General features: G+C 73.2%; 105 protein-coding genes and 1 riboswitch (2 of these 106 only partly in view). Of the genes, 68 read left to right on the top strand and 37 right to left on the bottom strand.

The genetic code is table 11. From position 1 onward, the window contains the following. The 4 genes from ACPPVO_RS45770 to ACPPVO_RS45755 form a co-directional block, all read left to right on the top strand. Nucleotides 1-789: the 3' portion of an Hsp70 family protein gene (locus ACPPVO_RS45770; protein WP_426504966.1), read on the top strand. Its footprint begins 1,095 nt before the window's first position; 789 of the gene's 1,884 nt are visible here — the last part of the coding sequence; its start codon lies beyond the left edge, outside the window; its stop codon occupies nt 787-789. Between the two features lie 80 nt (nt 790-869). Next, nucleotides 870-1,247, top strand: coding sequence for a GntR family transcriptional regulator (locus ACPPVO_RS45765; RefSeq protein ID WP_426504964.1), 378 nt, complete (start codon nt 870-872; stop codon nt 1,245-1,247). Then, nucleotides 1,244-2,119 (top strand): ABC transporter ATP-binding protein, encoded by an 876-nt coding sequence (locus tag ACPPVO_RS45760; protein WP_426504962.1) that lies wholly within the window; start codon nt 1,244-1,246, stop codon nt 2,117-2,119. Before ACPPVO_RS45765 ends, ACPPVO_RS45760 begins: the two co-directional genes overlap by 4 nt. Further along, nucleotides 2,116-2,739: an ABC-2 transporter permease gene (locus ACPPVO_RS45755; RefSeq protein ID WP_426504960.1), complete on the top strand. Its 624-nt coding sequence runs from the start codon at nt 2,116-2,118 to the stop codon at nt 2,737-2,739. Before ACPPVO_RS45760 ends, ACPPVO_RS45755 begins: the two co-directional genes overlap by 4 nt. Here the strand turns inward: ACPPVO_RS45755 and ACPPVO_RS45750 are convergent. Genes ACPPVO_RS45750 through ACPPVO_RS45735 form a run of 4 tightly spaced genes read right to left on the bottom strand, consistent with a single transcriptional unit; the run spans nt 2,727 to nt 6,469 of the window. Next, nucleotides 2,727-2,849, bottom strand: a complete 123-nt coding sequence (locus ACPPVO_RS45750; RefSeq protein ID WP_426504958.1) for a hypothetical protein — start codon at nt 2,847-2,849, stop codon at nt 2,727-2,729. The two genes, ACPPVO_RS45755 and ACPPVO_RS45750, sit on opposite strands and share 13 nt — an antisense overlap. Nucleotides 2,850-2,883: 34 nt before the next feature. After that, nucleotides 2,884-3,231 carry an STAS domain-containing protein gene (locus tag ACPPVO_RS45745; protein ID WP_426504956.1) on the bottom strand — a complete coding sequence of 116 codons (348 nt, stop codon included), beginning with the start codon at nt 3,229-3,231 and terminating at the stop codon, nt 2,884-2,886. 1 nt (nt 3,232) lies between these two features. Further along, on the bottom strand, nt 3,233-5,659 hold the full coding sequence (locus tag ACPPVO_RS45740; RefSeq protein ID WP_426504955.1) for a SpoIIE family protein phosphatase: 2,427 nt from the start codon (nt 5,657-5,659) through the stop codon (nt 3,233-3,235). Nucleotides 5,660-5,662: 3 nt separating this feature from the next. Further along, on the bottom strand, nt 5,663-6,469 hold the full coding sequence (locus ACPPVO_RS45735; protein ID WP_426504953.1) for an alpha/beta fold hydrolase: 807 nt from the start codon (nt 6,467-6,469) through the stop codon (nt 5,663-5,665). A 155-nt stretch (nt 6,470-6,624) separates the two neighbouring features. Here ACPPVO_RS45735 and ACPPVO_RS45730 point away from each other — a divergent pair, with 155 nt between their 5' ends. The 4 genes from ACPPVO_RS45730 (at nt 6,625) to ACPPVO_RS45715 (ending at nt 9,573) form a co-directional block, all read left to right on the top strand. Continuing rightward, entirely contained in the window at nt 6,625-7,131 is a 507-nt protein-coding gene (locus ACPPVO_RS45730; RefSeq protein WP_426504951.1) for a DUF1269 domain-containing protein, read from the top strand. 61 nt (nt 7,132-7,192) lie between these two features. Then, a complete protein-coding gene (locus ACPPVO_RS45725) occupies nt 7,193-8,059 on the top strand; it encodes an MFS transporter (protein ID WP_426504950.1) in 867 nt (288 codons plus the stop codon). Next, nucleotides 8,041-8,292 carry a hypothetical protein gene (locus ACPPVO_RS45720; protein ID WP_426504949.1) on the top strand — a complete coding sequence of 84 codons (252 nt, stop codon included), beginning with the start codon at nt 8,041-8,043 and terminating at the stop codon, nt 8,290-8,292. Before ACPPVO_RS45725 ends, ACPPVO_RS45720 begins: the two co-directional genes overlap by 19 nt. A 117-nt stretch (nt 8,293-8,409) precedes the next feature. Next, nucleotides 8,410-8,567: riboswitch (cyclic di-AMP (ydaO/yuaA leader) on the top strand. Nucleotides 8,568-8,574: 7 nt separating this feature from the next. Next, nucleotides 8,575-9,573, top strand: coding sequence for an NlpC/P60 family protein (locus tag ACPPVO_RS45715; RefSeq protein WP_426504947.1), 999 nt, complete (start codon nt 8,575-8,577; stop codon nt 9,571-9,573). 78 nt (nt 9,574-9,651) lie between these two features. Here the strand turns inward: ACPPVO_RS45715 and ACPPVO_RS45710 are convergent, their stop codons facing one another. After that, nucleotides 9,652-10,248 (bottom strand): pentapeptide repeat-containing protein, encoded by a 597-nt coding sequence (locus ACPPVO_RS45710; protein WP_426504946.1) that lies wholly within the window; start codon nt 10,246-10,248, stop codon nt 9,652-9,654. 61 nt (nt 10,249-10,309) lie between these two features. On the opposite strand from ACPPVO_RS45710, the gene ACPPVO_RS45705 reads away from it, so the two are divergent. After that, nucleotides 10,310-11,134, top strand: a complete 825-nt coding sequence (locus tag ACPPVO_RS45705) for a patatin-like phospholipase family protein (RefSeq protein ID WP_426504944.1) — start codon at nt 10,310-10,312, stop codon at nt 11,132-11,134. 94 nt (nt 11,135-11,228) lie between these two features. Further along, on the top strand, nt 11,229-12,380 hold the full coding sequence (locus ACPPVO_RS45700) for an RCC1 domain-containing protein (RefSeq protein WP_426504943.1): 1,152 nt from the start codon (nt 11,229-11,231) through the stop codon (nt 12,378-12,380). A gap of 260 nt (nt 12,381-12,640) precedes the next feature. On the opposite strand, the gene ACPPVO_RS45695 is transcribed toward ACPPVO_RS45700, so the two are convergent. Further along, complete coding sequence (locus ACPPVO_RS45695; protein WP_426504942.1) at nt 12,641-14,305, bottom strand: protein kinase domain-containing protein; 1,665 nt, start codon at nt 14,303-14,305, stop codon at nt 12,641-12,643. A gap of 107 nt (nt 14,306-14,412) precedes the next feature. Continuing rightward, entirely contained in the window at nt 14,413-15,786 is a 1,374-nt protein-coding gene (locus ACPPVO_RS45690; protein WP_426504940.1) for a glycoside hydrolase family 43 protein, read from the bottom strand. Nucleotides 15,787-15,906: 120 nt separating this feature from the next. On the opposite strand from ACPPVO_RS45690, the gene ACPPVO_RS45685 reads away from it, so the two are divergent. The 3 genes from ACPPVO_RS45685 to ACPPVO_RS45675 all read left to right on the top strand — a co-directional run bounded on the left by ACPPVO_RS45685 (nt 15,907) and on the right by ACPPVO_RS45675 (nt 17,229). Next, nucleotides 15,907-16,263, top strand: a complete 357-nt coding sequence (locus tag ACPPVO_RS45685) for a PadR family transcriptional regulator (RefSeq protein ID WP_426504939.1) — start codon at nt 15,907-15,909, stop codon at nt 16,261-16,263. A 64-nt stretch (nt 16,264-16,327) separates the two neighbouring features. Beyond that, nucleotides 16,328-16,843 (top strand): hypothetical protein, encoded by a 516-nt coding sequence (locus ACPPVO_RS45680; RefSeq protein WP_426504938.1) that lies wholly within the window; start codon nt 16,328-16,330, stop codon nt 16,841-16,843. After that, nucleotides 16,840-17,229 (top strand): nuclear transport factor 2 family protein, encoded by a 390-nt coding sequence (locus ACPPVO_RS45675; RefSeq protein ID WP_426504937.1) that lies wholly within the window; start codon nt 16,840-16,842, stop codon nt 17,227-17,229. The genes ACPPVO_RS45680 and ACPPVO_RS45675 overlap by 4 nt, the downstream gene beginning before the upstream one ends. 126 nt (nt 17,230-17,355) lie before the next feature. On the opposite strand, the gene ACPPVO_RS45670 is transcribed toward ACPPVO_RS45675, so the two are convergent. The 5 genes from ACPPVO_RS45670 to ACPPVO_RS45650 form a co-directional block, all read right to left on the bottom strand. Then, complete coding sequence (locus ACPPVO_RS45670) at nt 17,356-18,801, bottom strand: RICIN domain-containing protein (RefSeq protein ID WP_426504936.1); 1,446 nt, start codon at nt 18,799-18,801, stop codon at nt 17,356-17,358. An 89-nt stretch (nt 18,802-18,890) separates the two neighbouring features. Next, complete coding sequence (locus tag ACPPVO_RS45665; RefSeq protein ID WP_426504934.1) at nt 18,891-19,994, bottom strand: LacI family DNA-binding transcriptional regulator; 1,104 nt, start codon at nt 19,992-19,994, stop codon at nt 18,891-18,893. 75 nt (nt 19,995-20,069) lie between these two features. After that, nucleotides 20,070-20,510, bottom strand: coding sequence for an SRPBCC family protein (locus ACPPVO_RS45660; protein ID WP_426504933.1), 441 nt, complete (start codon nt 20,508-20,510; stop codon nt 20,070-20,072). Between the two features lie 13 nt (nt 20,511-20,523). Next, the gene (locus ACPPVO_RS45655; protein ID WP_426504932.1) at nt 20,524-21,294 is read right to left on the bottom strand and encodes a S1 family peptidase; all 771 of its coding nucleotides are present in this window, start codon (nt 21,292-21,294) and stop codon (nt 20,524-20,526) included. A gap of 162 nt (nt 21,295-21,456) precedes the next feature. Further along, the gene (locus ACPPVO_RS45650; protein ID WP_426504931.1) at nt 21,457-21,621 is read right to left on the bottom strand and encodes a hypothetical protein; all 165 of its coding nucleotides are present in this window, start codon (nt 21,619-21,621) and stop codon (nt 21,457-21,459) included. 265 nt (nt 21,622-21,886) lie between these two features. Between ACPPVO_RS45650 and ACPPVO_RS45645 the strand changes: the two genes are divergently transcribed. Then, nucleotides 21,887-23,578 carry a tetratricopeptide repeat protein gene (locus ACPPVO_RS45645; RefSeq protein ID WP_426504929.1) on the top strand — a complete coding sequence of 564 codons (1,692 nt, stop codon included), beginning with the start codon at nt 21,887-21,889 and terminating at the stop codon, nt 23,576-23,578. Between the two features lie 137 nt (nt 23,579-23,715). Here the strand turns inward: ACPPVO_RS45645 and ACPPVO_RS45640 are convergent, their stop codons facing one another. Together ACPPVO_RS45640 and ACPPVO_RS45635 are read right to left on the bottom strand one after the other, a co-directional pair. Next, nucleotides 23,716-24,804, bottom strand: a complete 1,089-nt coding sequence (locus ACPPVO_RS45640) for a substrate-binding domain-containing protein (protein ID WP_426504928.1) — start codon at nt 24,802-24,804, stop codon at nt 23,716-23,718. Further along, nucleotides 24,801-26,534 carry a heparinase II/III domain-containing protein gene (locus ACPPVO_RS45635; RefSeq protein WP_426504926.1) on the bottom strand — a complete coding sequence of 578 codons (1,734 nt, stop codon included), beginning with the start codon at nt 26,532-26,534 and terminating at the stop codon, nt 24,801-24,803. Before ACPPVO_RS45635 ends, ACPPVO_RS45640 begins: the two co-directional genes overlap by 4 nt. 155 nt (nt 26,535-26,689) lie before the next feature. Here ACPPVO_RS45635 and ACPPVO_RS45630 point away from each other — a divergent pair, with 155 nt between their 5' ends. From ACPPVO_RS45630 to ACPPVO_RS45595, 8 genes are all read left to right on the top strand, one after another. Then, nucleotides 26,690-28,612 carry a DUF2264 domain-containing protein gene (locus ACPPVO_RS45630; protein WP_426504924.1) on the top strand — a complete coding sequence of 641 codons (1,923 nt, stop codon included), beginning with the start codon at nt 26,690-26,692 and terminating at the stop codon, nt 28,610-28,612. Further along, the gene (locus ACPPVO_RS45625) at nt 28,609-29,916 is read left to right on the top strand and encodes an ABC transporter substrate-binding protein (RefSeq protein ID WP_426504922.1); all 1,308 of its coding nucleotides are present in this window, start codon (nt 28,609-28,611) and stop codon (nt 29,914-29,916) included. The genes ACPPVO_RS45630 and ACPPVO_RS45625 overlap by 4 nt, the downstream gene beginning before the upstream one ends. A gap of 76 nt (nt 29,917-29,992) precedes the next feature. Further along, nucleotides 29,993-30,898, top strand: a complete 906-nt coding sequence (locus ACPPVO_RS45620) for a carbohydrate ABC transporter permease (RefSeq protein ID WP_360374303.1) — start codon at nt 29,993-29,995, stop codon at nt 30,896-30,898. An 85-nt stretch (nt 30,899-30,983) separates the two neighbouring features. After that, nucleotides 30,984-31,877 carry a carbohydrate ABC transporter permease gene (locus ACPPVO_RS45615; RefSeq protein ID WP_426504920.1) on the top strand — a complete coding sequence of 298 codons (894 nt, stop codon included), beginning with the start codon at nt 30,984-30,986 and terminating at the stop codon, nt 31,875-31,877. 5 nt (nt 31,878-31,882) lie between these two features. Then, nucleotides 31,883-32,554 (top strand): hypothetical protein, encoded by a 672-nt coding sequence (locus tag ACPPVO_RS45610; protein ID WP_426504919.1) that lies wholly within the window; start codon nt 31,883-31,885, stop codon nt 32,552-32,554. Further along, entirely contained in the window at nt 32,551-33,690 is a 1,140-nt protein-coding gene (locus ACPPVO_RS45605) for a glycoside hydrolase family 88 protein (protein ID WP_426504917.1), read from the top strand. Before ACPPVO_RS45610 ends, ACPPVO_RS45605 begins: the two co-directional genes overlap by 4 nt. Continuing rightward, on the top strand, nt 33,690-34,514 hold the full coding sequence (gene iolB, locus ACPPVO_RS45600) for a 5-deoxy-glucuronate isomerase (protein WP_426504916.1): 825 nt from the start codon (nt 33,690-33,692) through the stop codon (nt 34,512-34,514). Before ACPPVO_RS45605 ends, iolB begins: the two co-directional genes overlap by 1 nt. Then, the gene (locus ACPPVO_RS45595; protein ID WP_426504914.1) at nt 34,514-35,221 is read left to right on the top strand and encodes an SDR family oxidoreductase; all 708 of its coding nucleotides are present in this window, start codon (nt 34,514-34,516) and stop codon (nt 35,219-35,221) included. Before iolB ends, ACPPVO_RS45595 begins: the two co-directional genes overlap by 1 nt. A 162-nt stretch (nt 35,222-35,383) precedes the next feature. On the opposite strand, the gene ACPPVO_RS45590 is transcribed toward ACPPVO_RS45595, so the two are convergent. The 4 genes from ACPPVO_RS45590 to ACPPVO_RS45575 form a co-directional block, all read right to left on the bottom strand. Next, complete coding sequence (locus tag ACPPVO_RS45590) at nt 35,384-36,106, bottom strand: hypothetical protein (protein WP_426504913.1); 723 nt, start codon at nt 36,104-36,106, stop codon at nt 35,384-35,386. Nucleotides 36,107-36,198: 92 nt separating this feature from the next. Beyond that, a complete protein-coding gene (locus tag ACPPVO_RS45585) occupies nt 36,199-37,692 on the bottom strand; it encodes a serine/threonine-protein kinase (protein WP_426504911.1) in 1,494 nt (497 codons plus the stop codon). A 293-nt stretch (nt 37,693-37,985) separates the two neighbouring features. After that, a complete protein-coding gene (locus ACPPVO_RS45580; protein WP_426504909.1) occupies nt 37,986-38,861 on the bottom strand; it encodes an ROK family protein in 876 nt (291 codons plus the stop codon). Further along, complete coding sequence (locus ACPPVO_RS45575; protein WP_426504907.1) at nt 38,858-39,511, bottom strand: N-acetylmannosamine-6-phosphate 2-epimerase; 654 nt, start codon at nt 39,509-39,511, stop codon at nt 38,858-38,860. Before ACPPVO_RS45575 ends, ACPPVO_RS45580 begins: the two co-directional genes overlap by 4 nt. A 92-nt stretch (nt 39,512-39,603) precedes the next feature. Between ACPPVO_RS45575 and ACPPVO_RS45570 the strand changes: the two genes are divergently transcribed. After that, entirely contained in the window at nt 39,604-40,338 is a 735-nt protein-coding gene (locus tag ACPPVO_RS45570; RefSeq protein ID WP_426504906.1) for a GntR family transcriptional regulator, read from the top strand. A gap of 3 nt (nt 40,339-40,341) precedes the next feature. Here the strand turns inward: ACPPVO_RS45570 and ACPPVO_RS45565 are convergent, their stop codons facing one another. The 4 genes from ACPPVO_RS45565 to ACPPVO_RS45550 form a co-directional block, all read right to left on the bottom strand. Then, nucleotides 40,342-40,926 carry a hypothetical protein gene (locus ACPPVO_RS45565; RefSeq protein WP_426504905.1) on the bottom strand — a complete coding sequence of 195 codons (585 nt, stop codon included), beginning with the start codon at nt 40,924-40,926 and terminating at the stop codon, nt 40,342-40,344. Nucleotides 40,927-41,031: 105 nt separating this feature from the next. Further along, entirely contained in the window at nt 41,032-41,634 is a 603-nt protein-coding gene (locus ACPPVO_RS45560) for a TetR family transcriptional regulator (RefSeq protein ID WP_426504904.1), read from the bottom strand. A 24-nt stretch (nt 41,635-41,658) separates the two neighbouring features. Continuing rightward, nucleotides 41,659-42,276 (bottom strand): TetR/AcrR family transcriptional regulator, encoded by a 618-nt coding sequence (locus ACPPVO_RS45555; RefSeq protein WP_426504902.1) that lies wholly within the window; start codon nt 42,274-42,276, stop codon nt 41,659-41,661. Between the two features lie 111 nt (nt 42,277-42,387). Beyond that, nucleotides 42,388-43,437, bottom strand: coding sequence for a LacI family DNA-binding transcriptional regulator (locus ACPPVO_RS45550; RefSeq protein ID WP_426504900.1), 1,050 nt, complete (start codon nt 43,435-43,437; stop codon nt 42,388-42,390). Nucleotides 43,438-43,568: 131 nt separating this feature from the next. Here ACPPVO_RS45550 and ACPPVO_RS45545 point away from each other — a divergent pair, with 131 nt between their 5' ends. From ACPPVO_RS45545 to ACPPVO_RS45530, 4 genes are all read left to right on the top strand, one after another. Then, nucleotides 43,569-44,495: a PmoA family protein gene (locus ACPPVO_RS45545; RefSeq protein WP_426504898.1), complete on the top strand. Its 927-nt coding sequence runs from the start codon at nt 43,569-43,571 to the stop codon at nt 44,493-44,495. Beyond that, a complete protein-coding gene (locus tag ACPPVO_RS45540; RefSeq protein WP_426504896.1) occupies nt 44,492-45,055 on the top strand; it encodes a polysaccharide deacetylase family protein in 564 nt (187 codons plus the stop codon). Before ACPPVO_RS45545 ends, ACPPVO_RS45540 begins: the two co-directional genes overlap by 4 nt. Nucleotides 45,056-45,158: 103 nt before the next feature. Next, on the top strand, nt 45,159-45,842 hold the full coding sequence (locus ACPPVO_RS45535) for a TetR/AcrR family transcriptional regulator (protein ID WP_426504895.1): 684 nt from the start codon (nt 45,159-45,161) through the stop codon (nt 45,840-45,842). A 90-nt stretch (nt 45,843-45,932) separates the two neighbouring features. Next, nucleotides 45,933-47,075, top strand: a complete 1,143-nt coding sequence (locus ACPPVO_RS45530) for an FAD-dependent oxidoreductase (RefSeq protein WP_426504893.1) — start codon at nt 45,933-45,935, stop codon at nt 47,073-47,075. Between the two features lie 18 nt (nt 47,076-47,093). Here the strand turns inward: ACPPVO_RS45530 and ACPPVO_RS45525 are convergent, their stop codons facing one another. Then, the gene (locus tag ACPPVO_RS45525) at nt 47,094-47,858 is read right to left on the bottom strand and encodes an IclR family transcriptional regulator (RefSeq protein ID WP_426504891.1); all 765 of its coding nucleotides are present in this window, start codon (nt 47,856-47,858) and stop codon (nt 47,094-47,096) included. Between the two features lie 85 nt (nt 47,859-47,943). After that, nucleotides 47,944-51,903 (bottom strand): carboxypeptidase regulatory-like domain-containing protein, encoded by a 3,960-nt coding sequence (locus ACPPVO_RS45520; RefSeq protein WP_426504890.1) that lies wholly within the window; start codon nt 51,901-51,903, stop codon nt 47,944-47,946. Between the two features lie 78 nt (nt 51,904-51,981). On the opposite strand from ACPPVO_RS45520, the gene ACPPVO_RS45515 reads away from it, so the two are divergent. The 11 genes from ACPPVO_RS45515 (at nt 51,982) to ACPPVO_RS45465 (ending at nt 64,343) form a co-directional block, all read left to right on the top strand. Next, complete coding sequence (locus ACPPVO_RS45515) at nt 51,982-53,013, top strand: LacI family DNA-binding transcriptional regulator (RefSeq protein WP_426504889.1); 1,032 nt, start codon at nt 51,982-51,984, stop codon at nt 53,011-53,013. 50 nt (nt 53,014-53,063) lie between these two features. Further along, nucleotides 53,064-54,068, top strand: a complete 1,005-nt coding sequence (locus ACPPVO_RS45510) for a LacI family DNA-binding transcriptional regulator (protein ID WP_426504888.1) — start codon at nt 53,064-53,066, stop codon at nt 54,066-54,068. A gap of 1,277 nt (nt 54,069-55,345) precedes the next feature. Next, nucleotides 55,346-56,272, top strand: a complete 927-nt coding sequence (locus ACPPVO_RS45505) for a carbohydrate ABC transporter permease (protein WP_426504886.1) — start codon at nt 55,346-55,348, stop codon at nt 56,270-56,272. After that, on the top strand, nt 56,265-57,116 hold the full coding sequence (locus ACPPVO_RS45500) for a carbohydrate ABC transporter permease (RefSeq protein WP_426504884.1): 852 nt from the start codon (nt 56,265-56,267) through the stop codon (nt 57,114-57,116). Before ACPPVO_RS45505 ends, ACPPVO_RS45500 begins: the two co-directional genes overlap by 8 nt. Nucleotides 57,117-57,171: 55 nt before the next feature. Continuing rightward, nucleotides 57,172-58,485, top strand: a complete 1,314-nt coding sequence (locus ACPPVO_RS45495) for an ABC transporter substrate-binding protein (protein WP_426504883.1) — start codon at nt 57,172-57,174, stop codon at nt 58,483-58,485. Continuing rightward, nucleotides 58,475-59,551, top strand: coding sequence for a Gfo/Idh/MocA family protein (locus ACPPVO_RS45490; protein ID WP_426504882.1), 1,077 nt, complete (start codon nt 58,475-58,477; stop codon nt 59,549-59,551). Before ACPPVO_RS45495 ends, ACPPVO_RS45490 begins: the two co-directional genes overlap by 11 nt. Beyond that, a complete protein-coding gene (locus ACPPVO_RS45485; RefSeq protein ID WP_426504880.1) occupies nt 59,548-60,444 on the top strand; it encodes a PmoA family protein in 897 nt (298 codons plus the stop codon). Before ACPPVO_RS45490 ends, ACPPVO_RS45485 begins: the two co-directional genes overlap by 4 nt. Then, nucleotides 60,441-61,694 carry a Gfo/Idh/MocA family protein gene (locus ACPPVO_RS45480; RefSeq protein ID WP_426504879.1) on the top strand — a complete coding sequence of 418 codons (1,254 nt, stop codon included), beginning with the start codon at nt 60,441-60,443 and terminating at the stop codon, nt 61,692-61,694. The genes ACPPVO_RS45485 and ACPPVO_RS45480 overlap by 4 nt, the downstream gene beginning before the upstream one ends. Before the next feature lie 34 nt (nt 61,695-61,728). Beyond that, nucleotides 61,729-62,862 (top strand): glycoside hydrolase family 27 protein, encoded by a 1,134-nt coding sequence (locus ACPPVO_RS45475; protein WP_426504878.1) that lies wholly within the window; start codon nt 61,729-61,731, stop codon nt 62,860-62,862. Nucleotides 62,863-62,884: 22 nt separating this feature from the next. After that, the gene (locus ACPPVO_RS45470; RefSeq protein WP_426504877.1) at nt 62,885-63,745 is read left to right on the top strand and encodes a pentapeptide repeat-containing protein; all 861 of its coding nucleotides are present in this window, start codon (nt 62,885-62,887) and stop codon (nt 63,743-63,745) included. Between the two features lie 19 nt (nt 63,746-63,764). After that, nucleotides 63,765-64,343 carry a hypothetical protein gene (locus ACPPVO_RS45465; RefSeq protein ID WP_426504875.1) on the top strand — a complete coding sequence of 193 codons (579 nt, stop codon included), beginning with the start codon at nt 63,765-63,767 and terminating at the stop codon, nt 64,341-64,343. A 13-nt stretch (nt 64,344-64,356) separates the two neighbouring features. Here the strand turns inward: ACPPVO_RS45465 and ACPPVO_RS45460 are convergent, their stop codons facing one another. After that, nucleotides 64,357-65,037, bottom strand: a complete 681-nt coding sequence (locus ACPPVO_RS45460; RefSeq protein WP_426504873.1) for a FadR/GntR family transcriptional regulator — start codon at nt 65,035-65,037, stop codon at nt 64,357-64,359. A gap of 150 nt (nt 65,038-65,187) precedes the next feature. On the opposite strand from ACPPVO_RS45460, the gene ACPPVO_RS45455 reads away from it, so the two are divergent. Together ACPPVO_RS45455 and ACPPVO_RS45450 are read left to right on the top strand one after the other, a co-directional pair. Continuing rightward, on the top strand, nt 65,188-67,155 hold the full coding sequence (locus ACPPVO_RS45455; RefSeq protein WP_426504872.1) for a beta-galactosidase: 1,968 nt from the start codon (nt 65,188-65,190) through the stop codon (nt 67,153-67,155). 12 nt (nt 67,156-67,167) lie between these two features. Beyond that, the gene (locus ACPPVO_RS45450; RefSeq protein ID WP_426504870.1) at nt 67,168-68,361 is read left to right on the top strand and encodes a sialidase family protein; all 1,194 of its coding nucleotides are present in this window, start codon (nt 67,168-67,170) and stop codon (nt 68,359-68,361) included. On the opposite strand, the gene ACPPVO_RS45445 is transcribed toward ACPPVO_RS45450, so the two are convergent. Continuing rightward, complete coding sequence (locus ACPPVO_RS45445) at nt 68,346-69,083, bottom strand: FadR/GntR family transcriptional regulator (RefSeq protein ID WP_426504868.1); 738 nt, start codon at nt 69,081-69,083, stop codon at nt 68,346-68,348. The genes ACPPVO_RS45450 and ACPPVO_RS45445 overlap by 16 nt on opposite strands. Nucleotides 69,084-69,228: 145 nt before the next feature. Here ACPPVO_RS45445 and ACPPVO_RS45440 point away from each other — a divergent pair, with 145 nt between their 5' ends. The 5 genes from ACPPVO_RS45440 to ACPPVO_RS45420 all read left to right on the top strand — a co-directional run bounded on the left by ACPPVO_RS45440 (nt 69,229) and on the right by ACPPVO_RS45420 (nt 75,760). Beyond that, the gene (locus ACPPVO_RS45440) at nt 69,229-70,848 is read left to right on the top strand and encodes an ABC transporter substrate-binding protein (RefSeq protein WP_426504866.1); all 1,620 of its coding nucleotides are present in this window, start codon (nt 69,229-69,231) and stop codon (nt 70,846-70,848) included. Beyond that, the gene (locus tag ACPPVO_RS45435; protein ID WP_360380631.1) at nt 70,845-71,798 is read left to right on the top strand and encodes an ABC transporter permease; all 954 of its coding nucleotides are present in this window, start codon (nt 70,845-70,847) and stop codon (nt 71,796-71,798) included. The genes ACPPVO_RS45440 and ACPPVO_RS45435 overlap by 4 nt, the downstream gene beginning before the upstream one ends. Next, entirely contained in the window at nt 71,798-73,738 is a 1,941-nt protein-coding gene (locus ACPPVO_RS45430; protein WP_426504864.1) for a dipeptide/oligopeptide/nickel ABC transporter permease/ATP-binding protein, read from the top strand. Before ACPPVO_RS45435 ends, ACPPVO_RS45430 begins: the two co-directional genes overlap by 1 nt. 85 nt (nt 73,739-73,823) lie before the next feature. Further along, nucleotides 73,824-74,831, top strand: a complete 1,008-nt coding sequence (locus ACPPVO_RS45425; protein WP_426504863.1) for an oligopeptide/dipeptide ABC transporter ATP-binding protein — start codon at nt 73,824-73,826, stop codon at nt 74,829-74,831. Next, a complete protein-coding gene (locus ACPPVO_RS45420) occupies nt 74,828-75,760 on the top strand; it encodes a dihydrodipicolinate synthase family protein (protein WP_360380638.1) in 933 nt (310 codons plus the stop codon). Before ACPPVO_RS45425 ends, ACPPVO_RS45420 begins: the two co-directional genes overlap by 4 nt. 1 nt (nt 75,761) lies before the next feature. Here ACPPVO_RS45420 and ACPPVO_RS45415 read toward each other — a convergent pair whose 3' ends face one another. Next, complete coding sequence (locus ACPPVO_RS45415; protein WP_426504861.1) at nt 75,762-76,232, bottom strand: winged helix-turn-helix domain-containing protein; 471 nt, start codon at nt 76,230-76,232, stop codon at nt 75,762-75,764. Nucleotides 76,233-76,278: 46 nt separating this feature from the next. Between ACPPVO_RS45415 and def the strand changes: the two genes are divergently transcribed. Next, nucleotides 76,279-76,833, top strand: a complete 555-nt coding sequence (gene def, locus ACPPVO_RS45410; RefSeq protein WP_426504860.1) for a peptide deformylase — start codon at nt 76,279-76,281, stop codon at nt 76,831-76,833. Between the two features lie 8 nt (nt 76,834-76,841). On the opposite strand, the gene asnB is transcribed toward def, so the two are convergent. Continuing rightward, entirely contained in the window at nt 76,842-78,704 is a 1,863-nt protein-coding gene (gene asnB, locus ACPPVO_RS45405) for an asparagine synthase (glutamine-hydrolyzing) (protein ID WP_426504859.1), read from the bottom strand. Between the two features lie 199 nt (nt 78,705-78,903). Here asnB and ACPPVO_RS45400 point away from each other — a divergent pair, with 199 nt between their 5' ends. Next, nucleotides 78,904-80,208: an ammonium transporter gene (locus ACPPVO_RS45400; protein ID WP_426504858.1), complete on the top strand. Its 1,305-nt coding sequence runs from the start codon at nt 78,904-78,906 to the stop codon at nt 80,206-80,208. Here the strand turns inward: ACPPVO_RS45400 and ACPPVO_RS45395 are convergent. After that, complete coding sequence (locus ACPPVO_RS45395) at nt 80,205-81,437, bottom strand: MFS transporter (RefSeq protein WP_426504857.1); 1,233 nt, start codon at nt 81,435-81,437, stop codon at nt 80,205-80,207. The two genes, ACPPVO_RS45400 and ACPPVO_RS45395, sit on opposite strands and share 4 nt — an antisense overlap. Before the next feature lie 24 nt (nt 81,438-81,461). Beyond that, nucleotides 81,462-82,100 (bottom strand): DUF4232 domain-containing protein, encoded by a 639-nt coding sequence (locus tag ACPPVO_RS45390; protein WP_426504856.1) that lies wholly within the window; start codon nt 82,098-82,100, stop codon nt 81,462-81,464. 65 nt (nt 82,101-82,165) lie between these two features. On the opposite strand from ACPPVO_RS45390, the gene ACPPVO_RS45385 reads away from it, so the two are divergent. Further along, nucleotides 82,166-82,507, top strand: coding sequence for a DUF488 domain-containing protein (locus tag ACPPVO_RS45385; protein ID WP_360380656.1), 342 nt, complete (start codon nt 82,166-82,168; stop codon nt 82,505-82,507). A 111-nt stretch (nt 82,508-82,618) separates the two neighbouring features. On the opposite strand, the gene ACPPVO_RS45380 is transcribed toward ACPPVO_RS45385, so the two are convergent. Next, nucleotides 82,619-84,322: an IlvD/Edd family dehydratase gene (locus ACPPVO_RS45380; RefSeq protein ID WP_426504854.1), complete on the bottom strand. Its 1,704-nt coding sequence runs from the start codon at nt 84,320-84,322 to the stop codon at nt 82,619-82,621. 21 nt (nt 84,323-84,343) lie between these two features. Between ACPPVO_RS45380 and ACPPVO_RS45375 the strand changes: the two genes are divergently transcribed. The 5 genes from ACPPVO_RS45375 (at nt 84,344) to ACPPVO_RS45355 (ending at nt 90,727) form a co-directional block, all read left to right on the top strand. Next, on the top strand, nt 84,344-85,228 hold the full coding sequence (locus ACPPVO_RS45375; protein WP_426504852.1) for an SMP-30/gluconolactonase/LRE family protein: 885 nt from the start codon (nt 84,344-84,346) through the stop codon (nt 85,226-85,228). Next, nucleotides 85,210-86,220, top strand: a complete 1,011-nt coding sequence (locus tag ACPPVO_RS45370) for a zinc-dependent alcohol dehydrogenase (protein WP_426504851.1) — start codon at nt 85,210-85,212, stop codon at nt 86,218-86,220. The genes ACPPVO_RS45375 and ACPPVO_RS45370 overlap by 19 nt, the downstream gene beginning before the upstream one ends. Nucleotides 86,221-86,388: 168 nt before the next feature. Beyond that, nucleotides 86,389-87,567 carry a hypothetical protein gene (locus ACPPVO_RS45365; protein WP_426504850.1) on the top strand — a complete coding sequence of 393 codons (1,179 nt, stop codon included), beginning with the start codon at nt 86,389-86,391 and terminating at the stop codon, nt 87,565-87,567. Then, complete coding sequence (locus ACPPVO_RS45360) at nt 87,564-88,718, top strand: caspase family protein (protein WP_426504849.1); 1,155 nt, start codon at nt 87,564-87,566, stop codon at nt 88,716-88,718. Before ACPPVO_RS45365 ends, ACPPVO_RS45360 begins: the two co-directional genes overlap by 4 nt. Further along, nucleotides 88,715-90,727, top strand: coding sequence for a hypothetical protein (locus tag ACPPVO_RS45355; RefSeq protein WP_426504847.1), 2,013 nt, complete (start codon nt 88,715-88,717; stop codon nt 90,725-90,727). The genes ACPPVO_RS45360 and ACPPVO_RS45355 overlap by 4 nt, the downstream gene beginning before the upstream one ends. A gap of 2 nt (nt 90,728-90,729) precedes the next feature. Here the strand turns inward: ACPPVO_RS45355 and ACPPVO_RS45350 are convergent, their stop codons facing one another. The 3 genes from ACPPVO_RS45350 to ACPPVO_RS45340 are packed head-to-tail and all read right to left on the bottom strand — an operon-like array spanning nt 90,730 to nt 93,967. Beyond that, nucleotides 90,730-91,344: an SGNH/GDSL hydrolase family protein gene (locus ACPPVO_RS45350; RefSeq protein WP_426504845.1), complete on the bottom strand. Its 615-nt coding sequence runs from the start codon at nt 91,342-91,344 to the stop codon at nt 90,730-90,732. Further along, nucleotides 91,341-92,633: a histidinol dehydrogenase gene (gene hisD / locus ACPPVO_RS45345; protein WP_426504843.1), complete on the bottom strand. Its 1,293-nt coding sequence runs from the start codon at nt 92,631-92,633 to the stop codon at nt 91,341-91,343. The genes ACPPVO_RS45350 and hisD overlap by 4 nt, the downstream gene beginning before the upstream one ends. 11 nt (nt 92,634-92,644) lie before the next feature. Next, nucleotides 92,645-93,967: an aspartate aminotransferase family protein gene (locus tag ACPPVO_RS45340; protein WP_426504842.1), complete on the bottom strand. Its 1,323-nt coding sequence runs from the start codon at nt 93,965-93,967 to the stop codon at nt 92,645-92,647. Between the two features lie 182 nt (nt 93,968-94,149). Between ACPPVO_RS45340 and ACPPVO_RS45335 the strand changes: the two genes are divergently transcribed. From ACPPVO_RS45335 to ACPPVO_RS45295, 9 genes are all read left to right on the top strand, one after another. After that, the gene (locus ACPPVO_RS45335; protein WP_426504840.1) at nt 94,150-95,166 is read left to right on the top strand and encodes a Gfo/Idh/MocA family protein; all 1,017 of its coding nucleotides are present in this window, start codon (nt 94,150-94,152) and stop codon (nt 95,164-95,166) included. Then, the gene (locus tag ACPPVO_RS45330) at nt 95,163-96,047 is read left to right on the top strand and encodes a Gfo/Idh/MocA family protein (protein WP_426504838.1); all 885 of its coding nucleotides are present in this window, start codon (nt 95,163-95,165) and stop codon (nt 96,045-96,047) included. The genes ACPPVO_RS45335 and ACPPVO_RS45330 overlap by 4 nt, the downstream gene beginning before the upstream one ends. Beyond that, nucleotides 96,022-96,873 carry a fumarylacetoacetate hydrolase family protein gene (locus ACPPVO_RS45325; protein ID WP_426504837.1) on the top strand — a complete coding sequence of 284 codons (852 nt, stop codon included), beginning with the start codon at nt 96,022-96,024 and terminating at the stop codon, nt 96,871-96,873. Before ACPPVO_RS45330 ends, ACPPVO_RS45325 begins: the two co-directional genes overlap by 26 nt. Nucleotides 96,874-96,924: 51 nt before the next feature. Continuing rightward, nucleotides 96,925-98,520 (top strand): ABC transporter substrate-binding protein, encoded by a 1,596-nt coding sequence (locus ACPPVO_RS45320; protein WP_426504835.1) that lies wholly within the window; start codon nt 96,925-96,927, stop codon nt 98,518-98,520. Nucleotides 98,521-98,592: 72 nt separating this feature from the next. After that, nucleotides 98,593-99,552 (top strand): ABC transporter permease, encoded by a 960-nt coding sequence (locus tag ACPPVO_RS45315; RefSeq protein WP_426504834.1) that lies wholly within the window; start codon nt 98,593-98,595, stop codon nt 99,550-99,552. Then, on the top strand, nt 99,549-100,439 hold the full coding sequence (gene opp4C, locus ACPPVO_RS45310) for an oligopeptide ABC transporter permease (protein WP_426504832.1): 891 nt from the start codon (nt 99,549-99,551) through the stop codon (nt 100,437-100,439). The genes ACPPVO_RS45315 and opp4C overlap by 4 nt, the downstream gene beginning before the upstream one ends. Then, nucleotides 100,436-101,413, top strand: a complete 978-nt coding sequence (locus ACPPVO_RS45305; protein ID WP_426504830.1) for an ABC transporter ATP-binding protein — start codon at nt 100,436-100,438, stop codon at nt 101,411-101,413. Before opp4C ends, ACPPVO_RS45305 begins: the two co-directional genes overlap by 4 nt. Then, nucleotides 101,410-102,399 carry an ABC transporter ATP-binding protein gene (locus ACPPVO_RS45300; protein ID WP_426504829.1) on the top strand — a complete coding sequence of 330 codons (990 nt, stop codon included), beginning with the start codon at nt 101,410-101,412 and terminating at the stop codon, nt 102,397-102,399. Before ACPPVO_RS45305 ends, ACPPVO_RS45300 begins: the two co-directional genes overlap by 4 nt. 70 nt (nt 102,400-102,469) lie before the next feature. Continuing rightward, nucleotides 102,470-103,336, top strand: coding sequence for an IclR family transcriptional regulator (locus ACPPVO_RS45295; protein WP_360380707.1), 867 nt, complete (start codon nt 102,470-102,472; stop codon nt 103,334-103,336). Nucleotides 103,337-103,344: 8 nt separating this feature from the next. Here ACPPVO_RS45295 and ACPPVO_RS45290 read toward each other — a convergent pair whose 3' ends face one another. After that, on the bottom strand, nt 103,345-103,725 hold the full coding sequence (locus tag ACPPVO_RS45290) for a RidA family protein (protein ID WP_360380709.1): 381 nt from the start codon (nt 103,723-103,725) through the stop codon (nt 103,345-103,347). A gap of 6 nt (nt 103,726-103,731) precedes the next feature. Between ACPPVO_RS45290 and ACPPVO_RS45285 the strand changes: the two genes are divergently transcribed. The 3 genes from ACPPVO_RS45285 to ACPPVO_RS45275 are packed head-to-tail and all read left to right on the top strand — an operon-like array spanning nt 103,732 to nt 107,212. Then, nucleotides 103,732-105,306: an N-acyl-D-amino-acid deacylase family protein gene (locus ACPPVO_RS45285; protein WP_426504828.1), complete on the top strand. Its 1,575-nt coding sequence runs from the start codon at nt 103,732-103,734 to the stop codon at nt 105,304-105,306. Beyond that, a complete protein-coding gene (locus tag ACPPVO_RS45280) occupies nt 105,303-106,139 on the top strand; it encodes an amidohydrolase family protein (protein ID WP_426504826.1) in 837 nt (278 codons plus the stop codon). The genes ACPPVO_RS45285 and ACPPVO_RS45280 overlap by 4 nt, the downstream gene beginning before the upstream one ends. Beyond that, complete coding sequence (locus ACPPVO_RS45275; protein WP_426504824.1) at nt 106,136-107,212, top strand: alanine racemase; 1,077 nt, start codon at nt 106,136-106,138, stop codon at nt 107,210-107,212. The genes ACPPVO_RS45280 and ACPPVO_RS45275 overlap by 4 nt, the downstream gene beginning before the upstream one ends. A gap of 4 nt (nt 107,213-107,216) precedes the next feature. On the opposite strand, the gene ACPPVO_RS45270 is transcribed toward ACPPVO_RS45275, so the two are convergent. Continuing rightward, on the bottom strand, nt 107,217-109,499 hold the full coding sequence (locus ACPPVO_RS45270; RefSeq protein ID WP_426504823.1) for a hypothetical protein: 2,283 nt from the start codon (nt 109,497-109,499) through the stop codon (nt 107,217-107,219). Nucleotides 109,500-109,594: 95 nt separating this feature from the next. After that, nucleotides 109,595-109,918 (bottom strand): hypothetical protein, encoded by a 324-nt coding sequence (locus ACPPVO_RS45265; RefSeq protein ID WP_426504821.1) that lies wholly within the window; start codon nt 109,916-109,918, stop codon nt 109,595-109,597. 165 nt (nt 109,919-110,083) lie between these two features. On the opposite strand from ACPPVO_RS45265, the gene ACPPVO_RS45260 reads away from it, so the two are divergent. The 3 genes in view from ACPPVO_RS45260 to ACPPVO_RS45250 are tightly spaced (at most 31 nt apart) and all read left to right on the top strand, a layout consistent with a single transcriptional unit that may run on beyond the window. Further along, complete coding sequence (locus ACPPVO_RS45260) at nt 110,084-110,446, top strand: effector-associated constant component EACC1 (RefSeq protein WP_426504819.1); 363 nt, start codon at nt 110,084-110,086, stop codon at nt 110,444-110,446. A gap of 26 nt (nt 110,447-110,472) precedes the next feature. After that, entirely contained in the window at nt 110,473-111,948 is a 1,476-nt protein-coding gene (locus tag ACPPVO_RS45255; RefSeq protein WP_426504817.1) for a caspase, EACC1-associated type, read from the top strand. A 31-nt stretch (nt 111,949-111,979) separates the two neighbouring features. Next, nucleotides 111,980-112,325: the beginning of a PIG-L deacetylase family protein gene (locus ACPPVO_RS45250; protein ID WP_360380728.1), read on the top strand. Its footprint extends 500 nt past the window's final position; the window shows 346 of its 846 coding nt (coding positions 1-346); its start codon is at nt 111,980-111,982; its stop codon lies off the right edge, out of view.

Here is a 112,325-nt window from a genome sequence, read left to right as displayed (position 1 = left end):
CCCAGCGCACCGTTGCCGGCCCCGCCGATGCCGCCCGCGCCGGTACCGCTGCCGGATACCGTTGCCGAGGGCTCCGGCCGCGCGTGGTGGGCGGCGGTCGCCGTGGTGACCGCGCTCGCGGTCGCCATCGTGTCGGTGGTGTCCTGGAAGACCCTGGCCGCGGGGTCGGGCTCGCGGGCGGCCAACGGGGCCGCATCCCCGGCCGCGTCGGCGCCCGCATCCCCGGCCGCGTCGGCGCCCGCATCCCCGGCGGCGTCGGCGGCCGCGTCGCTCGTGCGTGCGCCGGCATCGGCGGCCGGCGGCCTTCCGGCCGGCTGGCGGTTGCACGACGACCCGAGCGGCTTCGAGGTCGCGGTGCCCGGCAACCTGAGCGTCACGCAGACGGGGACGCGGCTGCTGTTCGCCGAGCCGTCGCGCACCATGTTCCTGATCGTGGACCAGACGACGACGCCGAAGGCGGACCCGTACACGGACTTCCTGGACAAGGTGAAGGCCAGGAACATGCGGTGCGCGGACGGGTTCGACGGCGGCGGGTACCAGGAGATCGGCATCAACCGCGTGGAGTACAGCCCGCCGCATCGCAACGGCACGCGGCCGGCGGCTCCGGCGGCCGACTGGGAGTACACCTGCGACCTGGGTGGGGCCCGGTTCCACGTGCGTTACCGGAACTTCGTGACCGGGCCCCATCACGCATACGCCGTCATCTGGATGACCGCGACGATCGCCTGGGACGGCCTGCGCTCCAGCCTCGACACGGTCCTGTCGTCGTTCACGGCCGCCGACGACTGAGGCTTGCGGCGCCACCGTACCGACTGTATATAGTGCATATGTACAGTCGGTACGGAAGGGGCGATGTCAGCGTGCGGGTTGTGTTGTCGAACAGTGCGGGCGTCCCGCTGTACCAGCAGATCAAGGAGCAGGTCGGCACCGCCATCCTCGCGGGCGAGCTCGGCGAGGGCGAGGCGCTGCCGTCCGTGCGGGCCCTCGCGCGCGACCTGCGCATCAGCATCATCACGACCACCCGGGCCTACGCCGAGCTGGCCGCCGACGGGTTCATCGCCACCGTGCCCGGCAAGGGCGTGTACGTCCTGCCGCTGGACTCGGCCCTCGTGCGCGAGCAGCTCCTGCGGCAGGTCGAGGACGGGCTCCAGGCCGCGCTGGAAGCGTCGCGGCGCGCCGGGCTCGAGCGCGACGAGATCGTGCGGATCCTCGACGGGCTCATCGCGGCCGAGGGGGTCCGGCTGTGAGCGGGGACCTGGCGTTCGCGCTGCGCGGCGTCGGCACCGCCGTGACCGGGCGCTTCGCGCTGCGCGACGTGAGCTTCGAGCTGCCCACCGGCTTCGTCATGGGACTGATCGGGGCCAACGGGGCCGGCAAGACGACAGCGATCCGGTGCCTGCTCGGGCTGCGGCGGTTCGAGGCCGGCGAGGCCGAGCTGCTCGGCCGGCGGGTGCCGGGGCCGGTCGCCCTGCGCCAGGACATCGGCGTGGTGCTCGACCACACCTACCTCGTCGGCGACTGGCGCCTCAGCGAGGTCGAGCGGACCCTGCGGCCGTTCTACGACCGCTGGGAGAGCCGTCGGTACCGCGAGCTGCTCGACAGCTTCGGCCTCGATCTGCGGGCCCGGGTCAAGGATCTCTCGCGCGGCATGGCGATGAAACTCATGATCGCCGTGGCCCTCTCGCACCAGGCGCGGCTCCTCGTGTTCGACGAGCCGACCAGCGGGCTGGACCCCGTCGCCCGCGACGAGCTCGTCGGCATCATCGGGGACTTCATGGTCGACGAGCGGCACAGCGTGCTGTTCTCCACGCACATCACGACCGACCTGGACCGCATCGGCGACTACGTGACGATCATCCATGACGGGCGCATCGTGTCGAGCGGTACCAAGGACGCGCTCCTGGACGAGTACCGCATCGTGCGGGGCGGCCCGGACGACCTCGACTCCTGCCTCGGCGTCGAGCTGATCGGCGCGCGGCGCACCGCGGCCGGCGTGCAGGCGCTCGTGCGCGCCGACGAGGCCGGCCTGCTCGACGGGCACGTCCTCGTCGAACCGCCGACTCTCGAGGAGATCGCCATCCACATCGGTACCCCCGCCGCCCGCCGGAGCCTCGTATGAGCGCCGTCGCGCGCGTCGCGCTGCTGGATCTGCGTACGGTCGCGCCGTACCGCCGCCAGGGTCTGCTCCTGCTCTTCATCGTGACCGTGCTGCTCTCCACGCGGCCGACGGTGGTGCTGCCGGCCCTCGTGCTGCTGGTCGCCCCGTCGGTCGTCGCCTATCCGTTCAGCATCGCCGACAAGGCGGGCCTGGAGACGCTGTACGCGGTGCTGCCGCTGCGCCGCCGCGCGGTGGTCTACGGGCACTACGTCTGGGCGCTGGGCGCCTTCCTGATCACGGGCGCGCTGGGCACGGCGCTGACCCTGGTCCTCGCGCGGGCCGAGTCCAAGCCGTTCGGCGCGCACACGCTCGGCGCGGTGCTGGCGGTGTCCTGGGGGATGTTCGCGGTGAACGTGGCGGTCCAGTTCCCGCTGTTCATCCGGTTCGGGTACACCCGCGTCAGCGTGCTGGGCACGGTGCTGCCCCTCGCGCTGGTCATGATGGCCGTCATCAAGCTGAACCTGTCCGTCGCGGCGCTTGTCGACTGGGTGCCGATGCTCTGGCCGCTGGGAGCCGCCCTCATCGCCGGCTCGGCCGTGGTGGCCGTGATCCTCGACCGGCGCACGCTTCAGATTCTGTGAATGGTGTACCAGCACAGCGCGCCGGCCCCGCCGGCCGCGACGAACGCGCCGAGCAGCGCGGGCCAGGCCGGCCACAGCCGGTGCCGGGCCGCGAGCCAGAGCGCATTCATGATGGTCGCCGGGAAACCGCCGGCGCGCCCCTGGTCATTCGGTTATCGCGGCCAGGGCCGTGTCGACGTCCTCGGACAGCAGTTCCGGCAGGAAGCCGATCAGGTCGAGGGTGAAGCGCACCATCCCGTCGGGCGGCGCGGCCACGCGCACCGGGGCGCCCCGGTCGCCGAACGCGGTCACCACGCGGTCCAGGCACAGCAGCCCCGCGCTGTCGAGGAAGGTCGTCTCGGTGAGGTCGACGACCACGCCGCTGGCGGCGCGCACGCTCATGAGCACGTCGCGCTCCACGAGCGGGGCGGTCGCGTGGTCGATGTCGCCGAGCAGCTGGACGACCTCGCAGCCGCCCGTGGAGTACACCCGGACCTGACGCTCCCCGTCCATGTCACCGCCTCTCGCCGCCGGTGCGGCGTCGCATCAGGACCGTGGTGCCGCTGGTACCGCGGTCGATCACGAGCTCGTCCATGAGGCGCCCGATCAGCGCCAGGCCCCGGCCCCGCTGCAGCGCCGCGCGCGGCGGGCGCCACTGGCCGGTGTCGCTCACCCGCACGGCGATCGTGTCGCCGTCGACCTGCGCGAGGACGGCCACGCCGCGGGTCTCGTCGAGGCCGTGCCCGTGCTCGATCGAGTTCGCCACGGCCTCGGCGGTGGCCAGGACCACGCCGAAGCGGTCGTACTCGCCGACGCCCTGGGCCGCGAGCCACGCGTCGAGGGCCGCGCGGAAGCCCGCGAGGGCGTGCATGCGCGCCGGTACCTCGGCCCGGAACGACGGCGCGTCGGCGTAGTCGAGCGCGAGCAGGCACATGTCGTCGTGGCCGCCGCCGCCCGGCAGCATGGCGTCGCTGAGCTCGGTCGCCAGCGAGCCCAGCGGGGTCTGCCAGTGCTCGGCGGCCGCGGCCGCGAGCCGGTCCAGGCCGTGGTGGAAGCGCTCGCCGCGGCGTTCGACGAGGCCGTCGGTGTAGAGCACCAGGCGCGACCCGCGCGGCACGGTCAGCACCGCCTCGCTGCGCGCCCGCCCGGCGGCCGTCGCGCCCAGCGGCCCGGAGCGCGCCTCCCACAGGAAGCTCGGCACCCCGCCCGGCTCCACGAGCAGCGGCGGCGGGTGCCCGGCGCAGGCGTACCGCAGCTCCCCGCTGTCCAGCGCCAGCTCGGCGTACGCGAGCGTGGTCATCTGCCCGGCCGCGAAGTGCGAGACGAAGTCGTCCATGTGCCGCAGTACCTCGGCCGGCCCGTCGTGGGCGGTCGCGAGGGCGCGCACGGCGCTGCGCAGCTGCCCCATCGCGCTCGCGGCGCGCAGGCCCCGGCCGACCACGTCGCCGACGACGATCCCGACGCTCTCGGCGGAGGTGGCGAAGACGTCGTACCAGTCCCCGCCCACCTCGAGCGTGTGCACCGCGGGCCGGTAGGCGGTCACCACGTGGTAGCGCGGGTCGACCGGCCAGTCGCCGCTGAGCATGCTGCGCTGCAGGGTGTGCGCCACCTCGCGGTCCCGCTCGGCCAGGCGCGCGTTGTCCAGCGACAGCCCGGCCCGGTCGGCGAGGTCGGCCAGGAACTCCGGCCCGACGTGCCCCGTCCCGGCCACGTCGCCCCCGGCGAGCAGCAGCGTGCCGAGTATCGCGTTGCGGGCCCGCAGCGGCAGCACCATGGCCCGGTCGCCGTCGGCCGCGATCAGCGGCACCGCGGCCAGGGTCCCGGCCCGCCCGGCCGCGTGCACCGAGGCGAGCACGTCGTTCGGGATCGTCCAGCCGCCGCCCGGCCGCCGGGGCGCGGCCGCCCGCCAGGCCGGCTCCCCGGCCGGGTCGCCGGCGGCGTCGAGGTCGATCTGGGCGTAGGCGGCGACGTCGGGCACGAGCAGCTCCACGAGCCGCGTCGCGCGGCCGGCGAACCCGACCGTCTCGTCGAGGTCGCGGCTGAGCCGGGCCAGGAAGCCCGACTGCCACGCCCGCCGCGTCGTCTCCTGCAGCAGCCGGATGCGCTCCAGCGCCTGCCCGGCCTGGCGGCCGATGGTGCGCATCAGCTCGATCTCGTCCTCGCCGAACGTGCGCGGGCGCGTGGGCTCGGGCGCGAACACGAACGACACCACCCCGAGCACCCGCTGGTCGGCGAGCAGGGGAGTGACCAGGCGCAGGCCGCCGTCGTCCTCGGCGTACCGGACGACGTCGAGCAGCGCCGCCGCGCGCGCCTCCGGGGCCTGGTCGTCGAGCGACAGCAGATCCTCGGCGTCGCCGAGCGGGCGCAGCGCCGCCTGCGCCGGGTCGATGAGCCACACCCGGGTCGCGGTCGCCGCGAACGCCTCCTCGCCGACCTGCACGATCGGCTCGACGATCTCCTCGGCGCGCTCGACCGCGGCGCAGCGCACCACCATCTTCTGCAGCAGCCGGATCCGCGTGGCGTTGCGCTCGGCGCTGCGGCGCTCCTCGAGCAGTTGCCGCTCGTACATGCGGCGCTCCTTCGCGTCGAACACCGTCATCCGCACGAGCGCCTGGCTGCCGGCCGGGCCCGCGCGCAGGGCCGCGTTCACGAATGCGTCGAGCTTCGTGCCGTCGGCCTTGCGGAACTCCGCCGCCGCCTCGCGGACCTCGCCCTGCATGTGCAGCAGCGGCGCCAGGTGCGTCTCGTGCCAGATGCGGCTGCCGGGCGCGTAGAACTCGTGCACGCGCCGGCCGGCCAGTTGCTCGCGGCGGTAGCCGGTCCACTGCAGGAACGTGCGGTTCGCGCGCACGATGGTGCCGTCGGGCAGCAGCGTGAGGTACCCGCACGGCGCGCTGTCGTAGAGGTCCTCGGCGTTCTCCTCGGGCAGCGGCTCCGCCACGCCTCAGCCCGTCCGGAGGAAACCGCTGATCGCGGCGAAGGTCTCCTCGGGCGCGCTGAGGTTCGGGCAGTGGCCGGTCGCGTCGAGCACGACCAGCGTGCTGCCGGGGATGTTGGCGTTGCAGTACGCGCCCACCTCACGCGGCGCGATGACGTCCTCGGAGCACTGCAGGATCAGCGTCGGCACGCTCACCTTGCCCAGGTCCGCGCGGTTGTCGGAGCGGAAGGTCACCTCGGCGAACTGCCGCGCGATGGCCGGATCGGTGCGGCAGAAGCTGTTCGTCAGCTCCTCGCCGAGCTCCGGGCGGTCGGCGTTGCCCATGATGACCGGGGCCATCGCCGAGGACCAGCCGAGATAGTTGCTGTCGAGGCTCTCGAGCAGCTCGTCGATCTCGTTCGCGCTGAAGCCCCCGTAGTAGCCCTCGTCGTCGATGTACCGCGGGGAAGGCCCGACGAGCACGAGCCCGGAGAACCGGTCCGGCTCGGCGTTCGCGGCCAGCAGGCCCATCATCGCGGCGACCGAGTGCCCGACGAACACGACCCCGTGCAGGTCGAGCTCGTGGAGGAGCTCCAGCAGATCGTCGGCGTAGCCGCCGAGGGTGGAGTAGCGCTGCGGGTCGAAGGCCTTCAGGTCGGAGCCGCCGGCGCCGACGTGGTCGAAGAGCACGACGCGGTGTTGGCCGGCGAAGCGGGGCGCGACGAACCGCCACATGTTCTGGTCGCAGCCGAAGCCGTGTGCGAACACGATCGCCGGGGCGGCGGCGTTCTCGGGGCCGAGGAGCCTCACGTTGTTACGCAGCACTGCGCTCACGGCCAGTGACGTTACTAGCGCCCGCCGTGCGCGAACAAGGGGTCAGAGGGCTATTGCCCGCGATCGGGGCGGCGGTCATCTCCGCCGGGCGAGGCGGCCGGGCCGCGGCTCGAAGACCGTTGCAGGGCAAGGACGGTCAACTAGGAGGAGGCACCATGAGTGAACTCGTGGCGATCGGCTATCCCGATCTGGCCACCGCGAACTCGGCCCGTGAAAGGATCATCGAGCTGCAGCGCCAGGGGCTGATCACCGTGCGCGACGCCGCGGTGGTCGAGGCCGGCCGTGACGGCAAGGTCAAGCTGCACCAGTCGACGAGCATGGCCGGCGTCGGGGCGGCCGGCGGGGCGCTGTGGGGCGGCCTCATCGGCCTGCTGTTCTTCGCCCCGTTCATCGGCATGGCGGTCGGCGCGGCCGCGGGCGGCGTCGCCGGCAAGTTCACCGACACCGGGGTGGACGACAAGTTCATGAAGGACGTCGGCTCGGCGCTCGAGCCCGGTAACGCGGCCCTGTTCCTGCTCGTCGACCAGATCACCGTCGACAAGGTCGTGGCGGAGATGGAGCCGTACCACCTCGGCGGCCGCCTCCTGCACAGCTCGCTCAGCAGCGAGGCCGAGCAGCGTCTCCGCGACGCGCTCGAGGCGGCCCGCCTGGCGCGGGTCTGACCGTTCGGCGGGCCCCGGACCGGCCGTGTCCGATCCGGGGTTCGCCGATCGTCGTGATGGCGTGACCGTCATCGCCGTGTTCTTCCTCAACGGCCTCACGCTGTCGACGTACATCGTGCGGGCCCCCTCGTTCAAGGCCGGGTACCACCTCACCGACGGCCGCTTCGGCCTCACCGGCCTGCTGTTCGCGCTCGCCGCCATCGCGTGCATGCAGCTCGTCGGCCCCCTCACCGCCCGCGTCGGCGCCCGGGCGATCCTGCGGGTCACCCTCGCCGTCATGCCGGTGCTGCTGGCCGGCCTCGCCGTCGCGCCCGGCCCGTGGTGGTTCACCGCCGGCACGGCGCTGCTCGGCGCGGTCCACGGCACCACCGACGCCGCGATGAACGCGCTCGCGGTCGCCGTCGAGCGCGGGGCGGGCCGGCCCATCCTCAACGGCTGCCACGCCGGCTGGAGCATCAGCGCGGTCGTGGCCTCGCTGTCCACGGCCGTCCTGGCCCACGCGGGCGTGTCGCTGGCCGTGCACGCGGTCACGGCGGGCGCTCTGCTCCTGGCCGCCGGTCTGGTACTCGGGCCACGCCTGCCGGACCCGCCGGGCGCCGCGGCGCCGTCGTCCGCGCGGGCCGCCTGGAGCCGCCCGCTGCTCGTGCTCGGCCTGACCGCGACGGCGCTCATGATCTGCGAGGGCGGCGCGCTCGGCTGGGGCGGCATATTCCTGCACGACGTGCGGCACGCGACGCTCGGCCTCGCCGCGATGGGGATCACCGCGTACACCGGCGGCCAGACCCTCGGGCGGCTCACCGGCGACCGGCTCACCGCCCGCTGGGGGCCGGCCCGCTGTTCCGCCTCGGCGTCGCCGTCGCCGCGACCGGCCTCGCGACCGCGGTGCTGGCCCCGCACCCGGGCGCCGCGGTGGCGGGGTTCGCCCTGACCGGCCTCGGCTCGTCGGTGCTGATCCCGCTCACCTTCAGCGCGGTGGGACGGCTGCCCGGCCCCGAGCCCGCGGTCCTCGTCGCCCGGCTGACCACCTTCATGTACGCCGGCATCCTGCTCGGGCCGGCCCTGATCGGCTGGTCGGCGGAGTTCGTCGGGCTGGCGGCCACGATGACGGCCCTGGTACCGCTGCTGCTCAGCGCCGCCTACGGATCTTTGAGTCTGCGTTAAGTGTTGCTTAGATCGGGGACTGTGCGGTTCCGCCGCCGAGATGTTCTCGTTACGTTTGGTCCAGTCGGCCGGCAGTCGCCGCCCACCCCCTGGGCGGCCCGGGCCGGCGCCGCCGAGTCGTACGAAGGGCCTGGGAGCAGGCGCGACGCACGAGCCGGGGACCCACTTGGGGCTCGCCCCGTGGGGTGAATCCGCGCCCGTCAAGGTCGCGGTAGGGCGCACCTTCCTCCCGCCCGAACCCGTCAGCTAACCCGGTAGGCGGTCCGGAAGAAGGACGCTGCCGTGTTCAACGGACGAACGGCACTGCGCTCGCTGCTCATCGGGGTGGCGGTCGCGGCGATGGTCGCGCCGGCGTGTGCCGCACACGCCGACCCGACCCATGAGGAGCTGCAGGCCCAGATCGACCAGGGCAACCGGGACCTCGAGCTCATCGTCGAGCAGTACAACAAGATCAACGGCGATCTGGAGGCCACCCAGGCCTCGATCAAGCAGCTGGAGACCGACCTCCAGCCGCTGCAGGCGAGCATGGACGCGGCCCGCGCCACCGCCGACCAGATCGCGGTCAACGCCTACAAGACCGGTGGCAACCTCAACACCTGGTCGCTGATGCTCGGCGCCAGCTCCTCGGACGGGTTCTTCGACCGGGTCGGCACGCTGCAGCAGATATCCCGCAACCAGCAGGCGGACCTCGCCAAGTACACGACCGCGAAGTCCGGCGTCGACACCGAGCAGAAGCGCCTCAACGAGACCCTGGCGGCGCAGAGCCGGCAGAAGGCCGACATCGAGGGGCGGCGCAAGCAGATCGAGGGCAACATCGTCAAGCTCGACGAGATGCAGCGCAAGGCCGACGCCGCCGCGGCGGCCGCGGCCGCCAAGGCCAAGACGCCGACGAAGACCACGACGTCGAACCCGAACCCGGGTCCGCCGCCGGCCGTCTCCGGCGCGGCGGGCAAGGCGGTCAACTACGCGTGGGCCCAGCTCGGCAAGAAGTACGTCTTCGGCGCCGCCGGCCCGAACACCTTCGACTGCTCCGGCCTGACCATGATGGCGTGGAAGGCGGCCGGCGTCTCGCTGCCGCACAACGCCGCGCAGCAGTGGGGCAAGGTCCGGCACATCACGCGGAGCCAGCTGGCCCCCGGTGACCTGGTGTTCTACAACGGCCTCGGGCACGTGGGCATCTACATCGGCAACAACCAGATCATCCACGCGCCGAACAGCCGGACCGTGGTGAAGGTGGCCCCCATCGACATCGACTCGCTGTACGGCTACGGCCGCCCCTGACGGGTCGCATGTCACCACCGCCGCGGACCCCCGCTCCACCCCGAGAGGGATGACGAGCGGGGGTTTCCGGCGTGCCGCTCAGGCACCCAGGTGGCCCTCGCAGGTGCCGTCGGTGGACTTGGTGCCGTCGGGGCAGACCGAGTTCACCCACGACGTGCCGCCGAGGCGGGCGCCGCCCAGCCGGGCGCCGCGCAGGTTGGAGGCCTCGAACGTGGCCCCGGTCAGGTCGGCGCCGCGCAGGTCGGCCGCGGCCAGGTCGGTGCGCAGGAACGACACCGCGTGCAGGTCGGCGTCGCGCAGGGTCGCGTTCTGCAGGCCGACGTCGGTCAGTGAGCTGTCGCGCAGTACCGCGCCGCCCAGGTCGGCCCGGGTCAGCTTCACCTGGCTCAGCTGCGCCGAGCGGGCCGTGGCGCGGCTCAGGTCGGCGCCGTAGAGGTCGGCGCTCGTGATGGCCGCGTCCTGCAGCGTGGCCCGGTGCAGGTTGGCGCAGCGCAGCGGGCGGTCCAGGTCGAAGGCGGTGACCGTCCGGCCACTGAGGTCGGCGGCGCTCGGGGTGGTGCAGCGGGGGCCGTGCGCCGGGTCCGGGCCGCCGCCGCCGCCGTACCAGGTCAGGGCGGCCGCGGCGAGCCCGAGGCCGATGATCGACAGCCCGCCGACGGTCCGCGCGGTCGGCATGACTCGATCTTCCGCGCGTCCGGGCGGTGTGCCGGGTGAGCGGATGGGTTACCTTCCGGTAATGACGAAAGCGCTGGTGCTCGGCGGCGGCGGGATGACCGGTATCGCCTGGGAGTTCGGAGTCCTCGGCGGGCTGGCCCGCGCCGGGGTGAGGGTCGGCGACGCGGACCTCGTCGTGGGTACCTCCGCCGGTTCGGTGGTGGGCACCGTCGTGGCCGCCGGGATCTCCCTCGACGACGCGGTCGCCGCCCAGACCGCCGCCCCGGACCGCCCGGCCCCGGCCGTCGACATCGCGCCGGCCATCGCCGCGTTCGCGCTGCTCGCCGACCGGTCCCGCCCCCGCGCCGAGATCATGGCCGAGATCGGCGCGATGGCCCTGGCCGCGCCGACCGGCGACGAGCAGCCCCACGTCGCGCGCCTCGCCGCCCAGCTGCCGGTCGCCGAATGGCCCGACCGGGCCCTGCGCATCACCGCGGTGGACACCGACGGCGGCCGGTCCGCCGTGTTCGATCGTTCCGCGGGTGTACCCCTCCCGCTCGCCGTCGCCGCCAGCTGCGCGGTCCCGTGCGTGTTCCCGCCGGTCACCATCGACGGCCGGCGGTACATGGACGGCGGGGTGCGCTCGGGCACGAACGCGGACCTCGCCGAGGGCGCCGGCGCGCTGCTCGTCATCGCGCCCGTCGGCGGCCTGATCCGCCCGCTCATCGACCGCGAGATCGCCGCCACCGGCGCGGCGCGCAGCCTGGTGATCGAGCCCGACGACGCCGCGCTCGAGGCCATCGGCCCCAATGTGCTCGACCCGTCCCGCCGCGCCGCCGCCGTCGAGGCCGGCCTGCGCCAGGGTGCGGCCCTCGCCGACGCGGTGCGCGCGGTCTGGAGCGATTGAACGCTGTAACTTTCCCGGTCAAGTCCCAGGACAGCGGCCGTACGGTGGCGGCGCCGTTGCCCACCGTGGCCGCGCGATCCTACCGTCGCAGCGCATGAGCCACTTGAGAAGGGTCATCGCCGCGGCGGTGACGTCCGCCGCCGGTGTCGTGCTCGCCGTCGGCACCATGGCCGGCCCCGCCGCCGCGGCCGGGCCCGGGGTCTCCACCGTCGCCGCGGGCTACGCGCACACCTGCGCCGTCCGGACCGACGCGACGCTGTGGTGCTGGGGCAGCAACTGGAGCGGCGAGGTCGGCGACGGCTCCGGCGTCGACCGGGCCACCCCCACACGGGTGGGTACCGCCGCCACGTGGTCCGGCATCGACGCCGGCGCCAGCCACACCTGCGCGACCCGCACCGACCACACCCTGTGGTGCTGGGGCCGCAACTTCCGCGGCCAGCTCGGCGACGGCACCACCGTGAACAAGACCACCCCGGTCCAGGTCGGCACCGCGACCACGTGGGCGAGCGTCAGCGCCGGCGACAGCCACACGTGCGCGGTCCGTACCGACGGCACCCTGTGGTGCTGGGGCTTCAATCGCCTCGGCCAGCTCGGCCTCGGCTCCTCCGTCTACACCGTGACCACCCCGCAGCAGGTCGGCACGGCCACGACCTGGGCGAGCGTCACGACCGGCTACGCGCACAGCTGCGCGACCCGCACCGACGGCACCCTGTGGTGCTGGGGCGACAGCTCGTCCGGGCAGCTCGGCCTGGGCAGCGTGGCCTACTCGACCACGCCGGCCCAGGTCGGTACGGCCACCACGTGGAGCGGCGTCACCGCCGGGTTCGCCCACAGCTGCGCGACCCGGACCGACCACACCCTGTGGTGCTGGGGTGAGAACGGCTACGGCCAGCTCGGCATCTCCGGCGCGTACCAGACCGCCCCGATCCAGATCGGCACCGTCAACACCTGGAGCCGGGTCAGCGCCGAGGTCGACACGACGTGCGGGTCCCGCACCGACGGCAGCCTGTGGTGCTGGGGCAACAACATGACCGCCCAGATCGGCGACGGAACCACGACCAACCGCTCCGCCCCGACGCGGGTCGGCACCGCCACCACCTGGACGGCGGGCTTCGTCGCGAGCTACCACACCTGCGGCGTCCGCACCGACGCGAGCCTGTGGTGCTGGGGCAACAACGCCAACTCCCAGCTGGGCGACGGCACCACCACCCAGCGCTCGACCCCGGCGCAGGTCACCCTGCCCTGACCGGCTCGGCTCCACCGGCCGGTCAGGGCCGCGTGACCTGACCGGCCGCCGCGCGCAGGGTTCGGCCGGTGCTGGGCGATGCGCCGCTGCAGCCCCTAGGGGCTGTATCGAAGTGGATGGCCGGGCTGCGGCGGACTCAGGCGTCGCCGGGAACCGTAGCGGTCACACCCCGATACAACCCCGGTATCGGGGCGCGCCCGGCGCGGCCCCAGCCGACGCCTGAGCCTCGCCTCGCTCCGACCCCCACTTCGACACAGCCCCTAGGCGGCCGGGGTCGTGGTGCAGGCCCAGCTCTCCTGGGCGGCGGGGGAGTAGGGCGAGACGCCCGCCGGGTTGAAGGCGCGCACCTTGAAGCACATGTACGTGCCCGGGCTCAGGCCGTCCCAGGTGTACGAGCTCGCGTTCGCCGCGGTGTTGTGCGACGTGTTGCCGTTGATGACCGTGAAGCCCGTCTCGTCGGCGGAGTTGTCCGTCCACTGCAGACGGACGGCGGCCGGGCCCTGCGGGGTCGCGGTCAGGCCGCTCGGGGCGGCCGGGCCCGTGCCGGCCTGGCTCGTGGTGCACACCCAGTCCTGTTGCGCGGCCGGGAAGTACGCCGACGGGCCCGCCGCGCCGATCGCGCGCACCTTGAAGCACATGTACGTGTCCGGGGCGAGGCCGTCCCAGGTGTACGTGGTCGCGTCGGCGGCCGCGGTGTGCGACGTCGAGCCGTTGATGACCTCGTAGCCGGTCTCGTTGCGGGCGTTGTCCGTCCACTGCAGACGGATGGCGGCCGCGCTGACCGGGGTCGCCCGCAGGCCGGACGGCGGCGGGGGCGCGCCGGGGGACGCCTCGGCCGAGGCGGCGGCCGCCGGGGGTACCGCCGGGACCGAGCCGGTGGGGCGGGCCGAGGCCGGGGCGCTCGACGCGCCCGGGCCGGCCGCGACGCCGTTGAGGCCCGCGGCGTCGGCCGGCAGCGTCCCGTCGGCCAGCACGGAGGGCGGCTTCGGGTCGTCGCCGCGCGCGAGGACCACCGCGGCCACCGCCACGATCGCGACGACCGCCGCGGCCACGAGCAGTTTGCGTGACTGCGGCTTTTCGTCCGGTACCGACGGCAGCGCCTCCAGTCGCGTCGCCTCGGCCGCCGCCCGGGCCGCCGCGGCCATGTCCGCGCCCGAGGACCACCGCTGGGCGGGCTCCTTGGCCAGCGCCCGCAGCACGACCTCGCGGACCGCGGGCGGCACGTCCGGCGGCAGCGGCGGCGGCGCGTCGTTGGCCTGGCGCAGCGCGATCTGCAGCAGGCTCTCGCCCGCGAACGGCAGGCGGCCGGACACGCACAGGTACGCGACGATGCCCAGCGAGTACAGATCCGACTGCGCCGTCGCCGGCTGGCCGCCGGCGCGCTCGGGCGCGATGTAGGAGGCGGTGCCGAGCAGCAGCCCGGTCGAGGTCCGGTGGGTCGCGGCGGCCGAGCGGGCGATGCCGAAGTCGGTGAGCACCGCGCTGCCGTCGGGCCGCACGAGCAGGTTGCCCGGCTTGACGTCGCGGTGCATGACGCCCTTCTCGTGGGCCGCGTGCAGCGCCTCGGCGGCCTCGGCGACCATCCGCATGGTGGCCTCGGGGCTCAGCCGCTCGACCCGGTCGAGGGTGCGGGCCAGCGACTCGCCGTCGATGTACTTCATGACGAGGTACACCCCGGCGGCCGGGTCGTCGCCGAAGTCGTACACGTCGACGACGCCCGGGTGGCTGATCGTCGCCATGGTGCGCGCCTCGGCCCGGAACCGCTCGACGAACTCGGGCTCGCCGGTGGGCGCCCGCAGCAGCTTGACCGCGACCGTGCGCCCGAGCACCCGGTCGTGGCCCTCCCACACGTCGCCCATCCCGCCGCCGGCGATGTGCCGCTCGAGCTGGTACCGCCCGGCCAGCACCGTTCCCGCGCCGATCAACGAGCCCCCTCAGCCGGCCGGACACCTGGACGACTGTTCCTATCCCGCCGGGCGGCGAACCGCAAGGCCACGATCGGCCAGGAAAGCCGCCCGGGTGTGCACCACCGTCAGTAGCCGATGCGGAAGGTCGCGTCCTGTTTGTCAGTGCTCGACGAGCCGCTCGTGATCGGGTCGATCCGCAGCACGTAGTTGTAGTGGCGCAGGTACCGGTCGGGGAAGTTGTACGAGCGGAACGACGTCCACGAGGAGTCGGCGAACCCGGCCGTCTTGTAGAACGTGGCGTCGGCCTTGAACGTGCTCGTGCCGTCGCTGGTGTCGAGTACCAGCGCGTAGTTCGAGTGGCGCAGGTAGCGGTCCGGGTAGTTCACCGAGCGGAACGACACGCCGGCCGGGTCGGCCAGGCCCGGCACCAGGGTCCACAGCTGGTCCTGGTACGGGTCGAACGGGTAGACGTCGATGCGCCCGACGTTGTTGGAGTGGCGGACGTAGCGGTCCGGGAAGTTGTACGACTTCACGCGGTTCCACGCCGGGGCGCCCCACTTCGCGGTGAGGTTGGACTGCTCCGTCGACGTCAGCGGCGTGATGCCGGGGTGCTTGGAGTTCAGCGGCTGGGTGTACGCGCGGTCGTTGAGCAGGCTCCACGAGCCGCCGGCCACGTTGGTGCTCTGCCAGCAGAAGAACCGCCCGTTGGGGCTCCACGTGTCGCCCCACATGTACCAGGTGTTCGCCGTGTTCGACTTGACGATCTGCGGGGCCTCGACGCCGCGGCCCGGGCCGATGCCCGACGTGTAGATGCTGAAGCTGCCCGGGTTCAGGCTCGAGGAGCGGGTACCGAGCAGCGTGCTGTTCGTGTTGTTCTTGAAGTACATGTAGTTGACCCCGTCGACGCTGACGAAGTCGCCGTCGATGGCGTCGTAGCCGGGGTCGAAGAACGTCTGCGGGCTCGAGGCCGTCACGAAGTCGCTGGTGTAGTTCACCATCAGCACGTTGTGGCCGCCGGTGACCGCCGAGTAGACGACCGCGTACTGTCCGCGCCCGGCGTCCCAGTAGGCCTCCGGCGCCCACGCGTGGGTGGCGAGCGAGTGCACCTTCAGGAGCCGGTACCCCGTGAAGGTGCGCAGGTCGGCGGAGTCCCAGACGTGGATGTACTGACTCTGGTAGTTCCAGTCCGTGCCGTTGAGGTCCGTCGCCAGCACCACGAACCCGCCGGTCTGCTTGCGCAGGATGAACGGGTCGCGCAGGCCCTTGCTGCCCAGCGTCGGCGTGACGACCGGGTTGTTCTGGTTGAGCGGGGTCCAGGTGAGCCCGTCGGAGCTGACGGCCAGGTGCAGGCCGTAGTTCGCGGCGGCCATGGTGGGGGACTCGGTGAAGTACGCCATGGCATAACCGGAATAGGTGGCGGCGAACGCGTTCTCGGGGCGGACGAGCGCGGCGCCGGCGACGGCAGCGCCCGCGGCGGAGAGCAGGGTGCGACGCTTCAAGAGGTCACCTCTGATTGTTATCGCTCACAATTGGCGGCTTGCTGAGCGGATGCGAGCGATGTTATCGCTCACATAGATGGTGTCAAGTGCGTCCATAGCCGAGCTAGGTAAGATAAGGACATGCCCCCACTTCAGCGGGTCACCGCGCCGCTGCTCGACGTGCTGGTCGTGCTGCTCGACGCTCACCGGCACGGGCAGGAGGAGCTGCACGGCTGGGCCATCATGAAGAGCGCGCGGCGGTCCGGGCCGACCACCTACGGCGTCCTCGACCGGCTCGAGGAGGCCCGCTGGGTGACCGGCCGCTGGGAGGCCGAGCACCCCGACGGCAACAAGCCCCGCCGGCGCTTCTACCGGCTCACCCCGCACGGCGTCACCGGCGCGGCCGACCTGCTGCGCGCCCGCGGGCGGCGGCTCCCGGCCCACGGGCCCGCCGCCGCGACCCGGCCGGGCCTGGCCGCCGAGGGCGGTGCCCGGTGAGCGGATGGTGGCAGCTCCTCGCGCCCGTGCTGCTGGGCCTGGCCATCAACGAGTGCTCGGCGCGATGAACCGCGCCGAGCAGGCCCGCGCCGTGTGGCACCGGGCCGCCGCCGACGAGCCCGCCGCCCGTTGGTTCCTCGCCGGCAAGCTGCAGGCGGCCGGGCGCGTCGGCGAGGCCCTCGAGGTGTGGCGGATGGCCGCCGAGGCCGGGGATCCGGGCGCCTGGCACGAGCTCGCGATGCTCACCCGGGTCTCGGCCGGGCCGCGCGCGGCGCTGCGGGTCCGGGAGGAGGCCGCGGCCGCCGGCGCGCCGATGGCCTCGTCCGGCCTCGCCGACGTGCTGGTGCGGATTGGGCGCGTCGACGAGGCGGTCGCCCTGGCCCGGCGCTCGGTGGAGGAGGGCGACCCGGGCGCGGCGCGGATGCTCGGGCACGCGATCGAGCTGAGCCGGCGCGGGGTACCCGGAACCCTGCACGTCGTCGACAGCGACGACACGACGGAACTGCTCACGCCGTACGACTTCATGGCCGTCACCGACGAGCAGTGGGACTTCATCACGGGGGATATGCTCGGCGCGTGATCAGCTTCCGCAGCGCCGTCGAGGCGCGCGACGCCGAGGCCATGGCCGCGACCCTGGCCGACAACGTGGTCTTCCACAGCCCGGTGGCGTTCCGGCCCTACGAGGGCAAGCCGATGGTCGCGGCGATCCTGCGGGGCGTGCTGCGCGTGTTCGAGGACTTCCGCTACGTCCGCGAGCTCGGCGGCGCCGACGGCCGGGACCATGCGCTCGTCTTCGCGACGCGGATCGGCGACGTCGCCGTCGAGGGCTGCGACTTCCTGCACCTGGACGAGAACGGCCTGATCGACGAGTTCACGGTCATGGTCCGGCCGATGTCGGCCGCGCAGGCGCTGGCCGCCGCGATGGCGGCGCAGTTCGACCAGATCAAGCGCGAGGCCGGGGTCTAGGGGCTGTATCGAAGTGGGGGTCGGAGCCTGAGTCCGCCGCAGCCCGGCCATCCACTTCGATACAGCCCCTAGTACGCCCGTGAACGGCCGCCCTGCCGCAGAGCCGGGCGGCCGCCGCCTCGGGGGTCACGCGGTGGCGCGCGACCAGAGCTGGTTGTTCCCGCCGTTGCAGGTGTACTGCGAGATGTCGACCCCGTCGCCGGTGCCGGAGCCGACCACGTCCAGGCACTTGCCGCTGTGCCGCGCGACGACCTGGAAGTAGCTGCCGCTGGCCTTCCACTGCCACTGCTGGTTCGTGCTGCCGGACGCGCACGTGTACTGGATGACGTTCGCGCCGTCGGCGGTCGACGCGCTCGCGACGTCGAGGCACTTGCCGCTGTACGCGTTCACGACGCGGAAGTAGCCGCCGCCGACGTCCTCGAAGGCCCACTTCTGGTTGGCGCCGCCGTTGTTCGCGTACTGCTTGACCTCGGCGCCGTTCGCGACCGACGCGCCGACGACGTCCATCACGCGGCCGCTGTTGCGGTTGGTGACCCGGTAGTGCGTCAGCGTCGCGTTCCCGCCGCCGTCGAGGCCCCAAGAGTAGCGCAGCTGGTCACGGCCGGAGGCGCTCGTGGTCGACAGGCTCAGGCTGGTACCGCTGCCGGAAATTTCTTGCAGGCGGTAGGGATCGGCGATGCGCACGCCGGGCCAGTAGACGGTGCCGAGCCCCTCCGCGCGCGCCTCGGCGGCGGTGCCCCGGATGAAGGCGACGAAGCTGTCCGAAGTGGACGGTGCGTTGTAGTTGCGCCCGTCGGTCATCGGCGCGCCGAACTCGGTGACGAGCGTGCGCGAGGCGTAGGCGCCGATGCTCGTGCGCAGGCTCTCCCGCCACGAGTCCTCGGTGAGGCGCCCGGTGTCGAAGAACTGGTAGGTGTGCCGGGAGATCAGCGTGCCCGCGAAGCGGCTGTCGTCCCCGATCGTCGTGATCCGCTGGTTGTACCCGGCCCCGCTCACGATGATCCGCCCGCGCGGCACCCCGGAGTAGTTCGACAGCCACTGGGCCGCGACGTTCTTCCAGTCCGCGTCGCTGTACCCGTGCGGCTCGTTCATCGGCTCGAAGTACACGTTGGCGTTGCCCTGGTACTTGGCCACGATGGTGCCCCACATCGACCAGAACTGGGTCGTGTTGTCCACCAGCCCGTCGCGGGAGTTGTCGGCCTCCCAGTAGCTCAGGATGACCCGCATCCCCTTGCTGGTGGCCTTGTCGATGGCGCCGGTGTAGGAGTTCCAGTAGGAGCCCGACACCGTCGGGTAGTTCACCGGCATCCGTACCGTGTTGGCGCCGAGGTTGTTCTGGAAGCCCGTGAGGATCTTGTCGGCCTTCGTCTGCGTCGTCGCGTAGCTGTCGGACGTGCTCAGCCCGCCCAGCACCAGCGTGTCGTTGACGAAGTTGTCCCGCTGGTCGGCCCAGTTGACCCCGCGGAAGTCGCTCGTCGCCGCGTGCGCGGGCGTGGCGAGGGCGGCGAGGGAGCCGGCGGTGAGCAGGGCCGCCGCCAGGGTGGCGGTGAGCGAGCGGCGCCTTGTGTGCATGGGTTCACCCCTTCGTTCCATGACTGTCGATGCCTGGATGACATCGGAGTGGAGCGGAGGCGGCGGCGCCACCAAGCGAGCGGAGAAGGTCAGAAACGCTCAGAAACGAACATGCCGGGGCGGCGGACCAGCGACAGCGAGGAGTGCCGCACCACCAGCTCGGGGGCGACGAGCACGCGCTGGGACGGGCGCCGGTCCCCGTCGAGCAGGCGGGACACCATGAGCTCGACCGCGAGCCGGCCGACGTGGTGCTTCGGCGGGCGCACCGCGGTCAGCGCGGGCTCGGCGAGGTGGGCGACCTCGTCGTCGTACGACACCAGGGCCAGGTCGTCGGGGACGGCCACGCCGTGCTCGGCGCAGAACTGGGCGATCGACATGGCGTCGGGGTCGCTGTGCACGATCAGCGCGGTGATGCGCGCGCGGCGGCACTGCGCGAGCACGTCGCGGATCTCGGTCCAGTGCTCCCGGGCGGTCAGCGCGACGACCATCCCGTCGGCGATGGCCAGGTCGGCGCAGGCGGCCCGCCAGCCCTGCAGCAGGTGCTCGGAGGTCGGGCTCTCGTGCGACAGGACCAGCCCGATGTGCCGGTGGCCCTGCTGGTGCAGGTGGTGCACGGCGATCTCGGCGCCGAGCGCGTGGTCGCTGCGCACCCACTCCAGCTGCCGCGGGGTCGCGGTCCACCGGTGCGGCTGGCGTTCCACGAGGATCGCCGGCACCGGCAGCCGCCCGATCCAGTCGATCATCTCCGCGTCGAGGCTCGGCGCGAGCAGCAGCCCCTGCACCTGGCTGGCCTCGACGAGCCGGCCGATCTGGCGCCGGTCCTCGTCCGGGTCGTACGACGAGCCGCGCAGCTGCAGCGCGACCCCGAGCGCGGCGGCGGCCGCCCGGGCCCCGGCCACGATCGGCGGCCAGTAGAAGTCCAGCGACGGCACGACGATGCCGATGGTGAACCGCGTCCGCGGCCGCTGCACCGGCCGGGGCAGGTCGACGCCGGGCCCCTGCCCGGGCAGCGTGGCCCCGCCGTGCACGCGGGTGACGAGGTTGCGCTCGGCCAGGGCGGCGATGTCACGCCGGATGGTCAGCTCACTGACGCCCAGCTCCCGGGCCAGGTCGGCGACGCGCACCGACCCGGCCCGGCGCAGCTCGCCGAGCAGCCGCTCGTGGCGTTGAACGCCGAACAGCCGATCAGTCATGGCACTCTTCCGGGCCCGCCGATTGTTTCGTGCCCGTTAACATAAATGTCGGACGATACCTCGTCAACCGCTGTGTTAGCGCTCCTCAACCAGGGCCGCCAGACGGTCGAGCGAGGCCTGTAACTTGCCGGCCGTCGTCGCCTCCGCGCGCGCGAAGCGCTGCTCGTCGGTGAGGCCGGTCCAGTCGTACGTGTGCGTGACGCGCGTGCTCGACCCGTCGATCGGCTCGAGCTCCCATCGCCACAGGTGCCCGGGCTGGGGCTGGCCCGGCTCGCTCGGCCGCCACGCGATGCGCCGCCCCTCGGCGAACTCGACGACGTGGTTCTCCCGGACCGCGCCGCCGGTCAGCGTCATGACGAAGACGTCACCGGCGGCGCGGACCCGCTGCCCGTCCGCCGCCTCCCGGAGGTTCTCGTTGCCGTCCCACTCCGGCTGGCGGGCGGGGTCGGCGATGAGCTCGAAGATGGCGGCGGCGGGCGCGGCGATGTCACGGCCGGCGGTGACGACTCGGGTCATGCCTCCTATCTCATCACCCACCCAGCGATGCCGCCGCCGACGCGATCGCGCTCGCGAACGTGCTCACCTCGGAGTAGACGCCGGGGTAGTTGGGCCGCGCGCAGCCGTTGCCCCAGCTCACGATGCCGACCTGGATCCACGCGTTGGCGGCGTCGCGGCGGAACATCGGCCCGCCGGAGTCGCCCTGGCAGGTGTCGACGCCGCCGGAGGCGTACCCGGCGCAGATCTCGTCGCTCGGGACGAGGTCCGGGTAGGAGTTGTCGCAGGTGGCGTCGGGCACGAACGGGACTGTGGCCTTGAGGAGGTACCGCTGCTGGCCCCCGCCCTCGGTGGCCGCGCCCCACCCGACGATCGTGAACGTGCCGGTGTTGTACGTCGTGTTGGTCGCGATCGGCAGCGTGGCGAGGCCGGTCACGGGGGTGGCGAGCCGGATGAGCGCCCAGTCCTTGCCGTTGCCGTTGTACCCGGGCGCCCGGTACACGTAGTTCGACCGGACGGTGATCCGGCTGGACGACTGCAGATCGACCACGCCGAGCGTGGCGGTGATACTGGTGTTGGTACCGGTCCGGCTCACACAGTGCGCGGCGGTCAGCACGAGCCGGGGGCTGTACAGGGCGCCGCCGCAGCCCATCGACAGGCGCACCATGAACGGGAACTCACCCTGCGCGGCTCGGGTCCCGCCGACCACCGACTCTCCGGGCACGGCCGCGTGCGCGTTGCCGGGCACGACGCCGGCGAGCGCGGCGGTCATTGCGGCTACCACCACCAGAAGCCTTCGAACCATCCGGAGCCTCCCCACCTCGTTGGACGATTAGAAGAACGATAGTCGTCGATCTCCTGAATTCGGCCATAGCGCCTGGTCCATATCATGTAGACCGCCGGCCGGCAGCACGGTCGATCAGCGCATTGACGATCGCGGCCGAAGACGCGCACGAATAACGCACCGTCAGCGCCCCTTCCCGCGACGGCGCGAGCCGCTCCACGTCGCGAACAACGCACCGGCGACGCCGGTTACCGCGGCCAGCGCGGCCGGTCCAGCAGTCAGGTAGATCGCGCCGCAGGCGAGCAGGATGAGGATCAGTCCGAAGAGTTCGACCAGCTTGATATTCATCCTTGTACTACAGCCGACGGCAGTGCCGGTTCCCTCGCCCCACGAACGAACCCGGCGAGACCCGAAGTCACCCGGACGCCCGATGTTCGGCGTTCTTCGCCCACCTTCGACGCCGTATCATGAAGGCCCTGTCGAAGAATGCCGGAGGGCGGTCGATGGCACGGGACGAGACCGCCGACGAGCAGAGCCGCCGATCCTATGAGCATGAGCTCGCCCGGTTCGCGTCGGATCTCACAGCCTTCGAATCGAGCAGGGCAAACCGTCCTTGCGTGACATCGCCGGGCACGCGCCGGCCGCCGGTCGGGTCCTGTCGGAGTCAGGCATCAGCGAGGCGCTGAGTGGACGCCGGCTGCCCAGCATCGACTTCCTCATGGCGCTGGTCAAGACGCTGCTGCGCCTCGGTGATCCACGGCGCAGGCCGCCCGCCGAGGACGACCCGCGCCTCGAGCCCTGGCGGCAGCGCTGGACCCTTCTGCAGCGCCTCCGCGTGGACGAGCGCCGTCACCGGCTGGCCGCCGCAACGCCGGTCGCTGACGAGGTGGCCGCCACCTCGGACGACGAGGTGGCGGCGGTGCGCGCAAAGCCGCTGCGCTGCTTCGTCGCGGTACCCGGTGAGACGATGGGCACGGGGGCCGCGTGGGACGACGTCACCGAGATCCGTCGCCAGCTGCTTGAGCCGGTCGTCCGAGCCATCGGCGAACAGATCGGCCGAGAAGTCGAGTTGGTCATCGAGAAAGAGAAGACGACGTCCGGTGTCATCCACCGTTCGATGTTCGGTGAGGCACGCGACGCCGAGCTCTACATCGCCGATCTGACCGGCGCGAATCCGAACGTGTACCTGGAGCTCGGGGTCCGCTGGGCCACTCGCGACAACGTTACGATCGTGATCTGCCAGGACCTCGCCGACGTCCGGTTCAATCCGCTGATCGTGCGAATCATCGAATACGGCAAGGACCGTCTCACCGAGTCCGTGCGCCGGATCGCCCAGGCCGCGGTCGACGGCCTGGGGCGCACCGATCTCGTCGACAGCCCGGTGCGCGACACGGCGCCCGCGGTCGTCATGTCGCGCGTGGACCTTGCCGCGATCCGGCAGGAACATGCCGAGATGGCCGTCGAGCTCGCCCAGCTGCGCCAGCAGTTGGGCGAGGACCTCCTGGCCGCCGCACGCAACACCGCGGACTCCCGGCGCCGGGTGTTGTTGCTGGAGAAGGCCGTCGAGCAGAATCCGGCCAGCTGGCAGGCGCACTTCGAGCTGGGTTCGATCTTCCGCCGGGAGGGCAAGTACGCCGAGGCCGTGCAGACGCTGCGCATCGCCACCGAGCTGCGCCCGGACCACGCTCCGGCGTGGCGGGAGCTCGGCACGGCGCTCGGGAAGATGTCGGCGTCGATGGCCGACGCGACCGCGGCGTTCGAGCGGGCGCTGGCGCTCGACGACCGCGACGCCGAGACGTGGGCGACCCAGGGCGGCCTGCTGCGTCGGCTGGCGCGCACAGCGACGCCGGGAATCCTGGACGAGGCCCTGCTCGATCGGGCGCTCACCTGCTACAGGCGTGCCGCCGAACTCGCGCCGAACCACCTGTACCCCCTCATGAACGCGGCTCGCATCGAGCTGCTGCTCGCCGGGATGCGGCGGACGAGTACCGTGCCGGCCCAAACCCGCATCGAGCAGCTTGAACACCTGGCCCGCTTCGCCGTGCACAACAGCGGGAACACGGACCCTTGGGTGGCGTTCGATCTCGCGGACACCCTCATCCTGACCGGCCGCGCCGACGAGGGGCTGACGGTGCTCCGCCGCGCGGCCGAGCTGTGTGCCCGGGAGGAGCGTACGGCCATCCTCAAGACCGCGGCCGAGCCGATGAGCGATCTCCTGACGGTGGCGGATGCGCTCGATCCGCTGGTCACGGCCGCGCTCCAGGATGCGATCGAACTGTGCAAGACCCTCGCGTTTCAGGATTAACCGGAAAGCATCTCCGGAAGATGCCGGCCCCGCCGGGAACCCTGGACGAGGCCCTGCTCGATCGGGCAAGGGCGCGCCGGCGCAGATTTTGAGGGGGTGCGGGTGGAGCGGAGCTCCCCCGCCGCGAGCGAAGCGAGTCAGAGAATCGGCGGTGCCGAGGAGCCTCGCACGCGCAGGGCCGGGCTTATCACCACGCGGTGGGCGGGGCGGTCCGGGTCGGCCAGGCGGTCGGCGACCAGACGGACGGCGGCGCGGCCGATCGAGCGCCGCGGTGGGCGCACGGCCGTCAGCGGGGGGCTGAACAAGCCGGCCACCTCGTCGTCGTAGGCCACCAGGGACAGGTCGCCCGGGACCGACAGGCCGCGCTCCTCGCACCGCTGGACGAGGGCGATGGCCTCCGGGTCGGCGTGTACGAGCAGGGCCGTGGTGCCCGTGGCCAGGCAGCGCTCCAGCACCGCGTCGAGGGCGGCCGGCGACTCGGGGGTCTTCGCGTCGGGCACGGATACGTCCACTGTGGAGTCGGGGGACAGGCCGCACTCGGCCGCGGCCTCCAGCCAGCCGCGGTGCACGTGCGGGCTGGTCGGGCTGTTCTCGGCGACCACGACGCCCACGCGGCGGTGGCCGAGGGAGACCAGGTGGCGCACGGCCATCGCGGCGCCCAGGGCGTGGTCGGTCACGACGGACTCCAGCACCTCGTGGTGCGGGCCGAACGTGGCGGTGCGCTCCAGCAGTACCACCGGAAGGCCCGTGCCCGCCAGCCACGCCACCGTCGCCTCGGCGGTCGGGGCGTGCATGCGCGGGGTCACGATGAGCCCGTCGACGCCGAGCTGCTCGACCAGGCGGGTGAGCTGGGGGCGGTCGTCGCCGGCGTCGTAGGCCGAGCCGCGCAGGACGATGCGCATGTCCAGCTCGCGGGCGGCCTCCTCGGCGCCCTGGGCGACGTGCGGCCAGTAGTAGTCCAGCGACGGCACGAGCATGCCCAGGGTCTGCGTGGCGACCAGGTCGGCCGGGTCCACGTCGGACTCGGGCAGGGCCACGCCGCCGTGCACGCGGCGGACCAGGCCCTCGGCCGCCAGCTGTGCGATGTCGCGGCGGATGGTCACCGCGGCCGCGCCCAGGGTGTCGGTGAGGTCGGAGACGCGCAGCACCCCGTGGCGCTGCAACACCTCCAGCAGCCTGGTCCGCCGCTCCACCTGCAGCGGTCCGCGGTTGTCCGTCGTGCTCACCGAAGCTCCTCAATGGTCAGTTCGAGGGTACCGGCCGGGCCCAGCCCGCTGACGTCGATGTCCAGCCGGGTGAGCCGGGCGCCCCAGACGTCGCTCAGCATGGGGTCGTCGAGCTCGCGGACCACCGCGGCGCACGGCACCGCGGGGGTCCAGGTCAGGGCGATGGTCCCGGCGCCGTCGAGGGCGTCCACCTCGGCCCGCCCCTCCGCCGGCCGCACGACTCCCGCCACCATCCAGCGGATTTCGGTGGTACCGCCGCCGCCCGCCAGTTCCCACGCGTCCGTCACCGTCACGCGCCCGGTCGCCCGGTCCAGCCGCGCCTTGCGCCGCCACCGGTGGTCACCGGGGTAGGCGCCGCCGAGCTCCAATGTGAGGCCGGCGTCCTCGACGGCGACGTCCCGGGCCGCGAACCCGGGCCCGGCGGCCTGCTCGGCTCCGGCGATGCGCGGCACGTTGTGCCAACCGCTCTGCATCGTCCAGATCTCGTACCGCCGCGGCGAGAAGGTCAGCGCCGTGTACGTGGGCCGCCCCGGGTCGACGAGCACCGGCACCCCGCGCAGGGCCACGACCACGCTGCCGACGTCGTTGTGGTTGTGGTGCTCGTCGTTGTGGCCGCCCTTGACCGCGAGCGTCAGCCCGGCCGCGTCCCGGGCGAGCAGCACCTGCGTGGACGGGAACCAGGCGTCGCCGCCGCCGGTCAGGGGCCGCGGCTCGGCGGCGCGCCAGGCCGGGTCGGTGAGGGCGCGCAGGAGCCGGCCCAGGCCCTGGTTCTCGTGCGCCACCGGGCCGCCGGGCACCCGGTGCGCGGCCGCGTGGGCCTCCGCCTCCGCGTCGCCGGCCCGGCGCGCGGCCCGGTGCAGCAGGGCCCACGGCTGGTCGATCGCCGGGCGGGCCTGGCCGTCGGCGTGGTTGAGGTACCACGGACCGCCGAGGTGCACCGAGTGCGGGAACGCGACCGTCGCGCGCACGCGGCCCTCGATCGGCCGGTCGAGCAGCTCGAGGGCCTCGAGGAGGCGGCCCGCGCCGTTCCACCAGTAGGAGTACCCCTCGTCGATCGCCCCGTCGTCGGGGAGCGCGGCGATGTAGCGCTCGAGGCCGCCGGCGGCGAGGCCCTGCAGGGTCGCGCGGCGGGCCGGGTCGGTCGCCAGGACCGAGGCGACGAGCACGTTGCCGTGGATCCACGGGGTCCAGTTGCCGACCTTGCCGCCGAGGCCGAGCCAGTGCCAGTCGCGGCGGCGCTCGAACGGGGTCAGCACCCGCACGTCCACCTCGTGCCGGATGCGCGCCCGCAGCCCGGGCAGGCGCTCGTCGAGGTGGTCGCCGAGCACGTGGTCGGCCCACGCGAGCTGGGCGGCGACCTCGCTCGCGCCGAGGTCGAGGTAGGGGTCGGTGACGGTCGGGACGACGGCGCCGTGGCGGGTGAAGGTGTCGTCGTGCGCGGGCCAGCACCAGGAGCTCTGCTCGCAGAACAGGGCGATGCCGTCGGCCGCCTCGTCGAGCCAGGCCTCCTCGCCGGTGGCGGCGGCGAGGGCCACGGCCCGGCTGACGCGCTGGTCGCGGGCCCAGATCACCTGCTCGTAGGAGTCGCGGTCGCCGTCGCGGAAGTACCGCGCGTACTGGCCGGCGAGGGGCACCGGCCACGGCGTGTCACGGGTGGCGGAGGCCCGCTCCCGCAGGGCATCCAGCGTCGGGCCGTCCACGTTGGACGGATCCCAGACCGGCAGCTCCATCGGACGCCCTCCCCAGTGACGTGATCGAACGTGATCGTATCAGATCACGTTTGAATTTGTAGGGTCGCTTGGGATTGACATGGTCGATCGTGAGCGTTTTACTTCCCGGAAACGTCGGCCGTTCACCTGGCCGACACGCACCGGAGGGGCGGATCGTGCCGGAGACGGAGTGGACACGCGCGGACTGGCTGCGGTTCGCCGACGGCATCCTCGCGGCCGCCCGCCGGCACGCCTCGCCGGGCCACGCGCGGATCACCCCGCCCGGGGCCGAGGGCGGCTACGGGCGCGCGGTCGACGGCCTGGAGGGCTTCGCCCGCACGTTCCTGCTCGCCGGCTTCCGCATCGCGGGGGAGCGGGGCGAGGGGCCGGTCGCGACCGAGCTGCTGGAGTGGTACTCCACCGGCCTGGCCACCGGCACGGACCCGAACTCGCCGGAGCGCTGGGTCCGGCTCGGCGAGCACGCCCAGGCCAAGGTCGAGGCGGCCTCGATCGCGCTGATGCTCGACCTGACCCGCCCGTGGCTCTGGTCGCGCCTCGATGTGAGCGTCCGGCAGAGGATCGTCGAGTACCTCGCGCCGGCCGTCGGCGACCCGACGTACCCCCGCATCAACTGGGTCTGGTTCCGCCTCGTGGTGCAGACGTTCCTGCGCTCGGTGGACGGCCCCTGGTCCGCGGCCGACGTCGCCGAGGACCTCGCCACCCACGACACGTTCCGCCGCGCCGACGGCTGGCTCGCCGACGGCCCGGCCCGCGCCTTCGACCACTACACCGGCTGGGCGCTGCACCTGTACCCGGCGCTGTGGGCCCGGATGGCGGGCGCGGACGAGCTGGCCGGGGACCGGATCGAACGGGACCGGGCCGACCTGGACCGGTTCCTGCTCGACGCGATCGAGCTGGTCGGCGCCGACGGCTCGCCGCTGCTGCAGGGCCGGAGCCTCATCTACCGCTTCGCCGCCGCCGCGCCCTTCTGGGCCGGCGGTCTGGCGGGTGTACCTTCACTGTCCCCCGGCCGCCTGCGCAACGCGGCCGAACGGATCGTGCGCCACTTCGCCGGCCACGGCGTTCCCGGCGCCGACGGGCTGCTCACCCTCGGCTGGCACCACGCCTGGCCGCGGCTGGCCCAGGCGTACTCCGGCCCGGCCTCCCCGTACTGGGCGAGCAAGGGCCTGCTCGGCATCGCGCTGCCCGCGGACCATCCGCTGTGGACCGCGCCCGCCGAGCCGCTGCCGGTGGCGGAGCGCGACACCCTGCGCGCGATCGCCGCGCCCGGCTGGATCGTCAGCGGCACCCGGGACGACGGCGTGGTGCGGATCGTCAACCACGGCACCGACCACGAGGTCGAGGGCTCCGAGGCCGGGGACTCGCCGCTGTACGCCCGGATCGGCTACTCCACCGCCACCGCCCCTGTGCTCGACGAGGCCGGCTGGACCGACCCGCTCGACCAGTCCGTCGTGCTCGCCGACCGCGCCGGGCACCACTCGCACCGCAGCGGGCTGTGCACCCTGGACGTCCGGGTCGACGGCGACGCCGGCGTGGCCGGCTCCCGCGCGGCCGCGCACTGGGTCGACGCCGAGCCGGGGCAGCGCGACCACGGCAGCGGCCGCACCGGCAAGGCCCGGTTCGCGGCCGAGCTGACCGTGTGGTCGCTCGTCCGCGGGCCGTGGGAGCTGCGCCTGGTCCGGGTCGAGGCCGCCGCCGAGGCCGCCGTGAAGCTGCGCATCGGGGGCTGGGCGGTCGCGGGCGGCGGCCCGATCCTGGTGTCCGGCGGGACGGCGGCCGCGACCGGCGCGGCCCTCACGTCCCGGATCGTCAACCTGTCCGGCGGCGACGCACCGAGCGCGGGCGTCGCCGTGCACCCCGACGGCGGCCCGCTCGGCCGCCCCGTCCGCGTTCCCTGGCTCGAGTTCCCCGTACGTCCGGGCCGCTGGCTCGCGACGCTCGTCGAACTCTGCGCAACACCCGCGCCGCAACCGTGCCGCGTGTCGCTGGACGAGTCCGGCGGCGAGCTGCACGTGCGGGTCACCTGGCCCGACGGCGCGGACACCCCACACCCCATCACCCTGAAGGAGAAGGGATGAAGCGCTCGTTCTCGGCAACGCTGGGCGTCGTCGCGGCCCTGGCGCTCACTTTGGCCGGCTGCGGCGACGACGCCGCCACGCCGGAGGCCATGCCCAGCGGCCCGATCACGCTTTCGCTGGCCGGCTGGAGCCTGTCCACCACCCCCGAGTTCAAGACCCTCGCCGACGGCTTCCACGCCGCCAACCCCAACGTGACCGTCGAGCTCAAGGAGTACGACGCCACGAACTACGACACCCAGATGATCGCGGACCTCGCGGCGAAGAAGGCCCCGGACATCTACGTCCAGAAGAACCTCAAGAACTTCTACACGTACCAGTCGGGCAAGCAGCTGGTCGACGTCTCCGACGTGGCCGGCAAGCTCGGCGACAAGGTCGGCGGCCTGTCCGGCTACAAGGTCGACGGCAAGACCTACGCCGTTCCGTACCGCCAGGACTCCTGGGTGCTGTTCTACAACCGGGCGCTGTTCGACAAGGCCGGCGTCAAGTACCCCGACGGCTCCTGGACCTGGGACGACTACGCCGCCGCATCGAAGCAGCTGACCACCGCGATCAAGGGCGCCGGCGGCAACGCCCTCGGCGACTACGAGCACGTCTGGCAGTCCACGGTGCAGGGCTTCGCCCTGGCCCAGACGCCCGGCGCCAAGCTGGAGAGCGGCGACTTCAGCTACCTCAAGCCGTACTACACCCGTGCGCTGGACCTGCAGACCGCCGGTGCCCAGCCGACGTACGGCACCGCCACCACGAACAAGCTCACCTACCAGGCCCAGTTCGGCAAGCAGTCGGCCGCGATGATGCTCATGGGCACCTGGTACATCGCGACCCTGCTCAAGCAGCAGTCGACCGGCGACGCCGACACCTTCCAGTGGGGAATGGCCCCGGCGCCGCAGTTCGACAAGAGCACCACCGGCACGTCGAGCAAGCCGATCACCTTCGGCGACCCGACCGGCCTGGGCATCAACCCGGCCATCGACAAGCAGAAGATGGCCGCGGCCAAGGCGTTCCTCGCCTACGCCGCGGGCGAGGGCGGCGCCAAGGGCCTGGCCGGCATCGGCATCACCCCGGCCGACACGGCCGCGGTGACCGGGGTGCTGTTCGCGCTCAAGGGCATGCCGACCGACGACCTGTCCAAGTTCGCGTTCTCCACCCACGACACCCGGCCCGAGAACCCGGTGTCGAAGTACACGGCCGGGCTGCAGAACATCCTCAACGACACGCACTCCGCGGTGCTGTCGGGCAGCAAGCCGATCGACGCCGCGATCACCGCGGCTCAGGACCGGGCCAAGAACGAGGTCCTCAACAAGTAGTCCCGACCGAGCTGCACAGACCGCCGGCGCTGGGTGCGCAACGCAGCGCCGGCGGTCGACACCCCGGGAGACACCCATGGCAACCCTGTCGCCGCCCCGGCGGCGCCGCATCCGCCCCGCCGTGCGCAACGCGCTGATCGGCTGGTCGTTCATCCTGCCGAACTTCCTCGGCTTCGCGCTGCTCACCCTCGTGCCGGTGGTGGTGCTGTTCTACCTCGCGTTCACCGACTGGAACATCTTCGGCGTCGCGGAGTGGGTCGGCACGGCCAACTTCACGCAGATGTGGGGCGACGACAGCTTCTGGACCGCGCTGTGGAACACGGTCGTCTACACCGTCTTCCACATCCCGCTGACCATGGGCGCCGCGCTGGGCCTGGCCCTGCTGCTCAACCGGAAGATGCGCGGCGTCGCCTTCTTCCGCACCGTCGCCTTCTTCCCGTACATCACCTCGATCGTGGCCGTCGCCCAAGTCTGGAACATGCTGTTCAGCCCCGAGTTCGGCCCGATCAACGCGCTGCTGCGGGCGCTCGGCGTCGACCACCCGCCCGGCTGGACGGTGTCGTCGGACTGGTCCATGCCGGCCGTCATCATCGTGGGCACCTGGCGCGAGATGGGCTACTACATGCTCATCTTCCTCGCCGGCCTGCAGACCGTCCCGACCCAGCTCTACGAGGCCGCCCGCATCGACGGCGCCGGTGCCTGGCAACGGTTCTGGTCCGTGACCCTGCCGTGCCTGCGCCCGACGACGTTCTTCGTCACGGTCATGCTCACCATCGGCAGCTTCAAGGTCTTCGACCTCATCCTGCTGCTGACCAACGGCGGGCCGGGCCAGTCGACGCTCGTGCTGTCGCAGTACATCTTCCAGAAGGGCTTCGGCGAGAACCAGTTCGGCTACGCGTCGGCGATCTCGATCGTGCTCTTCGTCATCTGCTTCCTCATCACCGCCGTGCAGTTCACCGTGAACAAGCGGAGGGCGTCATGACCGGTCCGGAGCGAAGCGGAGGGGCCGGTCATCGGCCAGCACAGTTCCGGCGTCATGGCGCCGACGAGCGAAGCGAGGAGACGTCATGACCACGCTGCTCGACGTTCCGAGGCTCGACCCCGGGTCGGTCCTGGCCCGGTCCGGCGGCGGCGGCCGGCGCGTCCACCCGGTCTGGCGGGCGCTGGGGTACCTCGTGCTGCTCCTCGCCTCCGCCGGGCTGCTGCTGCCGTTCATCTGGATGCTGCTGTCCTCGTTCAAGCACAACAACGAGGTCTTCACCGTGCCGATCACGTGGTTCCCGGACACCGTCGTCTGGAGCAACTACGTCGACATCTGGCGCAAGTCGGACATGACCACGTGGCTGGGCAACACGCTGCTGCTGTCGGTCGCGGTCACGTTCCTGCAGGTGCTCACCGGCAGCTTCGCCGCCTACGGCTTCGCCAAGGTGCGCTTCCGGGGCCGCGACGCGCTGTTCCTGGCGTACGTCAGCACGATCGCGCTGCCGTGGCAGTCGTACATGGTGCCGCAGTTCATCATCATGTCGAAGCTGCAGCTCTCGGACAGCCGCTGGTCGATCGTCGCGCTGCAGGCCTTCGGGGCGCTCGGGGTGTTCCTCATGAAGCAGTACTACGAGACGATCCCCGAGGAGCTCAGCGAGGCCGCCCGCATGGACGGCATGAGCGAGTACGGCATCTGGCGGCGGATCATGCTGCCGCTGTCGGTGCCGGCCCTGGCCAGCCTGACGCTGCTCACGTTTGTGGGCACCTGGAACGACTATCTCGGGCCGCTGATCTACCTGCGCAGCCCCGACCTGCGCACCATCCAGCTCGGGCTGTCGACGTTCATCTCGCAGTACAACGCGGAATATGCGCTCATCATGACCGGCTCGGTGCTGTCGGTCCTGCCGATCGCGGTCATCTTCCTGCTCGGCCAGCGGTACTTCGTCGAGGGCCTCGCCACCAGCGGGCTGAAGGGGTGAGGGCGATGCGCCTGCGCCACGACACCATCGGGACGGCCTTCGACATCCTGTACCTGGGCCTGGCGACCAACCTGATGCTCGTGCTCGGCGCCGCGCCGGTGCTCGCCGTCGCGCTCGCCACCGACACGTCGCGCTCGTGGCCGCTGCTGGCCCTGCTCGCGCCGGTGGCCGCGCCCGGGCTCTGCGGGGTGTTCGCGGTCTTCGCCGGCTACAGCGAGACGCGCTCGACCGCCGTCGTGGCCACGTTCGCGCGGGCCTGGCGGGCCTCGTTCCGGCGGGCGGCGACGCTCGGCGCGCTCGCCGCGGCCGTGCTCGTGGTGCTCGGCGTCGACGCCCGCGCCGCCTGGGGCCGCCCGGTCGGCGCGGCCGCGATCCCGGTGCTGGTCACCGGAATGGTGCTCGTCGTCGCGGCCGCGCTGCACGGGCTGGCGGCGCTGGCCGAGCGGCCGTCCGCCCGGGTCCGCGACGTGCTGCGGGCCTCGGTGTACCTGGGCGTCCGGCACTGGCCATTGACCCTGCTCTCGCTGGTCGTCCTGGCGCTGCTGCTCACCCTGCTCGCCGCGCGCCCCGCGGTCGCGCTCGGCCTGGCCGCGGCGCCGCTGCTCTACGTCATCTGGGCCAACAGCCGCTACGCGCTGCGGGCCGCACTGGAACCATTGAGGAGTAACCGCACATGACGTCGACCGACGTCCGGCCCCTTCGCGGGGCCGTCGCCGCCGCACTGCGCACGATCGACGCCAACCTCACCGAGTTCGGGGCGGGCTACCCGGGCGACACGACCGTCGGGCAGCGCTATCGGCCACGGGGGGCCAACGTGGGCTGGACGACCAGCTTCTGGCCCGGGATGGTCTGGCTGGCGTACGAGCTCACCGGCGATGAGACCTACCGGCGCCAGGCCGAGGCGCACGTGGCCGGGTTCGCCGGGCGCATCCACGGCCGCGTCGACATCGACACGCACGACCTCGGCTTCCTGTACACCCTCTCCTGCGTGGTGCCGTGGCGGCACACCGGCGACGAGACGGCCCGCGCGGCCGCCCTCGCCGCCGCCGACCACCTGCTGACCCGGGTCCTGGAGCCGGCCGGGATCATCCAGGCCTGGGGCGATCTCGACAACGCCGGGCAGCGCGGCCGGACCATCATCGACAGCCTCATGAACACCCCGCTGCTGTTCTGGGCGACCCGGGTCACCGGCGACGTGCGGTACGCCGACGCGGCCCGCCGCCACGCCGAGCAGCTGCGCCTGCACATCCTGCGCCCGGACGGCACCACGTTCCACACGTTCTACTGGGACGCGGTCACCGGCGCGCCGCTGCGCGGGGAGACCGAGCAGGGCAGCGCCGACGACTCCTGCTGGGCCCGCGGCCAGGCCTGGGGCATCTACGGCTTCACGCTGAACTACCGGCACACCGGCGACCCGGCGCTGCTGGACGCGGCCCGCCGCTGCGCCGACCGGTTCCTGTCCCGCCTGCCGGCCGACCACGTGCCGTACTGGGACCTCGTCTTCGGCGACGGCAGCGGCGAGGAGCGCGACAGCTCGGCCGCCGCGATCGCCTTCGGCGGCCTGCACGAGCTCGCCGCGGCCCTCGGGGACGAGTCGTACGCGGCGGCCGCGGACCGCATCCTCGCCTCGCTCATCGCCGCCTACGGGGCCGGCGCGGACTCCAACGCCCTGCTGCGCCACGGCGTCTACGACAAACCGAAGGGCGTCGGCGTCGACGAGGGCACCCTCTGGGGCGACTACTTCTACCTCGAGGCACTGACCCGCGCGACCCGGCCCGGCTGGACCGCACCCTGGCTGAACGAGGAGCACTGATGGAGTACAAGTACCACTGCTACATCCCGGCCGAGCGCGGCCGCAATGCGCTGCCGTTCAACCCCTGCTCGCTGCTGGACTTCTCGCTGCTGCGGCTCGACGCCGGGCAGAGCACCACCTTCGCGTCCGGCGACCGGGAGATCCTGGCCGTCATTCTCGGCGGTACCGCGACCTTCACCGTCGGCGCCGCGCGCTTCGCCGAGGTGGGTGGCCGCCCGAACGTCTTCGGGGGCAAGCCGCACTCGGTGTACATCCCGGCCGGGGCCGAGGTCACCGTCGAGGCGGACTCGGCGGTCGAGATCGCGCTGCCGAGCGCGCCCAGCGACCTGGCGACCGACCCGTACGTCATCGAGCCGGCGAAGGTCGCGAGCGGACGGTGGGGCGCGGCGAACTTCGGCCGCACCTACCACCAGATCCTGACCGAGATCTCCCAGCCCGGCCTGCCCGCGCGGCGCCTCATCGTGGGCGAGACCTACACGCCGTCGGGGAACTGGAGCACGTACCCGCCGCACCGCCACAAGCACGACAACCTCCCGGCCGAGGCGGCGCACGAGGAGATGTACTACTTCCGCGTCAACCCGTCCGACGGGTTCGGCATCTGCCGCATGTACACCGACGAGGGCTACGAGGAGAACTTCACCGCCCGCGACCACGGCATGCAGATGATGCCCGAGGGCTACCACACGGTGGTCAGCGCGCCCGGCTACACGACCTACTACCTGTGGGTCCTGGCCGGCACCCAGCGCACCCAGGGCGCCCTGGAGGACGTCAACCTGTCGTGGGTCGGCCGCACCGTGCCCATGCTCCGCGACCTGGGCCACTGATGATCCTGGACGCATTCCGGCTGGACGGCCGCGTCGCGCTCGTGACGGGCGGCAACCGGGGCATCGGCCGCGGGTTCGCGACGGCCCTCGCGGAGGCGGGCGCGGAGGTGGTACTGCTGGGACGCGCCGGCGCCGACGTCGAGTGCGACCTGGCCACGGCGGGCCCGGCCGGGATCGCGGCGGCCGTGGAGTCGCTGGACCGCGTCGACATCCTGGTCAACAACGCGGGCATCATCCGGCGCTCGCCCTCGGCCGAGATGTCCGGGCCCGACTGGGACGACGTGCTGACCGTGAACCTCGACGCGGTCTTCCACCTGTGCCAGGCCGCGGGCCGCAAGATGCTCGCCGCGGGCGGCGGCCGGATCGTGAACGTGGCGTCGATGCTGTCCTTCCAGGGCGGCCTGGGCGTCGCGTCCTACGCGGCGTCGAAGCACGCGGTGGCCGGCCTGACCAAGGCCCTCGCCAACGAGTGGGCCGGGCGGGGCGTGAACGTCAACGCCATCGCGCCCGGGTACATCGAGACGGACAACACCGCCCCGCTGCGCGCGGACCCGGCCCGGTTCGCCGCGATCTCGGACCGCATTCCCGCGGGCCGCTGGGGCAGCCCGGAGGACCTGGCCGGGGCGCTGGTGTTCCTGTGCTCGGACGCGGCGGCGTATGTGCACGGCACCGTCCTGGCCGTCGACGGGGGCTGGCTCGCGCGCTGAGCTCGCCGGCTGTCGTGCTCGGCGGCCGCCGTGCTCACCAGCTGTCGTGCTCACCAGCTGTCGTGCTCGCCGGCCGCCGTGCTCACCGGCTGTCGTGCTCGCCGGCTGTCGTGCTCGCCAGCTGTCGTGCTCGCCGGCCGTCGTGCTCGGCGGCCGTCGTGCTCACCAGCCGCCGTCGAACAGGGCGGCCAGGGCCGGCGCCGGGTCGTTCGCGGTGCCCGTGTTCGCGACCACGATCACGAGCACCGCCAGCGACGCGAGCGCCGTCACCGCCCCGAGCGCCGCGAACACGGCCGCCCTCGTGGCGGCGAAGCGCCGCCACAGCACCACGCTCACGGTGACGAGCCCGATGGCGACGAGCGCGGCGATGACGGCCATGGCCTCGTGGTACCGCGCGAAGTCCCCGACCATGCTCCGCAGCAGCGGACGCCCCGGCCCGCCCGCGGCCAGTTCCCGGCGCACCTGCGCGAGCACGCCGTGCTCGGCGTCCGGGCCCTCGAGGAGCATCGGCAGCAGCGACGAGAACGGCGCGATGGCCCCCTGCACGTTCGCCATCACCGTCGCGAGCGCGAGCAGCCCGGCCCCGGCCACGGCGGACGCGGCGGCCCAGTGCCGCAGCCGCAGCGCGATCGCGACGAGCACGGCGAGCAGCAGCGCGGCGATGACGGCCTTGACGAGGTGGTACCGCAGCCAGTAGTCGACCACCCGGGTCAGCTCCGGGCTGCGGCGGCCCGCGTTCCATGAGTCCGCGAACGCCCCGCGCAGGGCGGTGCCGAGCCGTTGCGGGTCGCCGAGCCCGTGGCCCGGCCCGACGGCGGCCAGCGGCCCGGGGGCGAAGACGAACGCGGCGACGAGCGCCAGGGCGAGCGCGACCAGCTTGCGCATCGGAACTCCTTCGGCGGGGGACGGCCTCAGCCTGGCCGACCCGGTCGCCGCGGACCAGCACGCTGGGGGGAGTCCGCGGGGTAGTGCGGGTACTACTTCGTGCGCCGGGTCGTCGTCTCCGCCGGGGCGGTGCCGGTGCACGTCACGGTCATGTCGACGACGATGTTGCCGCGGGCGAAGGCGGCGGACGCCGCGGCGGCCGGGCCGGAGTCGACCCGGTCGACCCGGTACGGCGCGGCCGCGGTCCACGACAGCAGCTCGGCGCGGCCGTCCGCGGTGCAGCCGGCCCGGATCGTGCCGCCCTCCGAGGTGAAGGTCTGCGCCGGCACTGTCGGCGCGGCCTCCGCCGGGGCCGGCGCCGGGCTCCCGGCGGGCGCCGCGGTGGTGGCGGCCGGAGGCGCCGCCCCGGTCGTGGCGCCGGTGGCCGCGCCGGCCGCGCCGGTGCCGGGGACCACCGCGAGGGTCGCCGACGCCTTTGCCGACGGTGCCGGGCCCGGCGCGGGCGGGGCCGCCGCGCCGCCGCCCACCGTTGCGGGCGCGGGCGCGGGGGGCTGCGGCGGCGCGGCGGCCGGTCGGGTGCGGCCGGGGCCGGCGATGACCAGCCCGGCGATGAGGGCGGCGGCCGCGGCCAGCACGCCGGCGGCCGCCAGCCGGGCGCGGCGGCGGTGGGCGGCCGCCGTCGCGGTGAGGCGGACGAGGATGGTGGAGGAGACGCCGTCGACGGCGGGCGGGGCCATCCGGTAGGCGAGGTCGTCGGTGACGGTGCGGATGCCGGCCGCCGCGGCCAGCGCGGTCGCGACCTCGCCGGCGGTGGGGCGGGCGGCCGGGTCCTTGGCGAGGCAGCGGCGGCACAGCTCGGCGACCTCGGGCGCGACCCCGGGCCGGTCCGGCAGCGGGGCCGGGTCGGTCTCCAGGTGCGCGACGAGCAGGTCGGCGGCGCCGGACGCCGGCCAGGGCCGGTGGCCCGCCAGCAGCCGGTACAGCAGGACGCCGAGGGAGTACACGTCGGAGGCCGGGGTCACCGCGTCGTCGGTGAGCCGCTCCGGGGCCAGGTAGTCGGGGGTGCCGAAGAGCTCGTCGTCGGATTCGGCGGCGCCGGCCGGGCCCGCGACGGTGGCGATGCCGAAGTCGAGGAGCTTGGCGCCGGTCGGGGCGAGGATCACGTTGGCCGGCTTCACGTCGCGGTGCACCAGGCCGTCGGCGTGCGCGGCGGCCAGCCCGGCGGCGACCTCGGCGCAGACGCGCAGCACGACCGCGGGCGCCAGCGGGCCGGCGGCCGTGCGCTCCTCCAGGGTCGGGCCGGGGACGAGCTCCATCACGACGTACGGGGTGCGCCGGCCCGCCTCGACGGTCTCGCCGAAGTCGTGGACCTGCGCGACGTTCGGGTGGGCGAGCCCAGCGGCGGCCCGGGCCTCGACGCGGATGCGCTGCCGGGCGGCGGCGTCGGCGGCGTACCGGCCGGAGAGCAGCTTGACCGCGACGTTGCGGTCGAGGACCCGGTCGCGGGCGCGCCACACGGTCGACATGCCGCCGATGCCCACCACGTCGTCGAGCTGGTACCGCCCGCCCAGCACCTGCCGCTCCACGCAGCCCACCATTCCCCATCGACGCGTGGCTAAGCATCACTGTTCGATCACGATCGGCGATGGGGAAGGGGGGCCGGCTCAGCCCGCGGTGTCCAGGGCGGCGGGCTGCATGTGCACGCCGCCGCCGAAGCGGACGATGTCGCCGCCGGTCGGTGTCCATGGGTGCCCCTTCGCGGACGTACTGCCGGAACTGCTCGTCCCGTTCGTTCGTCACGTCGTCTCCTTTCGCCCCTGACACCCGGCAGACGGGCGCGGCCCGGCATCGGTCGGGCGTCGCCAAGGAAACTTGGGCGTCAACCCAGCAGCGGCTGCGCGGCTCCGGCGAGGACGGCCGCGGGGCCGAGCGCCGGGGCGCGTACCGGCACGTCCGCGACCCCGGGCAGGGCGGCCGCGCGCAGGGCCGCGACGACCTGGCCCCGGAACGGCTCGCCGAGGCCGAGCACGCCGCCGCCCAGGATTATCGCGTCGGGGTCGAGCAGGTTCGCGGCGGCGGCCAGGCCCCGGCCGAGGACCCCGGCGGCGAACGCGACCGCCGCGGCGCCCGGGTCCACGCGCTCCAGCGGCGGCACCGCGGCCAGACCGGCCCGGCGGGCGTGGTCCGCGGCGATCGCCGGGCCCGCCGCGTAGGCCTCGACGTGGTCGAGCGCGCCGCAGCCGCAGCGGCGGCCCAGCGCGGCGGCGGCCGGGAGGTGGCCGATGCTGCCGGCCAGTCCCAGGCGCCCGGTGACGAGCTCGCCGCCGGCCACGACGGCGCCGCCGATGCCCGTGCCCACCGCGACCACGAGGACGGTGCCCGCCCCGGCCGCGGCGCCCCAGGCCGCCTCGGCGACCGCCAGCGTGTGCACGTCGTTGCGCACCAGCACCGGCCGGCCCAGCGCCGCGGCCAGCTCGCCCCGCACGTCGGTCCCGGCCCAGCCCGGCAGCGAGTCGGTGGCGTGCGTGATGCGCCCGTGCGGGTCCACCGCCCCGGCCGTGCCGACCCCGCACGCGGTGACCGGGGCGTCGCCCATGACCCGGCGGCCGAGCTCGGCGGCGGCGCGCAGGACCGCGGCCGGGCCCTCCCGCGCCGGGGTGGGCACGCGGTGCAGCGGGCCGGTGGTGCCGTCGGCGGACACGAGCGCGGCGGCGATCTTCGTCCCGCCGATGTCGATGCCGAGAACCGTCTTCACCGCGCGATCGCGGTGACGAGGTCGCGGGTCAGGGCCATCGGGTCCGTGATCGCGGTACCGACGACGACCGCGAAGGCACCGAGGGCGAAGGCGTCCCGCACGTGCGCCGCGGTGGCGAGCCGGCCCTCGGCGACCGTGCGGACCCCGGCCACGGCCAGGTCGGACACCAGCGCGAGGTCCGGCTGCGTCCCCTGTGGACTGTCCGCCGTGTAGCCGGACAGCGTCGTCGCCACGAGGTCCGCCCCGGCCGCCCACGCGGCCAGGCCCTGCTCCTCGGTGGCGACGTCGGCCACGAGCGGGAGCCCCAGGGCGTGCGTGCACCGCACGAGCTCGGCGACGGACAGGTCGCCGCGCCCGGTCGCCTCGGCCGCGATGATGTCGGCCCCGGCCGCGGCGAGGTCCTCGACCAGCGGCCGGTGCGGCGTGATGAGGTACCGGTCGGCCGCCCTGACCTTGTGCAGCCCGATGACCGGCAGGTCGACGGCGGCCTTGACCGCGCGCACGTCCTCCGGGCCGTTCACCCGCACCGCCACGGCCCCGCCGAGCGCCGCGCACCGGGCCAGCCGCGCGATCACGTCGGGCGAGCGCAGCGGGTGCCCGTCGGGCGCCTGGCACGACACCACGAGCCCACCGGCGATGGCGTCAAGCATCTGATCCTCCAGAATTGGTCTAGTCCAATTACCGTAGCGTCCGCCATCGCCGCTGCGCTAGCATTCACGTGGTACGGACCACTGGAGGTTGCGTGACCAAGCACGAGCAGCTGCGCGCGCACCTCGAGGGGCTCATCGATCGCGAGCTGGGCCCGGACGAGCGCCTGCCGCCCGAGCGCGACCTGGCCGAGGCGTTCGGCGTGAGCCGCATGACCGTCCGGCAGGCCCTGGACCGCCTGGAGCGGGAGCGCCGGGTGTACCGCGTGCAGGGCGCCGGCACCTTCGTCGCCCGGCCGCCGATCGCCAAGACCATCGAGCTGACGTCATTCACCGAGGACATGCGCCGGCGCGGCCTCGCGCCCGGCTCGGTCCTGCGGGTCGCCGAGCTCGTGGCGGCGGGCCCGGACATCGGCTTCGCCCTGGCGCTGAGCCCGGCCGGCGAGGTGCTGCACCTGGAGCGCGTGCGGACCGCGGACGGGATCCCGATGTGCCTGGAGCACACGTACCTCCCCGCGGCCCTGGTGCCCGGCCTCACGACGGTCGAGGGCTCCTTGTACGCGGAGCTGCACCGGCGGTACCGCATCCGGATCACGCGCGCCGAGCAGTCCATCCGCGCGACGGTCCTGGACGCCGCGGCGGCCGCGCTGCTCGACGCCCCGCCGTTCAGCCCGGCCCTGCTGGTCGAGCGCACCGCCTTCGACGAGCGCGACCGCCCCGTCGAGCGGGCCGCGTCCACGTACCGCGGCGACCGCTACTCGTTCGAGATCGACGTGACCACGGCGGCCGGCCCCCGATCGGGAGCCGGCCGCCGTGCGGGGGGCGAGTAGAGATCAGATGAGCCAGCGGTTGCGCTGGATGAAGGGGAGCTTGGCCCACAGCCGGCCGAGGCCCCAGGTGTGGCCCGCGTAGGCGGCGGCGAGGACGACCAGGACCGCGGCGTAGATGATGTGGTAGTCGGTGAGGGGGTTGGTGGAGCCGGTGGGGGCGCCCTTGGTGGTGTGCTGGGCGAGGGGGTATTCGGCGAGCCACATCATGGCCATGATGAGGGTGCCGGAGGCGGCGGCGATGCGCAGGCCGATGCCGGCGGTGAGGGCGAGGCCGATGCCGAGCAGGCCGAGCATGAAGCCCCAGTTGGCGTACCAGGTGCCGGCGATGGTGTGGAAGAAGGTCTGCAGGGGGCCGGTGTCGACGCTGGCGAGGAAGCCCTTGGTGGGGTTGCCGCCGTTGATCCAGGCCTTGGCCGAGGGGGTGGAGTAGCCGAGGCCGAGGAGTTTGTCGGCGAAGGCCCAGAGGAAGACGAACCCGGTGGCGTAGCGCAGCACGGCGAGGGCCTTCGCGGCGGTCTTGGTCAGCATGCTCCCCGGTGCCTCGACCTGCTCGAGCTGGTGTGCCCGGTGGATGTTCGTGGTGCTCATTGTCGGCCTCCCGATGCCGTTGTCTCCCTGACGCATTCATCGTCGTCCCCGGGAGGGGCGCGGCGCCGGGGCCGAAGCGACCGACCCGGCGGGACCAAAGACCTGTCAGTGGCCGGGACCCGACGGCAGCAGGGCGGCGACGAGGTCGCGCAGCGGGCCGGCGAGGGCGTCGCGGTCCGCGGACCGCAGCGGCTCCATGCCGCCGACCGAGCGCAGCAGCACGATGCCGAGCGAGGCGGCCAGCACCATCTGGGCGCGCAGCAGGGTCCCGTCGTCGTCGGTCTGGGCGCCGGGAGCGCTGTGTGCGGCGGCGGCCAGGCGTTCGGCCGATGCGCGCAGGACGCCGCGGCGGATCTCGTCGGCGCGCTCGTCGCCGGAGGTGCGCAGCAACAGCGCGAGCTGGCTGGGCGCGCCCTCGGGCCCGATCCGCGCGGCCTGGTCGGCGATGACGAGGTGCACCTGCGCCAGCGGCACGTCGCCCGTCTCGCGCCGCAGCTCGTCGACGGCCGCGGTCAGGCAGGCCTCGAACAGCCCTTCCTTGGACTCGAAGTACCGGGCGACGAGTGCCACGTTGACGCCCGCGTCCTCGGCGATGTCCCGCAGGGTGGCCGAGCTGTAGCCGTCGCGCGCGAACCGCCGCCGGGCCGCGTCCAGCAGCAGCGCACGGGTCTTCGCGGCGTCGCGGCGGCGGGCCGACGGTGCGGTCATCCGATCACGGTACCCGCTGCCGATTCACTCCAGCAGCGATGCGCACAGGCCGGTCAGGTGATCGACGAGGGGCTCGGCCGGGTCGCGCATGTCGTGCCAGACCCAGTCGATCAGGACCTCGCTGACGCCGGCGATCAAGGCCAGGATCGTTCGCTGGTACCGCATGGGGTCGGCCCGCAGCCGCGGCGCCAGCGGGGCCAGGAGCCGGCCGAACAGCTCGGCCTCCTCGCGCAGGACGCCCCGGCGGCGCAGCTCCATCCGCGGCGCGTTGATGTACACGATCCGGGCCCGGTCCGGGTGCTGGGCCAGCAGCCGGACCAGCGCCGCCAGCATCGGGCGCAGCGCCGCCTCGAGCCCGTCGGGGTCGCGGGGCGCGGCCGCGGCGACGTGCTCGAGCAGCCAGCCGTTCACCTCGCGGTGCAGGGCGAGCACGAGGGCCTCGCGGTCGGCGAAGTGGTCGTAGAAGTACCGTTTCGAGACTCTGGCGAGCGTGCAGACGTCGGCGACGGTCACGTCGTCGTAGTCCCGGGCCGCGAACAGCGCCACGGCCGCCGCGACGAGCCGCTCCCGCCGGTCGGCGGCGCGCTCCTCCCGGCTCTGCCCGCCGTAGGTCTCGCCGCGCCCGGACGGCCGATCGGCCAACCGCCACCTCCACCCTCGCCGCCCCCCGGAATGCGGACACGGTACCCGACGATCGCCGGGCGCAATCGCCCGAGTTTTCCGGAACCAGGCGGCAACCTTTCCATGGAAGTTTCACCCGGGCGGCGCGGTGCTCTCCCGGATCACGAGCGACGTGGCGAGCTCGACCCGCGCGGGCTCCACCGGCTGCCCGGCCGCGAGCCGCAGCACCATCTCCGCCGCGGCCCGGCCCATGCCCGCGAACGGCTGGCGCACGGTGGTCAGCGCCGGCCCGCACCAGCGCGCCACCTCGAGGTCGTCGAAGCCGACCACGCTGAGGTCCTCGGGCACCCGCAGGCGCGCGCGCCGGGCGGCCTCGTACACCCCGAGCGCCTGCAGGTCGTTGCCGCACAGCACCGCGGTCGGGCGGTCCCGCAACGCCAGCAGCTGGGAGCCGAGCCCGGCGCCGTCGTCGAACGCGAACAGCCCGCTGCGCACCAGCTTCGGGTCCAGCGCCGCGCCCGCGGTCTCGAGGGCGGCGCGGGCGGCCTCGAGCCGGGCGCGGGAGCACATGTACTGCGCGGGCCCGGTGATGACGCCGATGCGCCGGTGGCCGAGGTCGAGCAGGTGCCGGGCCGCGGCGATCCCGCCGGACCAGTTCGTGGTGCCCACCGACGGGGTGTCGTGCACCGGCTCGCCGGTCGGGTCGACCACCACCAGGGGCACGCCGCTGGCCGTGAGCTGCTGGTAGTACTGCCCGCGGTAGGCCGAGTGCACGGCGATCACCCCGGCCGGGCGGCGCGACAGCAGCAGGTCGGCGGTGCGGCGCCCGGCCCGCGGGGCCCGGCCCTGCAGGTCGGTGAAGCCCACGGTCAGCCCGCGGTCGCGCACCACCTCCTCGACCCCGCGCATGATCTCGACCGCGAGGTGGCTCTCCAGGCCGGAGAAGGCGACCTCGACGATCGGCATCGCGCTCGTCGCGTCGGTGCGCCGGTACCCGTGCTCGCGCAGCAGCGCCTCGACCCGCTCGCGGGTGTCGACGGCGATCCCCGAGCGACCGTTCAGAACTTTCGAGACCGTCGGCGGCGACACCCCGGCCAGCCGCGCGATGGTCGCCACGGTCACCGACCCGCGCGGGCGCCGCCCCGCCTTCGCCGGTTCCTCCTGGGGATTCGTCTCGGACACCCTCGCATCATAAGACGCTCGCCGATGCCCGCCGATTGGCATTGACGTGCGTCGGTGGCGATCGTAACGTGGGGAAACATTTCCGGTAAGACATCGAATGTTTCGAAAACATCAGCGCGCCGGAGGCCCGCATGAGCAACGCACCCGGGACGGTGACCGCGCCCGCCGGCCTCGACTTCGCGCTCCAGCAGGACTCGTCGCTGCGGGTCACCTGGCGGGGCCGGGAGCTGTTCCGGTACGTCTACCGCGCCCGCGAGTCCCAGGTGGAGTCGCCGCGGCCGTACCTGCACCCGATCCGTACCCTGGGCGGCCGGCTCGTGAGCGTCTACCGCCCGCACGACCACGTCTGGCACAAGGGCCTGTCGCTGGCGCTGCCGAACGCGGGCCCGGACAACTTCTGGGGCGGCCCGACGTACTGCCGCGACCGGGGCTACGTCCAGCTGCCGAACAACGGCGCCCAGCGGCACGAGCGCTTCGAGGTGCTCAACGCGGGCGATCGCACCCTGCGCGCGGTACAACGGCTGCGGTGGCTCGCCCAGGACGGCCGGGAGGCGTTCACCGAGCGCCGCGGGCTGACGGTGACGGTCATGCCGTACCGCTCGGCCTGGCGCCTGGATCTCGACACCGCCCTGCGCAACGCGGGCGCGACGCCGCTGGACATCGGCAGCCCCCAGACCGAGGGCCGCGCGGGCGCGGGCTACGGCGGCCTGTGCTGGCGGGGCCCGCGAAGCTTCACCGGCGGCCGGGTACGCACGCCGGACACCGCGGGCGGCGACGACCTCAACGGCGTGCGCGCGCCGTGGCTCGCGTTCTCGGGCCGCCACGACGGCGACGGCAGCGCCTCGACGGTCCTGTTCGCCGACGACCCCGCCAACACCGGGCCGCCGACGGCCTGGTTCGTGCGCAGTTCGGCCTATGCCGTGGTGGGGCCGGCCCCGTTCGCGGACAGTCCCGTCCGGCTGGGGGCGGGGGAGGAGCTGCGGCTGCGGTACGGCGTGGTCTTCGCGGACGGCGAGCTGGGTGAGGACGAGTGCGCAACATTGGCCCACGCGTCATGACCGGATACGTGGCGCTGACGTTCGACGACGGCCCGGACCCGGGGAGCACGGCGGCCCTGGTGTCGGTCCTGCGCGGCGCCGGCGCCCGGGCGACGCTGTTCCCGATCGGCCGCAACGCCCGCACGTACCCGCGGCTGCTGCGCTCGGCCCGCAACGCCGGCATGTGGGTGGGCAACCACACCTGGTCCCATCCGAACCTGACCCGCCTGACCCCGCCCCGGGTACGCGCCGAGCTGCGCCGCACCCAGTCCGTCCTGGGCGGCACGCCCCGGCTGTTCCGCCCGCCCTACGGCCGCACCACCCCGGAGATCCACGACATCGCGACGCGTCTGGGCCTGATCGAGGTGCTCTGGGACATCGACTCGCGCGACTGGGCCGGAGCCGGCGCGGACGAGATCGTGGCCGCCGCCGCCCGCCTGACCGACGGCCAGGTCCTGCTGCTGCACGAGCGCTGCCCGGCGACGCTGGCCGCCCTGCCGCGAATCCTGGACGACCTGCGGGCCCGGGGCTTACGGCCCGGCCGGATCTGCCCGGAGACGCGCCGGGCGATCGCCGGGTGACACCAAGGACGCGGCGGGTGTGGTGCTGGGGCTCACCACACCCGCCGTCTTTGGCCGTGCGGGGGACTGGCGCCTGACGAACGCGTTCGTTACGATCGTGTTCATGAGTCCTCGCAGGGTGCCGGTCAGCCGGCGCGACCGCCCCTCCAAGCCGCCGCTCAGCCGGGAGAGCCTGGTGGCGGTGGCGCTGGGCATCCTGCAGGAGGAGGGCCTGGAGCGCGTCACCATGCGGCGGCTGGCGGCGGAGCTGGACACGGGTCCGGCGTCGCTCTACGTGTACATCCAGAACACCGCCGAGCTGCACGGAGCGCTCCTCGACGAGCTGCTGTGCGCGCTGGTGCTGCCGCCGGGCGGCACCGAATGGCGGGATGCGGTCGCGGAGGTGCTGTCCGGGTACACGGCGATTCTGCACCGCGAGCCCAGCCTCGCCCGGTCGGTGCTCACGCTGCGGCCGTCCGGACCCAACTACCTCCGGCTCGTGGACGAGCTGCTCGGGCTGATGACCTCCGGCGGGGTTCCCGTGCAACAGGCCGCGTGGGGCGTCGATCTCCTGCTGCAGCTGGCCACGGCGACGGCGGCCGAGCAGGGAACGCGCGACGAGTCGGCCTCCGCGGACGGGGAGGAGCAGCTGCAGGCGATGGCGGTCCGGGAGGCGTCGGCCGAGAAGTACCCGAACATCGGCCGCGCGCGCGGCGAGTTGTTCTCCGGCACCGGGGAGCAGCGGCAGCGATGGGCCTTCGAGGCGCTGCTGAACGGGATCGCGGCCGTGCCCACCCCGCTCGGCTAGTCGTTTGGCCATCGCGAACGTGTTCGTTACAAACGTGTTCGTCAGAAATCTTGTGAATTCGTCAGGAACCTTGTGAAGAGGAGGAACGTCATGGACCAGGTTCGTATCGGGATCGTCGGCGGCGGGCTCGGGGGGCTCACGCTCGCCCGGGTGTTGCACGTGCACGGGATCGCGGCCACCGTCTATGAGCTCGACGAGACCGCCGAGGCGCGCACGCAAGGCGGGATGCTCGACATCCACGACTACAACGGGCAGGCCGCGCTGCGTGATGCCCGGCTGTTCGAGGAGTTCCGCTCGATCATCCACGCGGGTGGTGAGGCCATGCGCATCCTCGACCGGCACGCCGGCGTGCTGGTCGAGGAGGCCGACGACGGGGGGCGTGGGCGGCCCGAGGTCGACCGCGGGCAGCTGCGCCGGATGCTCGTCGACTCGCTGCCCGAGGGCACCATCCGGTGGGGGAGCAAGGTCACCGGCGTGCGCGGGCTCGGGGACGGGCGGCACGAGCTGGCGTTCGCCGACGGCGGGAGCGCCGTCACCGATCTGCTCGTCGGGGGTGACGGGGCCTGGTCCCGGGTTCGGCCGCTGGTCACCGCGGCGCGGCCGGCGTACGCGGGGGTGACCTTCTTCGAGCTCGACCTCCTCGACGCCGACGTGCGGCATCCCGGCGCGGCCGAGGTGGTCGGGGGCGGGATGCTGTTCGCGCTCGGGCCGGGCAAGGGTTTCCTCGCGCACCGGGAGACCGATGGCAGCCTGCACGTGTACGCCGCGCTGAAGACGGCGGAGGGCTGGGTGCGGGAAGCGGGCTTCGACGGTACCGAAGACGCCAAGGCCCTTCTCGTCGGACAGTTCGACGGATGGTCGCCGCGGCTCACGGGGCTGATCACCGAGGCCGACGGGCCGCTCGTGCCGCGGACGATCAACGTGCTGCCCGTCGGGCTGCGCTGGGACCGGGTGCCGGGCGTGACCCTCCTCGGCGACGCCGCGCACCTCATGTCCCCGTTCGCCGGTGAGGGGGCCAACCTGGCGATGTTCGACGGGGCGGAGCTGGGCAAGGCGATCGCGGCGCACCCGGGCGACGTGGAGGGGGCGCTCGCGGCGTACGAGGCGGAGCTGTTCCCGCGTAGCGAGGAAGCGGCCCGCGAGGCGGCGGCGAACCTGGAGATCTGCTTCCGCGACGATGCGCCGCAGAGCCTGATCGACCAGTTCGCCGCGTACGCCGCCGCCGGGCACTGAGCGTTCCTCTGCTTGCCCCTAGGCCGCGGCCGAGCGCAGCAACGTGCGGGAGATGCCTGAAGCGGCCGCCACCACCGCCGGTACCAACGCGGCCGGCTGCAGGCCGTCGAACGGCACGATCACCGAGAGCGCGGCGACGACCCGGCCCTCCACGTCGCGCACCGGGGCCGCCACCGACACCGCGTCCATCTGCACCTGCCGATCGCTCACCGCGTGCCCGGCGCGGCGCACCTTGGCCAGGGTCGTGCGCAGGCGCTCCGGGTCGGCGATCGTCAGCGGGGTGAACGCGACGAGCGGCCGGGCCAGGTACTGCTCGACGAACGCGCACGGCGCATGCGCGAGCAGTACCAGCCCGACGCCGGTCGTGTGGGCCGGGAGCCGGCCGCCGACCCGGCTGCGCACGCCGAGGGCGCCGCGGCCGGAGATGCGCTCGACGTACATGACGTCGAAACCCTCCAGGACGGCGAGCTGCACGTGCTGGTGGGTGACCTCGTAGAGGTCCTCGAGATAGGGCATCGCGGCCTCGCGCAGGCCCAGGGAGCGGGGCGCGAGCGCGGCAACCTCCCAAAGGCGCAGACCGATCTGGTACCGCCCGTCGGTATCGCGCTCGAGGGCGCCCCACGCGGCGAGCTCGCCCACGAGGCGGTGCGTGGTGGCCAGCGGCATCCCGGCGCGGCGGCTGATCTGCGACAGGCTCAGCCGCCGATGCTCCCCGTTGAAGGCGCCGAGCAGGCTCAACACGCGGCTGGTCACGGTCCGGCCCGCGATGTGTCCGGTGGTCATGGCGGCATCCCCCCGGGGGTGTTTCCGGAAAAGCTTGGCGCCCCCCGAGGCGATGCGTCAAGGATCTACCGCCGGCGTGCGTCGGCTAGCCGGCGACCACGACGGTGACCGGGACCGAGCGGGTCGCGCCCGCGGCGTTGGACAGTTCGGCCACGTACGAGTAGGTGCCCGGGGCGCGGCCGGCGACCACAGTGGACACGTGCTGCGCCGCCGGGGTCGCGGCGGTCAGCGCCACCCGGTCGATGGGGACCCCGTTCTCGTACAACGTGAACAGGCCCCCGTTCGTGCCCCACCAGAGGTTCGTCGACACCGTGTAGGAACCGTCGCCGTCCCAGTTGTCGCTCGACACCACCGCCACGCCCGGCGCGGCGTCGGTGACCGTCACGGTGACCGGTGTCAGCGCGGTGCGGCCGGCCTGGTTCAGCAGTTCGCCGGTGTACACGTACGTGCCGTTGCCCCGCCCCGTGATCGGCACGCTCGCCCGCTGCGCCGCGGGGGTCGCGGACGTCAGCGGCACCGTGTCGATGAGGACACCGTTCTCGTACAACGTGAAGACGCTCCCGTTCGAGCCCCACCAGAGGTTCATGACCACGTCGAAGTTGCCGTCGTGCAGGCCCGTCGCCCAGCCGCTCGTGCTCGACAGCACCCCCGTGGCCGGCGCGACCGCGGCTCCGTCCGGCGGCAGCGGCGGACCCGGGCGGGTGATGGCGATGGTGTACGTCGATGAGGCCGTCCCGTCCGCCGACCCCACGACGACCGGGATGTCCGTCGTGCCGGGCGGCACCGCGACCGTGCGCGGGGCGGAGTCCCCGGCGACGGTGACCGTCGAGCGCGGGTTCGCCGCGGCCGGGGTCACCTGCACGCTCGTGGTGCTCGCCGGGATCGTGAGCTCGTAGCGGTACACGTCGGGGGAGAACGCCGGCTCGAGTTCACCGCCCGTGACCGTCAGCCCGCTCAGCGACGCGTCGGCGTCGAGGGAGGGCTTGCGGATCTGCAGCTGGTACACCTTGCGGGTCCCGTCCTCGGCGGTGACCGTGATCGGCACGTCGGCCCCGGTATCGCCGAGCGTGATCGTCCCGCTACCGGTGGTCCGGGCGAAGCGGCTGCGCGCGGTCGCGGTGACCGTGACGGTGCGTGTCGTCGCGGGAACGTCCAATGCGTACGTTCCGTCGGCGTGCACCGCCGGCGTGCCCTGGTTGGTGGTGACGCTCAGCAGTCCGGTGTCGTTCGGCCGCGAACCGATGCCCTGGGCGACGCGGAAGTCGTCGACGTGGATGCCGCCGTAGTTCGAGCTGTTGGCGAAGAACTCGATCTCCTGCACCCCGGCCATCGGGGCGCGGAAGGCGGCGCCGGTCAGCCTCGCCTCGCCGTCGATGTAGAGGTCGAAGCGCTGGTTGGGAATGTCCACAACGGTCCGCACGGTGTACCACCGGCCGAGCTGGTACGGGCCGAGGGTGACGCTCGTCGTCCCCGAGTACGCGATGATGGTGTTCTTCGTGAACGCCACGCTGACCGCGTCGACGTCGCTCGGCCCGCGCAGGTACGGCGTGCCGAAGTAGTTGTTACCGGACGTGTACGGGTCGTCGCGCATCACCTTCGCCTCGACGGTGACGAGGCCCTGCAGCGCGGGGCTGAACGTGCGCTGCACACTCGTGCGTCCGCTGTTGGCGGTTCGTGTCATGTTCAGCGCGCCACCGGACACTCCGACGCTGCCGCCCTGCGCGCTCACCGCGAGCTCGGGGGGCATGGCGTCGAACGTCTGCACGTCGAGGTACTGCGGCACCGGCGCGGCGAGCAGCAGCATTCCCGCGGCCGTGGCGGTCGCGGGGGTCACCCCGAGGCCCGTCCGGGAGGCCGGGTCGAGCCCGGGCGTGGCGGCGACGAGCGTGTACCCCTCGCCGACCGGGACCGCCGTGACCGTGAACGTACCGTCGCCGCTGCTCGTTCCTGTCGCAATCGCCTGGTCGCCGTCACGAACGGTTAGTGTCACGCCGGCGAGGGGCCGGCCGGCCTGGTCGAGCACCGTGCCGGTGACGCTACCGACGGTGCTGGTCGAGGCGAGCGTGAGCGGGACGGTGCTGCGGTTGCCGGCGCGCACCGTGACCGTTTGCGTCGCGGTCTGGTAGCCGTTGCGGCTCGCGGTCACGGTGACGTCACCGAAGGGCACGCCGCCGATCGCGTACCAGCCGTCGGTGCCCGTGGTGGCGCTGGACGATCCGATGTGGACGGTCGCGCCCGCGATCGGCGCCCCGGCCGGGGTGCGCACGGTGCCCGCGACCGTCTCGGCGGTGGCTCCGGCCGGCGTGGAGTACTCGAAGGCGCCGATGTCGGCCCCGCCGTTGTACAGCGCCGTACCCGCGTAGTCGTGCCCGCCGTTGTCCACGATGGACAGCCCGCCGTCGATCGCGGGCGAGGCGGCGCCGACGCGGAAGGCGTTGCCGGTGGCCAGCTGCGGGCCGGTGGCCGCGGTTCCGAACGGTCCGGCGACCGCCGGGTTGTCGAACCGGGGGTCGCCGAGCACCGCGTGCGTGTCCGTGTCCGGGACGTCGAAGGCGGCGCTGGCGTACAGGTTGGCGTCGTAGCGGATCGTCGGGCTGGTGGTGAGCACGGCCACCGCGCGGGAGGTGGCGAAGACGTTGTCCGTCAGGTCGTAGGTCGCGGCGAGGGAGCTGCCGTAGCCGTACACCACGTAGTCACTGCGGTCGCTGTAGAACGTGTTGTTGTGCACGTTCGCGCGGGCGGCCTTGTCCGAATGCAGGTACAGCTGGTAGCGCCGGTTGTCCACAACGACATTACCGCGCACAGTCGCGTCACCGAACGCGAACTGGCACAGCAGGATGCCGTCGCCGTTGTGGTGCAGGAAGTTGTACTGCACCAGCTGGCGCGTGGTGCCCTTGTCCGGGTCGATGCCGTTGGAGTCGGCGCCGCCCGCCTTCACCGAGGTCTCGTACACCTCGTTGTACTGGGTCGTCACGTCGTCCGCGAAGTACATCTCGATGCCGGACGTGCCCGCCTTGAACACGGTGTTGTGCTCGATGAGCGCGCCGCGCACGTTGGTGACGTACATGCCGTTGCAGCCGTACGCCGTGCCGGCCTGGCTGATGAAGTTGTCGCGGATGACGACGTTCGTGTGCGGGGCGAACTTGGTGTCGGCGGCGCTGTCCCGGCTGCCCCAGCCGGTCGCCCCGGCCCCGGGGGCGTCGCCGGTGTACTGCTTGATGACGATCCCCGCGAATGACGTGTTCGTCACCGTCGAGTGCTCGATCGTGACGCCGTCGAGCAGTGTCGGCGTCGCCGGCGGCGCGGCGATGTCGGCGACTGTCGCGTCGAAGACGATGCCGCCGGTGCGCTTCGAGCGGTCCCAGCCGGTGTCGTGGTGGATGCCGGGCTCGGTGTCGTCGGCGGCACTGCCGCTGATCCAGTTCACTTCGCCTGTCACATCGTGCACATCGACGGCGTCGAGCACAAAACCGTGCAGAGTCGTACCGTTGTCGCCACCCACATGGACACCGCGCAGGTCCTTGAGGTTCGCCCCGGGCGTGTCGCTCGCCGGCGCCGCGTTGCTCACGTCGAGATTGCGGATCGTCCAGTACTGCTGGTTGAACAGCCGCACCGCGTCCCCGGTCGCGCCGGCGCCGGCGATGCCGGGCTTGGCGCCGTCGCCGTACCGGTCGATCGTGATCGGCAGTCCGGCGCCGCCCGATCCCTTCGGCCACAGCTGACCGGTCCAGGCCTGGCCGGCGTGCAGCAGCAGGGTGTCGCCGGGCTGGAACGTGGTCGCCGCGACCTTCGCGAGGCTGCGCCAGGGGTGCTCGGCACTGCGGCCGTCGGCGGCGTCGTCGCCGGCTTGGGCGTCGAGGTAGTAGGTGGCGCCGGTCGCCTCGAGCGCGGGTTGGGCGCCCGTCGCGGGCTGGGCGACGGCGGCGCCCATCGCGGGCTGGAACTGCACGGCGCCGGTCGTCTCGGGCGCGGGCTGGGCGTGGGCGGTACCGGGCAGGATCAGCGCGGCGGCGGCCGCGGCGGCGAGGAACGGGGCTCTGCGCATGCGGGGTCTCCCTCGGCGGAATGTTGGAAAACGTATTCCGCTGTGCGGTGGCCGTCAAGCGTGCGCCAGAATGTGCTGGTGGATGATGTTGCTCGCCGCGGCCCGGTGACCCTGCACGACGTGGCCCGGGAGGCCGGGGTCTCCTACGCGACCGCGTCGCGCGCGCTCAACGGCAGCGCGCGCAACGTGCGGCCGGAGAACGCGGAGCGGGTACAGGCCGCGGCCGACCGGCTCGGATACGCCCCGAACCTGCCGGCCCAGGCGATCGCGCGCGGCTCGACGAGTACCGTGGCGCTGGTCGTGAGCGACGTCGACGACCCCTACTTCTCCGAGATCGCCGGTGGCGTGATCGACGCGGCCGAGGACGCCGGGCTGATCGTGACCATGGCCGTGGCCGACCGCTCGCCGGGCCTGGAACTGCAGATCGTGCGCGCGCTGCGGGGCCACCGCCCGCGCGCGATCCTGGTCGCGGGCAGCCGCATCGACGGCGCGGGCACGCGGGCGTCGCTGGTGGAGGAGCTGGAGGCGTACCGGCTCGCCGGCGGCCGCGTCGCCATCGTCAGCCAGCCCGACCTGCCGTTCCCGACCCTGGCCATCGACAACTTCGGCGGCGCACGCAGTCTCGCGGTCGCCCTGGCCGCTCGGGGGTACCGTCGCTTCGCCATCGTCCACGCCGAGGAGACGATCCGCACCTCGCACGAGCGCCGCGCCGGCTTCCTCGCGGGCCTCGCCGACGCCGGCCTGCCCACCGGCTCCGTCGCCACCGTCCAGGCCGACTTCACCCGCGCCGGCGGCCACGCGGCGGCGGCCCGGCTGGCGGCCCTGGCCCGCGAAGGCGTCGAGGCGGCGTTCGTGGTCAACGACGTGATGGCGATCGGCGCGATGACGGGCCTGCGCGAGTCGGGCCTGGTACCGGGCCTCGACCTGGCCGTGGCGGGCTTCGACGACATCGACGCGGCCGCACACGTACACCCGGCGCTCACATCGGTGCGCGTACCATTGCGCGCCATCGGCCGACACGCCGTAACCATGGCGCTTTCCGGCCGCGACTCCGGCACCGTGGACATTCCGGTCGAGGTGGTGCTGCGCGCGAGCACCCCGGCGCGCTGAAGGGAACGACTTTGCCGCATCCAGCGAGGCCCACGGTCACGCTCCGCGACGTGGCCGCGGCCGCCGGGGTGTCGGTCGCGACCGCGTCGCGGGTGCTGGGCGGCAGCGCGCGGACGGTCGCCCCGCAGTACGCGAGCCGCGTGCTCGAGGCCGCGGCCGCCCTGCGGTACACCGCGGACGTCTCGGCGCGCGCGATGCGCCGCAAGAGCGACGCGATCGCACTGGTCGCCGACGACCTCACCACGCCGTCGATCGCGCAGGTGGTCGCGGCGATGGAGCGGCAGGCGCGCACCGTGGACGCCTTCGTGACCGTGTCGGCCACGCGGGGCCTGGCCGAGCGGCAGCTGGAGACGGTGCGTACCCTGGCCGGCTTCCGCCCCCGCGCGCTGGTGCTGACCTCGAGCCGGCTCCGCCCCGGCGCGCTGGGCGGCCGGCTGGTGGACGAGCTGACGGCGTACGAGTCCGGCGGCGGCCGCGTGGTCATCTACGGCGGCCTCGAGATGCCCTTCGACTCGATCCGCGTGGACGACCGGGCCTCGGCCCGCCTCATGGGCGCCCACCTGGCCGCGACGGGCCATCGCCGCCCGATCATTCTCGCCGGTACCCGCGACCGCTCCTACGCCGCCGAACGAACCTCGGGCTACATGGAGGGCCTGCTGGCGGGTGGCGTGGACGCGCAGGATGTGCGCATCGTGAACTGCGACGTGAGCCGCCGCGGCGGCCACGAGGCCGCGGCGCACCTCCTACCCGACGACCTGGGCGACGCGGACGCACTGCTCGCGGTGAACGACGACATCGCCATCGGCGCCCTGGCCGCCTGCCGTGAGGCGGGCATCGAAGTCCCGTCGCGCCTGACCGTGACGGGCTTCGACGACATCCCCCTGGCCGCGGACGTGACGCCGCGCCTGACCACGATCGCACTGCCCTTCGCCGCCATCGGCGTGCGCTCGATCCGCCTGGCCCTGACCCTGCGCGACCCGCGCCTGGCCCCGACCCGCGAGACGGTCGTGGGCACGCTGGTACCCGGAGCCAGCCTCCAGCCCCGCACCTACTGACCGCGCAGCTTCCCGCTCATTACATCGCCACATCCGGCCGCACGAACGCACACGCACTGCACGTTCGAGCAGAGGTGCGCTGCACGAACGGCGCGCGCGGTGAGCGTTTGTGCAGAAGTGCGCCGGGGGGCGCAGCCCGTGTACGAACGCACACGCACCGCGCGTTCGACCAGAACTGAGCGCTCGTGCCGCACGAATGTGTGCTCGCTGCGCGTTCGTGCAGACCCGCGCGAACGCGCACGCACGGCGCGTTCGTGCAGATCCGCGCGAACGCGCACGCACGGCGCGTTCGAGCGGAGCCGAGCGGTCGTGCCGCACGAATGTGTGGACGCTGCGTGTTCGTGCAGATCCGCGCGAACGCGCACGCACTGCGCGTTCGAGCGGAGCCGAGCGGTCGTGCCGCACGAATGTGTGGACGCTGCGCGTTCGTGCAGATCCGCGCGAACGCGCACGCACTGCGCGTTCGAGCAGAGCCGAGCGGTCGTGCCGCACGAGTGCCCTGAAGCGCGGTGACCGGCGTCGCGGCCCGAGAGAGTGCCGATTGCCGGGCGCCGAGTGTCGAGCCGAGTGCCGAGTGCCGAGTGCCGAGTGCCGAGTGCCGAGTGCCGAGTGCCGAGTGCCGAGTGCCGAGTGCCGAGTGCCCGGCGTCGAGTGCCGAGTGCCCGAGCACTGGGGCGTGCGAGTGCCGCGCACTGAGCGTCCGAGTTCCGCGCGCTAAGTGTCCAACTGCCGGGTGCCTGGTGGCCGAGTGCCGAGCGCTCAGCGCCGAGCCCTCAGCGCCGAGTGCCCAGCGCCGAGTGCCGAGTGCCCGGCGTCGAGCGCTGAGTGCCCGAGCACTGGGGCGTGCGAGTGCCGCGCACTGAGCGTCCGAGTCCCGCGCGCTGAGTGTCCGGCTGCCGGGTGCCTGGTGACCGAGTGCCGAGCGCTCAGCGCCGAGTGCCCAGCGCCCCACGGCCAGTGCGACGCCGCGTCCCGCCGGCCCGGCGCCGGCCCGGCGCCGGCCGGCGCGCCGGGCGCGGCCAGGGCGCTCTAGGCCGCCCCAAGCGCCCAGGAAAGCGCTTGTCTCCAGCATTGAGTTGGGGCGATTGTGCCGTTAGGTGTTGACCTGGGAGCCAAGACCCGGCAGCTTCGTATATAGCACCATGAGCGCGTTCACATCGGGGCAATATCCACATACGCCCGTGGGGCTTGACCGGCCCCGGTGCGGCGTGCAGACTGCGGAATACGTTTTCCCACAAGAGACACCCCCGAAGGGGAAAGCGATTGGAGACTCGACGTTGAGTGCGCTCGGCGAGCTGCAAAGGCTCGGCAAAGCCAAAGGCGCCCCGCCGCGAAAACGCGACAACAAGGCGGCCTTCCTGTTCCTGCTGCCCTGGTTCGCCGGGCTGGCGCTGATCACCGCCGGGCCGGTCCTGGTCTCGTTGTTCCTCGGCTTCACCGACTACAACCTGATCCAGGACCCGAAGTTTACCGGCCTGCACAACTTCCAGCGCATGCTGCACGACGAGCGTCTGCACCAGGCGCTGCGCGTCACGTTCATCTACGTGTTCGCCAGCGTGCCCCTGCAGCTGGCCGCCGCGCTCGGGCTCGCGTTGCTGCTCGACCGGGGCATGCGCGGCCTGGCGTTCTACCGCTCGGTGTTCTACCTGCCCTCCCTGCTCGGCTCCAGCGTCGCGATCGCGGTGCTGTGGCGGCAGATCTTCGGCGCCGAGGGGCTCGTCAACCAGGCCCTGGAGCTGGTCGGGGTGCACGGCCGGGGCTGGATCTCCGACCCGTCGACGGCCCTGGGCACGCTCGTCGTGCTGAACGTCTGGACGTTCGGCGCGCCGATGATCATTTTTCTCGCCGGGCTGCGGCAGATCCCGGTGATGTACTACGAGGCGGCCGACGTCGACGGGGCGAGCACGTGGACGAAGTTCAGGAAGATCACGCTGCCCCTGCTGTCGCCGATCATCTTCTTCAACCTCGTGCTCCAGGTGATCCACGCGTTCCAGAGCTTCACCCAGGCGTTCGTCGTCTCCGGTGGCAGCGGCGGGCCGTCCGACTCGACGCTGTTCTACACGCTCTACCTGTACCAGCGCGGCTTCAGCAATTTTGACATGGGCTACGCCTCCGCCCTGGCGTGGCTGCTCCTGCTCATCATCGCCGCCTTCACCGCGGTCAACTTCTGGGCCGCCAAGCACTGGGTCTTCTACGATGACTGATCTCCTCGCGCGCCCGGTATTGAAGCGTTTCAAAGTCCTCAAGCACGCCGGCCTCGTCCTGCTCGCCGTCGTGATGCTGTACCCGGTGATCTGGATGGTCGTCAGCTCGCTGCGCCCCGGCAACGAGATCTTCCGGTCGCCGGGACTGGTGCTCTCCGACCTCGAGACGCACAACTACGGCGAGGGCTGGAACGCCCTCGCGAGTCCGTTCGGGCACTACCTGTTCAACTCGGCGGTCGTCGTGCTCGGCTGCATCATCGGCAACCTCGTGAGCTGCTCCATGGCCGCGTACGCGTTCGCCCGCCTCGAGTTCACCGGCAAGCGCCTGTGGTTCACCGTCATGCTCGGCTCGATCATGCTGCCGGTGCACGTGCTCATCGTGCCGCAGTACATCATGTTCGCGCAGGTCGGCTGGATCAACACGTTCCTGCCGCTGATCGTGCCGAAGCTGCTGGCCACCGACGCGTTCTTCGTGTTCCTGATGGTCCAGTTCATCCGGGGCCTGCCCCGCGAGCTGGACGAGGCCGCGCGCATCGACGGCGCCGGGCACCCGCGCATCTTCCTGCGCGTGATCCTGCCCCTGATGCTCCCGGCCCTGGCCACGACGACCATCTTCACGTTCATCTGGACCTGGAACGACTTCTTCAGCCAGCTGATCTACCTGACCGACCCGCAGATGTACACGGTGCCGGTCGCACTGCGCTCGTTCGTGGACTCCACGGTCTCCACGTCGTGGGGCGCGATGTTCGCCATGAGCGTCGTGTCCCTCCTGCCGATCTTCCTCGCCTTCCTGATCGGCCAGCGCTACCTCATCAAAGGCATCGCCACCACCGGCATGAAGTAAAGGACACCCCCCAATGAAGTTGAACGGTCCTCAGTCGTCGCCCAAGGCGTCGTCAATGAACGCTGCATTCTCCCGCCGCACCGCGCTCAGACTGGCCCTCGGCGTCGGGGCCGGAGCCGTCCTCACCGCCTGCGGCACCGGCGGCGACAGCGACGCCTCCGGCGACCTGACCAAGGAGAACATCACCCTGCGCTTCACGTGGTGGGGCTCCGACGCCCGGCACAAGCGCACCCAGCAGGTCATCGACCTGTTCCAGAGGGCCCACCCGAACATCACGGTCAAGGGCGAGTTCAAGGACTGGAACGGCTACTGGGACAGCCTCGCCACGACGGTCGCCGCGAACGACGCGCCGGACATCATCCAGATGGACGAGTTGTACATCTCCTCGTACGCCCAGCGCGGCGCCCTGCTCGACCTCGGCACGGCGTCCAAGCACCTGCAGACCGGCGACTTCGACCCGAACGCGCTGGGCACGGGCAAGGTCGACGGCAAGCTGTACGGGCTGCCGGTCGGCCTGACCACGTACTCGATGATCGTCAACACCGACCTGCTCAAGCAGTACAACATCGAGCTGCCCGACGACACCAAGTGGACGTGGGACGACCTGAAGACGATCGGCGCCAAGGTGTCGGCGGCCGGGGGCGGGAAGGTCACCGGCGTGCAGTCGTGGGGCTTCGACATCGGCGGCGTCAACATCTGGGCGCGGCAGGCCGGCGGCTCGCTGTACGACGACAAGGGCAAGGTCGTCATCGAGCCGGCGGTGCTGGCCGCCTACTGGCAGTACCTCGTGGACATCTCCAAGTCCGGGGTCGCGCCGCCCGCGTCAGTGTCCGTGGAGCGGGCCGGCGCGGGGCTCGACCAGTCCGGCACGGCCACGAACACCAGCGCCTTCGGCACCTGGTGGAACACCCAGCTGACCTCGCTGACGGCGGCCAGCGGCAAGAGCCTCAAGCTGCTGAAGCTGCCCGGGGAGGCACAGGCCAAGTCGCCGGGGGCGTACTACAAGCCGTCGATGTACTGGTCGGTCTCCTCGCGCTCCAAGCACGCCGCCGAGGCGGCCGCGTTCGTCGACTACCTCGCCAACAGCCAGGAGTCCGCCGACGTGCTGCAGACCGACCGCGGCGTGCCGGCCAACAGCAAGATCCGCCAGGCGCTCGCGGCCAAGCTCGGCGCGACCGACAAGGCCGCCGCCGAGTACCTCGACGCGGTGAAGGTCGGCGCCCCGCCGCGGGTCACGCCGAAGGGTGCGAGCAGCGTCGAGACGATCCTGAAGCGGTACACGGAGGACGTCCTCTTCGGCCGCAAGTCCCCGCAGGACGCCGCCGCGGCCTTCATCAAGGAGCTCCAGGGAGAGATTGATGCTGCGTAAAGCAGCCGTGGTCGGTACGGGGGCGATCGCCGTGGCGCACGCGCGGGCCATCCGCGCGCACGGCGACCGGCTCGACCTGGCCGCCGTCGTCGACATCGACGGCGGCCGGGCCGCCGACTTCGCCGCCACCTGGGGCGCGCCGCGGGTGTACGCGGACGTGGGCGCCCTGCTGGCGGCCGGCGGGGTCGACCTCGTCCACCTGTGTACCCCGCCGGCCTGGCACGCGCCGCTCGCCGCGCAGTGCCTGGAGGCGGGCGTGGACGTGCTCGTCGAGAAGCCGCCGACGCTGTCGCTGGCCGAGCTCGACGCGCTCATCGAGGTCTCCGGGCGGACCGGCGCGCACCTGGCCACCGTGTTCCAGCACCGCTTCGGGCCCGGGGCGGTGCGGCTGCGGGCCATGGCGGCCGCGGGCGAGCTCGGCGCGCCGATGCTCGCCACCTGCGAGACGCAGTGGTACCGCGACGACGACTACTACAACGTGGCCTGGCGCGGCCGCTGGGACACCGAGGGCGGCGGCCCCACCATGGGCCACGGCATCCACCAGCTCGACCTGCTGCTGTCGGTCCTCGGCCCCTGGGAGCAGGTGACCGCGGTCGCCGCCCGCCGCGCCCGGCGCGTGGAGACCGAGGACGTCTCGATGGCCCTGGTGACCTTCGCCGGCGGGGCCACCGCGGCGGTCGTGAACTCGGTGCTGTCGCCGCGGCAGGAGTCCCGGCTGCGCTTCGACTACGCGCACGCCACGGTCGAGCTGCGGCACCTCTACGGGTACACCGACGACGACTGGACGATCACGCCCGCGCCCGGCCACGACGACGTGGCCGAGCGCTGGCGCCGGGAACGGTCCACCGTGGAGAGCGGGCACGCCGGGCAGCTCGCCGCCGTGCTCGACGCCCTCGACGCCGGGGTCGCGCCGCCGGTCACCGCGGCCGAGACCCGCCGGACCATGGAGCTGATCGCCGCGCTGTACGCCTCCGCCTTCACCGGCGCCCCCGTCCACAGTGGACAGATTTCGCCCGGCGACCCCTTCGCCAAGCGCATGAACGGAACAGGTGCACCTTGGGAATGAACGTCGACCACGCCCTCGACCGCTCGGTCACCGTCTCCTCCGGCGGCGTGGGGCTGTTCACCTACGTCTACCGGCCCGACACGCCCAGGCTGGAGTCGCCGAAGCCGTACCTGCACCCGATCCGCACGCTCGCCGGCGACGTCGTGTCGCTGTTTCGCCCGCACGACCACGTCTGGCACAAGGGCATCGCCTGGTCGCTGCCGCACGTGGGCGAGCACAACTTCTGGGGCGGCCCCACGTACGTGCACGGCCGCTTCTACGTCCAGCTGGACAACAACGGCAGCGCCGAGCACCGCGAGATGACCGACCTGTCGGCCACCGGCGGTGACGCGACGGTCGCGCACCGCCTGGACTGGGCGTCACAGGCGGGCGACCCGGTCATCGCGGAGACCCGCACACTGCACGCCTCGCTCGTGGACGAACAGACCTGGACGCTCACCGTGCACACCAGCATGCGCAATGTGTCGGGCGAAACGCTCAGCTTCGGGTCGCCGACCACGAAGGGGCGGGAGAACGCCGGCTACGGGGGGCTGTTCTGGCGCGGGCCGCGCGACTTCACCGGCGGCACCCTGCAGTCGCCGGACGGCACCGGCGGCGACGACCTGCGCGGCACCCGGGCGGAGTGGTTCGCCTTCCGGGGCCGCCACGACGGCACCGGCCGGGCCTCGACGATCGTGATGGTCGACGCCCGCGACAACCCGCGCCACCCGCCGCAGTGGTTCGCCCGCACCGAGGAGTTCGCCTGCCTCAACCCGGCGCCGTTCTTCAGCGAGGAGCTCGAGCTCGCCGACGGCGGCACGCTCGCCTTCCGCTACGCGGTCGTGATCGCGAGCGGCGACCGCGGCGACGAGGGAACCGCGGGGCTCGCCGAACTGGGGCGGGCGGCGTTGTGACGAAGCGGTACGCCATCGTCGGCACCGGACACCGCGCGGGAATGTACGTCGACGCGCTGAACGGCGCCCACCGCGACCACGGCGACCTCGTGGCGCTCTGCGACCCCAACCCGGTCCGCATGCGCCACCACGGCGAACGCCTCGCGCACTACCACCCGGACGAGCTGGCGAGGCTCCTCGACGAGCAGCGCCCCGACCGCATCATCGTCACCTCGCCCGACGCCACCCACGACCGGTACATCTGCGCCGCCCTCGACCACGGCATCGACGCGGTCACCGAGAAGCCGATGACGACCGACGCGGAGAAGCTGCACCGCATCGCCGAGTCGGCCCGGCGCTCGACGGCGGGCCTCACCGTCACGTTCAACTACCGGTACTCGCCGCGCAACAGCCTCGTGAAGCGCCTGCTGCTCGACGGCGCGGTCGGCCGGGTCACCTCGGTGCACTTCGAGTGGCTGCTGGACACCGCGCACGGCGCCGACTACTTCCGCCGCTGGCACCGCGACAAGGCGATGTCGGGCGGGCTGCTGGTGCACAAGTCCACCCACCACTTCGACCTCGTCAACTGGTGGCTCGCCGACGTGCCGCAGACCGTCTACGCCTCCGGCGGCCTGCGCTTCTACGGCGAGCGGAACGCCGCCGAGCGGGGAATGCCGCCCCGCCCGGCGCTCGGGCGCGACCTGCCCGCGAACGACCCCTTCCGACTCGACCTGTCCGCCGATCCGCGGCTGCGGCAGTTGTATCTCGAGGCAGAGGCCGAGGACGGCTACCACCGCGACGCCGACGTGTTCGCGGCCGGCATCTCCATCGAGGACTCCCTCTCGCTCGCGGTGACCTACGAGGGCGGGGCCACGATGGCGTACTCGCTCACCGCGTTCGCGCCCCGGGAGGGGTACCGTGTCGCCTTCAACGGCACGGAGGGCCGCCTCGAGCTCGACGTCGGCGAACGCTCCTGGGTGCGCCCGGCCGGCGTGGTCGACCCCACCGGCGGGCCGCCCGGCAACGAGTCCTACGAGCGGCTCGTGCTGCAGCGGCACTGGGAGCGGGCCGCCGAGATCCCGATCCCGCACGGCGCCGGCGCGCACGGCGGCGGCGACGCGATCCTGCTGCGCGACGTGTTCGAGGGGGCGTCCGGCGACCCGCTCGGCCGCGCGGCCGGCCTGCGCGACGGCGCCAACAGCGTGCTGGTCGGCATCGCCGGCAACGTGAGCCTGGCGCAGGGCAGAGCGGTGGCGATCAGCGAACTGTGAGCCGGTTGCCAGGGAGCGCCGCTACGGTCGGGGCATGGCGACGGTACGGCGGGCATGCGCACTCCTGCTCGTGCTCGGCGCGCTCACCCTCCTGGCGGGGTCCGCGGTGCCGGTGCCCCCGCTCGGCAACGGGCTCGCCCGCACCCCGCCGATGGGCTGGAACGACTACAACGCCTTCGGCCTCGACGTCACCGAGGACCTCGTCCGGCGCAGCGCCGACCGGCTCGTCTCCTCGGGACTGCGCGACGCCGGCTACGTGTACGTCAACATCGACGACGCCTGGATGGCCCCGGCCCGCGACGCCGCCGGGAACCTGCAGGCCGACCCCGAACGGTTCCCGCACGGCATCGGGGCGCTCGCCGACTACGTACACGGGCTCGGGCTGAAGCTCGGCATCTACGAGGACGCGGGCACGAAGACCTGCGGCGGGTACCCGGGCAGCTTCGGCCACGAGGAGCAGGACGCGCGCCGGTTCGCCGGGTGGGGCGTGGACTACCTCAAGTACGACACCTGCTACGACGGCGGGGTGCCGGCGCGGGAGCGGTACGGGGCCATGCGCGACGCGCTCGCGGCGACCGGGCGCCCCATCGTCTACAGCATCTGCAACTGGGGCGCCGACCGCGTCTGGGCGTGGGGGAGCGGCTACGGCAACCTGTGGCGCACCACGCCCGACATCCGGCCCACCTTCGCGAGCCTCCTCGACGTCTTCCACGCCACCGTGCGGGTCTCCGGCTACGCCGGGCCGGGCGGCTGGAACGACCCCGACATGCTCGAGGTCGGCAACGGCATGACCCGCACCGAGGACCGCGCGGAGCTGAGCCTGTGGGCCATGCTGGCCGCGCCGCTCATCACCGGCGCCGACCTCACCACCGCCTCCGGCGCGACCCTCGCCGACCTCGCGAACCCGGCCGTGGTCGCGGTCGACCAGGACCCGCTCGGCCGCCCCGCGACCGTGGTCTCGTCCCGCGCCGGCCTCGACGTGCTGACCCGGCCGCTCGCCGGCGGCGACGTGGCGGTGCTGCTGTTCAACGAGACCGGCGCCGCCGCGGACATGGCGTGGACGGTCCCGGGGGCGACGGCCGTGCACGAGCTGTGGACGGGCGCGACGGGCACCGCGGTCACGGCCCGGGTGCCGGCCCACGGCGTCGCGATGTTCCGCGTCGCTTGACCGCATCGCCGACCATGGTTGCGTGCGACGTTCCGTGGTGGTTGGGCTGATGGTGCTCGTGGCCGCGGCGGCCGGGCTCGCGGCGGTGCTGTTCCTGCCGCCCGTCGTCGTCGACCACGACCTGGGCCGCACCGCCGTCACCGCCAACGAGCGGCTCACGGCCGTCAACAACGTCCGGACCGTGCTGCTGCAGGCGCTGGGCGCGGTGATCCTCGGCCTGGGCGCGTACGCGACCTGGCGCCGGCTGCGCATCAACGAGGAGGAGCTGCGCCTGAGCCGCAGCGGGCAGACCACCGAGCGGTACTCGCGCGCCGTCGAGCACCTGGGCCACGACTCCCTCGATGTGCGCATCGGCGGGGTCTTCGCGCTCGAGCAGATCGCCGGGCAGTCGCCGGAGGACCGGGACGCGATCGTGGCGATCCTCTGCGCCTACGTGCGCGGGCACTCGCCGTGGCCGCCCGGGCGCCCCGGCCAGCCGCCCGCCGACACCCCCGTCACGGAGCTGTGGAGCCTGGCCGTGCGGGCCAACGACGCGCAGGCGGCCGTCACCGCCCTCGCCCGGCTGCACGCCGCGGGCGGCGCCGAGCGGCTCAGCCTGCCCCGCACCGACCTCCGCTTCGCGCGGATGGGCGGGCTCGACCTGCGCGGGGCGTACTTCGGCGGCGCCACCCTCATGCGCGCCCGGCTGCAGGGCACCGACCTGCGCGACTGCTTCCTGGAGGACGTCGACCTGCGGCACGCGGAGCTGGCCGGGGCCGACCTGCGCGGCGCGGTCCTGACCGGCGCCCGCCTCGACGGGGCCGTCGCCGACGCGCGGACCCGCTGGCCCGAGGGCTTCGATCCGGGGGCGGCGGGCGTGGCCGGGACCGCGTATCGTGAGTGACCACTCACGAGGGGGAGTCATGGAGTTCTATGTCGCGACCCGGCGGGTGGTGGCCTTCGCGGTCGCCTACGCGGTCGTCATCACTGTGGCCGCCGCGTTCGTCTACCGCTACGCAAACATCCCGCGGACCCTGCAGGCCCGCGGGATCGTCATCTTCGTCCTCGTCCTGGGCCTCATCGCGCTCGGGGTGGTCCTCGGAATCCTCATCACGACGGTGTTCTGGATCTACTCCTCCGTCAAGCAGTCGCGCGAGCACGGCATGCCGCCCTACGGGCATCTCGGGTACTACGGCATCGGCGCGTTCTTCCTGCTGTTCGTCCTCGCCTACGGCGTACCGGGCCTCTGGGTGAGCGCCGGGGTGCGGGTGCTCGCCTGCGCGCTGCTCATCGCCGGGGTGCTGCACACCCGCAACTGGCTGCGTGCGCGGAGCGCCCCGGGCCGGCCCTACGCCGCCGACCGGTACTCGATCGTCACCGGCGGCGACCCCGTGGCCCCGCTCGCCGCCCAGCCCACCGCCGACGACTGGAACGCCTCCCAGTGGGACCCGTCGGTGCAGGAGGAGATCGAGCGGCGCCGCCGGCGCGAACAGACCCGATAAAGCCCCAGCCCGACTAGGCCGCGGCGGCCCGGGCCTCGGCCTGCACGATGCGCTGCTTCACGTCGCCGAAGTGCCGGCGCATCGCCTCCCGCGCCGCCTCCGGGTCGCGGGCCCGCAGCGCGTCCACGATGCGGCGGTGGTTGGCGACCGTCTGCGCGACGCGGTCCTCGGGCGGCGCCAGCACGCCCCCGATCTCGTGGTACACGTCCCAGAACATGCCGATGAGCTGCAGCACGAGGTCGTTGCCGCAGCCCTCGTAGAGCAGCGCGTGGAAGGCGCGGTCCGCCGCGGCGTCGTGGGCCATGCCGCTGACCAGGGCGTCGAGCGCGGCCACGCGGGCCTCGCTCACGGTGCCGGCCACCGAGCCGATGAGCCCGGTCTCCAGCAGCTCGCGCACCTCGACCAGGTCGTGCAGTGCGCGCACGCCGCCGCCCGGGCCGGTGCGCACCCGGAACGTGAGCGACGGGGTCAGGGCGTCGAGCGAGGCGCGGCCGACGAACGTGCCGTACCCGTGCCGGATCTCCACGATCCCGAGCGCCTGCAGCGCCCGGATCGCCTCGCGCACGCTGTTGCGGCTCGCCCCGAGCAGGTCCATGAGCTGCGGCTCGGTCGGCATCGGCGCGCCGGGCGGCAGCTCGCGGTCGTGGATCAGCTCGACGATGCGGTCCTGCACCGTAGCTCCGCGTCTGGCCATGCCCCGAACATCCCATGTCCGGACCCGGAACGGTATCGGCAATCGACCAAATTTACGCTCCCGACACACTTGACGGTCGATCGTCCGGCCTCTTAGTGTCCGGATGGACAGAGGACGTCCTACGTCCCACCTCGACTCGCTGGAGGCCCGGTGCTCTGGTTCGGCGGCGACTACAACCCGGAGCAGTGGCCCGAGCCCGTCTGGGACGAGGACGTGCGGCTCATGGCCGAGGCCGGGGTCAACCTCGTCTCGGTCGGCATCTTCGCGTGGGCGACGGTCGAGCCGCGGCCGGGGGAGTACGACTTCGGCTGGTTCGACCGCGTGCTGGACAAGCTCGCCGGGGCCGGCGTCGGGGCGAGCCTCGCCACGATGACCGCCTCGCCGCCGCCGTGGCTGGCCGCCCGCCACCCGGAGACGCTCCCGCAGCGGGCCGACGGGGTGCGGCTGTGGCCGGGCGGGCGGCAGCAGTACTGCCCGTCGAGCCCGGTCTACCGCGAGCACGCCGCGCGGCTCGTGGAGCGGATCGCCGAGCGCTACGGGGCACACCCGGCGCTGAAGCTGTGGCACATCGGCAACGAGTACGGCTGCCACGTCCGCCAGTGCTGGTGCGACGTCTCCGCGGCCGACTTCCGCCGCTGGCTGCGCGAGCGGTACGGCGACCTCGACGGCCTCAACGCCGCCTGGTCCACCACCTTCTGGTCGCAGCGCTACGGCGACTGGGACGAGATCCAGCCGCCGCGCACCGCGCCCACCTTCGTCAACCCGGCCCAGAAGCTGGACTTCGCCCGGTTCAGCGACGACGCCCTCCTCGCCTGCTACGCGCTGGAGCGCGACATCGTGCGGCGGTACACCCCGGACGTCCCCGTCACCACGAACTTCATCGGCCTCGTGCACAAGCCCGTCGACTCGTTCCGGTGGGCCCGCGAACAGGACGTCGTGAGCCTCGACAGCTATCCGGACCCGTACGACCCCCGCGCCCACGTCGAGGCCGCGTTCGGCTACGACCTCGTGCGCGCGGCCCGCGGCGGGCAGCCGTGGCTGCTCATGGAGCAGGCGCCGTCGGCGGTCAACTGGCGGGAGCGCAACGCCCCGAAGCCGCCGGGCGTCATGCGCCTGTGGAGCTGGCAGGCGATCGCCCAGGGCGCCGACGCGGCGCTGTTCTTCCAGTGGCGGCAGGCCGCGGGCGGGGCCGAGAAGTTCCACTCGGCGATGGTCCCGCACGCGGGCCCGGACAGCCGGGGCTTCCGCGACGTGCGGGCGCTGGGGGCCGAGCTCGGCGGGCTCGCCGGGGTGGCCGGCACGCGGCTGCGCGCGGACGTGGCGATCGTGCACGACTGGGCGAACTGGTGGGCCCTCGAGTCCGACGCCCGCCCGGCCGTGCTCGACCTCCTCGAGACCCACCGCGCGCACTACGAGCCGCTGTTCGACGCCCACGTGAGCGTCGACGTGGTGCCGGTCGACGCGGACCTGAGCGGCTACAAGCTCGTCGTGGTCCCGAACCTGTACCTGCTGGCCGACGGGGCCGCGCAGCGCCTGACGTCCTATGTGGAGGGCGGCGGCCACCTCGTCGTGTCGTTCTTCACCGGCATCGTCGACGAGTGCGACCGGGTGCACCTCGGCGGATACCCGGCCCCGCTGCGCCGCGTGCTCGGCCTGGCCGTCGAGGAGTTCCACCCGCTGCCCCCGGGCGGCTCGGCGGAGTTCGACGGCGGCCGCGGCACCGTGTGGAGCGAGTGGGTCGAGCCCGAGGGCGCCGAGGTCGTCGCCGCGTTCCGGGGCGGCGCGCTCGACGGGCGCCCCGCGATCACCCGGCACGCGTATGGCACCGGCGTCGCCTGGTACCTCGCCACCCGGCCCGAACCGGCCGCGATGCGCGCGCTGCTCGACCGGGTCCGCGCCGGGGCCGGAGCCGGGCCGGTCCTCGCCGGCCTGCCCGAGGGCGTCCAGGCCACCGTGCGCACCGGCCCCGGGCACAGCTATCTGTTCCTGCTCAACCACGGCGCCGAGCCGGCGACGGTGAACCTGCCCGAGCCCGGCGCCGACCTGCTGACCGACCCTGAACGTCCACAGTCGACGGTGACCCTCCCGCCCCGGGGGGTCGCGGTCATCCGGAGGTAGAAAGGTGTACCCGTGCCAAGACCGCTCGTTCTGACCGTCACCGGCATCGCCATCCTGACCCTGCTCGGCTCCGCGCCGGCGGCCGCCGAGCCGGAGCGCGCCCGGGCGTGCGACGGCTCCGTGCCGTTCCGCGCCAACACCGAGGGCTACTCCGCCTTCCGCATCCCCGCCGTCGTCAAGGCCCGCTCGGGCGCCGTCCTCGCCTTCGCCGAGGGGCGCAAGGGCGGCCTGTCCGACGCCGGCGACATCGACCTGGTGCTCAAGCGCTCCACCGACGGCGGGTGCTCGTGGGGGCCGCTGCAGGTGGTGTACGACAGCGGCGCCAACACCTCCGGCAACCCCGCGCCGGTGGTGACCGCCTCCGGGCGGGTGGTGCTGCTCTCGACGTACAACGCCGGTACCTCCACCGAGACGGCCATCATGCGCGGCGAGGTGACCGCCGAGCAGAGCCGCCGCGTCTTCGTCCAGCACAGCGACGACGACGGCGCCACCTGGAGCGCCCCGGCCGAGTTGACGGCGGCGGCCAAGCAGGCGAACTGGCGCTGGTACGCCACCGGCCCCGGCCACGCCGTCCGGCTCACCAAGGGCGCGCACAAGGACCGGCTCGTCGTCCCGGCCAACCACTCGGCCGCCCCGCCGGCCGGTTCGACCGACGCCGGCACCGAGGCCAAGTACTACGGCGCGCACGACCTCATCAGCGACGACGGCGGCGCGACCTGGCGCATCGGCTTCGTCGACGGCACCTACGACGGCGTGGTGAACGCCAACGAGTCCAGCGCGGCCGAGCTGGCCGACGGCCGGTTGTACTTCAACGCCCGCGACCAGAACGGCACCGCGCCCGGCAACCGGCTCGACGCCGTGAGCACCGACGGCGGGCAGACCCTGAGCCCGGCCTACTACCGTCCGCAGGGGACGATCGCCGGGCCGGTGGTGGAGGGCAGCGTGCTGCAGCTCTCCGGCCGCAACTCGCTGCTGGTGTACTCCGGGCCGGCCGACCCGGCCGCCCGCGCCGTCATGACGCTGCGGGTGAGCCGCGACGGCGGGACCACGTTCACCAGCGCGCTGGCGCTGTCCGGGCTCCCGGCGGCGTACAGCGACCTCGTCCAGCTCGACGAGCAGACGCTCGGGGTGCTGTACGAAACCGGCGACCTGGGCCCGAACGAGACCATCACCTTCAAGCGGGTCGCGACTCAGTCGCTCGGCTGAGCCTTCCGCAGCCGCGCGAGGCGGGCCCGCACGCCCGCGAAGTGTGCCCGCATCGCCGTCGCCGCCGCGGCCCTGTCCCCGGCGGCGACGGCGTTGCGGATGTCGCGGTGCTTGCGCGCCACGTCGTGCGGCGGCTCGTCCGGCTCGCCGAGGTCCTCGCGCAACTGGTGGTACACGTCCCAGAACGCCCCCAGCAGCTGGCCCACGAGCGGGTTGTCCAGCGGGTGGTAGAGCACGTCGTGGAAGCGCTTGTCGGTCTCGGGCGACACCATGCCGGCCTCGGCCTCCGCCTCCATCAGCGCCAGGACCTCGTCCACCGGCCCGCAGTCGGGCTCGGCCGGGCCCTCGATGAGCAGCTGCACGAGCCCGCTCTCCAGCGCCTCGCGGATCTCGATGAGGTGCCCGAGGTGCCCGGTCCGCTCGCCGGCGGTGATGCGGCCGTGGAAGGCCAGCTCGTCGACGAGGCCGATGAGCGACATGCGCCCGACGAACATGCCGAAGCCGTGCCGGATGTCGACGATGCCGACGGCCTGCAGCGCCTTGAGCGCCTCGCGCACCGCGTTGCGCCCCACGCCGAGCTCCTCGACCAGCTCCGACTCGGTCGGCAGCGGGTCCCCGGCGGAGAGGCGGCGGCGGACGATGAGCTCCTTGACCTCGTCCTGCACCTCGAGCGCCCGGCTGCGCCGCCGGGTGCCCGATCGATCGCTGCGCGCGGTGGTCATGCCGCTCCCAAGGGTTGACGTTGGTGGGACATCCTACGACGGCTCTTGACCGACGGGTAGATGCGGTCCTAGCCTCCACCATACGACAGGACATGGGATGTGGGACGTCCAATGTGCGCCCAATCCCGATCACATAGGAGGCACCGTGCACACCCCGGCTTCACGGCACGTGTTCAGCCGCCGCGACTTCCTGCGGTACACCGGCGCCCTCGGCGCGGCCGCCACCATCAGCTCCTCGCTGGCCGCGTGCGGCGGCCCGGCCTCCACCGGCTCCTCCGGGAGCGGCGGGGACAAGGACCTCATCACCGCCGTGATCGGCTACGGCAACGACCAGAGCTGGGACCCGACGATGACGGCGTCGGCGTTCTCGATGGCCGCCAACGTCCACATCTACGAGGGCCTGCTCGACACCGACCCGATCAACCGGCAGCCCTACGCCGCGCTGGCCACGGCGCTGCCCGCCGACGTCAACGCCACGACCTGGAAGTTCACGCTCCGCGAGGGCGCGAAGTGGCACGACGACCAGCCGGTGACCGCCGACGACGTGCTGTTCACGTTCGAGCGCGTGCTCGACCCGAAGGCCAACGTGCTCATCGGCTCGTTCTTCCGCTCCTGGCTCGACACCGTGCGCAAGGTCGACGACCGCACGGTCGAGCTCGTCTTCAAGTTCCCGTTCCCCGACGCCGTCCAGCGCCTCACGATCGCCAAGATCATGCCGAAGCACGTCTTCGGCCAGGCCGGCGGCTGGGACGCGGCCAAGGGCGGCAAGGCGGTCGGTTCGGGGCCGTACAAGCAGACCTCGCACCAGCCGAAGTCCAACACGACGTTCGAGGCGTACGCGGGCTACAACGGCCCCCGCCCGGCCACGGTCAAGAAGATGAACTGGCTGAGCATCGTCGACGCGTCCGCCCGGGTCGCGAAGATCTCCGGCGCGGCGGCCGAGGCGCAGATCGCCGACAACGTGCCGTACGCGAACATCGACCAGCTCACCAAGGGCGGCCTGCAGGTCGAGGGCGGCAAGGGCATGAACCACATGTTCCTGATGTTCAACACCGCGCAGAAGCCGTTCGACGACGTGCGGGTGCGCCAGGCGCTGTTCTACGCCATCGACACCAAGAAGATGATCGACGTGGCGCTCAAGGGCCACGGCACCGCCTCGACGAGCTTCCTCAACCCGGAGAACCCGTCCTACCGGCGGGCGGCCACGGTGTACGAGTACAACCCGGACAAGGCCAAGCAGCTGCTCGCCGAGGCCGGGGTGAGCGGGCTGACGATCTCCCTGATGGCGGTCAACGTCAGCTGGATCAGTGACTGCCTGCCGACCATCGCGAACTCCTGGGAGGCCGTGGGCATCAAGACCACGCTGCAGCCGCAGGACACCAGCGCGCTGTTCACGAAGATGGACCAGTCGCAGAGCTACCAGGTCGTGGCGGCCGCGTCCAACCCCAACCAGTTCGGCCTCGACGCCGACCTGATCATGCGGTACAACTACACGTCCGGCGGCACCTGGATGAAGTACACCAAATGGGATGCCAGCCCCGCCGCCAAGGACCTCTTTGCGAAGATGGACGCGGCCACGGCCGAGCCCGACGCCAAGAAGAAGGTCGAGCTCACCCAGCAGTACCTCGACGTCGTCGCCGCGCAGGCGGTGCTCTACCCGGTCGTGCACACGGAGCTCATGACCGCGTGGGACGGGCACAAGCTCACCGGGGTCCGCGCCCAGGGCTACCCGGGCATCAACCTGCTGCAGGCGAAGCGGACATGATCGTCCGGATGCTCGTGCGGCGGCTGCTGATCCTCGTGCCGCTCCTGCTGGGCGTGGTCGCGTTCGTCTTCATCGTCATGCGCTTCTCCGACAGCAAGCCGGAGTACGCGTACTTCCAGGGCGCCAACCCGACCCCGGAGCAGATCCACCAGTTCCAGGTCGACAACGGGCTGCTCGACCCGCTGCCGGTGCGGTACGTGCACTTCGTCGGCGAGCTGCTGCACGGCGACATGGGCACCAGCGTGCTGACCAAGGCGCCGGTGCTGAACTCGGTCACCACCGCGCTGCCGCTCACCCTGCAGCTGACCGCGCTGGGCCTGCTCGTCGCGGTCGTGCTCGCGCTGCTGTTCGGCGTCACCGCGGCCATCTTCCGCGACCGCTGGCCCGACCAGGCGATCCGGCTGGTGTCGCTGGTCGGGGTGGCCGCGCCGGCGTTCTGGCTGGCCCTGCTGATGATCCAGTACCTCGCGGTCGACCGCGGCTGGTTCCCGACCGGCGGGTACATCAACCCCGCCGACTCCTTCAGCGGCTGGCTGCGCTCGATGACGCTGCCGGCGCTGTCGCTCTCGCTGCCCGTCGCCGCCCAGCTGACCCGCATCATCCGCACCTCGATGGTCGAGGAGCTCGACCGGGACTACGTGCGCACCGCGATCGGCAGCGGCCTGCCGCCGGTCGTGGTGGTCGGGCGCAACGTGCTGCGCAACGCGCTCATCAACCCGCTGACCGTGCTCGGGCTCCGGGTCGGGTACCTGCTCGGCGGCGCCGTCGTCATCGAGCAGATCTACTCGCTGCCCGGCATGGGCCAGCTGATGATCAACGCGGTCCGCGACGGCGACCCGGCCGTGGTGCAGGGCGTCGTGCTCACCATCGCCGTCGGGTTCGTGGTCGTGAACCTCGCCGTCGACGTGCTGTACCTGCTCGTCAACCCCCGGCTCCGGAGCGCGGCCTGATGCGCCCGGGGCTGACCGGCAAGCTCGCCCGCCCGGGCCTGCGCGTGAATCTGCGCCGCCTGCGGCCGTCGTCCTGGATCGCGATCGCCGTGGTCGCCGTCGTCGTCCTCGCCGCCCTGCTCGCGCCCGTGCTGGCGCCGCACTCCCCGTACGTGCAGGAGGCCACCGGCGGCGGCCCGTCCGGTGCGCACTGGATGGGCCTGGACAGCAGCAACCGCGACATCCTCAGCCGGTTGATGTACGGCGCCCGCTGGTCGCTCGTCATCGGCCTCGGCGCGACCGCGCTCGCCCTCGTCGCCGGCGCGGTCATCGGGGCGGTCGCGGCCACCTCCCGCCGCGGCGTCGACGAGACCGTCATGCGGGTCCTCGACGTCGTCATGGCCTTCCCCGGCATCGCGCTGGCGGCCGTGCTCGTCTCCGTCTTCGGCGGCGGCATCGGCGTGCTCGTGCTCGCCATCGCCTTCCTGTACATGCCCTCCGTGGCCCGGGTGGTGCGCGCCAACGTGCTCGCCCAGTACGAGGAGGACTACGTCGCGGCCGAGCGCACCATCGGCGCCCGCACCCCGCACATCCTGCTGCGCCACGTCGCCGTCAACTGCGCCGCGCCGGTGCTCGTCTTCTGCACCGTCATGGTCGCCGACGCGATCGTCTTCGAGGCGTCGCTGTCGTTCATCGGCGCCGGAGTCCGCCCGCCGAACCCGTCCTGGGGCAGCGTCATTGCCGACGGGCGCAACATGGTGCTGCTCGGCGGCTGGTGGGCCACGGTCTTCCCGGGCCTGCTCATCCTCGTCACCGTGCTGGCCCTGAACATCCTCGCCGAGGGCGTCGCCGACGCGTGGGCCGCACCCGCCGCCCGCCCGGCCCGCGCGGCGCCGGAGGCCGACAAGCTGGAGGCGGCGCAGCCCGGCTCGGGCGAGCTCACCGAGCTTCCGGGCCTGTCCGAGGCGGCCGCGCGGCTGCGGGAGCGGGCCCGCCCGCTGCCCACCGGCGAGCCGGTCCTCAGCGTCGAGGACCTCGCGATCGGGTTCCCGGGGCGCCACGACGACGTGGACATCGTCGCGGGCATCTCGTTCGCGGTGCGGCCGGGGGAGGTGCTCGGCCTGGTCGGCGAGTCCGGCTGCGGCAAGTCGCTCACCGCGCTCACCGTGATGGGCCTGCAGCCGCGGGGCGCGCGCGTGCGGGGCCGGATCGCCTTCGCCGGCCGGGACCTGCTCACGCTGTCCACCAAGGACCGGCGGCGGCTGCTCGGCCACGACATGGCGATGATCTACCAGGACGCGCTGTCCTCGCTCAACCCGGCGATGACGATCCGGGCGCAGCTCAAGCAGCTCGTCCGGCGCGGCGGCCGGCGCAGCGCCACCGAGCTGCTCGAGCTCGTCGGGCTGGACCCGGCGCGGACGCTGTCGGCGTACCCGCACGAGCTCTCCGGCGGCCAGCGCCAGCGCGTGCTCATCGCCATGGCCCTGTCCCGCGACCCGAAGCTCATCGTGGCCGACGAGCCGACCACCGCGCTCGACGTCACGGTCCAGGCGCAGGTGATCGAGCTGCTGCTGCGGGTGCGCGCCGAGCTCGGCTTCGCGCTCGTGCTCGTCTCGCACGACCTCGCGCTCATCGCCGACGTGACCGACCGGATCGTGGTGATGTACGGCGGCCAGATCGTCGAGACCGGCGCGACCGCCGCGCTCATCGGCGCACCGGCCCACCACTACACCCGCGGGCTGCTCGGCTCCGTGCTGTCGCTGGAGTCGGGGGCGCAGCGCCTCACCCAGATCCGCGGGGTCGTGCCGTCGCCGGCCGACTTCCCGGCCGGGTGCCGCTTCGCCGACCGGTGCCCGATGGCCACCGACGTCTGCCGGACCACGGCGCCCGCCCTGGCCGGCGGCCCGCACGCCGTCGCCTGCCACCACCCCGCCCTCGACCTCGCCGAGGTGTCCCGATGAGCGGTCCGGAGCGGAGCGGAGGGGCCGCTCATCAGCAAGCACAGCTTTCGTCATGGCGGGACCGGAGCGAAGTGGAGGTCGTGTCATGACCGACCTGCTGGATCTGCACGACGTGCACGTGGTGCACAAGGCCCGCACCGGCGGCATCCTGCGCCGCGACCGCGTCTACGCGCTCACCGGCGCCGACCTGACCGTACGCGCGGGGGAGACCGTCGGGATCGTCGGCGAGTCCGGCTGCGGCAAGTCGACGCTCGCCCGCGTCCTCGTCGGCCTGCAGCGCCCGACCGCGGGCACGGTCCGCTTCCGCGGCGAGGATCTGTGGGCACTGCCCGCCAACCGCCGCCGCACGCGGGTCGGGGCCAGCACCGGCATGGTGTTCCAGGACCCGTCGACCGCGCTGAACCGGCGCCTGCCGGTGGGGCGCATCCTGCGCGACCCGCTCGACGTGCACCGCCGCGGCACCGGCCGGGAGCGCGAGGCCCGGGTCCGGGAGCTGCTCGGCCTCGTCGGCCTGCCCGCCAGCGCCCTCGACGTGCTGCCCGGGCAGCTCTCCGGCGGCCAGCGGCAGCGGGTGGCGATCGCCCGCGCCCTCGCCCTGGGCCCCGACCTGCTCATCGCCGACGAGCCCACCAGCGCGCTGGACGTCTCGGTCCGCGCCCAGATCCTCAACCTCCTGCTGGACCTCAAGGAGCGGCTCAACCTGGCGCTCGTCTTCGTCTCGCACGACATCCAGACCGTGCGGCGGATGAGCGACCGGGTCGTGACCATGTACCTCGGCCGCATCGTGGAGGAGGCCGGCGCCGACGCGGTCCCGGCCGGGGCCCGCCACCCGTACACCCGGGCGCTGTTCTCGGCCACGCCCGGCCTGCTGCACCCGATCGACCCGATCCCGCTGGCCGGCCCGGTGCCCTCCGCGACCCGGCCGCCGAGCGGCTGCCCGTTCCGCACCCGCTGCTGGAAGGCCGACGAGCTGTGCGCCACCGAGATGCCGGCGCCGTCGGGCGCGGACGGGCACCTGTTCCGCTGCTACCACCCGGTGCCCGCGGGCGCCGGCGACCGTGAACTGATCAGCCAAGCACAGGAGCGCGCATGAGCACCGCCAAGGCCCTTACCGGCGTCATCCCCCCGGTGTGCACCCCGCTGACGCCGGACTTCGAGGTCGACACGGCGTCGCTCGTCCGGCTCATCGACCACCTCCTGGCCGGTGGCGTCGACGGCCTGTTCGTGCTCGGCTCGACCTCGGAGGTCGCGTTCCTGCCCGACGCCCACCGCCGGGTCGTGCTCGACACCGTCGTCGGCCACGTCGCCGGCCAGGTGCCCGTGCTCGCCGGCGCCATCGACATGACCACCCTGCGGGTGCTCGACCACGCCGCGGTGGCGCTCGCGGCCGGCGTCGACGGGCTCGTCGCCACGGCGCCGTTCTACACCCGCACCCACCCGGCCGAGATCGAGGTGCACTTCCGCACCATCGCCGCCCGGACGGGCATCCCGCTGTACGCGTACGACCTGCCGGTGTCGGTGCACTCCAAGCTCCCCGGCGACCTGCTGCTCGGCCTGGCCGCCGACGGGGTCCTGGCCGGCGTGAAGGACTCCAGCGGCGACGAGGGCGGCCTGCGCAACGTGCTGCTGGGCCGCCGCGACCGGCCCGGCCTCGACGGTTTCGCGGTGCTGACGGGCTCGGAGCTCACCGTCGACTCGGCGCTGTGGATGGGCGCCGACGGCGTGGTGCCGGGCCTCGGCAACGTCGACCCGCACGGGTACACCCGCCTCTACGCCGCCGCCCGTGCCGGCGACTGGGCGGCCGCCCGGCGCGAGCAGGAGCGCCTGGTGCGCCTGTTCGACCTGGTGGCGGTCGGGCGCGGCCGCATGGGGCTCGGCTCGTCGGCGCTCGGGGCGTTCAAGGCGGCGTTGTACCTGCTCGGCGTCATCGCGCACCCGACGACCGCGGTGCCGCAGATCCCGCTCGACGAGTCCGAGATCGCGGCCGTCGGCCGGTTCCTGGCCACCGCCGAGCTGCGCTGACTCAGTCGTCCCCGGTCACGAGCGGGAAGAAGCGCGCGACGGCCGCGACCGGTCCCCGGGTGGGTTTCGGGCGACCGCTGTACCCCGCGATGAGCGCCCGGACCGCGTTGGCGAGCTCGGTCAGCTCCTGCGGCGTGAGGTACACGACCTCGCTGAACGCCTGGTCGCGGCGCCACTGGGCGGGCGCCCGGTCCCGCACGGCGAGCCACTGCTGGTAGCTCTCGTCCTCCAGGCCCCGGTTGAGCTCGCTTTGCAAAGGATCGGGCGCCCCGACGAGCCGCCAGGGCTTGGCCCGGCCCCCGGCGGGCACCTCCTCGACCACACCGTAGCGGGCCAGCCGGCGCAGGTGGAACGAGTACAGACCCGAGCTCCCGCCCAGCTCGCGGGCGGCCTCGGTGGACGTGACGGTGCCGCGCTCGCGGAGCAGGGCGACCAGCGCGGCGCGCACCGGATGGGTCTGTTGGTCGATCACGACGCCCAGTATCCTCGTTTGCAAAGCACTATGCAAAGGGGCGAGGATGAGCGTGGTTCCGGTGCGGATGTTCGGCGACCCGGTGCTGAGCACCGCGGCCGAGCCCGTCACGACGTTCGACGCGCAGCTGCGCCGGCTGGTCCGCGACCTGTTCGACACCCTGGAGTCGGAGCGGGGCTCCGGGCTGGCGGCGAACCAGATCGGCGTCGGGGTACGGGCGTTCGTGTTCCACGTCGACGGGGTGCGCGGCCACCTGGTGAACCCGGTGCTGGACCTCCCGAACGACGACGACGAGGAGCAGGACGGCCCGGAGGGCTGCCTGTCGATGCCGGGGCTGTATTTCGACACCGTCCGCCGGCAGCACGTGGTGGCGAAGGGCTACTCAGACCGCGGCGACCCCGTCCAGGTGGTCGGCACCGGCGAGCTGGCCCGGTGCCTGCAGCACGAGACCGACCACCTGGACGGCGTTCTGTTCATCGACCGGATGTCGCCGCAGCGGCGCCGCAACGCCATGCGGGCCATCCGTGAGGCGCCCTGGTTCGGGGGTGCGGCCCCACGCGTACAGGTGAGCCCGCACCCGTTGTTCGGCCGGATCCGCTAGCGCTGGAGCTACAGCTTGAGCTGGACCGGGCTGCGGCGCAGCCAGGTGTCGAGGGCCAGGATCTGCTCGATCTGGCGGCGGGCGGCGCCGAAGCCGTCGTACTCGTAGGGCGCCGCGATCAGCTCGGCCAGCTTGCCCCGGTCGAGCAGGGCGGCCACGGGCGAGTCGTCGGTGATCCGCGCGGCGGCGACGCGCAGGGCGCGCTCGTAGCGGTCGTCCTGGGTGGACGGGTACGGGCTCTTGACCCGGGCCACGACCGAGGCCGGGAGCACGTCGGCGGTCGCGGCGCGCAGCAGGCTCTTCTCGCGGCCGTCGAACGTCTTGAGCGCCCAGGGGGTGTTGTAGACGTACTGCACGAGCCGGTGGTCGCAGAACGGCACCCGCACCTCGAGCCCGTGCGCCATGCTCATGCGGTCCTTGCGGTCGAGCAGGATCTGTACGAACCGGGTGAGGTGCAGGTAGGAGATCTCGCGCATGCGCCGGTTGTGCGGGTCCGGGTCGTCGCCGTGGTCGACCTCGGCCAGGGCGGCCTGGTAGGAGGCGGCGCGGTACTCCCGCAGCCGCAGCGACTCGTGCAGGCCCGGGTCGAGCGCGCCGCTGCTCGCGTCCCCGCCGGGGCTCGCCAGCTCGAAGATCGCCAGCCAGGGGAACGCCGGCGCCTGCACCACGGCCGGCTGGTGGAACCAGGCGTAGCCGCCGAACACCTCGTCGGCCGCCTCGCCCGACAGCGCCACCGTCGAGTGCTCGCGCACGGCCCGGAACAGCAGGTACAGCGACGTGTAGATGTCCCCGCCGAACGGCGGCTGGTCCATCGCGGCGACGACCGCGTTGCGGCTGAGCGGGTCCATGAGCGTGGCCACGTCCAGCACGATGTCCTCGTGGTCGACCGGCACGTGCTTGACCACGTCCTGCACGAACGGCCCGTCCGGGGTCGCGCGCATCGGGTCCGGGCGGAAGTTCTCGGTCTGCCCCACGAAGTCGACGGCGAACGAGCGCAGCGGCCCCTCGCCCCGCGCGGTCAGGGCCGCGTGTGCGAGCGCGGTGATCGCCGAGGAGTCCAGGCCGCCGGACAGCAGCGCGCACAGCGGCACGTCGGCGATCGTCTGCCGGGCCACGATGTCGTCGAGCAGCCCGCGCACGGTGCGCACCGTGGTGTCCCGGTCGTCGCGGTGCTCGACGTAGGAGGGCCGCCAGTACTGCCGGCGGTGCAGCCCCTGGTCGACCCGGACCACCTCGCCGGGCCGGACCTCGTGCAGGTCGCGGTAGACGGCGTGGCCGGGCGTCTTGACGAACGCGAGCAGCTCGCGCAGGCCCTCGGTGTCCACGACCGCCTCGGCCTGCGGGTGCGCGAACACGGCCTTGGGCTCGGACGCGAACAGCACCGACCCGGCGATGCCGGTGTAGTAGTAGAGCGGCTTGACCCCCATCCGGTCGCGCACCAGCAGCAGGTGCTCGCGGCGGGCGTCCCACAGGCCGAAGGCGTACATCCCGTTGAGCCGGTCGACGAAGTCCTCGCCCCACTGCACGTACGCGCGCAGCACCACCTCCGTGTCGCTGTCGGTCCGGAAGGCGTGGCCGAGACCGCGCAGCTCGTCGCGCAGCTCGCGGTAGTTGTACAGCTCGCCGCTGTATGTGATCGCGGCGAGCTCGTGGCCGTCCCGCTCGACGGTCATCGGCTGGTCGCCGGTGACGAGGTCGATGACGGCGAGCCGGCGATGGCCGAACGCGACGCGTTCACGCACCCACAGGCCCTCGGCGTCCGGGCCGCGCAGCGCCATCGTGCCGGCCATGGCCCGCACGGCGGCCGCCTCGCGACGCAGATCCCGGCCTTCGGCGGCACCCAGTGCCACCCAGCCCACGATTCCGCACATTGCCTTACACCTCCCCAGGTGATCACGCTCCGCGCACGGATGAACGCGGAGCGTCTGTCCGAGGCCATCTAACTCCCTTCCCGCGTGACGTGCACGTAACCAACGGACGACGTGCGTAACACCACAGAAACTCGTCGGAACTGTGGCCGAAACGGCGGCCCGGCACGCTGGCGCGGCCGCCGGAGATCGAGGGGGAGACATGCCGGAAGGGTTCAGCGCCGGGGACACGGCCTGGCTGCTCGTCAGCGCCGCGCTGGTACTGCTCATGGTGCCGGGCCTGGCCCTGTTCTACGGCGGCATGGTGCGGGTGAAGAGCGCCCTGAACATGCTCATGATGTCCTTCGCCTGCCTGGCCGTGGTCACCGTCGTGTGGGTGCTGGCCGGCTACTCGCTCGCCTTCGGCCCCGACACCGGCGGCGGGCTGATCGGCTCGCTGCGCCACGCCGGGATGGCGGGCGTCGGGCCGCACGACCTCACCGGCACGGTACCGACGGCCGCCTTCGCCTCCTTCCAGCTCATGTTCGCCGTGATCACCGCGGCGCTGCTCTCCGGCGCCATCGCCGACCGGGCCAAGTTCGGCGCGTGGATCGGCTTCGTGGCGGTATGGGTGCTCGCCGTCTACGTGCCGATCGCGCACTGGGTCTTCGGCGGCGGCTGGATCGCCACCCACCTGCACATCCTCGACCTGGCCGGCGGCACGGTGGTCGAGGTGAACTCGGGCGCCTCCGGGCTCGCCCTCGCGCTGGTGCTCGGCCCGCGGCTGGGCTTCCGCGCCGATCCGATGCGCCCGCACAGCCTGCCCCTGGTGGTGCTCGGCGCGGGCCTGCTGTGGTTCGGCTGGTTCGGCTTCAACGCCGGCTCCGCGCTGACCGCGGGCGGGGCGGCGTCGGTGGCGTTCCTCAACACCCAGGTGGCCGGAGCGGCCGCGGTGTGCGGCTGGCTGCTCGTCGAGCGGTTCCGCGACGGGCACCCGACGACGCTCGGCGCGGCCTCCGGAGCGGTGGCCGGGCTCGTCGCGATCACCCCGGCGTGCGGGTCGGTGAACCCGCTCGGGGCGCTCGTCATCGGCGCGATCGCCGGGGTCGCCTGCGCCTACGCGGTCGGGCTGAAGTACCGGCTGGGCTACGACGACTCGCTCGACGTGGCCGGCGTGCACGGCGTCGGCGGGCTGCTCGGCACGCTGCTCATCGGGCTGCTCGCGACCGCGGCGGTGACCGGGGGCCAGCGCGGGCTGCTCTTCGGCGGCGGGCTCGACCTGCTGGGGCGGCAGGCGCTCGCGGTGCTGGTGGTGGCCGTGTACGCGTTCGGCGTGACCTGGCTGGTGGCCAAGGGCATCGACCGGCTGGCCGGCTTCCGGGTCCGGGCCGAGGACGAGCGGGCCGGGCTCGACCTGGTGACGCACGCGGAGAGCGCGTACGAGCTGCACAACACCGGCGCGCGGGTGAGCCACCTGGCGGGCACCCCGGACGTGCCGGCGCCGGCGCGGTCGAACAGCCTCGACTAGGACAGCCCCTGGCGGCCGGGCGCGGCCGGCTCCGGCGTCGCCACGCGGTCCGGCCCGGCGCCCCCGCGGGTGACCATGAGGCGCCACACGCCGAGCTGCACGACGGAGAGCACGAGCGCGAACGGCATCAGGGTCCAGATCCCGACGTGCTGGGCCAGCCAGCCGGCCAGCCACGGCAGCCCCGCCCCGCCCAGCAACGACGTCCCGTTCATGACACCGATCGCGGTCGCCATCAGCCGCGGCGGCACCAGCTGCGGCGTGACCGCCATCGCGGTCGGGAACAGCGGTCCGAGGAAGAACCCGAGCAGCACGAAGGCGGCCGTGGCCAGGGCGGCCGTCGGCGCCGCCCACAGCACCGCCGCCCCCGCCGTCACGCCCACGAGGCAGGCCGTCGCCATCGCGGCCGCGCTCATCCCGATCCGGGTCGCGAGGGGGCTGATGAGGAAGCGGCCGAGGGTCAGGCCGAGCCAGTAGCCACTGACCGTGTACCCGGCCACCACGCTCGGCTCGCCGTGCTCCTGCACCAGGAACGTGAACGCCCAGGTGCCGACGCCGATCTCCAGCCCGACGTACACGGCCAGGAACGTCGAACCGAGCACCACCGCGGGGCTGCGCAGGGCGTCGCGCAGCATGCCGGTGGGCCGGGGCGCGTCGGCGTGCTCGACGGCGGGGGCCTTGCGGGGGTACGCCAGGAGGAACCCGGTCGCCAGCGGCACGCACAGCACGCCGAGGACCAGGAACACCGACGTCCACTCCAGGTACTGCAGCAGCCAGGCGGCCAGCAGCGGCCCGAGGAACGCGCCGACCCCGAAGAACGCGTGTAGCCGGTTGAGCAGCGTGGTCGAGTTCGGCAGCTCGGCGAGGAAGACGTTGAGGATCGACTCGAGGATGCCGGTGCCGTAGCCGACGAGCAGCTGCACGGCGACGAGGATCGCGAACGCGGGCCGGACGGCCATCGCCACCGCGCCGAGCGCGTAGACGCCGACCCCGATGAGCAGCGCCATCCGCACGTGGACGCGGTGCAGCAGCGCCCCGGCGGTCGCCCCGGCGAGCATGTACCCGGCCGAGGAGGTGAAGAACGTGATGCCGATCGTGGCCTCGTCGACGCGGTAGTCGGCCATCTGGGACACGATCAGGACCCCGCCGACGCCGGCGTTCAGGCCGACGAGCATGAACGTGGCGTATGACAGCAGGACCGGCGCCCAGCCCGGGCGGCGCGTGAGGTTCACCGGCGCATGGTACGGGGGCTGCCCCTACTCGGACAGGCCCGAGATCATCGGGCCGATCTGGGCGAGCCCGACGCCGTCCGCCGAGCAGACGGTCATCGGGACCGGCACGAAGTCCGCGGCGGTCTCGTCCGGCAGGTACACGCGGAAGCCGGCGGCCTGGACGGGCTTGCAGTCGGCGTCGCCGAAGTTGCCGGTCTGCGGCATGCTGACCTGCGCGTGGGCGGGCTGGTGGGCGTCGAGGCCGAAGTGCTCCGGCTTGGCGCTCGGGTCCCGCCCGGCGGGCCGGTTGACCTGCTGCCCGTTCGCGCCGGTGACCCAGGACACGCCCGGGTACCCGTACAGGGTGCAGCGGTGGCTCGTCATGTTCACGAACTTGAGCCACGAGTACTGCGTGCCGGCCGCCCCGCCGCCGGGCGCCGGAGCCACCTCGATCTGCAGGTCGCCGTGGTGGCAGCGAGTGGAGTCGCCACCGGTGCCGCCGCCGCTGCCCGACGGCTCCGGCGCGGCGCTGGACGCGGGCGCCGCACCCGAGGGCTCCGCGCTCGCCGGCAGCGCCGAGCTGCCCGGCGCGGCCGCGGTGCCGCCGTCCGAGGTGCAGCCGGCCGCGGCCGCCAGCAGCAGCGTCAGCGGTGCGAGCGTGCGTACTGCCCTGGTTCCCATCATGATCTGGTCCTCCCAGTTCCCGTTACCCCGGTGCCGCGGATCGCAATCGGAGTCACAGTAGAGGGGTGGTACGAGTCAGACGCGCGTACGAGGAGCCGGCCCCGGACGACGGCCGCCGGGTGCTCGTCGACCGGCTGTGGCCGCGCGGCCTCGCCAAGGCGGACGCGGCGGTCGACGAGTGGCTGAAGGCGGTCGCCCCGTCGGCCGAGTTACGCAAGTGGTACGCCCACGAGCCCGAGCGCTTCGCCGAGTTCGCGCGGCGCTACCGGGCCGAGCTGCACGGGGCCGAGGCGCTGGGCCACCTGCGCGACCTCGCCGGCGCCGGCCCGCTCACCCTGCTCACCGCCACCCGCGACCTGGAGCACGCCCACACGGCCGTGCTCGCCCCGCTCCTGGACGGATCCTAGAACCCGCGCCGGCGCAGCGCCGTCCACAGTGGAGCGAAGCGGTCCAGCCCGGCCGGCAGCGGCGCCGGCGCGCCGCGCAGCACGTCCGCGGCCCAGCCGGCGCGCTTGCGCCTAATGCGACTCGCGCGCCACCCGGTCACCGCTGGCGCCGATGAGGAAGTCGAGGTCGGCACCGGTGTCGGCCTGGCGGACGGTGTCGACGTAGAGCCGCTCCCAGCCCCGCCGCGGGCTCGCCAGGGCGGCGAGGAACTCCGGCGACGGCTCCCGGGCGTCGAGGTCGGCCTCGCAGTGCAGGGTGCGCGCCTCGACGTCCAGGGTGATCAGGTCGCCGGTGCGGACCCGCGCGAGGGGGCCGCCGGCGGCCGCTTCCGGGGCGACGTGCAGCACGACGGTGCCGTACGCCGTGCCGCTCATCCGCCCGTCGCAGATGCGCACCATGTCCCGGACGCCCTGGGCGAGGAGCTTGGCCGGGATCGGGGTGTTGGAGACCTCGGGCATGCCCGGGTACCCTCGGGGCCCGCACCCGCGCAGCACGATGACGGAGTCGGCGGTGATGTCGAGCCCGGGGTCGTCGAGGCGGGCGTGCAGGTCCTCGACCGAGTCGAAGACGACCGCCGGGCCGCGGTGGCGCAGCAGGTGCGGCGACGCCGCGGCCGGCTTGATGACGGCCCCGTCCGGCGCCAGGTTGCCCCGCAGCACGGCGATGCCGGCGTGCGGCTGCAGCGGCTCCGCCCGCGGCCGGATTACCTCGGTGTCCCAGATCGGCTGCGTCACGGCCTCCACGAGCGGCCGTCCCGTGACGGTCAGCGCCGACGGGTCGAGCAGATCGGCGACCTCGGTGAGCACGGCGTGCAGGCCGCCGGCCCGGTGGAGGTCCTCCATCAGGAAACGGCCCGCCGGCTGCAGATCCACCAGCAGCGGTACCGCCGCGCCGACCCGGTCGAAGTCGTCCAGGGTGAGCTCGACGCCCGCGCGGCCGGCGATGGCGAGCAGGTGTACGACGGCGTTGGTCGAGCCGCCCAGCGCGGCGAGGGCCACGATCGCGTTCTCGAATGACGATTTGGTCAGGATGCCGCTCGGCCGGCGGTCCTGGTCCACGAGGTCGACCGCGAGGACCCCGGTGGCGTGCGCGGCGGCGAGCAGGCGGCTGTCGGCGGCCGGGATGCCGGCGATGCCGGGCCGCGTCATGCCGAGGACCTCGGCGAGCAGGCCCATCGTGGAGGCGGTACCCATCGTGTTGCAGTGGCCCCGGCTGCGGATCATCGATGCCTCGGAGTCCAGGAACGCGCGCTCGGACAGCGTGCCCGCCCGGACCTCCTCCGACAGCTTCCACACGTCGGTGCCGCAGCCCAGCGGCACCCCGCGGAACGTGCCGGTCAGCATCGGCCCGCCCGGCACCACCACCGCCGGCAGGTCGACCGAGCACGCGGCCATGAGCAGCGCCGGGATCGTCTTGTCGCAGCCGCCGAGCAGCACCACGCCGTCGATCGGGTTGGCCCGCAGCATCTCCTCGGTCGCCATCGCGGCCATGTTCCGCCACAGCATCGCCGTCGGGCGCACCTGCGTCTCGCCGAGCGACACGACGGGCAGGTCGAGCGGGATGCCGCCGGCCTCGTACACCCCGTTGGCCACGCTGCGAGCGACCTCGTCGAGGTGCGCGTTGCACGGGGTCAGGTCGCTCGCGGTGTTGGCGATCGCGATGTGCGGGCGGCCCTCGAACGCGTCGCCGGGCAGGCCGCGACGCATCCAGGCGCGATGGATGTAGCTGTTGCGGTCGTCCCCGGCGTACCACTGCGCACTGCGTCGTCCGGCCATGGGCTGAGGCTACTATCGGGCATGGCGTTTTCCGCCCGTCCGGCCTCGGCGTCTTCCTACGCCCTGGGCGAGGGCCCCGTCTGGGACGAGGCCCGATCCCGGCTGCTCTGGGTCGACATCCTGGCCAACACCGTGCACGAGGGCTCGCTCGCCGCGGGCCTGGTCACGCCGGCGCGCTCGTGGGCCTTCGCCGACACCGTCGGCGCCGTGGCCGTGGCCGCCGACGGGTCGCTGCTGGTCGCCGAGCGGCACACGCTGACCGCCGTCGCGCTCGACGGCACCCGCTCGACTGTCGCGCGCGTCCTGCCCGCCGGCCGCGAGAGCCGCCTCAACGACGGCGCCGTGGACCCCGCGGGCCGGTTCCTGGTCGGCAGCCTGGCCCAGGACGACCGCCGCGGCGAGGAGGTCCTGGTCCGCCTCGACGACGCGGGCGTGACGGTGCTCGACGACGACCTCGACCTGTCCAACGGCCTGGCCTGGAGCCCGTCGGGCGAGCTGTTCTACAGCATCGACACGCTGCCCGGGGTCGTGCACGTGCGCGAGTACGACGTGGCGACCGGCGCCGTGGGGGAGCGCCGCGACCTGCTCACCATCGCCGACGGCCACCCCGACGGCATGTGCGTGGACGCGGACGGCAACCTGTGGATCGCCGTCTGGGGCGGCGCCCGGGTCGAGTGCCGCTCGCCGTCCGGCGCCCTGCTGGACGTGATCCTCGTCCCGGCCCCGAACACGTCGTGCGTGGCCTTCGCCGGCGACGTCCTGGTCATCACCACCGCGGCCCGGGGCGTGCCACGGGAACAGCGGGCCGCCCACCCCGACTCGGGCCGCCTGTTCACGGCCGCCGTGGGCGCACGGGGCCTGCCGACGACGTACTGGACGCCCCCGGCGTGCGCGCCCTCGTCCTGACCGGCCCGTCCCGGGCCGCGGTGCAGGAGGTCCCCGACCCGGTGCCCGGCCTGGGCGAGGTGCTGGTCGAGGTGGAGCGCGCCGGGATCTGCGGCACGGACGTGGAGCTGTTCACCGGCGGCCTGAGCTACCTGCAGACCGGCGTCACGGCGTACCCGGTGCGCCCCGGCCACGAGTGGTGCGGCACGGTGACCGCGGCCGGCCCCGGCACCGACCCGTCCTGGCTGGGCCGCCGCGTCACCGGCGACACGATGATCGGCTGCGGCCGGTGCCCGCGCTGCCGGGCCGGCCGCCACCACGTGTGCGCCGACCGCGACGAGGTGGGCATCCGCGGCGCGATCGCCGGCGCCCTGGCCGAGCGCCTGGTCGTCCCGGCGCGCACCCTGCACGCCCTCCCGCCGTCGCTCGACGCCGAGCTGGGCGCCCTGGTGGAGCCGGGCGGCAACGCGCTGCGGGCCGTGCTCGCCGCGAACGTGTCCGCGGGCGAACGCCTGCTGATCCTGGGCACGGGCACCATCGGCCTGCTGGCGGCGCTGTTCGCGCGCTCGCGGGGCGCCGAGGTCCACCTGCTGGGCCGCGACCCGGAGCAGCTGGCCCTGGCCCGCTCCCTCGGCTTCCCCGGCGGCCTCCGGGCGGAGCTGCCGCCGCTGCCGTGGGACGCGGTGCTCGACGCCACGAACGACCCCGCGGCCCCGGCTCTGGCCCTGGACCTGGTCGAGCCGGGGCGGCGGATCGTGTACATCGGGCTGTCGGGCGTGCCGAGCACCGTCGACACCCGGGAGCTCGCGCTCAAGGACGTAACCGCGGTGGGCATCCTGGGCGCCTCGGCGGGCCTGCCGGGCGCGGTCGCCGCCTACGCCGACGGCTCGGTCGGCCCGCACCCACTAATCGGCGCGACGATCGGCCTGGAGGAGGTGGCGGCGGCCCTGGCCGGCCGGCGCCCGTCGGCGGCCGGCCCGGGCCCGAAGCTCCTGGTCGACCCGGGCCGCTGACCGGGTCGGCCGGAACGCACCGGCCGGACGGCCCGGTCCGGCTGATGATCGGACGCAGGCGACGGCCGCGTGTCGATGCGCCGGGCGGAACACCTCGGCCGTTCGGTGAATACGGCCGGTCGGCGACGCTGGGTGACACTGTGGCCACGGCTTTGAAGGGTGGCTGGAGTGGGTCTGGTCTTCGTCCACGGCATCGGCAACCGCGGTGGCCCGGCGTACGACAGGACGGTGGCGCTGCGCGACGCGCTGTTCCGGCGCTACCTCGTGGCGCGGGCCGTGCCGGAGCTCGACGGGGCTGAGATCCTCAGTCCGATGTGGGGCGATCTCGGCGCGCACCTGGCGTGGGGCCACGCCGCACTGCCGGCCGACCGGTCCCGGGAGCGGCTCGGCGGGGCCGGGTCGGCCGCGGCGGATCTGCTCGCCCTGGCCGATACGGACGGTTCGGGGACGCCGCTGGTCCGGGCCGCCCGGCACGATCCGCGGGATGCGATAGATCTGTTGTACAGCGTGGCCGACCTGCGCGGCCGGGACGCGGGCGAGATCCAGGAGCTGGCCGACCTCGCCGTCGCCTTCACCGACTGGTTCGACCGGCAGCCGGACACGGCCGGGCCCGACCTGGGGCACTGCACCGACGACCTCGAGCTGCTCGAGCTGCTCTGCCGGCAGGTCGCGCCGGTCGAGACCCCGGCCGCGGGCGCCGAGAGGCTCGGCTCGCGCCGCCGCCTGCACACCGCCGCCCGAGCGGTGCTCACCGCCGCGGTGAACGGCTACCGCCGGCGCACGATCGGCGGCCCGGCCCGCAGCGCGGCCGGGATGCTGCGCCGGCTCGCCGGGCGGCCGGTGTCCCTCCTGATCGGCGACGTGATGGCATACCTCGCCGGCCGCGGCGACCGGGCCGCCCCGGGACCCATCGTCTCCGTGGTCGCGCGGGCCTTCGAGGAGGCCGGCCGCGAAGGGCCGCTCGTGATCGTGGCGCACAGCATGGGCGGCAACATCGCCTACGACATTCTCAGCCACTTCCGGCCCGACCTCGAGGTCGACACGTTCATCACCGTGGGCTCGCAGGTCGGGCTGTTCGAGGAGCTGAAGCTGTTCGAGGCCAGCGACCCGGGCCTGCCGGCGGAGAAGGTCCCGCGGGTGCCCGCGCGGCCGAACATCGGCCGCTGGCTCAACGTCGTCGACCGCGCCGACGTGCTGGCCTACGTGGCCGAGCCGATCTTCGAGGGGGTCAGCGACTACGAGTACCCGTCCGACGCCCTGTGGGCGCACGGCGCGTATTTCCGCCAGCCCAGCTTCCACGATCGGCTCGCAGCCCGGGTGCGGCACGTCCGGAAGCCGCAGGTATGACGGCGATCGTCGGTGACGCCGGACCGGGACCGCGGTTGCACGCCTTCGTGGTCGGCGTCGGAACGTATCCGCACTGCGACGACCCGCCGCGGGACGGCCCGGCGAGCCGGCTGCTCGGCGACATCGGCTCGCTGACCAGCCCGCCCCGCTCCGCGACGGCGGTCGCCGAGTGGCTGCTGTCCACGCCGCGCGGCGACGGCGATCCGCCGCTCGGGTCGGTCGAGGTGCTGATCTCGGCGGCCGCCGATGCGCAGGTCCGGGGCGCCGACGGCGCCTGTACCGCGGCCGGCCCGGCCACGTTCGACGAGTTCAAGGCCGCCTTCCGCCGCTGGCTCGACCGATGCGACACCGACCCGGGCAACATCGCGCTGTTCTACTTCTGCGGCCACGGCTGGGACCGCGACGGTCAGCTCCTGCTGCTGCACGACGTCGGCGCGGACCCCGGCGCGGTCCTCGAGAACTGCGTCGAGCTCAGCGAGATCCGCCGGGTGATGCAGCACTGCCGGGCCCGCACCCAGGTGTACCTGATCGACGCCTGCCGCGAGATGCCCGACGGCTTCGCGGAGCTCGACACCCGCACCCGGCCGCTGATGGATCGGCCCACCCGGGTGCCGTTGCCGCTGCTGCCGCTGGACGCCCCCGTGTACTTCTCGACCGCGCAACACTTCGCGGTCGAGGTCGAGCACGGGATGGTCACGCCGTTCACGTCCGCGGTGCTGCGCACGCTGGACGGCCTCGGGGCCCACAACGAGGCCGGGCGATGGACCGTCGCCACCGATCGGTTCGGCGCCCATCTGCGTGGCGTGATCACCTGGGACAGCCCCGAGGCCGGCCGGTCGGCCGGGCTCGCGGTGAGCGGCGAGCAGAGCGGGGCCAGCGTCCTGCGCACGCTCGACGGGCCGCCCCGAGTGCCGTTCCGGCTCACCTGCAGCCCGAGCGACGCGCTCGCGGCCGCCGCCGTGACGCTCGTACAGCTTTGGGGCGCTCCCGCGTTGCCCGTTGCCGTGGTGTGCGACGGCCGGGGCGAGGCGGTCGCGGGCGTCTACCAGTTGCACCTGGGGTTCCCGGCCGGCGTGTTCCGCGAGGAGTCGGTCTGCGAGGCGGTGCTGCCGCCCAACAAGACCTGGTACACCAGGGTTCTGCCGGCATGACCCGGCCCGCCGAGCAGCCGGTGCTGGTCCTGGGGCGGGCCGTCGCGGCCGAGCGGGGCGGGGTCATCGGCGTCTTCGAGATCCTCGACCTGCAGCTGCGCACGGTCACCGTGGGCGTGCTGTGCCACGGCGAGGAGGCGTCGGCCGGGACGCTCGCCGTGGGCCGGTACTTCGCTCGCGCAAGTCTCGCATCCGGCCGCCAATGCTCGAGGCAGTTCGATGTCGCGGCCGGGACCGCGCCCGTCGTGGTGGTGCTCGAGGACCCCGGCGACGGTGCAGCGGCCGCGCCGAACGGCTCCGGATGGGCTGCGGGCTGGCTGTTCGACGTGGCGTCCGGCCGGTTCGCGCCGGCGCCGCCGGAGAGTCTCCGGACGGCAGGTACGACGATGACCCTGTCCGGCGCCGCGGCGACGGGTAACGCGCTGATCCAGTGGGCGGTGGACGGGCAGGCGGCGCTGTTCTCGGCCGCGCCCGCCGGATGGCCGGTCCGCTTCGGCAGCGACGCGCCGGCCGTCACCGTCGAGCCGGGGTCGAGCACGGCCGCCGCCCTGATGGCGTTTCTCCATGCCGGCAACGTGCCGGCGGCGCGCACGCTGGCCGCCGACGTGCTGGCCGGCGCCGGGCCGTCCGACCCGGCCACCGCGGTCGCCGTCGGATACTGCCTGCTGCGCTACGGCGATCCGCGCCTCGGCGCGTGGGCGCGTGACCTTGCCCGCAGCCAGCCCGAAAGCTTCGACGCGCGGCTGATCCACGCCTGCGCCCTCATGCGCGACGCCGACGGCTGGCGGGACGCGCGGTCCCACCTGCTGGCCGCGACCCGCTACGGCCTGCCTCTCTACACCCCGGGACTCCGCCTGCTCGACGACGGCCTCCGCCTGCTCGGCGAGGACGATGAGCTGACGGCGGCCCGCCGGCGCTTCGTTCCCTACCTGCGATCCTGTCTGGATCGGGCCTTGACCACATTTTGGGGCGCCGACCCGGCGACACCGACGCCCAGGCCCGGCGTCGTGGCCGCTCCGGCGCATGCCCGGCTCATGCGGCTGGACCGGCTGCGCCCGGTCCTGCGGCCGCCGGCCCTGACCCTGGTCGAGCCGTCGGCCGTCCGGCCGGCGAGCCCGGCGGCCGGTCTGCTGCGCGGCGTATGCCCGACCTGCTATTTCCCTGGCAACGAACCTTCGGCGGCGAGCTGCGCGCAATGCGGTACGACGCTGACGCTGACGCAGGCCGGATACCCTGGACCGCTCGTCGCGCGACGGGCGGAAGCGCCACCGGCCGGCCCCGGCCAGTATCGCCATCTGGGGTACCCGCCGTTGCCGCCCGTCGCAAGAGCGCCCTATCCGGGGGCTCCGCCGGTGCCCAAGCCGTTCCGGCTTACGCCCATCCCGGCGGCGGAGCCCGTCGTGTCGCTCCGGCGGCGCCCGCGCGTGCTGTGGCAGATCATGGGCGCTGTTGTCGCTCTCCTCGTTGTCGGTACCGTCGTCGCAGTCGTGGAATTGACCGGGGGGAATCCGCAGGGACCGCCCATCGCGGGCGTCACCACGGTGACGCCGACCCGCGGATCGGCCGCGGACCCCAGGACACAGGCGGCGGCGGTCGATGCGCTGCTCGATGCGGGCATCAGCAGTCGTACGAAGCTCAACGCCGCGATCGACCTGGTGAACAACTGCACGCTGCTCGAGCGGGCGATCGGGGACATGCAGACCGTCGGCAGCGAGCGGCAGTCCCAGATCGACAGCGTCAGCCGGTTCGACCTGTCGGCCATCCCCGAGGGCGAGCAGGTGCGCTCGATGCTCAAGGAAGCGCTCGGCTACTCGCTCGCCGCCGACCGCAGCTTCGTGTCGTGGGGGCAGGCTCGGCAGTCCAGCGAGTGCGGCGGCGGGCAGGCCGACTACGAGGAGGCGCAGCGGCAGACCCTGAACAGCGGCGCGGCCAAGACCCGGTTCGTGGACGTGTGGAACCCGGTCGCGAGCCGCTACGGGCTGCGCACGCGATCATCGAACGACATCTGACCTCAGTCCGACTCGATGACCTCCAGGAAGGCCAGGGCCAGGGCCGTGTGGCCCTCCAGGCCGGGGTGGACGCGGTCCGGGGCCCACGCCGACGGGGCCCGGTGCTCCAGCAGCCGGTCGAACATGGCCTGGGTGTCCACCAGCAGCGCGCCGAAGTCGGCGGCCACCCGGCGGGCCACGTCCGCGTACGAGTCGCTCCGGGCCCGCTGCGCGTCGGTGCGGTCGGGCTCGATGAAGTACGGGGTGCCGACGATGACGGGGCAGTCCACCTCGGTCAGCAGGGCCCGCAGGGTCGACTCGTACTCGTCGATCGGCACGGCCTCGTCGGGGCGGTCGCCGAACGCGCGCCAGACGTCGTTGATGCCGATCATGATCGAGAGCCAGTCCGGGCGCTCGGCCACGGCGTCGCGGTCCCAGCGGGCTCGCAGGTGGCGCACCGTGTCGCCCGAGACGCCGCGGTTCAGCCAGGTCAGGTCCGTGGCCGGGTGGCGGGCGGTGACCAGGGCGCGGAGCAGGTTCACGTAGCCGTCGCCGTACGGGGCCAGCGGGCCGGTCCGGCCGCAGTCGGTGATGCTGTCGCCGATGAAGAGGACCCGCTGGCCGTCCTTGAAGATCATGCGTTGTATTGTCCCGCAGCCCACGGCAGCGGGTCGCCCGCGTACTTGGCCGCTCGCACGTCGCCCGAGCGGGCGTGGCCCTCGAAGAGCTCGACCCGTGCGGCGCGGCCGCAGAGGCGGCCGAGCTCGACGCTCGACTCCCGGGAGGTGACCTCCTGGTACGTGACGGTCTTGAGGTACTTGCCGACCCACAGGCCGCCGGTGTACCGCGCCGCGCCGCGCGTCGGCAGGGTGTGGTTGGTGCCGATGACCTTGTCGCCGTAGGACACGCACGTGGCCTCGCCGAGGAAGAGGGCGCCGTAGTCGTGCATGAGGGCCAGGGCGCGGCGCGGCTCCGCGGTGAGGACCTGCACGTGCTCGGCCGCGAAGCCGTCGGCCACCGCGAAGGCCTCGTCGGTCGTGTCGGTCACGATGATCTGGCCGTGGTCGCGCCAGGCGGGGCCGGCGTAGTCGTTCGTCGGCAGGTCCGGCAGGAGCGCCTCGACGTGGGCGAGGGCCGCGCGGGCGACCCGCTCCGAGGAGCAGACCAGGATCGCGGGGGAGTCGGGGCCGTGCTCGGCCTGGCTGAGCAGGTCGACGGCGACGATGAACGGGTCGGCGGTGTCGTCGGCGACGATGAGGATCTCGGTCGGGCCGGCGAACAGGTCGATGCCGACGCGGCCGAAGAGCCGGCGCTTGGCCTCGGCCACGTAGGCGTTGCCCGGGCCGGCCAGCAGGTCGACCTTGGCGATGGACGAGGTGCCCAGGGCCAGGGCGGCGACCGCCTGCACGCCGCCGAGCAGGTAGATCTCGTCGGCGCCAGCCAGGTGCATCGCGGCGACCGTCGCCGCCGGGACCTCGCCGCGGATCGGCGGGGTGCACGCGGCCACCCGGGGCACGCCCGCGACCTTGGCCGTCACGACCGTCATGTGCGCGGAGGCGACGAGCGGGTAGCGGCCGCCGGGGACGTACGCGCCCGCCGCGGACACCGGGATGGAGCGCTGCCCGAGGTACACCCCGGGCAGTGTCTCGACCTCGAAGTCGTGCAGCGACTCGAGCTGGCGCCGGGCGAAGTCGCCGACGTTGCGCTGGACGGTGCGGATGTCGTCGATCACCTGCCGGTCCACGCCGGCCACGATGCGCTCGATCTGCTCGGGCTCGAGCCGGAAGCTCGGCGGCGACCAGTTGTCGAACTTCTCGGAGTACTCGCGGACGGCCTCGTCGCCGCGCGCCTCCACGTCGGCGATCACCGTGGCGACGACCTCGGCGACGTCGGGCCCTTTCCCGGCGGAACCGGCGGGGGTCTTCACGAAGAGCGGCATCATCCCTCCAGGAGCGGCCGCAGCGAGGCGAGCACCTCGCGGGCCGCCTCCAGGGTCAGGTCGATCTCCGCGGCGGTGTGGGAACCGCTCACGTGGTTGCGCTTGAGGGCCATCGGCAGCATGAGGAAGCCGCGCTCGGTCATGCCGCGGTGGAAGGCGACGTACGCGGCGTCGTTGTTGCGCATGAGGTCGCGGTAGCCGAGCACGGGCGCCTTGGCGAAGTACACCGCGAACACCCCGCCGAAGCCCGCCACCGTGGCCTCGATGCCGAGCTCGGTGACGATCGCGGTGAGGCCGTCGCGCATCCGGGCGCCGAGCTCGTGGGTGCGGGTGTAGAAGTCCGGGTGCTCGCTCAGGTAGCCGATGGTGGCCAGGGCCGCGGCGCAGGCGGCGGGGTTGCCGTTGAAGGTGCCGGCCATGAGCACGTCGCCGGTGCGGCCGTTGAAGTGCTCCATGAGGTCCCGGCGGCCGGCGACGCCGCCGATCGGGAAGCCGTTGGCCATGCCCTTGCCGAACGTGGTCAGGTCCGGCGTGACCCCGACGACCTGCTGGTAGCCCCCGAGCGCGTGCCGGAAGCCGGTGATGACCTCGTCGAAGATGAGCAGGGCGCCGCGGTCGCGGGTCAGCGTGCGCAGCCCCTCGACGAACTCCTGCGTGGGCAGCAGCGCGCCGACGTTGTGCGGGATCGGCTCGAGGATTATCGCGGCGATGCGGCCGGGGTGGGCGTCGAAGAGCGCGGCGACGGAGTCGAGGTCGTTGAACTCGGCGATGAGGGTGGCGTCGATGGCCTGGGCCAGGATGCCGCGGGAGAGCGGGTCGCGGCCGTAGGCCTTGTCCGGCGCCGAGATGACGTTGCGGGCGACGGAGTCGGTCCAGCCGTGGAAGCCGCCCTGGAACTTGATGATGAGGTCGCGGTCGGTGACCGCGCGGGCCAGCCGGATCGACTGGGCGGTGGCCTCCGAGCCGCTCATGGTGGCGATCATCGACTCGGCGGACGGGATGATGTCCACGATCCGCTCCGCGAGCTCGACCTCGCCCTCGGTGACGCCGAGGCCGACGAGGTCGATGCCGCCGAGCGCGGCCCGGACGGCGTCGTTGACGACGGGGTGGTTGTGGCCTAGGAGGATCGCGCCGAAGGCGGCGTGGTAGTCGAGGTAGCGGCGGCCGTCGGCGTCGGTGACGTAGGCGCCGTCGGCGGCGGCGAAGGCGTACGGCTCACCGATGTAACGCGTCGACGAGTTCACGCCGCCGGGGATGACTCGGTCGGCCCGCTCCGCGATTGCCTGACCGCGCGGGGCCTCCCGCCGTTGTGCAGAGGGCATGCCGGGGACGCTAGAGCACGTCGCGACAACATGGCAAGACGTTCCATGTTTGGAAAGTGGACCTTGACAGTCTTCCGGCGCGACATGAAACTACGTTCCAAACGTCGTGAAGAACGTCGTGAAGTACGTCGTGAAGAACGTCGTGAAGAACGTCGTCGGACATCGCAGTGGAGGAGGGCCGGGTGGCAACGGACGAGATCGGCATCCTGCTGGTCGGCGCCGGGTTCATCGCCGACGCGCACAGTGCCGCCGTGGCCGTCACGCCGGGGGCGCGCATCGCCGGGATCGTCGACGTCGACCCGGGCCGCGCCGCCGCGTTCGCGCGCTCGCAGGGCGGCATCCCGCACGAGAGCGACCTGGCCGCCGCGCTGGCCTGGCCGGACGTCGACGCGGCGATCGTGTGCACGCCCAACTTCACGCACGCCGCGATCGGCGCCGCGGTCGCCGGCGCCGGCAAACATCTGCTCATCGAGAAGCCCCTGACCACCACGGTGGCCGACGCGCGGGCCCTGCAGGCCGCGTTTTCCGGAAAAGGCCTGGTCCTGGCGGCGGCGCACACGCACCGCGCCTACGACTACGGCCGCGCGGTCAAGGCGGCCGTGGCCGGGATCGGCGAGCCGTTCCTGGTCCGGCTGGCCATCCTCGGCGGCTGGATCTGGCCCGACTGGAGCGCCTGGGTCGCCGATCCGGCCAAGTCCGGCGGGCACGCCCTGCACAACGGCGTGCACCTGCTCGACCTGGCCACCTGGTGGCTCGACGCCCGGCCGGTCGCCGTGAGCGCCCGGGGCCACAAGCAGACCGCCGCGGAGCTGGGCATCTACGACTACCTGGAGATGGTGGTGGACTACGCGAACGGGGCGACCGCGGTGTGCGAGATGAGCCGGGCGCACCGGCCGGGCTCGTTCAACCAGCGGGAGCTGTTCGTCGCGGGCTCGGGGGGCGCCGTCCGGCAGGACTGGGACGGCGATGCCGCGGTGCTCTACGCCGAGAACGGCCCGGCCCTCGTGCCCGCGGCCGGCGGCAACGGCTTCGCGCTGCAGCTGCGGGCCTGGCTGGACAGCATCGGGGGCGCGCCGCCACTGATGCCCGTGGACGACGCGGTGCTCGCGGTCGCCATGGGCGTCGCCGCGGAGCGGTCGATCCAGACCGGCGAGCGCGTGACGCTGGACGAGGTCGTTGCTGAGGAGGCGGTCCTGTGATCCGCGTGCGGCTGCTCGGCGAGGCCGGGATGGGAACCCAGAACCACCAGCGCGACATGTACCGCCCCGCCTTCGACCGGCACCCCGCGTTCACGATCGTCGACGACGAGGACGCGGAGGTCGTGTCGGTGGCGCTGCCGTTGCCGGAGCGGGCCGGGGCCATCGAGCGCGAGATCCGGGCCGGTCGCCACGTGCTGGCCGACAAGCCCCTGGCCGCCACCGCCGCCGAGTGCGAGCGGCTGGCCGAGCTGGCCGACGAGCACGGCGTCGTGGTCGTCCCGGCGCATCATCAGCGGCTCGGCGGCGCCCTGCGCTCGGCCAAGGCCGCGGTCCGGGCCGGGCGGGTCGGGCTGCCGTGGAACGTCCAGTGCGACTTCATCGTGGCCGGCGGCGACCCGGCGCCGTTCGGGGAACTGCTCAACCTCGGGCTGTACCCGATCGACGTCGTCTGCGACCTGCTCGGCCTGGCGGTCGAGAAGGTCCGCGCGACCGGCGGCCCGTTCACCACCCTCCAGCTCGACCACGAGCGCGGGGTGACCAGCACGATCGTCGTCGGCCGCGGGCCGCAGGTGCACGGGGTCGCACCCGCGGGCCTGCTGCTGCACCGGTACCGCATCAGCGGCTCCCACGGCGTGCTCGTCGTGGACGCCCTGCGCCCGGCGCTGCAGGTGCACACCGCCGGCTCGGCCGGCCCGGCGTGGATCGGCCCCGGCACCGTCGACACGCTGCTCGACGTGCTCGCCGCCGGCGTGCGCACGGGCCGCGCCGAGCTCGGCCCCCGCGACGCGGTCCGCGCGCAGCGGGTGGTCGAGGCCGCCCAGCAGTCCATCACCGAGGGTCGGGGAGTGAAGCTCGATGCGGTTCGTCAGCTATCTGCGTGACGGGAAGGTCCGCCACGGCCGCCTGGAGGACGACGAGACGATCGCCGAGCTCGGCGACGGCGACCTGCAGGCGCTGGTCGAGCGCGGACTCCCGAACCACGGCGGTCCACAAAGGACCGTCCCGCTCGGCGCCGTGGAGCTCCGGGCCCCCTTGCAGCGGCCCGGGAAGCTGCTCGCCGCCGCGGCCAACTACCAGGACCACGTGACCGAGACCGGCGGCGACCCGCTCGACAAGACCCGCCTCTCGCCGCGGCTGTTCCTCAAGCCCCCCACGTCGATCGTCGGGCCCGGCGCGGTCATCCCGCTGCCCGAGGTGAGCCACGAGATCGACTGGGAGGCCGAGCTCGCCGTCGTCATCGGCCGGCCGGCCCGCAACGTCACGGCGGACGACGCGCTGGAGTACGTCGCCGGCTACATGGCCTCCAACGACGTGTCCGCGCGCAGCATGGACTACGGCTTCGAGCGCGACACCGACGACAAGGCCGTCTGGTTCTTCGACTGGCTCGCCGGCAAGTGGTGCGACGGCTTCGCGCCGCTCGGCCCCTGGCTGCTCAGCGCCGACGCGGCCGGCGACCCCCAGGCGATCCCGGTGCGCCTCGACGTCAACGGCGTCACCAAGCAGCACGGCTCGACCAAGGACATGATCTTCACGGTGGCCGAGCTGATCGCCCACGCGTCGCGGCTGATGACCCTGGAACCCGGTGACGTGATCCTCACCGGCACCCCCTCCGGCGTCGGGGCCGCGACCGGCGAATACCTCAGGGCCGGCGACGAGATGACCGTCGACCTCGGCCCGCTGGGAACCCTCCGCAACACGGTGGCCTGAGGCCGCGCCCAACCCTCGCAAGTGCCAACCCCCCGATACAAAGAGGTGCCCATGAAACGGGTGTTCCTTGCCGGTGCCGCCGCGGTGGCCCTACTCTCCGCCGCCGCCTGCACCGGCCCGAAATCGGACACGACGTCCACGCCGGGCAAGTCGTCGCTGAACGTGTACCTCTACCAGGAGCCCGCCGGCGTCTTCAGCCCGCTGGCCCCGCTCAACGGCGCCGACTCGCAGGTCATGTCCTTCGTCAACGAGGGCCTGCTCGCCGTCGACCCCGACTACAAGCTCCAGCCGCGCCTCGCCGAGAGCTACGACGTCTCGCCGGACGCGACGACCTTCACGTTCCACCTGCGCAAGGGTCTCAAGTGGAGCGACGGGCAGCCGTTCACCTCCAAGGACGTCCTCTTCACGTACACCCTGCTGGCGAACCCGAAGACCACGAGCGCCACCGCGGGCAGCTACGCCGCGGTCGCCGGCGTCGCCGACTTCACCTCCGGCAAGGCCCCGACGATCACCGGCTTCTCGGCGCCGGACGACAACACGTTCGTCATCAAGGCCGCCAAGCCCAACTTCGGCCTGCTCGCGGTCATCGGCTACCCGTGGATCCTGCCCGAGCACGTCCTCGGCAAGGACGCCCCGGACGCCGTGGCCAAGGACGAGTTCTTCCGCAAGCCGACGGTCGGCATGGGCCCGTACACGTTCGTGGAGTACAAGACGAACCAGTACGTCCACGTCACCGCGAACCCGAACTACCGCAACCCGGCGAAGATCAAGGACGTCTACCTCAAGCCGATGACGTCCGACGTCGCCACCGCCCAGCTGGGCAACGGCGGCATCGACATCGCCTCCTACTCGCCGACCGACGCGGCCACCGTGGCCGGCTTCGGCGGCGTCGCCACCCAGGAGAAGCCCGGCGCCGGGTTCGTGCGCATCGCGCTCAACCAGTCCAAGCCGTACTTCGCCGACGCCCGCGTCCGCCAGGCCTTCCTCTACGCGGTGGACCGCCAGCAGATCGTCAAGACGGTCCTCATGGGCAAGGCCGAGGTGCGGCTGTCCGACTTCGCCAAGGCCAACGAGCCGTCCGGCCTCAACGACTACGCCAAGAACGTCGAGAAGGCCAAGCAACTGCTCGCCGAGGCCGGCTGGGACACCAACCGCACCGTGAACCTGCAGTGGGTGCACGGCCAGCGCGACCGCGACGCCACCGCGACGATCGTGCAGAGCGAGCTCGCCGCGGTCGGCGTGAAGGTGAACCTGGTGAACATCCAGGCGGCCCAGATCGCCGGCACCTACAAGGACAAGTCGTACGACATGACGCTGTACGGCGGCGGCAACTACGCGGTGGACTCCTCGGCGATCAACGTGATCACCGCGTGCGCGCAGCAGTACCCGGCCGGCGGCAACATCAACTTCTTCTGCGACAACAAGCTCGACCAGCTGATGACGCAGGCCAACCAGACCGTGGACGCGGCGCAGCGCAAGACCCTCTACGACCAGGCGGCGACCGAGGCGAACGCCCAGGCCGACCTCATGTGGCTGTACAACCCCTATGGTCTGTGGGGCGTGAGCAAGAAGGTCCAGGGCTTCCGGGCCCCCGGCTCGCAGGACGCGAACTTCTGGGACCCGGCGAGCTGGAGCATCTCCGGCTGACGGACACGGCCGGGCGGGTGGGGCCCACCCACCCGCCCGGCCGCCTCACAGTGAAAGGAGTGTGAGCGTAATTTGGGGGCATACCTCGCCCGCCGCCTGCTGGTGAACGTGCTGGTCTTCTTCCTGATCACCGTCGCGATCTTCGGCCTGGTGCACAAGTCGCCCGGCGACCCGATCGCCATGCAGGTCCCGGCGGACCAGCTCAACTCCGGCAGCGCCGAGTTCATCGCGCAGAAGCGCCACGAGCTCGGCCTCGACCAGTCGGTGTTCGTGCAGTACTGGCACTGGCTGGTCAACGCCCTGCAGGGCGACCTGGGCTACTCGCTGCTCAACGGGCGCGCCGTCACCGACGTGCTGGGCGAGCGCATCGGCCCGACCGTCGAGCTGATGGGCGTCGCGCTCGTCATCTCGCTGCTGGTCGCCATCCCGCTCGGCATCGCCGCCGCCCGGCGGCGCAACTCGATCGTCGACTACTCCGCGACCGTGGTGAGCCTCGGCTCGGTGTCGATCCCGGTGTTCTTCGTCGCGCTGATCGCCATCTACTTCTTCACGCTGAAGCTGCAGTGGCTGCCGTCGTCGGGCATCTCCGACCCGACCGCGCCGAGCCTGCTGGACACGATCCGCCACCTCGTGCTGCCGGCGCTCATCCTGGGCTTCGGCAACTCGGGGCCCTTCATGCGGTACGTCCGCAGCTCCATGATCACCGAGCTGCAGGCCGACTACGTGCGAACCGCGGAGGCCAAGGGCGCGCCCCCGCGCCGGGTCGTCCTGCGCCACGCCTTCCGCAACTCGCTCATCCCGCTGCTGACCGTCATCGCCTCCAGCGTGCCGCAGCTGCTGGCCGGCGCGGTCGTCATCGAGCAGGTCTTCGCCTGGCCGGGCATGGGCCAGCTCGCGGTGAGCTCGGTCAACCAGCACGACTACTCGGTCATCATCGGCTTCGCGCTGCTGATCGCGATCCTGGTGCTGCTGTCCAACCTGCTCGCCGATGTCCTGTACACGCTCGTCGACCCCCGGGTGAGGCTGCGATGACGATCCAGGTGGCGGACGAGGCCGCCGACATCGGTGGCGGCGACGCGATCCCGCGCCGGGGCGCGTTCCGGCGCTTCCGCCGGCACCCGATCGCCCTCGCGAGCCTTGTCTTCCTGTTCCTCGTGGTGCTCGCGGCCGTCTTCGCCCGGCCGCTGTCCGGCCACGACCCCAACCAGATCGACCTGCTCGCCGCGCGGGCCGCGCCGTCGGGCGGGCACTGGCTCGGCACCGACTCGACCGGCCGCGACGTGTTCAGCCGGCTGCTCTTCGCCGGGCGGGTCTCCCTCGGCGTCGGCATCTCCTCGGCCGCCCTCGCCGTGGTCATCGGCACGGTCCTGGGCGGCATCGCCGGGCTGCTCGGCGGCTGGGTCGACGGGCTCATCATGCGCATCGCCGACGTGTTCATGTCGTTCCCGTCGCTTGTCGTCATCGTGGTCATCGCCGGCGTCCTCGGCCCGAGCGTGGTCACCATGGTGATCGCGATCGGGCTGTTCCAGTGGCCGGTCTGCGGCCGGATCGTGCGCGGCGTGACGCTGTCGCTGCGCGAGCAGGAGTTCGTGCTCGCCTCCCGGGCCACCGGCGCCGGCCCGGTGTGGCTGCTGCGCCGGCACATCATCCCGGCCGCGCTGCCCCCGGTCAGCGTGGCCGCGACCCTCGCCGTGGCCCAGGCGATCGCGCTCGAGGCGACGCTGTCCTTCCTCGGCCTGGGCGTGCAGCCGCCCGCGGCGAGCTGGGGCAACATGCTCACCGACGCGCAGAGCCTCACCGTCATCCGCAGCGAGCCGTGGCTGTGGCTCTCCCCGGGCGTCGCGGTCGCGCTGACCGTGCTCGCCGTGAACTTCATCGGCGACGGGCTGCGCGACGCCGTGGATCCGAGGCAGTCATGACGGCCCTGTTGCAGATCCGCAACCTCAGCGTCGACTTCCACACCGACGACGCCGTCGTGCACGCCGTGGACGGCGTCGACCTCGAGGTGCACGAGGGCGAGATCGTCGCCGTCGTCGGCGAGTCCGGCTCCGGCAAGACCGTCACCGCGATGTCGGTGCTGCGCCTGCTGCGCGAGCCGCCGGCGCGGGTGAGCGCGGACATGCTCGCGTTCCGCGGCCAGGACCTGCGTGGGCTGCCGGCGCGGGCGCTGCGGGCGATCCGCGGCGGCCCGGTCGGCATGATCTTCCAGGACCCGATGACCGCGCTCAACCCGGTGCTGAGCATCGGCGAGCAGATCGCCGAGACCGTGCTGCTGCACCAGGACCGGCGGGACCGCAAGGCGGCCCGGGCCCGCGCGGTGGAGCTGCTCGCGCTCGTCGGCGTCCCCGACGCGGCCCATCGCGCGAAGCAGTACCCGCACGAGTTCTCCGGCGGCATGCGCCAGCGCGCGATGATCGCGATGGCCATCGCCAACGCCCCGGACCTCATCATCGCCGACGAGCCGACCACCGCCCTGGACGTCACCATCCAGGCCCAGGTGCTCCAGCTGCTGCAGAAGGCCCAGCGGGAGACCGGCGCCGCGACCATCCTCATCACCCACGACCTCGGCATCGTGGCCGAGCTCGCGGACCGGGTGGTCGTCATGTACGCCGGGCGGGTCGTCGAGACCGCCGACGTGCTCTCCCTGTTCGAGAAGCCGCGCCATCCGTACACCCTCGGCCTGCTGGCGAGCCTCCCGCGCATGGACGCCGAGTCGGACCGCCTCGACCCGATCCCGGGCAACCCGCCGAACATGGCCGCGCCGCCCAGCGGCTGCCCGTTCCACCCGCGCTGCCCGCTGGCCCAGGACGTGTGCCGGACCGACCGGCCGCCGCTGCTGGAGATCGGCGCGGGCCGCCGCAGCGCCTGCCACTTCCACGAGGAGCTCGCATGACCGAGGCGCTGTTGAAGGTCGAGGGGCTCGCCAAGCACTTCCCGATCCGCCGCGGGGTGCTGCGCCGGCAGGTGGGCGCGGTGCGGGCCGTGGACGGGGTCGACCTGGAGCTCGCCGCGGGGGAGACGCTGTCGCTGGTCGGCGAGTCGGGCTGCGGCAAGTCGACCACCGGCCGGCTGCTGGTGCGCCTGCTGGAGCCGACCGCGGGCCGGATCCTGTTCGAGGGGGCCGACCTGGCCCGGCTGCCCCAGTCGCAGCTGCGGGCCAGGCGGCGCGACATCCAGATCATGTTCCAGGACCCGTACGCCTCGCTGTCGCCCCGCATGACCGTGCACGAGATCGTGGCCGAGCCGCTGCGGGTGCAGGGCCGCTACGGCGACGGCGGCGCCGACCGGGTCGCCGAGCTGCTCCGCCTCGTCGGGCTGCGCCCCGAGCACGCCCGCCGCTACGCCCACGAGTTCTCCGGCGGCCAGCGCCAGCGCGTCGGCCTGGCCCGGGCCCTGGCGCTCAACCCGAAGCTGCTCGTGCTCGACGAGCCGGTCAGCGCGCTCGACGTCTCGGTGCAGGCGCAGGTGATCAACCAGCTGCGGGACCTGCAGGACCGGCTGGGGCTCGCGTACCTGTTCATCTCCCACAACCTCTCCGTCGTCAAGCACATCTCGCACCGGGTCGCGGTGATGTACCTCGGCGGCATCGTGGAGACGGGCACCCGGGCGGACATCTTCACCCGCCCCACCCACCCGTACACGCAGGCACTGCTGTCCGCGATCCCGGTGCCCACGCCGGTGGGGCGGGACGAGCGGGAGCGCATCACGCTCACCGGTGACGTACCGAGCCCGGCCGACCCGCCGTCGGGTTGCCGATTTCGCACGCGATGCTGGAAGGCCCAGGATGTCTGTGCACAGGAGGCACCCACCCTGATCGATCGGATCGGGGCGGGCCACCCGAGCGCCTGCCACTTCCCCGAACTGCCCGCCACCCTGTAGCGCAACAGAGCCGCCGCCCGACCGATCAGCGCCCGCCGCTGTAAGGCGTGAAAGCATTGAGGAGGCCGTCATGGCCCGCACCATCCGCACCGCCCGCCCGGTGCCCGTCGACGACAGCAAGCCGGCGTCGGCGAACTACCACGCCAACGCCCTGGCCCGGGGCCTCGCGCTGCTGGAGATGCTCGCCGCCGAGTCCGAGCCGCTGACCGTCAACGACCTCAGCGAGAGCACCGCGCTGCCGAAGAGCACCCTCGTGCGGCTCCTGGCGGTGCTGGCGGAGATGGAGTACGTGGTCCGGGTCGACGAGCGGCCCTCGTACCGCCTCGGGCACAAGGTGCAGCGGCTGGCCAGCGCGTACGTCTCCTCGCTCGACCTGACCGTGGTGGCCGAGGCCTACCTGCGCCCGGTGGCGCTCGGCACCGGCCAGACCGCCAACCTCGGCGTGCTCGACGGCGACCAGGTGCTGCACATCTGCGTCGCCGAGCCGGACCGCCCGCTGCGGTTCACCACCGCGCTCGGCGCCCGCGACCACACGTACTGCACCGGCCTGGGCAAGATGCTGCTGTCGGAGCTGCCGGAGCCGGACCTCGCCGCGCTGCTGCCCGCCGCCGAGCCGTTCCCGGCCTTCGCCGAGAACACCGTCACCACCCACGCCGACCTGCGCCGCGACCTCAAGCGCACCGCCAAGCGCGGCTACGCCCTCGACGACAACGAGCGCAGCGCCGGCCTGCGGTGCGTCGCGGTCGGCGTGCGCATCGGCGGCGAGCTGCTCGCCGCGGTCAGCGTCTCCGGGCCGGCGGGGGAGTTCACGGCGCCGAAGCAGCAGGAGTACGTGGCCGCGCTGGACGAGGTCGCCAAGGCGATGTCCGACGACCCCGACTTCACCGCGGCCCTGCGCATCGTGCACCGCTCGCTGCGCCCCGCCGGGAAACGCTGATGCCCGCATTACTCGCCGACGTACGCGATGCACTCCACCTCGACGCGCACGTCGCCGCGGCCGAACGCCACGACGACCGTGGTGCGGGCGGGCGGGGCGGCGCCGAAGCGGCGGGCGTAGACCTCGTTGAACGGCGCGAACAGCGTCGCGTTGGACAGGAACGCGCCGACCTTGACGATCTGGTCGGCCCGGGCCCCGGCCGCGGCGAGCACCGCCTCGACGTTGTCCAGGGTCTGGTTCACCTCGGCCTCGAAGTCGCCGAGGTAGATGGAGCCGTCGGCGGTCGTGGCAACCTGGCCGGAGACGAAGACGAAGCCGCCCGCCTTCGTGGCGTGTGACAGCGGAACCGTGACGGGGGCGAAGGAGCCGGGATGAAAGCGTTCGATCATGCGGACATGGAATCACATTCCACGTTGCTGCTCCAGGGTGGGACGGTGCTCGACGGCACCGGTTCGCCCGGGATCGCCGCCGACGTCCTGATCCGCGACGGCGCGGTCGTGGCCGTCGAGGCGGGCATCGAGACCGGCGCGCCGGCGTTCGACGCCACCGGGCGGATCGTCTGCCCGGGCTTCGTGGACCTGCACACCCATTCGGACCTGACGCTGCTGTCCGGGCCCGAGGCGCGCAGCAAGGTACACCAGGGCGTCACGACCGAGGTCGTCGGCAACTGCGGGCTCGGGGTGGCCCCGCTGCCGCCCGGCGCCGACATCGAGGGCATCCGGGCGGCGGTGAGCTACCTCGACCTCGACCCGGCGATCGCCTGGGACTGGCGGGACCTGCCCGGGTACCTCGCCGCCGTGGCGGCCGCCCGCCCGTCGGTAAACGTGGCCGCGCTCGTCGGGCACGTGCCGCTGCACGCCGCCGTCTGCGGCTTCGACGACCGGCCGGCCGGGCCGGCCGAGCTCGACCGCATGTGCGGGCTGCTCGCCGACGCGCTCGGCGCGGGCGCCCTGGGGCTGTCGACCGGCCTGGTGTACCCGCCGCTGACCTACGCCCGCGAGGAGGAGCTCATCGCCCTCGCCCGGGTCGTCGCCGGGGCCGGCGCGGTCTTCACCTGGCATGTGCGCAGCTACGACGACGGGCTGCTGGACTCCGTCGCGCAGGCGGTGCGGGTCGCCCGGACCACCGGCGCCCGCACCCAGATCTCGCACCTGGCCGCCGTCGGCCGCCGCAACTGGGGCGCGGTCCGCGGCGCCCTCGACCTCGTCGACGCGGCCAACGCCGACGGGTGCGAGATCGGCGTCGACATCTACCCGTACGTCCACGGCAACGCGCCCCTGTCCCAGCTGCTGCCCGCCTGGGCGCTCGAGGGCGGGGCCGCCGCCTGGGCACCCCGGCTGCGCGACCCCGGGGTGCGCGCCCGGATCCGGGCCGCCTGGGTCGACCGGCCCACCGGCTGGGACGAGCTGACCATCAGCTGGACCAGCCGCGGCGACGCGGACCCGGCCCTCGGGCGCACCCTGGCCGACCTCGGCGGCGCCGACGCGGCCCTCGACCTGCTCGCCGACCTCGGCGCGGGCGCCATGATGACGGCCGGCGGGCGCAGCGAGGACGACCTGCGCACGGTCCTGGCCCACCCCGCGGCGGTGGTCGCGTCCGACGGGCTGGCCCTGGACCCGGGCGGCATCACCGGCGCCGGGGTCCCGCACCCGCGCAGCTACGGGTGTTTTCCGCGGTACCTCAGCCGCTACGCCGAGAATCTCCCCGACGCGGTGCGCCGCTGCACCTCCGAGCCGGCCCGCCGCATCGGCCTGCCCCACCTCGGCGTGCTGCGCCCCGGCGCCCCCGCCGACGTCGTCGTCTTCGACCCGCGCACCGTCGCCGACACCGCCACCTTCACCGCGCCGCACCAGCTGGCCACCGGCATCGACCTGGTGCTCGTCGGCGGCGTGCCGACCGTCGAGCGCGGCACGCACACCGGCCGGCGGGCGGGACGGGTCCTGCACCGCACGAGAGGAACCACCGGATGATCGACGTCCACACCCACTGCCACCTGTCCGAGCACTGGGGCTGCGAGTGGCACCGCAACTGGCAGCCCGTCTACGGCCACGATTACGCCGACCGCACCCCGGAGCAGTACGACGAGGCGATGGCCGCGGCCGGCGTCGACCTCGCGTTCGTCTTCGGCATGCGCGCCACCCGCGCCGGGGTGCTCACCCCGAACGAGTTCGTCGAGGACTTCTGCGCCCGGACGAGTACGAACACGCTCGGCTTCATGGCGCTGGACCTGTCCGACCCGGACGTCATGGACCAGCTCGCCGACGGCATCGCGCGCGGGCTGCGCGGCGTGAAGCTGTACCCGGTGCTGGCCCACTTCGACGCCCGCGACGAGGCCCACGACCCGTTCTTCCGCGCCGCCACCGAGGCCGGGCTCATCGTGCTGTGGCACATGGGCACCACGCCCAGCCCCGAGGGGCGCCTGGAGCTGTCGAACCCGCTGCTCGTGGACGACGTCGCCCGCCGGCACCCCGATCTCAAGCAGATCATCGCGCACCTCGGCCACCCGTGGCAGCGCGAGACGATCGTGGTGCTGCGCAAGAACCGCAACGTGTTCGGCGACGTCTCGGCCTCGTGGGCGCGCCCGCTGGACGGGTTCATGGCGCTCGTGCGGGCGCAGGAGTGGGGCGTGGTACCGAAGCTGCTCTTCGGCTCCGACTATCCGATGTGGACCCCGGCCGAGGCCAAGGACGGCCTGCACGGCCTCGCCCGGATGCGGCCGGGCGGCCTGCCGGCCATCGAGCCGGCGACCGTCGAGTGGCTCATCGACGGCGACCCGCGCGAGGCCCTGGGGCTGACCCGATGACGCTGATCCCGGAGCTGCCGACGCCGTCGCTGCTCGTCGACCTCGACCGCCTGGAGCGCAACATCGCCCGGATGGCGGGCACGTTCGCCGCGGCCGGGGTCGGGCTGCGCCCGCACGCGAAGACGTCCAAATGCCTGGAGGTGGTACGCCGCCAGCTCGGCGCGGGCGCGCTGGGCATGACCTGCTCGACCCCGGCCGAGGTGGCCTGGCTGCAGGCCGCGGGCCTTCGCGACCTGCTGTGGGCGCACGCCCCGGTCGGCCCGCCCAAGGTCGCCTTCGTCATCGACGCGGTCCGCACGGGCGGCCTGACCGTGGCGCTGGACTCGCTCGAGGCCGCCGCGCCGCTGTCGGCCGCCGCGCACGCGGCCGGGGTGACGGTCCCGTTCGTGCTGGAGGTGAACACCGGCCACGCCCGGCTCGGCGTCGACCCGGAGCACGTCCCGGCGACCGCGGCCGCGCTGGCCGCGCTGCCCGGCCTGCGGCTGCGCGGGCTGCTCACCCACGAGGGCCACCTGGCCACGATGCCCGACCGCCCGTCCCTGGAGGCCGCCGGGCGCAGCGCGGGCGCCCTGCTGGCCCGGCTGGCCGACGGCCTGCGCGCCGGCGGCCACGACATCGACGTCGTCTCGGTCGGCTCCACACCGGGCGCCACGTCGGCCCCGTTCGCGGCGGGCGTGACCGAGGGCCGGCCCGGCACCTACGTGTACTACGACGCCAACCAGATCCGCCTCGGCTCCTGCACCATCGACGACTGCGCGCTGTCGGTCCTGGCCCGGGTCGTGTCGGTCCAGCGGGCGGGCCGCCCGATCATCGACGCGGGCATCAAGGCGATGAGCTCGGACACCATCGCGGCCGCGGGCTCGGTGGGCCGGCTCCTGGACTCCGACGTCCGGTTCGTGGACGCCAACGAGGAGCACGGCTTCCTCCTCGACCCGGCCGCCTCCCTCACCGTCGGCGACCTGGTGCGGATCGTCCCGAACCACGCCTGCGGCACCACGAACATGTGGAGCCACCTGTACGCCGTCCGCGGCGACGAGGTGGTCGAGCGCTGGGAGATCTCCGCGCGCTATTGACGCCTCATCCGAACACTCCCCAGTCGACCACGCCGGCCAGGCCTTCGGCATCGGGACTGCGCAACAGCGCGCGCAGCTGCGTACGGCACTCGCGGAAGGGCGCGGCGTTGAGGTCGAGCGCGTGGAGCGCCTCGTCCCACAGCCGGTCGTCCCCGGCCGCGTCCGCGAGCCAGCACAGGCCGTGCCGGCCGTTGACCACGGCGACGAGCCGTGAGCGCAGGGCGGGCCACCGGACCATGATTTCGGCCAGCACGCCGAGCTGGGCCGCGACCGGCTCGCCGGGCCCCACCCGGAGGTAGAACTGCCAGGTGGCCAGCAGCTTTCCGGCCTGGCGCCGCGACACTCCGGCCCGCGCCGCCCGGACGCGCAGTCGTTCCCCGGCGACGTCCGCGCTCACGGCGGGCATCGGGGGCGCCGCGGGACGCGCCGGGCGGGCCGGCGGTGCCTCCGGTACCGGGATCGACAGGAGCGCCATACGGTCGACGGCCGACCAGCCGGCGCCCCGGTCCTCGGACCGGTCGTCGTACGCGGCCGCGAGCAGCTCGGGGTCGTAGCTCACCACGATGCGCAGGGCCGCCCGATGCTCGTCGCGGGCGAACCGCAGCAGCTCCCAGAGGCGCTGCCGCACCGGCGGCGTCCACCGGTGCATCGCCTCGACCAGGATGACGACCTGGGCGCCGCCGCCGATTACCCGCTCCAGGACCTTCAGGGCCCCCCTGTCGTCGGCGACGCGGTCGACCGAGATGCCGCCCAGCGTGACCGGGCCGATCGCGATGGGCCGCGCGGTGACGGCGGCCGGACCGTCGAGCAGTTCCGCCGGGAGATGGCGCCGGACGGGCCGCCGCCGGTGGTAGGCGATGCTCAGACCGGTGAGACCGAGCGCGGTGCCGGTCAGGCCGAGGACCACCGGGGCCGGGTGGAGCGTGGCCAGGGACGCCAGGGCGACGACCAGGCCCATCCGCGCCGACCGCCGGCGGGTGCCGCGCACCAGTTGCCGGTGGACCACGCCGGCGGTGTAGTCCCGGCAGTTCGCGGCCAGCCAGAACCGTTCGTGGCCGTGGCCGGTGCCGTCGAGCACGTGGTTTGTCGCGTCCGTCAGCGCGTCGGCCAGGGCCTCGCCGAGGCGGCTCGGGTCGAGGTGCGACGGCGACAGGCAGGCCACGACGCGCCGGCCGGCGAGGGGGCCGGGCTCCGCCGGTCGTCGGCCGGAGTCGTCCGTGAGCACGCGCATCGCCGCGGCCACGGTCAGCCGGGCCGGCGGGCGATCGGGCGCGGACCGGGCGTCGTCGCCGCGAAGTGACGCGGCGAGGTCTCGCAGCAGCAGTCCGGCGGCGGCGTCGTCGGTGCTCTCGATGGCGACGGCGGCCGGCGCGGTGCGGGCGTCGCCGGCCTCCGGGGCGCCCAGTACCACGCCGAACGGCCGCACCAGCCGGTTGCCCGGAACGGGCGGGGCGACCTCGGGTCCGGCCTCGCCCGCGGGCTCCGGTTCGGCCGGCGGGCTCGGGGGCCGGGGGCGGTCGGAGATGGCGGGTGCGGTCTCCGCCGGTTCCGGCGGCGCCTCCGGGGGAGGTGCGAGGATTTCCCGGCCGCCGCGCAAACGGGCGAGACCGTCGGTCCTCGCCGGCTTCTGCTCCGTCGCCGGCCGTCGCCGGTGACCCAGCAGGTGGTTCGGGCCGGCCACCTGGTGTCCGTCCGGATGCCGCAGCTGTGCGGCCCGGCGCCCGAGCAGGGTCCGCTCGGGCGCGATCGGCGGCTCGGGCGAAGTCGCCCGCTCGGCCGCATCGGGGCGGCGCCCGAGCAGATCGCCGGGCCGGCGCGGCTGCAGGGGAGGCCGCGGGCGTCGTGGCCGGGCCGCCCGTCGCTCCTTCCGGGCCGCCGCCTCCGCCGCGTTCCAGGCCGGGGTCTGCCGCAGCTCGGCGCTCAGTGTGGAGCACGCCTCCGCGAGAGCGAACACGGCTCCGGCCAGGTTGCCGTGTCGCGGGTGGCGGAGCCCGGCCGGTGGCGGGCCGTCCGGTAAGGCGCGTGCGACCATCTTCCGCGCGCGCCGGATCTCCTGCCCGGCGGCCTCCTGGGCGAGTTTGCGCTGGAAGGCGGTGTCCCGCTCCTGCCGCAGCACGTCCAGCCGGGCTTGGATCAGCGCGTGGTGCGTGCGACCGGCGGGGCCTTGCCACGCGGCCTCCAGCCCGGGCAGGCGCGCCTCGACGGCCTCCAGTCTGGTGGCGATGCTCGCATGCCAGTCGCCCCAGGCGGCGGCCCTTGCCTCGAACACCGCAGGATCGAGCGACATGACGGCGTGATACAGCGAGGACGTGTCGAGCCGGTGGACCCATCGGTTGTCCGCACCGCCTGGCCCGGCGTCCGGGGCGTCCATCGCGGGCCTGCTCAGGCGCCGTCAGCGAGGCCGCGGAACAGCTCGGCGATCTGGCGCTGCGTCTCCACCCATTCATCGGCGGTGCCCTTGACGAGGTCGGAGATGTCGTTCAGCTCGTCGTCGATCCAGCCCGCCAGGCGCACCGCGGCGGCCGCCGCATCGCTGTCCTCGGCCTCGAGGTCCCCGGCGACGGACGGCACGTCACCGCGCACCGGCTCGATCGGCGAGGCGGTGAGCGCGTCGGCCGCCGGCCGCAGCGGATCCAGGGCACGCAGCGCCTCCCGCCAGCTGCGCAGCTGGTCGAGGTCGACCCGGATGCTGTCTTCCGCTTCCATCACTCTGCCATTCGGGGGATCGACGTTCGCGCGTCGGTGAAGTGGATTTTATAGCATGATCGGCCCGTCCTCCGGGCGGTACGACTGATCGATCATGGACGTTTCCGTATTGACACCACATGGAAAGATTCCGGCGTGAAGTCCGGGCCGCCGAGGGAGATGTAAATGGATCTTCGAATTGAGATCGCGGACGAGCGGGAGGTCGTCCTGCTGCGCGAGCTCAAGATGTGGCTGGACCGCTCCTCGACCCTCGACGGTTCCGTCGTTCAGCTGGTCGAGGCCCCGATCGAGCCCGGACGGATGGGTGGCGTGGTGGAGGCCGTCCGCGTCGTCCTGACCAGCAAGGAGGCCATCGCGCCCGCGCTGACGGCCGTCGGTGGATGGATCGTGGCGCGGGCCGGGCGGTCGACCAAGGTCAAAGTCCGCGTCGGGGATCGGGAGGCCGAGATAACGGCGCCCGGCCGCCGTGATCCGGGCGAGATCGCCCGCGAGCTGCTGGACGCCCTGGGCGTCGACCACGAATCATGAGACTGCCGAATCGGCAGAAGTCAAGGGTGATTCTTGCCGGTACGGCCGAATATCGCGACATTGATCTGCCGCCGATCGGCGCGGTCAAAGCAAACATCGAGGCGCTTTACGACCTCTTGACCGATCCCGCGCGGAGCGACCTCACCAAGGCCCAGTGCGTCGCGCTGCACGATCCCGCCGATCCGGCCGCTCTGCTGTCGGCCCTGGACGCCGCCGCGGCGGAAGCCGAAGACCTGCTGCTCTTCTACTACGCCGGCCACGGCCTGGTCGACCCGGCCGGAACCGAACTGCGGCTCGCGGTGCACACCACCGCGAGGAACTCCTTCTGGACCGCCGTGCCGTTTCACGACGTCGCCGCCGTGCTGCAGCGCAGCGCGGCGCACGCGAAGGTCGTCATCCTGGACTGCTGCTACAGCGGACTCGCCCTGCAGAAGGTTCCCTACCTGCGCCGGCTCGGCCGCCTGAGCCCGGACGACCTCGACACGGACGGGCTGTTCGTGCTGACGGCGTCCGCCGCCGACTGGTTCGCCGCGAGCCCGGAGGGGAAACGCCACACCGCGTTCACCGGCGAACTGCTCGGGGTGCTGCGCGCGGGCGTGGCGAGCCAGGACCGGCTGCTGGCCCTCGATGCGGTGTTCCCCGCGGTCCGGGCGCGCCTGATGGCCGCGGGGCAGGCCGAGCCGCAGAAGGAGGACCGCAACACGGCGGGCCGGTTGGCCTTGGTGCGGAACGCGGCCTACCGCAAGGAGCCCGCGGCGCCGCCGCCGCGGGATCTGTCCCTGTGCCGCGCCCTCCTCGTCGGCACCGGCACCTACGACGATCCGGCGTTGCCGCCGCTGCCGTCGGCGCCGCGGGGCGCCGACGCCCTCGCCGCCCTGCTGTCCGACCCGCTCGTCTACGGCCTGCCGTCCGGCACCTGTGTGCGGCTCATCGACCCACCGGGGGTGGACGACGTCCTGGCGGCGGTGCGCGAGATGGCGGACGCGGCGACGGACGAGCTCCTGGTGTACCTGGCCGGGCACGGAGTCCCGACGGCCGACGGCGAGGTCGGGTTCCCGGTGCGCGGCTTCCGGCCCGACCGGCCCCGGACGCTGGTCACCGCGAGCGACCTCAACGCCGCCCTGATCGGCACCCGGGCCCGCTCCACGGTGATCTTCGCCGACGCGTCGTTCTCCGGCCGGCTGGCCGGCTCGATGACGGGGGTCCGTAACACGACCATCCTGAGCTCGTCGGGCTCCCACCACCTGGCCCGGGTCGCGGGCGGGCACGGCGTCTTCACCGCCGGGCTGCTGCGGATCCTGCAATACGGCCTGCCCCACCGGCCGGAGCACCTGACGGTCTCCGACATCTTCGAGGGCCTCACGGCCGGGTCGTCCAGCGGACCCTGCCACCTGTCGATCCTGCGCTCCCAGCGCACCTACTGCCTGTTCCAGAACCGTTCGAAAACGTACGATCCCCAAGCTCCCCATCCCTGCCAGGGCGGGAGCCCAACTCGGGATTGACATGGAACGGCATTTCACGTGAGGTGTGGCCATGAAGGTCATGACCATCTACGCGCACCCCGCGGACACCATCACCAACTGCGGCGGGACCCTTGCCCGCCATGCCGATGCCGGTGACGAGATCGTCGCGCTGATCCTCACCCACGGCGGCCGCATCCACGCCAACCGGTACGCCGAGGAGTGGCGCAAGGACAACCCCGACGCGGCAATCGCCGGCGCCGGGCTGGACGAGATCGTCGCGTTCAAGAAGGGCGAGCTGGAGCGGGCCGCCGAGATCGTCGGGATCTCGCGGGTGGTCACGCTCGACCGCGACGACCGCGAGGCCGGCCTGCACGAGTCGCTTGTCGAGACGGTCGCCGAGCAGATCGCGGCCGAGC

It is taken from the genome of Dactylosporangium sp. McL0621 (assembly GCF_049995355.1).
Lineage (GTDB): Bacteria > Actinomycetota > Actinomycetes > Mycobacteriales > Micromonosporaceae > Dactylosporangium.
The sequence above is the reverse complement of the archived record's forward strand: the minus strand, read 5'-3'. Positions and strand labels throughout refer to the sequence as shown.

What these genes read in the sequence shown, in the direction of transcription:
- ACPPVO_RS45535 (WP_426504895.1), top strand. Translation starts at nt 45,159, where the DNA reads ATGAGTCCTCGCAGGGTGCCGGTCAGCCGGCGCGACCGCCCCTCCAAG.
- ACPPVO_RS45380 (WP_426504854.1), bottom strand. Translation starts at nt 84,322, where the DNA reads ATGGCCGGACGACGCAGTGCGCAGTGGTACGCCGGGGACGACCGCAAC.
- ACPPVO_RS45670 (WP_426504936.1), bottom strand. Translation starts at nt 18,801, where the DNA reads ATGCACACAAGGCGCCGCTCGCTCACCGCCACCCTGGCGGCGGCCCTG.
- ACPPVO_RS45540 (WP_426504896.1), top strand. Translation starts at nt 44,492, where the DNA reads ATGACCGGATACGTGGCGCTGACGTTCGACGACGGCCCGGACCCGGGG.
- ACPPVO_RS45430 (WP_426504864.1), top strand. Translation starts at nt 71,798, where the DNA reads ATGCGCCCGGGGCTGACCGGCAAGCTCGCCCGCCCGGGCCTGCGCGTG.
- ACPPVO_RS45635 (WP_426504926.1), bottom strand. Translation starts at nt 26,534, where the DNA reads ATGGAGCTGCCGGTCTGGGATCCGTCCAACGTGGACGGCCCGACGCTG.
- ACPPVO_RS45625 (WP_426504922.1), top strand. Translation starts at nt 28,609, where the DNA reads ATGAAGCGCTCGTTCTCGGCAACGCTGGGCGTCGTCGCGGCCCTGGCG.
- ACPPVO_RS45270 (WP_426504823.1), bottom strand. Translation starts at nt 109,499, where the DNA reads ATGTCGCTCGATCCTGCGGTGTTCGAGGCAAGGGCCGCCGCCTGGGGC.
- ACPPVO_RS45700 (WP_426504943.1), top strand. Translation starts at nt 11,229, where the DNA reads ATGAGCCACTTGAGAAGGGTCATCGCCGCGGCGGTGACGTCCGCCGCC.
- ACPPVO_RS45665 (WP_426504934.1), bottom strand. Translation starts at nt 19,994, where the DNA reads ATGACTGATCGGCTGTTCGGCGTTCAACGCCACGAGCGGCTGCTCGGC.
- ACPPVO_RS45400 (WP_426504858.1), top strand. Translation starts at nt 78,904, where the DNA reads ATGCCGGAAGGGTTCAGCGCCGGGGACACGGCCTGGCTGCTCGTCAGC.
- ACPPVO_RS45575 (WP_426504907.1), bottom strand. Translation starts at nt 39,511, where the DNA reads ATGCTTGACGCCATCGCCGGTGGGCTCGTGGTGTCGTGCCAGGCGCCC.
- ACPPVO_RS45475 (WP_426504878.1), top strand. Translation starts at nt 61,729, where the DNA reads ATGGCGACGGTACGGCGGGCATGCGCACTCCTGCTCGTGCTCGGCGCG.
- ACPPVO_RS45375 (WP_426504852.1), top strand. Translation starts at nt 84,344, where the DNA reads ATGGCGTTTTCCGCCCGTCCGGCCTCGGCGTCTTCCTACGCCCTGGGC.
- ACPPVO_RS45305 (WP_426504830.1), top strand. Translation starts at nt 100,436, where the DNA reads ATGACGGCCCTGTTGCAGATCCGCAACCTCAGCGTCGACTTCCACACC.
- ACPPVO_RS45435 (WP_360380631.1), top strand. Translation starts at nt 70,845, where the DNA reads ATGATCGTCCGGATGCTCGTGCGGCGGCTGCTGATCCTCGTGCCGCTC.
- asnB (WP_426504859.1), bottom strand. Translation starts at nt 78,704, where the DNA reads ATGTGCGGAATCGTGGGCTGGGTGGCACTGGGTGCCGCCGAAGGCCGG.
- ACPPVO_RS45615 (WP_426504920.1), top strand. Translation starts at nt 30,984, where the DNA reads ATGACCACGCTGCTCGACGTTCCGAGGCTCGACCCCGGGTCGGTCCTG.
- ACPPVO_RS45730 (WP_426504951.1), top strand. Translation starts at nt 6,625, where the DNA reads ATGAGTGAACTCGTGGCGATCGGCTATCCCGATCTGGCCACCGCGAAC.
- ACPPVO_RS45350 (WP_426504845.1), bottom strand. Translation starts at nt 91,344, where the DNA reads ATGATCTTCAAGGACGGCCAGCGGGTCCTCTTCATCGGCGACAGCATC.
- ACPPVO_RS45610 (WP_426504919.1), top strand. Translation starts at nt 31,883, where the DNA reads ATGCGCCTGCGCCACGACACCATCGGGACGGCCTTCGACATCCTGTAC.
- ACPPVO_RS45565 (WP_426504905.1), bottom strand. Translation starts at nt 40,926, where the DNA reads ATGAGCACCACGAACATCCACCGGGCACACCAGCTCGAGCAGGTCGAG.
- opp4C (WP_426504832.1), top strand. Translation starts at nt 99,549, where the DNA reads ATGACGATCCAGGTGGCGGACGAGGCCGCCGACATCGGTGGCGGCGAC.
- iolB (WP_426504916.1), top strand. Translation starts at nt 33,690, where the DNA reads ATGGAGTACAAGTACCACTGCTACATCCCGGCCGAGCGCGGCCGCAAT.
- ACPPVO_RS45325 (WP_426504837.1), top strand. Translation starts at nt 96,022, where the DNA reads ATGCGGTTCGTCAGCTATCTGCGTGACGGGAAGGTCCGCCACGGCCGC.
- ACPPVO_RS45340 (WP_426504842.1), bottom strand. Translation starts at nt 93,967, where the DNA reads ATGCCCTCTGCACAACGGCGGGAGGCCCCGCGCGGTCAGGCAATCGCG.
- ACPPVO_RS45275 (WP_426504824.1), top strand. Translation starts at nt 106,136, where the DNA reads ATGACGCTGATCCCGGAGCTGCCGACGCCGTCGCTGCTCGTCGACCTC.
- ACPPVO_RS45300 (WP_426504829.1), top strand. Translation starts at nt 101,410, where the DNA reads ATGACCGAGGCGCTGTTGAAGGTCGAGGGGCTCGCCAAGCACTTCCCG.
- ACPPVO_RS45755 (WP_426504960.1), top strand. Translation starts at nt 2,116, where the DNA reads ATGAGCGCCGTCGCGCGCGTCGCGCTGCTGGATCTGCGTACGGTCGCG.
- ACPPVO_RS45490 (WP_426504882.1), top strand. Translation starts at nt 58,475, where the DNA reads ATGCTGCGTAAAGCAGCCGTGGTCGGTACGGGGGCGATCGCCGTGGCG.
- ACPPVO_RS45465 (WP_426504875.1), top strand. Translation starts at nt 63,765, where the DNA reads ATGGAGTTCTATGTCGCGACCCGGCGGGTGGTGGCCTTCGCGGTCGCC.
- ACPPVO_RS45560 (WP_426504904.1), bottom strand. Translation starts at nt 41,634, where the DNA reads ATGACCGCACCGTCGGCCCGCCGCCGCGACGCCGCGAAGACCCGTGCG.
- ACPPVO_RS45750 (WP_426504958.1), bottom strand. Translation starts at nt 2,849, where the DNA reads ATGAATGCGCTCTGGCTCGCGGCCCGGCACCGGCTGTGGCCGGCCTGG.
- ACPPVO_RS45590 (WP_426504913.1), bottom strand. Translation starts at nt 36,106, where the DNA reads ATGCGCAAGCTGGTCGCGCTCGCCCTGGCGCTCGTCGCCGCGTTCGTC.
- ACPPVO_RS45285 (WP_426504828.1), top strand. Translation starts at nt 103,732, where the DNA reads ATGGAATCACATTCCACGTTGCTGCTCCAGGGTGGGACGGTGCTCGAC.
- ACPPVO_RS45745 (WP_426504956.1), bottom strand. Translation starts at nt 3,231, where the DNA reads ATGGACGGGGAGCGTCAGGTCCGGGTGTACTCCACGGGCGGCTGCGAG.
- ACPPVO_RS45685 (WP_426504939.1), top strand. Translation starts at nt 15,907, where the DNA reads ATGCCCCCACTTCAGCGGGTCACCGCGCCGCTGCTCGACGTGCTGGTC.
- ACPPVO_RS45495 (WP_426504883.1), top strand. Translation starts at nt 57,172, where the DNA reads ATGAACGCTGCATTCTCCCGCCGCACCGCGCTCAGACTGGCCCTCGGC.
- ACPPVO_RS45360 (WP_426504849.1), top strand. Translation starts at nt 87,564, where the DNA reads ATGACGGCGATCGTCGGTGACGCCGGACCGGGACCGCGGTTGCACGCC.
- ACPPVO_RS45595 (WP_426504914.1), top strand. Translation starts at nt 34,514, where the DNA reads ATGATCCTGGACGCATTCCGGCTGGACGGCCGCGTCGCGCTCGTGACG.
- ACPPVO_RS45530 (WP_426504893.1), top strand. Translation starts at nt 45,933, where the DNA reads ATGGACCAGGTTCGTATCGGGATCGTCGGCGGCGGGCTCGGGGGGCTC.
- ACPPVO_RS45260 (WP_426504819.1), top strand. Translation starts at nt 110,084, where the DNA reads ATGGATCTTCGAATTGAGATCGCGGACGAGCGGGAGGTCGTCCTGCTG.
- ACPPVO_RS45355 (WP_426504847.1), top strand. Translation starts at nt 88,715, where the DNA reads ATGACCCGGCCCGCCGAGCAGCCGGTGCTGGTCCTGGGGCGGGCCGTC.
- ACPPVO_RS45265 (WP_426504821.1), bottom strand. Translation starts at nt 109,918, where the DNA reads ATGGAAGCGGAAGACAGCATCCGGGTCGACCTCGACCAGCTGCGCAGC.
- ACPPVO_RS45705 (WP_426504944.1), top strand. Translation starts at nt 10,310, where the DNA reads ATGACGAAAGCGCTGGTGCTCGGCGGCGGCGGGATGACCGGTATCGCC.
- def (WP_426504860.1), top strand. Translation starts at nt 76,279, where the DNA reads ATGAGCGTGGTTCCGGTGCGGATGTTCGGCGACCCGGTGCTGAGCACC.
- ACPPVO_RS45280 (WP_426504826.1), top strand. Translation starts at nt 105,303, where the DNA reads ATGATCGACGTCCACACCCACTGCCACCTGTCCGAGCACTGGGGCTGC.
- ACPPVO_RS45420 (WP_360380638.1), top strand. Translation starts at nt 74,828, where the DNA reads ATGAGCACCGCCAAGGCCCTTACCGGCGTCATCCCCCCGGTGTGCACC.
- ACPPVO_RS45660 (WP_426504933.1), bottom strand. Translation starts at nt 20,510, where the DNA reads ATGACCCGAGTCGTCACCGCCGGCCGTGACATCGCCGCGCCCGCCGCC.
- ACPPVO_RS45320 (WP_426504835.1), top strand. Translation starts at nt 96,925, where the DNA reads ATGAAACGGGTGTTCCTTGCCGGTGCCGCCGCGGTGGCCCTACTCTCC.
- ACPPVO_RS45620 (WP_360374303.1), top strand. Translation starts at nt 29,993, where the DNA reads ATGGCAACCCTGTCGCCGCCCCGGCGGCGCCGCATCCGCCCCGCCGTG.
- ACPPVO_RS45425 (WP_426504863.1), top strand. Translation starts at nt 73,824, where the DNA reads ATGACCGACCTGCTGGATCTGCACGACGTGCACGTGGTGCACAAGGCC.
- ACPPVO_RS45655 (WP_426504932.1), bottom strand. Translation starts at nt 21,294, where the DNA reads ATGGTTCGAAGGCTTCTGGTGGTGGTAGCCGCAATGACCGCCGCGCTC.
- ACPPVO_RS45445 (WP_426504868.1), bottom strand. Translation starts at nt 69,083, where the DNA reads ATGACCACCGCGCGCAGCGATCGATCGGGCACCCGGCGGCGCAGCCGG.
- ACPPVO_RS45500 (WP_426504884.1), top strand. Translation starts at nt 56,265, where the DNA reads ATGACTGATCTCCTCGCGCGCCCGGTATTGAAGCGTTTCAAAGTCCTC.
- ACPPVO_RS45525 (WP_426504891.1), bottom strand. Translation starts at nt 47,858, where the DNA reads ATGACCACCGGACACATCGCGGGCCGGACCGTGACCAGCCGCGTGTTG.
- ACPPVO_RS45545 (WP_426504898.1), top strand. Translation starts at nt 43,569, where the DNA reads ATGAGCAACGCACCCGGGACGGTGACCGCGCCCGCCGGCCTCGACTTC.
- ACPPVO_RS45650 (WP_426504931.1), bottom strand. Translation starts at nt 21,621, where the DNA reads ATGAATATCAAGCTGGTCGAACTCTTCGGACTGATCCTCATCCTGCTC.
- ACPPVO_RS45295 (WP_360380707.1), top strand. Translation starts at nt 102,470, where the DNA reads ATGGCCCGCACCATCCGCACCGCCCGCCCGGTGCCCGTCGACGACAGC.
- ACPPVO_RS45710 (WP_426504946.1), bottom strand. Translation starts at nt 10,248, where the DNA reads ATGCCGACCGCGCGGACCGTCGGCGGGCTGTCGATCATCGGCCTCGGG.
- ACPPVO_RS45290 (WP_360380709.1), bottom strand. Translation starts at nt 103,725, where the DNA reads ATGATCGAACGCTTTCATCCCGGCTCCTTCGCCCCCGTCACGGTTCCG.
- ACPPVO_RS45520 (WP_426504890.1), bottom strand. Translation starts at nt 51,903, where the DNA reads ATGCGCAGAGCCCCGTTCCTCGCCGCCGCGGCCGCCGCCGCGCTGATC.
- ACPPVO_RS45680 (WP_426504938.1), top strand. Translation starts at nt 16,328, where the DNA reads ATGAACCGCGCCGAGCAGGCCCGCGCCGTGTGGCACCGGGCCGCCGCC.
- ACPPVO_RS45605 (WP_426504917.1), top strand. Translation starts at nt 32,551, where the DNA reads ATGACGTCGACCGACGTCCGGCCCCTTCGCGGGGCCGTCGCCGCCGCA.
- ACPPVO_RS45390 (WP_426504856.1), bottom strand. Translation starts at nt 82,100, where the DNA reads ATGATGGGAACCAGGGCAGTACGCACGCTCGCACCGCTGACGCTGCTG.
- ACPPVO_RS45460 (WP_426504873.1), bottom strand. Translation starts at nt 65,037, where the DNA reads ATGGCCAGACGCGGAGCTACGGTGCAGGACCGCATCGTCGAGCTGATC.
- ACPPVO_RS45485 (WP_426504880.1), top strand. Translation starts at nt 59,548, where the DNA reads ATGAACGTCGACCACGCCCTCGACCGCTCGGTCACCGTCTCCTCCGGC.